The organism is Mycobacterium sp. IS-836 (assembly GCF_001954275.1).
Lineage (GTDB): Bacteria > Actinomycetota > Actinomycetes > Mycobacteriales > Mycobacteriaceae > Mycobacterium.
Genome location: NZ_MBEU01000010.1, coordinates 54,795 through 170,137 on the forward strand (window position 1 = coordinate 54,795; position 115,343 = coordinate 170,137).

A 115,343-nucleotide genomic window follows, 5' to 3' on the forward strand; every position below is an offset into this window, starting at 1 on the left:
CTCCGGTAAGACCGCGAGGTCATGCCTGAATGCGGGAAGGCTCGGCTCCAGCTTGGCCAGAAACGAATCCAGGTCGCTCAGTGCCTGGCCGAGCTGCGGGCCCCGCCCACTGAACGCTTGTGCCAGCGCACCCAGTGACTCGTTGAGCTTCGGCGGGTCGATGTGGGACAGCACCGACACCAATTGCTGGAAAACCGTGTTGATTTCGACCATGACGTGCTGGCCCTGCAGAGTCTGGCCACTGCGTAGCCGCTGTGCCGAGGGCTGCTCGGGTGGCACCAGCTCGACGGACTTCGCGCCGAACACCGTCGATGACGCGATGTCGACGAGCACGTTGCTGGGAATGAAGCGTAACTGCGACGGATCCATCGCCAAATGAATGGCCGCTTGGCCGTTCGGCAGCGAATCGATCGAGGCCACCTTGCCCACCTGCACGCCGCGCATCTTGACCTTGGCGTCCGGGTTCATGACCAGACCGGCGCGTTGCGAGATCACCGTCACCGGCACGGTTTCGCTGAAGCCGCCCTGAAACAGCGTTATCGCCACGGCGAAAATCGCGCAGATGATCGCGACGGTCAGCAGTCCGAGCAGCGGTGGCATGTAGCTGCGCGGCCCGACCCGACGGGTTGGCCCGAGATGGGCGGTGCGTGGGAGCCGGCCGCCGACTGAACCGCGACCCGCTGGCACGTTCTGCGTCACTGCCGTCCCACCTCCTCTGCTACCCGGATAAGTTGAAGTTGCCGTTGCTGCCGTAAATAGAAAGCGAGACCAGCAGCGTTACCGATACCACGACGATGAGCGAGGTGCGCACCGCGTTACCGGTCGCTTGGCCGACGCCGGCGGGCCCGCCGGCGGCGAAATAGCCGTAATAGGTATGTATTAGCAAGATCGTGATCGCCATCAGCGCGGCCTGTAGGAAAGACCACAACAGGTCGATCGGGTTCAAGAACGTCGAGAAGTAGTGCTGGTACAAGCCCTGCGACTGGCCGAACAAGTACGTTGTGGTGAATTGGCTGGCGACGAACGAGAGGATGACGGCGATACAGTACAGCGGCGTGATCGCCATCATGCCGGCGAGGATCCGAGTGCTCACCAAGTACGAAATCGGGCGAATGGCCATGCTTTCCAGCGCGTCGATTTCCTCGTTGATCCGCATCGCACCCAGCTGAGCGGTCACGCCCGCACCGAACGTAGCCGCCAGACCGATCCCGGCGACGACCGGGGCCGCGATGCGCACGTTGATGAACGCGGCGAGGAAGCCGGTCAGGGCCTCGATGCCGATGTTGCCCAGCGAGCTGTAACCCTGGACGGCCAACGTTCCACCCGCGGCCAGTGTCAGGAAACCGACGATCACCACGGTTCCGCCGATCATGGCCAAAGTGCCTGCGCCCATGCTGATCTCGGCGATCAGGCGGATCACTTCGCGCCGGTAGTGCACGGCGGCGAAGGGCATCCCGCCAAGCGCCTTGCCGTAGAAGAGGGTGTGGTCGCCAATCCGCCCCAACGAGGCGACCGGCCTCTCGAGTTGGCGGGTCAATCGTGGATATGCAGCCCTCAGCGCCACCGGTAGCCCCCCTACTTCGCCGTCATCTTGATGCCGATCGCCGTGACGACCACATTGACGACGAACAGGGACATGAACGCATACACGACGGTTTCATTGACCGCGTTGCCGACGGCCTTGGCGCCGCCGCCGGTGATGATCAGGCCGCGATAGCAGGCGACCAATCCGGCGATGAGGCCGAAAAGCGCTGCCTTGACACAGGAAATGATCACCTCGGGCACGCCGGTGAGCAAGGTGATGCCCGCGGCGAAAGCACCGGGATTTACGTCTTGCACGAACACCGAAAAGACGTAGCCGCCCACAATCCCGATGATGACGACCAGGCTGTTCAGCAGCAGGGCCACCAGCCCGGAGGCCAGCATGCGCGGAGTCACCAGGCGCTGAACCGGATTGATACCCAAGACCTCCATCGCGTCGATCTCTTCGCGGATGGTTCGCGATCCGAGGTCCGCGCACATGGCCGTGGAGCCGGCGCCGGCCACGATCAACACGGTCACCAGCGGGCCGACCTGGGTGACGGCACCGAAAGCGGCGCCCGCCCCGGACAGGTCCGCGGCGCCCAGTTCACGCAACAGAATGTTGAGCGTGAAGCTGACCAGGACGGTAAATGGAATAGCCACCAACAACGTCGGCATCAGCGCGACCCGCGCGACAAACCAAGACTGTTCCAAGAACTCGCGTGCCTGGAACGGCCGGCGGAACGCAAACTTGATCGCTTCCGCCGACATCGCGAAAAGACCACCGACCGCCTGCATCGGCCCAGAGAGGTTCCTCGTCAGCCTCAGCTGGGGGAGCCCCGGTGACCAGCGGTCGTCGCTCCTATCTGCCATCGGGCTCAGTTCCTTTCAGAATTTCGAGACCGATAGTCTTGTTCTTGCGCGCCTGCTCCGGTAAGTTCGGCTGAACCAGGGGATTCGAACGGGGGCCGCCGGATGCGAAATGGTCAGCGAGCAGCCACATTCCGGCATTTTGCTCCAGCGCGGCAGCCGCTACCATCCTCACGCCACTCCTCCGTTCTGTCGCGTGAGTTGGCGCTGCAAAACGAGTCGGCCGGGGCAAAGCCACTCGTCTTGTAGCGTCCGGCGATTATGCCTCATGCCGCGTCCAGGCGGAATGGAAAATGCATAACCGTTATCGGGCCGGCTTTAGGCACGGCACGCGCGTAACGTGGCTGCGTCTCAACAAAAACGACGTTCGGCTCAGGCATTCCAGGCAGCTCCGGGGTTAGGTGACGGCGCCGGCCGTCTTGAGTTCGATAATGCGGTCCCAGTCGAGTCCGATTTCCATCAAGATCTCGTCGGTCTGCTCGGCGAAGCCGGGCGCCGGTCCGGTATGCGGCGGAGCGACATCGAACTGAACCGGATTCGCGACCAGTTCCAGTTCGCCTGCGCGCACTACATACTCGTTCGCGCGGATCTGCGCGTCCTCGGCCGCCTGCAGGGTGTCCTGCACCGGCGCCCACGGTCCTGCCAGCGTGGCAAAGCGTTCGCTCCACTCGGCAAGAGTGCGGGTCGCGATGACCTTGGTCAAGATCTCGACCGCATCGGGCGTATTAGCCGCGATTTTCTCGACGGTGGCGAAGCGCGGATCGTCGGCCAATTCGGGTCTATCGATATGCCGGCAGACGTCGCCCCAGAACTTGGTGGGCTGCATCATCACGAAGGATATGTAGCGGCCGTCGGACGTCGTGTACAGCCCGACCAGCGGGTTATTGGGCGCACCGTGTACGCCCGGCGGCGGCGCTTCCAATCGCTGGCCGAGATGCTTTGTCAGCGCCACCGTGTGGCCCATCGACCACAGACCACTGCCCAGCAGCGAGACGTCGACCACGGATGGTTCCCCGGTGCGCTCGCGCTTGAGTAACGCCGCCGCAATGCCACCGGCGAGATTGGTGCCGGAGATGGTGTCGCCGTAGGCCGGGCCGGGGGGCGCGATCATGCCGGGCATCCCCGCGGGCGTGATGGTCGCAGCGGTGCCGGCACGACACCAAAAGGCGGTCATGTCGTAGCCGCCCTTGGTCGCCTCTTCGCCGCGCGGGCCGAGCGCGCTGCCACGGGCGTAGATGATCGCCGGGTTCACCGCGCGGATGTCGTCGACGTCGATGCCGAACTTCTGCCGCGCCCCGGGCAGGAAACTCGTCAGGAACACATCGGATCGGCGCACCAGCTCGTAGAGCACTTCCTTGCCCTCGGGCACCGACATATCCAACCCGATGCTGCGCTTGCCACGGTTGGCGTGCTCGATGTTGGGATTCGGGTCACCCTCCACGCGCAACATGCCGGTCTGCCGAAGCCCACGCTGCGGATCGCCGGTAACCGCGTGCTCGACCTTGACCACCTCGGCGCCCCACTCCACCAACACGGCGCCCGCCGATGGAACGAACCCGTACATGGCGACTTCCAGGACCCGGATGCCCTCCAGCGGCCTCATGCGGGTGCCCCCGAGGGAACGGCAAAAGTCTTGCGCTCCAAGAACTCTTCCAATCCCGCGACGCCCATCTCGCGGCCGACGCCGGACTGCTTGAAGCCCCCGAATGGGCTGTCCGCACCGAAGTAGTTGCCGCCGTTGACGGAAAACGATCCGGCTCGGATGCGGCGTGCCACCGCGAGCGCCCGGTCTTGGTCGCGACTGAAGACGGCGCCGGCCAGACCGTAGATCGAGTTGTTCGCGATGCGCACCGCGTCGTGGTCGTCGTCGAACCCGATGACCACCAGCACGGGGCCGAAGACCTCGTCCTGAGCGATCTCGCTATCGGGGTCGACGTTGGTGAGCAACGTGGGCGCATAAAAATAGCCGGGATCCAGCCGCTTGCCCCCGGTGACCAGGGTCGCCCCCGCGGCGACCGCGCGCTGGACCATGCCGTCGACTTTGTCGCGTTGGCGCTCGTTGATCAGCGGTCCCATCAACGTCTTCGGATGGGCCGGGTCACCATGGCGCACCTTGGCGAAGTTGGCCGCAATCAACTCGACGATCTCGTCATGGTGCGACTTGGGGACCAGCAGCCGTGACGTGAGCGCGCAGCCCTGGCCCGCGTGGGTGACCATGCTGAACGCCGCGAACATGCTTGCGTTGGCGAAGTCGGCGTCGTCGAGCATGATCACCGCCGACTTGCCACCCAACTCGAGGAAGACGCGTTTGACGGTGTCGCTGGCGGCGGCCATGATCTGGCGGCCAACCGCGGTCGACCCGGTGAAGGTCACCACGTCGACGTCGGGGCTGGTGGTCAGCGCGGGCCCGACGGCGGGATCCGACGAGCTGAGCACGTTCACCACGCCGGCCGGGATGTCGGTGTGGTTGGCGATCAGTTCACCCAGCGCCAGCGTCACCAGCGGGGTATCCGGCGCGCCCTTGAGTACCACCGTGCATCCGGCGGCAAGCGCCGGCGCCAGCTTGGCGAGCGCGAGCTGGTTTGGATAGTTGTAGGCGATGATGGCCGCCACCACTCCCGCGGCTTCCTTCTCCACCCAGCGGTGATGCAGCATGCCCCGCGATTCCTTCTCGCCGAGGTCTTCGGAGAACTGATAGTCGCGCAGCAGATCCGCATAGAAGCGAACGATGCCGATCGGCTCGTCGAGCTGAGCGCCGTGGGTGAGCGCACGGGTGGCGCCAACCTCGGCGATGGTGAGCTCGCGCAACTCGTCGGCGTGGTCGATCAACGTCTGATGCAGTTGGTCGAGGCAGCGGATCCGCAGCTCGACGTCGGTCGACCAGCTCGTGGTGTCGAACGCCCGGCGGGCCGCCGTGATCGCCGCTTCGGCCTCCCCGACGCCGGCGTCCGGTGCATACCCGAGGACCTCACCGGTGGCGGGATTGATCGAGGGGAATCTCTGGTCCGCAGCGACGAGCCTGCCGTCGATCAACAGTCGGCGGTCGACCTGTGACTCGAGCGCGGCGTCCGCGCTGGTCGACACCGTGTCCTGCGCTGCCATTCGACTCCCTGTGGTTACGGCCACGAAAATTTCATTCTCTTCCCGGGCGAATCTTACATTCGAGTCTCGAGAATTCAAGAAAGTCTCAGGATTCAGATCACCTGCTGACCAGCGGCGCAATTGCACAGGCGTCGAGCTTCGGCGCAGGCCGACGGGGGTTTCCGCGACATGTTGCACCCCGCTCTGGCGCGAGAGTAAGGTTCTCATAATCGTAAGGGAGATTCTTTGTGGATGAGACGGCGCAGGCCGCAGTGACGGCATCGGCATGAAGACCGCGGTGGTCACCGGTGGTGGATCCGGCATTGGCCTGGCCGTCGCGCATCGGCTCCGCGCCGACGGTCTCGACGTCGCGACCATCGACCTCAGGCCGTCCGACAGCGATCTCTCTTTCACCGCCGACGTGACGGACCGCGCTCAGGTGGACGCCGCGCTGTCGGCGATCCGCGCCCGGCTCGGGCCGGTGACGGTTCTGGTCAACGCCGCGGGACTGGACGGGTTCAAGCGGTTCAACAACATCACATTCGAAGACTGGCGCCGCGTGATCGACGTCAACCTCAACGGGGTTTTCCACACCATTCAGGCGGTGCTGCCGGACATGGTGGAGGCCGGGTGGGGGCGGATCGTCAACATCTCGTCGTCGAGCACGCATTCCGGCGCGCCCTACATGAGTCACTACGTGGCGGCCAAATCCGCGGTCAACGGGCTCACCAAGTCGCTGGCACTCGAGTACGGGCCCAGCGGCATCACGGTCAACGCCGTCCCGCCCGGTTTCATCGACACCCCGATGCTGCGCAGCGCCGAAAAGCACGGGTACCTGGGCAACATCGAGGAGACCATCGCCCGCACCCCGGTGCGCCGGATGGGCAAGCCGGAAGACATCGCGGCGGCATGCGCCTTCCTGATATCCGAGGAGGCCGGCTACATCACCGGCCAGATATTGGGCGTCAACGGCGGCCGAAACACCTGACCGCACCACCCGATCCGTGGAGGAGACACCGTGAAGGTCTGGGTTGATTCCGAACGATGCCAGGGCCACACCCTGTGCTCGATGATTGCCCCGGATTCGTTCGAGCTCAGCGACATCGACGGGAGTTCGTCGGCGATCGACGAAATCGTGCCGGCCGAACGTCAGGACCGGGTCCGCGAAGCCGCGCAATCGTGTCCCGAGCAGGCCATCATCGTCACGGATGAATAAGGGAGACAGCGCTTTGAGTGTCGACGACGTCGTCAACGACAGCGATCGCAAGAAGAACAGCTATCACTTCGATCGGCATTCCGCGGAGTACCGCTCACGGTTCAAGACGATCACCGAGGAGATGCACGCCAAGTGTCCGATGGCGTGGAGCGACACCTACGGCGGGCACTGGGTCGCGGCCGGCAGCCACGAGGTATTCGAGCTCGCCCGCTGCCCCGCGGTGTCCAACGACCACGACGTCAACGGCGAACGCCGTGGCTACAAAGGCATTTCGATCCCGACGGCTAGTCGCATCAACGGGGTGCGCGGCGGCATCCTGGAGATGGACGACCCCGAGCATCGCACCTACCGCACCGTGCTCAACCCCTACCTGTCACCGGCCGCGGTCAAGCGCTGGGCGCCCTTCGTCGACGATGTGACGCGGGCCTGCCTCGACGACAAGATCGAGCATGGCAGCATCGACTTCGTCGACGACCTCGCCAACATCGTGCCCGCCGTGCTGACGCTGGCGATGCTGGGCATTCCGCTGAAGAGATGGAAGATGTACAGCGAGCCCGTCCATGCCGCGGTGTATACGCCCGAACACTCCCCGGACATCGAGCGTGTCACCGAGATGCACCGGCAGATGGGTCTCGACCTGGTCAACAGCATGATCGAGATTCGCAACAATCCCCGGCCCGGTTTGGTCAATGCCCTGGTCGAGATGCGGATCGACGGCGAACCCGCTCCCGACCTGGAAATCCTCGGCAATCTCGGACTGGTCATCGGCGGCGGATTCGACACCACCACGGCCCTCACCGCGCACTCGCTGGAATGGCTGTCGGAGAACCCCGACGCGCGGGAACGGCTGCGGCACAACCGCGATACCCTGCTCGATCCCGCGACCGAGGAGTTCTTGCGCTACTTCACCCCGGCACCCGGTGACGGCCGGACATTCTCCGACGACGTCGAGCTCGACGGCAATCGCTTCAAAGAAGGTGAGCGGCTGTGGATTTCGTGGGCGATGGCTAACCGCGACCCCTCGGTGTTCCCCGAACCGGACAAGATTGTCCTCGACCGCAAAGGTAACCGGCACTTCAGCTTCGGCATCGGCGTGCACCGCTGCATCGGATCCAACGTGGCGCGGACCGTCTTCAAATCCATGCTCACCGCGGTCCTGGACCGCATGCCCGACTACCGTTGCGACCCCGACGGCGCCGTCCACTACGAGACCATCGGGGTCATCCAGGGCATGCGAAAGCTGCCTGCCACCTTCACACCCGGCCCCAGGATCGGCGCCGGACTCGACGAGACACTCGACAAGCTGCAACGCATCTGCGACGAACAAGAGCTCGCCAGGCCGGTTACCGAGCGGAAGGAAGCCGCGGTAATCGACTGAGCCGCTTTCCGTCAGCGTGGCCCCGCGTTATATTCAGCCCCAAGCGCGTGCGCAGAGATGGGAGACGCATCCGTGAAGAGTTTTGCAATTGGCGTTGCGCTTGCCACTGCCGCGCTGGCTCTTGCGCCGACAGCCCAGGCTGACATGCAGGTCGGCAACTACAGATTGGACACAAACCGGGATCCCGGCCACAGCTGGATTTGGGCGATTAGCCCGTGCATTTCTAAAGCGCCGGGATGCCTAACCATCCAAGGGATACCGCAACCCAACGGCCAAGCGGCCCCCTGGAAAGCAGACGCTCACCTGTCCAACGGCCAATACACCATGACCGTCGACGTGCCCGATGGCGTGCGCTGCGTGGTGCAGTTCTTCCCGTCGCACGACGTGTATACGTGGGATCAGCTCTCACTTGGCGGCCAGGTCGTCTCCACGTACGACACCGGCTGCGGCGGCGGGCCCGGGGGCACGAACACCTACCCCTTCTCGCTCGTGCGGTGGTAGCCGACCGCTGGCGTTAGCCGCGCGGCAGCCCTAGCACGCGCTGGGCGATGATGTTGCGCTGGATCTCCGATGTGCCCCCGGCGATCGTGCCGGAAAAGCTTCGGGCGTAACGCTCGAACCAGCTGGCGAAGTAGTGGTCGAGGTTCATCGGCGCGTACGGGCCGGTCTGGCCGGGGTGGATGAGCCCGTCGGATCCGGCGGCGGACAGGGCGTGTTCGGTTGCGCGCAGCTCCGCTTCGGAGCCGAGGAGCTTGAGCACGGATATCGCGGCGACGTCGTCTTCACCGCGGGCCGCGCGAGCCAAGGCCACGGATCCCAGCAGCCGCAGCGCCTGCTTGTCCATGATGGTGGTGGCGTACTGGTCGCGTTCGAGCTCGGTCCTGGGATAGAAATCGGCGATCACGTTGTCCAACCGGTCGGCGAAACCCAGCCACATCATGGTGCGTTCGTGCCCGAGCGATCCGTTCGCAACCCGCCATCCCTGATCGAGCTCGCCGACCAGGTTTTCGGCCGGCACCCGCACGTCGGTGAAGAACACCTCGTTGAAATCCAGGTCGTCGGCCGCGCAGATCGACGGGAATGGCCGCCGCACGACGCCCGGGGTGTCGGTCGGGATCAGCAATGCGCTGATGCCCTTGTGTTTTGGCGCGTCCGGGTTGGTGCGGACAAACGTCAACAACACGTCGGCGTCGTGGGCACCGGAGGTCCACACCTTCTGCCCGTTGACCACGAAATGATCGCCGTCGAGCACCGCGCGGGTTCGTAGCGACGCAAGATCGGAGCCGGCGCTGGGCTCGCTCATGCCGAGCGACGCGGTGATCTCGGCGCGCAGGATCGGTACTGCCCATCGCCGCTTCTGCTCGTCGCTGCCGAACGTTAACAGCGATGCCGCAATGATATTCACGCCCTGCGGGTTGAAGCTGTGGTAGATCCGCCGCCGGCACAGTTCCTCGAGGTGGACGAATTGCTGAATAACCGTCGCGTTGCGCCCGCCGAATTCGGGGGGCTGACCGGGTAGCAGCCAGCCGTTGTCGAACAGCAACCGCTGCCAGCGCCGTGCCCACTGCGGCATATGCGAAACGGAACGGGGACGCTCCATGGTTTCGATTGCGGGAGGCAGGTTCTCGTCGAGGAATGCCGCGAACTCCGCCCGAAACGCTTCGACGTCGGGATCAAAAGTCAGCTGCACGATATTCCTCCGCGATCCGCGCCCGATGTTCCGCCGCGCCGCCGAGCATGAGCTCGCCCGCTTTGGCCCGCTTGAGCGCGAACTGCAAGTCGTTCTCCCAGGTGAATCCCATTGCGCCGTGCAGTTGCAGGCCGTGCCGAAATACCAGCGACTGGCACTCCCCTGCCGACGCTTTCGCCATGGCGGCGGCCAGCCGGCGCCGGGGATCGTCGGCCGAGATCGTCAGTGCGGCGAAGTAGGCGAGCGCGCGGGCGCGTTCCACGGCGACATGCATGTCGGCGCACTTGTGCTGGACGGCCTGGAACGAACCGATCGGCACGCCGAATTGGTGCCGGCTGCGGACGTGCTCGAGAACCATATCCAGGATGCGCTGGCAGGCGCCGACGATGTGAATTGCCATGCCCACCAACGCAACATGGTGGGCACGCTCGGAGTCGACGGTCAACCGGTCGGCGTCGGACACGCGGATCCCCGCGAAGGACAGGTCGGCGACATGCAGCACCGGGTCGAAAACCGAAGAGCGCCGAACGGATACCTGATTTCCCGCCACCAGGAACACCCCGGCATCGGTGACCACCGCCAGCCGGTCGACGCGATCGCCGTCGAGGACGTGCCGTGCCGTGCCGTCCAACACCCAGCCGTCGGCGTCCCGGTGCGCCGACACCCCGCCGTGCACCGCGGTGCCCGACTCGTGCGGGTCAAACCGGTCCGCTGCCAGCGGCGCGAACTGACTCATCGTCGCCAGGAACGGGGTGGGATCGGTCGCGCGGCCCAACTCTTCGAGCACGATCGCCAGCTCCACCGTCCCGGCTGGGTCATTCAGCTCCGTCCAGCCCTGGTCGACATACGACTTCCACAACGGGCTCGGATCCACGCCGTTTTCGGCCACGCTGCGCACCAGCGACGGCGGGCACTGCTTGGCGACGACATCGCGCACCGTGCTTTGCCACAGCCGCTGATCAGCATCGAGTTCCAAGAGCATCCGGGCAGCCTCCTGTCGTCACCGCAATCGCGAGAATACCATTCTCTCTTCCGAAAGTAGTAATCTCGAAAATGGCGTATGACGTCACCAAATGCGCGGCAATGCCTTCGGGGGCTAGGTCACCGCGGCGACCAGGCCGGCCGCCGGCTCGTTCCAGTGATCGAGGTTCACGAACTCAGCAAGCGGGCGGCGGCGAAGCGGTCCGTGCTTGCCCTTCGGCCAGCCCACCACGATGTGGCCGGCAACCATCCAGTCGTCCGGTATGCCGACGGCTTTCCGCAGCAGTTGCTCGCCGCCGTACGACGCCCAGCTGGTAAGGCATGCCCCCAAACCTTGCGCGCGGGCTGCGAGCAGAAAGTTCTGCATGGCGGGAAAGATCGAACCGCCGAGCAGGAGTTCGGACGCCGTCGGATAGTGCTGTTGGGCGAACAGGACCGAGGTGAATTCGCCTGCTCGGTCGTGCAATTCGTAGGTCGCGCGGTAGGTGCGAGCCCGACGGCTGTTGTCGTCGGCGGCTGGCCGGGTCATCCCGTATACCGGCTCGATGACTTCCAACGCGTGGGCCGCGGCCTTTGCAACGGCGGCCCGCTGCTCGGGTGATCGCAGCACGACGAAGCGCCAGCCTTGCGCGTTGGCACCCGAGGGCGCCCACCTTGCCGCTTCGAGGCACCGGGCCAGCGTGGCGTCGTCGACCGGTTCGTCGGTGAAGCGTCGGATCGTCCTGGCGGTCGACATCACTTCCCAGATGTCGCTGCTTGCTCCCGTCATGGTTGACAACCTATGCGATGTCGTCGTCGCCCATCCAATGGACGAATCGCTGCAGTGGATACATGGCATCGTGCGGACTGCCCAGAACGTGCGCGTTCGCAGTTCCCAAGCGGCACAGGCGTTGAGCCCCCGCGCTGGCCATCCAATCCCGCAGCTGCGCCTTGCGCTCGTAGGGGTAAACGCCGATGGTTTGAGTGGCGACGTTGACGTAGCGGACCGCGTTATCGAGCGAATCGACCGTCACGACGTTCGACGTCTTGTTGGTCGGCTGGAACTCCACCGGGCGATCCGACAGGATTACCAGGCCGCGGCCATCGAAGCCGCCCCAGATCTTCAAGTCGCCCATCGCCTCCATCACCTGGAGTTCTTCGCGGCGTTCGGCCGATAGCGGCGGCCCGCCGGCCGATGCGAACTCACGGTCGACGCCTAGGCGCTCGGCAAGCCTGGCGCAGAACGATTCCACCTGGGGCCCTTGGGCTTCCACGAAGGCATAGCGGCTGGCCAGGCAGGCCTCCTGGTTGAACACCGTCGTGTCGGCGGCCAGGCGCTCGGCCACCTCAGCCATCCGGTCCTCGGAGTCGAATGCCTCATGACCGATCATCGAGATCGAGGATTTCGGGTCGAACGAGATCAACTGGATACCGGGCCCCAGGTATCCGATCACGTTGTTGATTGCCTCGCCGCCGCCCCAGGCGACGATCTTGTCGAAGTACTGCGGCCGGTACAGGACGCGTTCGATCGCGGTGTCCCCGCCCTGCCAGTAAACCGCCGACATCGACCGCACAACAGGGTGTTTCGGATCGATTTCCGCCATTGTGCGCAGCACGGCCACCGTCGTGAACGGGTCGCTCGAGGGCATCTTGAAGAGGTTGACCGCCTTGACCAGCGCACCCTGCGCGATCGATGACACGCATCCCGATGGGGCATTGCCCGCCAGCATGTGCACCATCCGTGGCGGGAAGGCACGGACCGCGCCCTTGTTGCCGTATATGTCGACGCGCTCGACCCAGCCGTCGAGCGCCTCCCGGTTGGCAAAGTTCGAATCGACGATGCTTTCCAGCAGCTGCCTGTTCAGGAAATTGGGGGCCTGGCGGTACAGGTTCTCCACGACGCGCCGCGGCAACGGATTGGTGGCCGCGATCAGTTCGAGGCACTCCTGAAGGTGCGGGTTGCGATCCAAGTGCAGGCGTTCGCCGGTCTCGACCAGGAAGTCGATGATCTCGGCCAGCTTCACATCGAGCAGTGGCGGCAGCTGCGACCGTGGCAACACGAGGGCGTCGAGATCGATTGCGGGCGTGACGAAGTCAGCGCCGAGATCGCGTGATCGGTGGCGAATGGCGTCACCTTCAACCAAGGCGCCCTGCACGAAATGCGGAGCCGACAGCGCGGTCATGCGATCCCTCGCACGTAGGCGTCGATGCTGCCCGCGCAGGTGATCTTGTCACCGCCCGGCAGGTCGGCGTAGCGGGTGATGTCGCGACCCACGGTCGGGCCCTGATGACCGCATGGGCACCGGGCGAGGCTGACACTGACCCGGTCTCCGCTGATCACCCCGCCCCAGCGGCCTTCAATCGACGCGTCGAAAAAGGCTGCTCGGGCGTCGATCTCACCGTTACCGGGATCGAGCAATTTCTCGCCGGTGGCGTCCAGCGGCAGCAATATCACCCAGGGCGATATGTGGTATCGATCGGCATGGCAGAGCGGGAACGTCGCATTGATCTCGCGCATGCTGTACGCGTGGTATAGCCGCTCCTCGGCGACGTTGAACGTCTCCAGCACGTATTCGCGGTAATTCTCTGGTAGCGCAGCACCTTTGAGGCCTCCGGCGACCATCATCGCGTTGTTGGGATTGAAATCGTCACCGCCGTGGCCGTTGGCGCGGATGCCTTCGGCGATCTGATACAGGGTGGCGAACATACCCGTCGCCAACAGGGGCAGGTCGCGGGCGTCGATCACCGCGTCGATCGCCTTTTTCGCGGAGGTATCCATATCGCTCGCCCGTTGTGCGGCGATGCGTTCGAATTCGACGATCTCATTGGGGCGCGCGGTGCCATCGGCCAGCTTGCGTCGCAACGTGATCATGTCCACCATCGACCCGACGGTGATCGGCTCGCCGTCGCCGAATTGGTAAGGCGGGTACCGCGACGAGAAGCAATCGACCATGGCCTGCCGGATCGCGTCCTCGCGCGGGGCGGCGAATTGTGGCCCCAGGCCCAGGAATTTGCGGTCCTCGCCGCGGGTGAGCCCGGTTGCCCACAAGAGCGCCTCGATGTTGATCCGCGCCGAGAGTTCGATGTCCCCCTCGGTGCAGGACAGCATGGCCGGCTTCCCGGTGGTGCCGCTGGAGCACGACAAGTAGTGGCCAACAGTCTCGAGCTGCTCGATCCAGTCGTCGAGTGTCTGCACGCCGTCGGTGTCGAGGCCCTCGACGGCACGGGTTGACACGGTAGCCAGCCACTGTCCCATCCGGTCCCACCGCCGCTCGTTGAGCCATCCCTCCGCGTAGGTCTTGTAGGTGGTGTGGGCGAAGAGCAGGGGCACCAGGTCGGCGGGCTGTTTGATGGTTCTTATCCCGCCCGATTCCGCGCGGTTGGCCAGGAGCGGAATGCTCGCGGCCTGACTCTGCAGCCGCTCGTTGGCCGCCGCCAGCTGCAGAGGCAACAGATCGACGGGAGGAATGTCAAAGCAGTCATTGGCCCCGACCAACTCCACCAGCCGCTGAATTGCAGATGTCATCCGTGACTCCTCTTCGACGCGGCATTAAGTACACATGATTGTATATTATTGCCCGAGGTGCCTCGCCCTCGGCTACCGGGTCATGGATGCGCGGTCGCAGCGGTGCGCTGAGCTTGCTGCCGGGCAATGCGTTGGTCGTGGATTCTGACCAGCTCACGGAAGCCGAGCCGCGGGTATTCCGGCACGGGTTGGATTCCCCACGTGTCCTTGGCGGTAGTGATGCCCGCCCCTTCGGGTGCGCCATTGATGGGTGGGCCGGGGAAGGGGTATGGGTACTGACATTCCAGCGACTCGTTGTTGTAGCGCACCTTCATCAGCTCGCTGCAGATATCGCGGAAGCTCAGGGTCGGATAGCCGTACCAGATCGCCAGGAATGGCAACGTGAACGCGCCCTCGATGACAAGCCCGACCAGGCACACCATGATGCCACGGCGCAACCACTTGTGCAGGCGCACATAGTCTTTCGCGGTTCCCGCCGGTAGATCGTCGGCCGCGCCTGCATCCTGCGACCTGGTCTCTGATGTGCTCATCGGATTCTCCTTAATCGGAAAAGATTTCACGATTGACGGTGTGCAGATACGGAATCGCGAGGAACGGGGTGATGTACATGATGTCGTAGATCCACCACCCCAAGACCGGGAAAACCACCCCGGCATAACGAACGTCGGCGTACACGGTCATGTTCATCACGTAGCCGACCCAGATCACTACGCCGAACCAACAGGTCACCAGCAGCCACTGGTGGCCCCAACGCTTCATCTGCAGGAAGGCTATGGCCGCGGCGATCCGCATCGGAAACACGGTCAGGATGCACGTAACTTCCCAACCCTTCTCGCCCGGTGCGGTTGCCCCACCGATCCAAAGCTGGTTGTAGTGCCAGAAGTATCCGGCGTCGAAAGCGTTGCCCCACCCCGTATATAGGACGCGGTAGATGAGCGTGTGGTTGGCGACCATGTCGAGGATCCAGCCCTGCAGGTTGAGACCCGCATCGAGTATCACCAGGTAGCCGATCAAGGTGACCATGATCGGGCGCACCGACAGGCCCGATCTCGACGCCCGTCGAAGCAACGCCAGGCCGTAGAGGAACACGGGTAGGCCGAAGATGCCGGGAACGTTGGCCCCCATCAGCAGCGTCCCGGCAATGAGCCATTTATCGGCGCGGCGTTGTGCCGAGCGACTCTGCTCGAGGTGGTCATCCAGTGACATCGACGGGACGGTTGCGGCGGCCCTGTCCTTTCCGCTACCGGAAAGGTGGTTGATCAGTGGCGAATTCACGTTTCTCCTACCAGTTCCGGGTCGCCCACATCGATAGTTGGATGCCGAACATGAGTAGCAGGTAGCCATAGATGAAGATCTGGAAGACGATAAGTGCCCGCTTTCGCTGGCGCTCTCGTTGGTTCACGGTCGGTCTCCTTTCATCAGAAGGTGCCGATGCCGCGCATCACGTAGTACCAAAAGCCAACCAGCGCAGCGGCTCCGCCCCATCCGAGGGCGAGCGACACCAGTTCCTGCCACACGGTTGAACCTCCAATCGTTCGATGAACCCCGGTCGGTCTACCGGGCCTCTAGACCCCGGCGTGCGCTCGCGACAAACTCGTCGAGCAATCGGCTGCGGGCGGCCTTGGAGTCGTGGTGGGTGACGAGCAGCGCGTAGAACCCCAGCAAGAAGAAGAGCGCACTGCTCTCGGGGTTGGCATCCGGATGGGCCGCACCCTCCTGCTGCGCCCGCCTGATCTGCTGAGCGACGAGTGCAACCAGAGGATGTTCGGTGGGCTTACCGAATCCGGGCGGGCGAGTCTGCGAAAAATGTAACGCCAGAACGTCCCTGAATAGCCTTGTGCCAAGTCGGGATTCCGCCGCCACCACGAGGCGTACCACCTCCGACATGGTCGACCACACGTCGTGCTCGGACGCGACGAGGCTGCCCAGGTCGCCGGCGAGCCGAGAGACCAACTTGCGCTCGACTTCCTCGAGCACGTGCTCCTTGGTGGGGAAGTGAAAGTAGAAGGTCCCGCGGGCGATGCCCGCTGCGGCGATGATGGCGCCGATATCGGCATCCGCCACGCCCGCCCGTTTGAACTCGACCAGCGCAGCGTCGTAGACGCGCTGGCGCGTCTCGAGTCGCTGCGCCTGGCGCCCGCGCGGCTTCGCATCGGTAGTCATTGCTTAATATCGTGAGCTCTTCACTGACAGATGTCAATGACATATTTCAGCGAAAATGAACCGATCGGAGGGCGCGGTGTCCTAGTGGTCTGCGCGCGCTCGGCAACGTCGCGCCAAGATGGCGGCCAGGCGCGCGGGGTCGGAGAACATCACGTCGTGGCAGCCGTCAAGGCAAATCATGGTGTCGACGCCGCCGAGTGATTTGATCGCGTACAGCTGCTGGCGCACCGACAGCGCTCGGTCATCCAGTGTCATGATCCATGTCCGCGGAACGTCAGCGGGCAGCTCGCTGCGATCGGCCGGCTCGAAGATCACACTCGGCGATTCCATGCACAGCCGCGACAGCGTTAACCTTCGCTGCTCACGCGTCATCCCATTGCAGAATGCGTAGCGCGCCAGGGCGGGAGGCATTGGGAAGGACCTTCTTTCGATCCAGCGCGCCGATCGCGCCAGCGGGGCAAGCGGTCCGCGCAGCGTGTCCACGATCGACTTTCGCTGCGGTGGGACGAACGCCGCCAGCAGGATCATCTCGCGCACGCGCGTCGCCCCGAGCTTGGCGACGATGCCCGGGACGGTGAGTCCCGCCATCGAATGCCCAACGACCACCACGTCGTCCAGCCCGGCCTCCTCGATATCGGCCACGGCGGAGTTCACCCAGTCGCTGACGGTGACGGTCGCCAAATTCGCCGGCCTGCCGGCGCGCCCGGGTAGATCAATCGCGAGGACCCGCAATTCAGGCGCCTGCCTGGCCAATTCGGCAACGGTCAGATCCCAGCAATCGGCGGCGTGTGCGCCGCCGTGCACCAGCACAAGACCGGGCAATGCCATTGCGGGGAGACCTCAGTCGCGGGGCTGGACGCCGCGCAGGAACAAATCGACGGCGTGTTGCAAGTGGCGCTCCTCCTCATCGGCGCTGCGGTAGATGCCGCAGTCGGCCAGTCGCGCGGGTAGATGCTCGATCATCGCAATGAAATGCCCCGCGGTTAACTCGAGGTCGTCCACCTCGATGCTTCCGCTCTCCTGGTGCCGTCGCAGCAGATCCATGACCTGCCGGTGGCGTGGCGACCACAACATCGAGTGCGCGCTGACCGCGAACTCGGGAAACCGCGCCGATTCGCTCATCGCAATCCGCGTCAAACGCACGATGTCCGGGTCGATGGCGCGCGCGAGTCCGGCCCGGCCGAGTGCAATCAGGGAGGCGCGCAGATCGCTCTCGTCGATGTCGTTGTCGGCGTCGCGCTCGGTCCTACGCGTCAGCGCCCAGGGAATGACGTCGACGAAGACCGCGCGCTTGTCGGGATAGCGAGCATAGAGGGTTCGCCGCGTGATGCCGGCCGCTCGGGCGATCGCGTCCATGGTGGCCCCGTCATAGCCATACTTGACGAAGGTCGCCACCGCGGCCTTGCGCAACTTCTGGTGCAGCTTCTTGGCTTCGGCCTGGGTCGGCCGTCCGCGTCGAGTCGTTGTCACCACGATGGGAAGTATATATACAGTGTCGTATAAATAATCGTTGGCGACACACAGTCAGGGGTCACCGTGACCATCACACAGTCGTTCATCGATGGCGAATCGGTTGCCTCGGCGGACCTGTACGACAACATCGATCCCGCTACCGGCCGGTCGCTGGGTCCGGTAGCGCGCGGCGGCACACACGAAGTCGATCGCGCGGTGACGGCGGCGCGCGTGGCCCAGCAACGCTGGCGGAGCGTTTCACCGGAAGAACGCGCGACGCTGCTGACGCGGATCGCCGATCTGATCGGCGAAGATCACGAGCGGTTGGCGCGGATCGAAAGCGAGGACACCGGAAAGCCGTTGAGCCAGGCGCGCGCGGACGCGACGGTCGCCGCTCGATACTTCCGTTTCTACGGCCACGCGATCGACAGCTACTATGGCCAAACCATCCCGCTGTCAACGGATCTGCACGCGTATACCCGACACGAACCTTTCGGCGTCACCGGCCACATCATCGCCTGGAACTACCCGATGCAATTGCTGGCCCGCGCCGTGGCTCCGGCGATTGCGGTGGGTAATTGCGCGGTGGTCAAACCGGCGGATGAAACACCGCGCACCGCAGTGGAATTGGCGCGGCTTGCGGTTCAGGCCGGTCTGCCGCATGGCGTGTTCAACGTGGTGACCGGAACCGGTTCCGAAGCCGGCGCCGCGCTGACGGCACACCCCGACGTCGACCATCTGGGCTTTGTCGGATCGACTGAGGTCGGCTCGGTGGTCGCCCACGCCGCGGCCGATCGGGTGGTGCCGACGACCCTGGAACTGGGCGGGAAATCGCCGCAAATCGTTTTTCCCGATGCGCATCTGGAACGCGCCGGCAAGTCGATCGTGAAGGCCATCCTGCAGAACGCCGGTCAAACCTGCTCGGCCGGCTCGCGGCTGCTAGTGCATGATTCGATTCACGACGCCTTGGTGGACACGGTCTGCCGGCTCATGAAGTCGGCAACGATTGGACCGGGCATCGAGGACCGCGACCTCGGACCGTTGATCTCGCGCAAGCAGCAACGGCGGGTGCAATCGATGCTCGGCGGGGACGTCAAGGGTGAAATCCTTTGTGGTGGAGGACCTCCAGAAAACGCGCAGCTCGCCGACGGTGCATATTTTGGTCCGACCGTGATCGCTGACGTCGATCCCACCTCGCCGATCGCGCAGGAGGAGATCTTTGGTCCCGTGCTCGCCGTCAACAGATTCTTCGGCGAGGATGAGGCAATCAGCCTGGCCAACGGCACGCAGTATGGGTTGATCGCCGCGGTGTGGACTACCGACCTTTCTCGCGCCCATCGGCTCGCCGCCGAGATCCAGGCGGGCCAGGTCTACGTCAACACCTACGGCGCCGGCGGCGGCGTGGAGCTGCCGTTCGGGGGCTTCAAGAAATCCGGGTACGGCCGCGAGAAGGGTTACCAAGCGCTCGACACGTTCACGACCACCAAGACAGTCGTTGTGCACCTGGAATGAGGTAAAGGAGAACACCATTGGACCGCGACACCTACCGGCGGGGGCTGGAGATTCGCTCCGCAGTACTGGGCGAGGAGTATGTCAATCAAGCATTGGCGGGCGCCGATGACTTCACCAAGCCCCTGCAGGATCTCCTCACCGAATACTGCTGGGGTGCGGTGTGGGGCCGCGAACAGCTGCCCCGCAAGACCCGCAGCATGCTCAACTTGGCGATGATCTCGGTGCTCAACCGACCCAACGAATTGCGCACCCACGTCAAGGCGGCGCTCACCAACGGGGTCAGTCGCGAAGAGATCCGCGAGATCTTTCTGCAGGTCGCCATCTACGCCGGCATGCCGGCCGCCGTCGACAGCTTTCGTATCGCCGGCGAAGCGTTCGCCGAACTCGACAACACCTCGAACCAATGATGCAGATCGGGTTCGTCGGGCTGGGCAACATGGGTTTTCCGATGGCCCGTCGGCTGCTCCAGGAGCATCACGACGTCGTCGCGTTCGACACTCGCGGCGACGCGCTCGAGCGCGTTCTCGCGCTCGGGGCCCACGCCGCGTCGTCGGTCAAAGAGGTCGCCGACCGGACCGAGACCGTGATGGCCAGCCTTCCCACGCCCGCCGCGTCACTCGAAGTCGCGACGGGCGCGCAAGGAGTGATTGAGGGTGCGCGGATCAGGCGCTACGTCGACCTGTCAACCGTCGGGAGCCAGACGGCCGTGCGAATCCATGACCGACTGGCCGAACGGAACATCGTTGCGATCGACAGCCCCGTCAGCGGCGGGGTCGGCGGAGCCGAAAAGGGAGCGCTTGCCGTCATGGTGTCCGGCCCGCGCAGCGAATTCGACGTCATACGAACGGCACTCGAGGCGATCGGGCGGCCGTTCTACATCGGCGACAAACCGGGCTCGGCACAGACGATGAAGCTCGCCAACAACATCCTGGCCGCCAACGTCTTGGCCGCGACGTCCGAAGTCGTCGTGATGGGCGTCAAGGCCGGTCTCGACCCCAGCGTAATGATCGAGGTGCTCAACGCGGGTTCGGGTGCGACCAGCGCAAGTCGCGACAAGTTCCCCCGCGCCATCCTGCCGCGAACGTTCGACTACGGGTTCGCCACCGGGCTGATGCTCAAGGATGTGCGGCTCTACCTCGACGAAGCCAAGGCGCTTGGCGTGCCGGCCGACGTTGCCGAAACGATCGGCCGGCTCTGGGAAACGACCGCGCGAGATCAGGGTCCTGAGTCCGATTTCACGACTGTGATCAAACCGCTGGAGAAGGCCGCCGGCGTCACCGTCGGCCCGGCCGACGCGACGCCGGACTAGGCCGCCCCCGGCAACTTCGACGCCGCGAGCGGCGTTCGTCGACGAGTGGGAGAATGGTATTATCCTCGTTGAAGAACGATACTTGCCCGCCTGGTCAAAAAACAGCCAACTACCAGCGGCGATGTTTAACCGAAACGCTTACCGGAAATGCATTGATCGACGGCCGATCAGAATGTTAGGTTATCTATCATATGACTGATCTCCACTCGCTTTGGCTACCGGAAGCCGAGGGGCGGCTTCCGTGATCGAGCACGCTGACGGAACCCGCATGCCGGTGATCGACGCCAGCGTGCACATCTTCTTTCCGTCCAACAAAGATCTGCGCTCGTTCCTGCGTGAGCCGTTCAAGAGCCGCGGTTTTCCCGACTACGAGATGGACTGGTACGGGTCACCCGGCGGCGAGTACGCGCCGAACACGGAGGGACCGGATCGGCAGTACCCGGGATCGGATCCGGAATTCGTTGCCCACGAACTGTTTTCGAAGCGCGGCGTCGACGTTGCGGTCCTGCATCCGATGGGGCGCGGCATCATGCCCGACCGGCATTTGGGCAGTGCACTGCATGCCGCGCACAACGAGATGATGGTCTCGCGCTGGCTGGAGCACACCGAGTTCGGTGACCGCTTCCGCGGCACTATCCGGGTCAATCCCGACGACATCGCCGGCGCTCTGCGTGAGATCGAGAAATGGCGCGGGAACCGGCGCGTGGTCCAGATCGGCGTTCCGCTGCAGTCCCGCGAGCTCTACGGCAAGCCGCAGTTCTGGCCGCTGTGGGAAGCGGCCGCCGACGCGAACCTGCCGGTGGCGGTGCATATCGAATCGGGCGAGGGCATCGGGTTTCCGCCTACGCCGTCCGGGCACACGCTGACCTATGAGCAGTACGTCAGCTTCATGGCGCTCAATTACGTGTATCACCTGATGAACATGATCGCCGAGGGCGTATTCGAGCGCTTTGCAGGCCTCAAGTTCGTCTGGGCGGACGGCGCCGCGGACTTCCTGACGCCGTTCATCTGGCGGATGGACACCTTCGGCCGACCGCACCTGGAACAGACGCCGTGGGCGCCACGGATTCCCAGCGACTACCTCCCTGGTCACGTGTATTTCGTCCAGGGCGCCCTCGACGGTCCGGGCGACAGCGAGTTCGCCGGTGAGTGGTTCGGCTTCACCGGCAAGGAAGACATGGTGATGTTCGGATCCAGCTATCCGCACTGGCAGTGCGGCGACGTCACGAAGCTGCCCAAAGCGCTGTCCGCCGAACAGCGCGAGAAGTTGTGCTGGCGCAACGCGGCCAACCTGTACGGGATCGACGTTTCTGTCGACCTGGCAGCGGGCTAGTCGCAGAATAGAAGCGAGGGAGACTGAGGAGTTCGAAATGACGTTGACCCATACGCAGGAACGTGTTCCCGCCGCCGAGCGCATAGCCGTCCGGTGCGTCGACTCGGACGTCCACCCGGTGCCCAAACGGGGCGAGATCACCCAGTACATACCCGAGCCCTGGCGCAGCAAGTTTTTCCTCGACCACCGGGTCGGCGAGCTGATCTACTACGACGCTCCCGACTACGCCCACAGCTTCGCGATGCGCACCGATACCTTCCCGCCCGATGGCGAATTCCCCGGCAGCGACCCGGACATGGCCTTCCGCCAGCTGATCATGGAAGCGGGTTCCGACATCGCGATCCTGGAGCCCGGCGGCCGCACGCCGCGGCTGGCCGAGGCGCATCAGGCTTATTCGACCGCTCTGAATCACTGGCAGGCGAATCACTGGCTGGACAGCCACAACAATTGGCACGAGCGCTGGCGCGGTTCGATCTGCGCGGCGGTCGAGGATCCCGAGGGCGCGGCCCGCGAGATCGAGACGTGGGCCGGGCACCCGTACATGGCGCAGATCCTGATCAAGGCCGAGCCGCGGCCGTCATGGGGTCACCCGAAGTACAACCCGATCTGGGAGGCGGCCACCAAGCACGACATCACCGTGAGTTGTCACCTGTCGCGCAGCAATTACGAGATGCTGCCGACCCCGCCGGTGGGTTTCCCCAGCTACAACCACGACTTCATGGTGACCTACTCGCTCTTGGCCGCCAACCAGGTGATGAGCCTGGTCTTCGACGGCGTCTTCGACCGGTTCCCGACGCTGCGGATCGTGTTCGTCGAGCACGCGTTTACCTGGATCCTGCCGCTGATGTGGCGTATGGACGCCATCTACGAAGCACGCAAGTCGCGGGTCGACATCAAGCGCAAGCCGTCGGACTACGTCAAAGAGCACATCAAATTCACCACCCAGCCACTGGACTACCCGGAAGACAAGACCGAGCTGACCCGCGCGATGGAGTGGATGGAGTGCGACAAGATCCTGCTGTACTCCTCGGACTACCCGCACTGGACATTCGATGACCCGCGCTGGCTGGTTAAGCACCTTCCCAAGGCGGCGCGGGATGCGGTGATGTACAAGAACGGCATCGCGACCTATCACCTGCCGGAGACGGTGCCGGTCCTCGAGGGCCAAGTCCGGGTGCTCTGAATTGGCGGAAGAGACCAAGCGGCCCGAGCCCCGCCTTGCCCAGGGCCGCGAGCATGTTGTCGCGACAGTAGACGAGATCCCGCCGGGCACCCACAAGCTGGTGCCGATCGGGCGCCACGGCGTGGGTGTCTACAACGTCAACGGAACGTTCTACGCGATTGCGAACTACTGCCCACATCAGGGCGGACCGCTGTGCTCGGGGCGCCCGCGCGGTCGGACCATCGTCGACGAGACCGCCCCCGGTGACGCGGTCATGGTGCGAGACCTGGAGTACATCTATTGCCCTTGGCACCAATGGGGTTTCGAGCTGGCGACCGGCACGACCGCGGTCAAGCCGGAGTGGAGCATCCGCACCTACCCGGTGCGTGTCGTCGGCAACGACGTTCTGGTGATGGCGTAACTACAGGAGAGTCGCGTGTCTTCTATCGAGGTGAACGGTGGGAACGTAGTCTACGAAATCCTCGGTGACTCAGGCGATCTCATCGTCCTGACGCCGGGCGGGCGGTTCAGCAAGGAGATCCCCGGTCTGCGTCCGCTCGCCGAAGCGCTGGTCGCGGGAGGCTACCGGGTACTGCTGTGGGACCGGCCCAACTGCGGCGCTTCCGACGTGCAGTTCTACGGACAAAGCGAGTCGCACATGCGCGCCGAGACCCTGCACGGCCTGCTGGGCGCGCTCGGTGTGAAGCGGTGCATCATCGCCGGCGGCTCGGGTGGCGCAAGGGATTCCATGCTCACGACGATGCTCTACCCGGAGATGGTCGAGAAGCTGGTGGTGTGGAACATCGTCGGCGGCATCTACGGCACCTTCGTGCTGGGGTCCTTCTACATCATTCCCAGCATTCTGGCCGCGCGCGGAACCGGCATGGACGGCGTGATCAAGGTTTCCGAGTGGCAAGACCGCATCGAAGAGAACCCGGCCAACAAGCAGCGATTCCTCGATTTTGACAAGGACGAGTTCCTCAAGGTGATGCTGCGCTGGCTCAACGCGTTCGTCTCCAAGCCGGGCCAGACCATCCCGGGCGTCGAGGACGAGATGTTCGAACGAATCCAGGTGCCCACCTTGATCATTCGCGGCGGCGAGAATGACTGGGATCATCCCAAACGGACGTCGCTGGAAGTCAGCTGCCTGATCAAGGGCTCCAAACTGATCGATCCGCCCTGGCCGGAGGATGCCTGGGAGCGTGCGTCCGAAGAACGCGCAGCCGGCAAGGTTTCGCACTTCAACATGTTCGACACCTGGGTGCAGGCAGCGCCCGCGATCCTCGAATTCCTGGGCAGCTGATGCGTTTACTCGGTGCGAATATGGACCTCACAGTTGAGCGACGCCTCGAGCGCCGTGTGGATCCGGCTCTCCGGGATGCGCTCGAGGTCGTCCTCGCGCAGCGTCACATAGACGATGTCGAAGCCGTCATCGCCTGGAACGCGGGCGATTTCGCCGGTGAGTCCGAACCCAGCCAGCACGCCGCGGGCGTCGTCGTCGGTTCCCCGGCTGACGAAGGTGACCACGCCGAGGGCAGGAGCGGTGCTGAACGCCTTGGCGCACAGGCCCATTGCGGCCTGCTGTGCGCCGTCGACGTCGTCGGCCGCAATGAGCAGCTCGACCTCACGGCGGTTGGCCGGCATGGCCGCGAGATTGTTTTCGACCACACGGGCACCGATCTCGTCACCGAGCCCGAGGAGTTCGTTCATGCCGTCTTCTAATTGCGCCGGTGTGAGCACACTTCCCGGGTCGACGTTCACGCGCACCACCGCAGTCCGCATGTGCGCAAGCCTAACTAAGACGACGGCAGGCCTGCAGTGAACACCGCCCAATCCACCAACATCACCACCGCCAGCGCACCCGGATGCCAACCCCGGCTACTGGGCGAACAACCCGGACGCGAAGACCTCACGTCGTATCAGCGCCTCGGCGGTTATCACCCGCTTGCCGACGCGGAGCAATTGCTGGCCGAGGTCGAGTCCAGTGGGCTGGTCGGCCGCGGCGGTGCCGCTTTCCCGCTGGCGGTGAAGTTGCGCACGGTGCGCGACAACGGGAGCCAGGCCGGCGGCACGGTCGTCGTCGCCAATGGCGAAGAGGGAGAACCGGCTTCGGTCAAGGACCGATGGCTGCTGCGCAGCCGCCCACACCTGGTTCTGGACGGATTGCGACTGGCCGCGGCGATCGTTGCCGCGGACCGCGCATATATGTACGTCTCCGACCCGGAGTCGGCGCAGAGTGTCCAAGCCGCGCTGGGCGATGTCGACCCGGGCGCGTTCGGCCGCGTCACCGTCGACTTGATCACGGTGCAGCCCGGCTACGTGGCCGGCGAGGAGACCGCGGCGGTTCGTGTGCTCAACGGCGGCCCGGCCAAGCCGACGGACAAGCCTCCGCGACCGTTCGAATCGGGTGTGGGCGGGCGGCCCACGCTGGTGAGCAATGTCGAGACCCTGGCGAATCTGCCTTATCTGCAGCGCCACGGTTCGGCCGCGTTCCGCTCGCAGGGCACCCCGCTGTCCACGGGCACCTTCCTGGCTACCATTACCGGTGCCGGCCGGGGCCCGGCCCTCTATGAGCTCCCCCACGGCATGCCCTTCACCGAACTACTTGCGCTGCACGGCGTTTCGCCCGACCAGGTGCGAGGGGCGCTGTTGGGCGGCTATTTTGCGGGTTTCCTCAACCGCGACGTGCTGGAGACGACGCTGGATCACGAGACGATGCGACGCTTCGGCAGCGGCCTGGGCTGCGGAGCGATCACGGTGATCACCGACGACTGCCCGGTTGCCGTGGCGGCGTCGGTCCTGGCCTACTTCGACCGCGAAAACGCCGACCAATGCGGGTCGTGTTTCAACGGGACGGCCGCGATGGCCGCCGCGGCCGGGGCGCTGCGCGACGGCGCCGCGACGACCGAAGACGTCGACCGATTGCGCCGCTGGTCGGTGGTGTTGCGCGGACGCGGGGCATGCGCCACGTTGGACGCTGCCACCAACGTTGCCGCCACGCTGCTCAAGCAATTCCCGGATGACGTTGCGCGCCATCTCGAAGGGGCGTGCCAGGACTGCCGGAGTCACCCGTTCCGCTTCGACCGGCCCTACGAGGCGGAGGCTGCGAGGCAGGCATGAAAATTCGTTTGGACCGCACCGTCTGCGACGGCTTCGGCATCTGCGCCAAGCACGCGCCGGGCTACTTCTCGTTGGACGACTGGGGCTACGCGTCGCTCATCGGCGATGGCACCGTGGCCGAGTCGGACCACGACGCCGTCAAGCGCGCACTCCTCGACTGCCCGGTCCACGCCATCACCGAGATCGGTGATCGCACACCCAGCGTCCCCCACCCGTTCCACGCCGAGTCGGACGAGGATCCCGCCCCGCATGTCAAAACCGAATCGAACGAAGCCCAATGGGGTTTCACGCGGTGACCTAGCGGAGGAAAGTCACGGACACGCCCTGGTTCTGCCAGCGTGCAAGGCATAGGCTGAAGCAACCCAACTTCGGGATGGTCCCTCTGGGAGGCCTGCCATGATCCGGTTTGCTCGCCGTATGGCCGCCGCTATCGCGGTTGTGTTCGTGTTGATTGCGACTGCGGTGCTCACGAGGCCGGGGATCGCCGCGGCGGAATGCGCCCCCAACATGTCGCGGAATCCCACGACCCTAGAGTGCAAGATGCCACCGCCCGTGCCCGACTGGTACAGAGCTCCGCCGCCCTACGCGCCCATGTATGCGCCGCCGGACGTGCCCCCGCCTCCGCCAACGCCGCCGTGGGCGAAGACGGACCCGGTGTGGAGTAACGGCTTCCAGCGGTGGGGCATTGTCATAGGCGGGGCCTGGGTGCCGCTCTGAGCCCTTCCCAACAGTTAGCTAGCTAGCCGCGCGCGGCGCCTTTACTCGATCTTGACCATGCATTGAATCGCCCCACCAACGATGGCTGATGTGAGTACGCTTTCAACGGTGGAGCTGGGGGTTTTGGGACCTCTCCAGGTCCGGCAACATGGAGCGCCCGTCGCTGTCCCGGGCGCCAAACCTCGTGCCATCCTCACGATGCTCGGGTTGCACAGCGCTTCCGTTGTCTCGGCCGACACCCTCGTCGAGCTGCTCTGGGGCGAGGATCCGCCTCGCACCGCCGCCAAGGCCCTCCAGACCCACATCTCCTCGCTCCGTCGCACCCTGGGGGACGGCTTCATCTTGACCCAGGGAGCAGGTTGGACGCTCGCCGAGAGCGAAGTCGACGTCTCGCGATACAAGGCCGCCGCCCGACTCGGGCGCGATGCCGCTGCCGCCGGCGACATCAGCCAAGCGGTGGCCCGCTTCGAGGAGGCGCTCGCCCTCTGGCGCGGAATCCCCGAATTGCCCGATGGCAGGCGCGGAACGTCCGAGAAGACGCGGTGGATCGAGGGCCACGCAGCGCTCGTGGAGGATCGAGCCGACGTGCTGCTCGCAACGGGCCGCGCCGCGGAGATCGTTGGCGAGCTCGAGGCCGCGGTGGCCGATGCGCCGCTGCGCGAGCGGCGTTGGGGCCAACTGATGCTCGCCCTGTACCGGGCCGGTAGGCAAGGCGAAGCCCTGGGCGCCTATCAGCGGGCCCGGGCGCTGCTCGCGGACGAACTGGGGGTCGATCCAGGGCCGGACTTGCGTCGACTCGAGGCCGCGATCGTTGCGCAGGACACTTCGCTGGAAATCCCTGCGGCACAACAACCTTCGGTGATGATGCGCGCCGTGACGTTCCTGCTGACCGACATCGAGGGGTCGACGGCGGCCTGGGAGGCAGAGGCCGACGCCATGGCCGTCGCGCTGGCAAGGCACGACGAACTCGTCGAACAGGTCGTCACGTCGCGCGGCGGGCGGCTGATCAAGACGCGCGGCGAGGGCGATGCCACCTTCTCGGTCTTCGAGCGACCCTCAGCGGCAGCATCTGCCGCTATCGAGCTGCAAGAGGCGATTGTCCAGGAGCCGTGGGCCTTGCGGGAGCCCATGCGGATCCGCGTGGCGTTACACACCGGGGAGGCCGAGCTTCGCGACGGCGACTACTTCGGCCGGGCGGTCAACCGCGCGGCGCGGCTGCGGTCACTGGCCGTGGGTGGCCAGATCCTGTGCTCCGGTGCGACCGCCGAACTCGTCATCGACTCGCTTGCCGATGACGTTGTGCTCGCCGACCTCGGGATGCGCGAGCTACGCAACCTCGCTCGTCCGGAACACGTCTTTGAGCTCCGGCTGGAAATCGCCGAAACTCAACATCCGCCGGTCCCAACCGATGTGCCCGTCAAGCGCCCAAGCCTCCCCGCGGTGCTCGCCGGCCCGGGCCCGTTCGTCGGACGCGGACGCGAGTTGGAGCGGCTTTTCACCGCGTGGCAGGCCGCACTGGCCGGTGGCACCAACGCGGTGCTGATCGCCGGTGAACCCGGCGTCGGCAAGACACGTCTGGCCGGCGAATGGTCGCGCCAGGCCTATGACCAAGGCGCCCTGGTGATTTACGGCCGGTGCGACGAGGACCTGGGTGCGCCGTACCAGCCGTTCGCCGAGGCGCTGCGCTCCCTGGTGCCATGCCTCGGCACCGGTGGGCTTCGAGGGTTGCGCGGGGTAGAGGCATTGCTCGCACTCGTCCCCGGGCTGTCCGATGTCTTGCCCGACCTGGCCACGCCCACCCGCGCCGATCCGGACACCGAGCGCTACGCACTTTTCGACGCCGTCGTGGCGCTACTGGGCATCGCGTCTGCCGGCGCACCCATCATCCTGATCCTCGATGACCTTCATTGGGCAGCCAAACCCACGCTGCTCCTACTGCGCCATCTCCTGCGTTTCGGCGAGCACGCCCGCGTGCAGATCGTCGCCACGTATCGCAGCACCGACCTCGACCGCTCCCATCCCCTGGCGGCGATGCTCGCCGACCTACACCGCGACGGCACCGCGAACCGCCTTCAGCTCGGCGGCCTCGACGAGGACGACGTGAGCGCGTACGTCGCCGAGGCCGGCTACGACGACGAAGAGCTGGCCCGGGCATTGGCCTCGGTCACCGGCGGCAACCCCTTCTTCCTCATCGAGGCATTGCGCCACGTCGACGAGAGTGGTGGCCGGTGGGACCAGAGCACCCTGCCGCAGGGGGTTCGCGAGGCCGTGAGTCGCCGCCTGTCGCGGCTTGCACCGGAGACGAACAAGGCCCTTGCCGCAGCCGCGGTCGTCGGCAGCCGGTTCGCGTTGGACTTGGTCGAAAGCGTTGTGGGCGAGGACCTCGTCGACGCGTTGGACGAGGCATGCAAGGCCGGAATTGTCATCGAAGAGCCTGGCGGGCGCTACCGGTTCAACCACGCCATTGTTCGGCAATCGCTGCTCGCCGAGTTGCCGTCGGTTCGGCGCATGCGGCTGCACCAGCGGATCGCCACCACGCTCGAGAGCGAGCCCGGCGCCGACGACGAGCTACTGGCCGAACTCGCTCACCACTACTTCGAATGTGCATGGGCGGGAAACGCTGCCAAGGCCGTCGAGTACTGCCGGCGGGCGGCGGATCAGGCGATGACTCGGCTCGCCTACGAAGGGGCCGCCGACCTTTACGATCGGGCCCTGCACGCGCTCGAGGAGATCGACGACGAGCTGCCCGACCGAGACGACCAGACCGCCGAGCTACTGATCGCGCGCTGCGAGGCTCTGCTGGCCGCCGGCGACGTGGCTTCGGCGGCTGGTGCGGTCTCTCAATTGCAGGGAGCGACAGTCGATTCGGCCCGGCTAGCGGCGTGGGCGACGTGCTTTGACGGCCAGCTGTCGATGCTTACCCATCCCGAGCGACTGGAAGAGGTCGAGGCTGCGGTGAGCGCGGCCGCCGACAAACTGGCCGAACTAGGCGACGCGGCAGGGGAAGCGAGCGCCCACACCGTCCGTGCCGGATGCCTCGCGCGTCTCGGAAGAATCGGCGACGCCGAAATCGCCCTGGATGACGCTCTCACGGCGGCGCGGCGCGCAAGTGAACACCGACGCGTCAATGCGGTCCTGGCGAATGCGCCACTGGCCGCGCTGTGGGGCCCTAACCCGGTCCCGCGCGCGGGCGGGCGGTGTCTGGACGTCGTGCGCCTACTGCGAATCACGACCGACTCGCCCGCGGTCGAGGCCACGTCGACGCGTTGCCAGGCCGTGTTGGAGGCCTTCCGCGGACGCGCCGCCGCCGCCCGGCGGATGATCGACTCGGCCCGGCGCACGGTCAGCGAACTGGGTCTGCGCCATGCCCTCCTCGAGGTCGAGCAGTTTGCTGGCATCGTCGAGCTGGTCGTGGACGATCCGGTCGCGGCCGAGCCGCATCTACGTAAGGCCTACAACGGCTTTCGTCGCATGGGCATCGACGTCTGCACCGCCGAGACCGCCGCGTTGTTGGGTCGCGCTTGTCTCGTGCTCGACCGAGACGCCGAAGCCGACGAATTGTGCACGGAGAGTGAACGTCTCGCGGGCAGTGCGCTCAAGGCGTCGATAGCCTGGCGTACGCTTCGGGCGCATCTGCTGGCGCGCCGGGGCAAGCACGATGAGGCCCGGCGCGCCGCCGAGGCTGCTGTCAGCCTGGCCGAGCGAACCGACGCATTGGTCGACCATGGCGACGCCTGCCTAACGCTCGCAACAGTTTTGGGCGCTGCCGGCGACGCTGCTGGTGCGCGTGCCGCAGCCGAGCGGGCAGCGGACCTTTACGAACGGAAAGGCGCTGCGGCACTTGCCCAGAGGGCACGCCCCGGTGTCGGTGCAGAGCCACCGTCCGTCCCTGCACTACCTGAAGCGCCGCGCGTCGAGTTGGACAACGCATGCGTGCGTGCAGTTCGCCAGCTAGACGCTGCCTACGATCGCGAAGCCTGGGAGGAGATCGCGCAGCTAGTTGCGGGCGTCGTCTCCTGTGATAGCCATCGGAAAATAGTCGGATTCAGCCTTGGCGATCTTCCATATAGCGAATGGGAATGCGAGGCCAGACGCTATCGCGAAATGTTGGCGGAGGTGCGGTACCGCCATGTCGTTCTTGCGGTCCGCGGCGAACGCCTCGCCCTCACCCGGTTAGAAGTAGGTCCTGCAGACATGAGCCCTGGGGCGCCGCGGGACGAATTGCTCCAGCTATACGGCATCGACGAGGAGGGTCGAATCGCGCTACAGGTGTGGTTCGACGTCGAAGACGTCGACGCAGCGATAGCTGAACTCGACGCCGCATACGCCCGATTCGAGGAGGAACACCCTCGAGCCCCGCTCGAGAACGCCGCGACGCGGGCATACGAGCGCCTGCACGCGTATTTCGCGGCCCGCGACTGGAATGCGATAACCGAGCTTCTTACCGATGACTACTACGGCGACGATCGTCGTTCGGTGGTAGGCAGCGGGATGCGACGGGGCCCGGATGCTGCGATTGAAGACTACCGGTCCGCCGCCGACATCGAGGTCACGGAGGCGACATCAGAGACCGTCGCAACCCGCGGAGAACGCCTCGCCCTCACGCGCGCCCGCTACTCGCGAAGCGGCCAGGAGTCAGAGGGGTTCCACGTCGATTTCCTGCAGCTAGTCGAAATCGACACCGACGAGCAGATCGCGGCCATGCCCGCGTTCGACCTCGACGACTTGGACGCCGCTATCGCCGAGCTCGACGCGCGCTATCTCGCCGGTGAAGCGTCGGCGCACGCACGCACTTGGTCGGTAATCACGGGGGCCTACGCCGCACTCAATCGGCATGAGATCGCCCCAGCCACAGCAAATTTCGCGAGCATCGACCATCGCCGTGGGACACGTTTTGCACCCGGTGACCTCATCGCATATGTCCGTGCCACCTGGGATCTCGCAAAAGACGGCAGTACCTACATCGAGGCTGTGCATCGGCTCGATGACCTAGGAGCGGTCGTCACCCATGTCACGCGCGGAAGCTCGCGTGACGGCTTCGATGCTGAGTGGCGAGAAGTCTTTCTTCTCACGGTTGAAGGCGACCGGCTTAGCCGCTGCGAGCTGTTCGATGAGGCAGACACCGACACCGCGATTGCGCGGTTCGAAGAGCTCGACCGGCCCGCATCAAAACTGGAAAACACCGCAAGCCGCGTATTCGAGCGCCTCTATTCGTACGTTGCGGTCGACGACTGGCACGCCGTGGCTCAAATAACGGCTGAAAACGTCTCCGTCGACGATCGCCGACGAGTGGTGAACGCCGGGATCCTCCATGGGCGAGATGCCAACATCAGAGATGCGCAGGCGACCGCCGACGTCGGCTTCACGATGGCCATGGTGGGCGTCCTGGCAACCCGCGGAGGACTTCTCGCACTCACACGGGTTCGCGTCTCTGGCCGCGACCCCGAGGCGATTGAAAGTGATGCCCTCTCCATCATCGAGGTTGATGCCGAAGAGCGAATCGCGGCAGTTGTCGTGTTCGATCTTGACGATTTCGACGACGCGATCGCCGAGCTCGACGCCCGATACCTTGCCGGCGAAGGAGCTACCCATACGCGCACCTGGTCGATCATCACGGACGCCTATGCCGCACTCAACCGACATGAGATCGCTGCAACGACAACTGACTTCGCGAGCATCGACCACCGCCGAGGGGCGAGATTCGCGCCCGGCGACTTGATTGCATATGTCCGCTCCGGGTGGGAGCTCGACCAACACATTTCTACCTACATCGAGCGCATCCATCAGCTGACCGACGTGGGAGCTGTCATCACACACGTGGTGCGCGGAGGCCCGCAAGAGGGCTTAGATGCCGAGTGGAGGGAAGCGATTCTGATCACTGTCGACGGTGACGTGATCAATCGCTCCGAGATGTTCGATGAGAGAGACGTAGACGCCGCGCTTGCGCGTTTTGAAGAGCTCAACCGGCCCGTACCGAGGCGGCTGGAAAATGCGGCCAGCCGGATGTACGAGCGTTTCAAGGTGTGCTTCGCGGCCCGAGACTGGCCCGGGGTAAAGGAGCTGTACGCCGACAACATATTGAGCGAGGACCGTCGCCACCCAATTAACTCGGGCGTTCGGCAAGGGCCAGATGCACTGGTTGCCGAGATGTCGGCGATTGCCGAGGTTGGGATTGACATTACGACATCGGCCGTGGCGACCCGAGGCGAACACCTCGTGCTCAGTCGTATTGACGGTCTTGGCCGAGACCAAGGGGCTGATGGGTTCCAAGTAGTCGCCCTCGACGTTCTCGAGCTCGACGCCGATGAACGGTTCGCGGCCCGCATCCTGTTCAATCTCGACGACTTCGACGCCGCCGTCGCAGAACTCGACGCACGGTACATCGCCGGCGAAGCGGCACCGTATGCGCAGACATGGTCGGTGATCGCAGCGAGCTACGCAGCAATCAATCGACACGAGCAGCCACCAACGACGCCAGACTGGGTCAACGTCGACCACCGACGGGAGGTTGCGATGGGTCCCGATGACCTAGTCGCATACATCAGCGCCGGGTTGGACTCTGACCAAGACATCACGACCTATGTCGAGACTGTGCATTGTCTAAACCGCGGCGGAGCAGTCCTCACCTACGCCGCGCAGGAAACATCGCGAGAGGGCTTCAATGCCGAGTGGCGCGGTGTCGTAGTCCTCTTAGTCAGCGGTGACAAGGTCAGCCGCAGTGAGCTATTCGACGAGACGGACCTCGATGCCGCGGTCGTCAGGTTCGAACAGCTAAGCCGAACGGCGCGACGCCTGGAGAACGCGGCGAGCCAAATAACCAAGCGATTCTTTGCGTACTTCGGCGCGCGTGACTGGAACGCGATGGCGACAATACTGGCTGAGAACGTAACTCACGACGATCGCCGGCACGTGGTGAATGCTGGAGTGCTACACGGTCGAGATGCCCAAATCACGAATTTGCGAGCCATCGCCGAGGTTGGGGTCGCAGACTTTTCGTCGACAGTCATTGCGGTCCGTGGCGCGCGCCTCGCCCTCGTTCACATCAGTTCCAAGGACCGAGACAAGCGGCCCGAGAATGTTCTCACCGAGGAACTCGGCGTTGTAGAGATCAACTCCGACAACCGGATGGCCGCCTACGTCGCGTTCGACCTCGACGACTTCGATGCCGCCATGGCTGAGCTCGATGCTCGGTACCTCGCCGGCGAAGCCGCACCCCACGCGCACACATGGTCGATCGTCGCAAGTGGGTGCGCCGCGCTCAACCGTCGCGAATCACTCCCGACGACCCCGGATTGGGTGAATAACGACCACAGGCGAGGGATCGCGTTTAATCCAGGTGATCTCACGGCGTACATCAGTACCGCATGGAACCTCCTGTCCAACGGCGGCATCTATATCGAGACAGCGCATCGCCTGAACGATCTCGGCGCGGTGTTCACGTGGCGGGGGTACGGGACTTCGCAGGAGGGCTCCGACGTCGAGTTTCGCGGAATCAACATGCTGAGCGTCGAAGGCGACCTGATCAGTCGAGTCGAGCTCTTCGACGAGGCGGACCTAGACGCGGCACTCGCGAAGTTCGATCAGCTGAGCCGACCGACACCGCGACTGGAAAACGCGGCAAGCCAAGCATACGAGCGGTTTCGGACGTACTTCGCCGCGCGCGACTGGGACGCCATGGCGGAGCTACTGGCCGCCGATACGTCTGTCGACGACCACCGACGAGTGGTGAATGCCGAGATCAGGCGCGGCCGTGATGTCGAAATCGCAAACATGCAGGCGTTCGCCGGGATTGGGGCCACGCGCAGTACGGCGACGGTTATCGCGACTCGAGGCGAACGCCTTGTCCTGTGCCGGACCTGCATCTCGGGCGAAGAGCAGCAACCGGGCGCATTCAACATCGAATTTCTCAACCTTGTAGAGATCACCGCCGATAAGCGGATCGCAGCGCGCAGCGCGTTCGACCTCGACGACATCGATGCTGCGTTCAAGGAATTGGACACGCGGTACCTCGCCGGAGAAGCCGCGTCCCACGCGCATACGTGGTCGGTCATCGCGGGGGCTTTTGCCGCGATCAATAGACACGAACTACCCGAGCTGGCGCCGGACTGGATCGACATCGACCACCGACGCGGAGCAGCATTCGCGAGCGGCGAGATGATCGCCTACATCCGCGACTTGTTCGACAACGAGCCGGATTTCAATTCCTACATCACGGTCGTGCATCGCCTGACTGAGCTCGGAGCAGTCGTCACCATGGCATCGCACGGCACCTCGCAACAGGGCTTCCAGGCCGAATGGCGAGAGATCGGGATTTTTACGTTCGATGGCGATCTCCTGAACCGTTGCGAGTTGTTCGACGAGGCAGACCTCGACGCCGCGCTCGCCCGATTCGAGGAACTGCGACCGCACGCTTCACGGCTGGAAACCGTGGCGAACCGAATGCTCGAGCGATACCAAGCGTGTTTCTCTGCCCCGGACTGGGCTGCAATGGCAGAGCTCCTGGCCGACGACATAGTCGTGGAGGATCGCCGTCGTGTGGTGAACGCAGGAGTTCGTCGTGGTCGAGATGTGCACATCGCGGACCTGCGATCCGCCGTGGAGGTCGGTGCAAAGACAATATCGTTGAGCGCGTCCGCGACCCGTGGAGAGCGCCTCGCCCTCGCCCACGCGCGTGCCTTCAACCGCGACATGCCCGGCGAAGTAGGCGCCGAGTGGCTCGGCGTCGTCGAGGTCGACGCCGACCAACGAATCGTCGCGATAGTCACGTTCGACGTCGATGACATCGACGCCGCCATCGACGAGCTCGACGCGCGCTACCTCGCCGGCGACGCGGCTCCGTACGCAAGGGTTTGGAAGCGCGCCTTGGACATCCTCGGCGAGGTCAACCGCCACGAGCCGGGACCGATGATTGAACGTCTGGCATTTACCGACCATCGACGAGTCTCATTCGCAGACGGAGACTTCCGACGGGCGATTGAGGAGTTGTGGCCTCTCGTACCTGACGCCCGCTATCGCGTGACGGCAGTACATGCCCTCGATGCTCATGGCGTTGTCGCCAGCCTCGTCATCGAAGGTACCGACGCGCAAGGAAACGAATTGCAATGGACGCGAACTCTATTACTCGATCCCGACGAGCCGCGGCTGGAGATCTACGAAGAGAGCGATCTCGACAGGGCGCTCGCGCGGTTCGAGGAGCTGCGACCGGAGGCACGCCGTCTGGAAAACGCAGCAAGTCGCGTAATCGAGCAATTTCTAACGCGTTTTGCGGACCGCGACTGGGACGCGATGGCAGAACTCCTCGCCGAGGATATGTCCTCAGACGATCGCCGCCGGGTCATCAACGCCGGGATACGACGCGGTCGAGATGCCGAGATTGCGAACTGGCAAGCCACCGCCGAGATCTGGAAGGCCAATGCGAGGTCGACGGTGATTGCCATTCGCGGGGAGCGCCTCGCACTCTTTCGCATCGCGTTCACAAGCCAAGACCAGCCGGTTGAGGCATTCCAAGCCGCGGCACTCGCAATCATCGAAATCAACGAGGATAACCGGGGCGCGGCAAACGTCGTGTTCGATATCGACGACATCGACGCCGCCTTCGCGGAGCTTGACGCGCGATACCTCGCGGGCGAAGCAGCCACCTGTGCACACGCGTTCTCGGTCGTAGCGCGGGCGTACGCCGCAGCAAACAGACACGAACTTGCAGGTGTGACACCGGATTCGGTCTTCGTCGACCATCGGCCAGTCGTAACGACCGAGGCGGAGGATCTAGCCGGATATCTTCGTGGCGTGTGGGACCTCATCCCTGACATCGGCGTCCACATCGAGGCGGTGCATCGACTCAGCGAATGCGGAGGCGTCATCACGCATGCTGCGCGTGGAATCTCGCACGGGGGCTTTGACGCCGAGTGGCGGACGATCAACGTTTTCACAGTCGAAGGTGACATGTTGAACCGTGTCGAGGTCTACGACGAGAGCGACCTCGGCGCCGCACTCGCCCGGTTTGCGGAGCTCAATCGGCCGGTGCCGCACCTTGACAACGCTGCGACCCGCGCCCGCATGCGCACCGCCGACGCGATCAATCGACGTGACGTGCAAGGTGTTCTGGCCCTGAATGTTGTCGACGCGCGATACGACGATCGCCGAAAGGGGCTCCGTGACGAGCGCGCCGTGGGAGCAGAAGTTGTGCGAGCGATTTTCGAGGCGCCTCGAGCATGGCAATTGGAGGTAGCGCCGATTGCCATCAGGGGATCCCGTCTCGCCCTAACCCGCGACAAGTATCGCGACACCGACGATGTCGATCGGCCGATCACTGCCGAGCATTTGATGGTTACGGAAGTCGGCGCCGATGGCCTCCTATGCAATTCGGTGCTTTTCGACCCTGGCGACATCAATGCCGCCTTCGTCGAACTCGATGCCCGATACCTCGCCGGGGCAGCGGCAGCATACGCGCGAACGTGGTCGGTCATTATGCAAGCGTGCGCCGCGCTGAATAGACGCGAAATCTTCGAGACGAGTGCAGACTTTGTCGACATCGACCATCGGCCTCTTGCCGCGATCGGATCTGGTGACCTGAAGACATACATGCATGCGGCGTTGAACGATGGCGCGTACAACGTCTACGTCGAGGCCGTGCATCGGCTGAGCGACCTCGGTGCAGTCGTCACCCTTGTGTCGAACGGGACCTCACAAGCGGGTTTCGAGGGTGAGTGGCGCATGGCGGACATCTTCACGGTGGAAGGTGACTTGATCAGCCGCTGCGAAATCTTCGACGAGGCAGACCTCGACGCCGCGCTCGCCCGGTTTGAGGAACTGCACTCACCAACACGGCGATTGGAGAACGCGGCAAGCCTGGCAGATGACCGCTTCTTTGCCCACACCCGAACCCGCAACTGGGCTGCGGCGCGCCAGATATTGGCCGACAGCAGTTTTGTCGACGACCGCCGTCGCGTGGTGAACATCGGCGTCTGGGACGGTCGCGACACCGTGATAGCGAATATTCGAGCTCTTGCTGATGCCTTAACAGACGTAACTTCGATGGTCATTGCGATCCGCGGGGAGCGCCTGGGCCTGACCCGTATCTCTGCGCCGAACCGCAAATTCGAGCATGGAGATTTCCGCGTCGAAATGCTCTGCGTCGTCGAGCTCGACACCGACGATCGGATCGCGGCGCACGTCATGTTCGACCCCGACGACATCGACCCTGCGTTCGAGGAACTTGAGGCTCGGTATCTCGCCGGTGAAGCAGCCCTACACTCGCACACATGGTCCGTTGTCACGCGTTCGTACGGCATGCTTAATCGGCGTGAGCTCCCGCCGAGACCGGACTTCATCGACCACCGGCGAGGGATATCGGTCGCACCCAATGAGCTGACCGCTTTCATCGGCGCCGCATGGGAGCTAGAGCGAGACATCTGCAACCGCATCGAAAACGTCCACCGGATAAGCAAGTTCGGAGCGGTCGTCACGCGGGTATCCAGCGGGACCTCCCAAGACGGACTCCGGGCCGAGTGGCGATCCATCGACGTGTTGACCGTTGACGGCGACCTGGTCAACCGCTTCGAAATCTTCGACGAAGCAGACCTCGACGCCGCGCTCGCCCGTTTCGATGAGCTGCACCCGCAGCCCTCGCGACTGGAAAACGCGGCTAGCCAAGTGAGTGAACGCTTTTGGACGCATTTTGCGGCTCGTGACTGGGAAGCCATGGCCGAGCTGACGGCCGACAACATTTGCAGTGACGATCGCCGTCGTGTTGTAAACGGCGGCGTGCGGCATGGTCGGGAAGCCCACATCGCAGACATGCGAGTCATCGCCGAGATTGTTGATCCGCGGAACCTGACTCCGACCGTCATTGCGACCCGCGGGGACCATCTCGCCCTTTCTCATATCCGGTCCTCAAACCGCGTCGTCGGGCCCGACGAAATCAGCGCGGAGGTTCTATCCATCGTCGAAATCAACGGCGACGACCGGATCGTGGCGAACGTCGGCTTCGACATCGACGACATCGACGCCGCCTTCGAGGAACTCGACGCCCGGTACCTCGCTGGCGAAGCGGCGGCTCACGCGCCCATATGGTCGGTCATCGCCGCGGCCTATGCCGCACTCAACCGACATGAGCTACCCGCGACGAAGTCGGATTGGGTGACCATCGACCACCGGGTACGCGAATCGTTCCAGGGGGGTGATCTGACCGCGTACATCCGTTCCGCGTGGGAGGTCGCGCCAGATCTCAAGATCTACATCGAGACTGTGCATCGGCTCAGTAACCACGGAGCAGTGGTCACCCACGCGGCATATGGGACCTCGCCAGGGGGCTTCGACGCCGAGTGGCGCATCATCGGACTTCTGGCGGTCGGACGCAACTGGGTTAACCGCTGCGAGCTATTCGACGAGGCAGATCTCGACGCTGCGCTCGCCCATTTCGAGGAACTGCAGCGACCGGCGCGGCGACTGGAGAACGCGGCAAGCCGGGCAGATGACCGCTTCTTTGCATACTTCTGGGCCCGCAACTGGGCGGCGCTGGGAGAGATCCTCGCCGACGAGACCTTTATCGACGATCGCCGTCCTGTGGTGAATGCCGGACTCTGGCATGGGCGCGATGTCGTGATCGCAAACCTTCGAGCTGTGGCCGACGCCGCGGCGATCATAACGTCCGTCATTGCGACCCGCGGAGAGCGCCTCGCCCTGTCTCGGATGAGTTCCTCGAACCGCGACCCTCGGCAGGGAGAGTTCCGCGTCGAGATGCTCAACATCGTCGAGATCGACACCGAAGGGCGGATTGTGGCGCACGTCGACTACGACGTGAACGACATCGACGCCGCCTTCGCCGAGCTCGATGCTCGATACCTTGCAGGGGAGGCGGCCGCCCACGCACGCACGTGGTCAGTGATTGCAGGGGGCCACGCCGGGTTCAATCGGCAAGAAAGTGCCGCGACGACGCCGGATGTGGTTTACGTCGACCGTCGACCGGTCGTATCGCTCGAAGGGGTTGAGCTGGGCGCGGCTCAGCGGGCCGTGTGGGACCTCACGCCGGACGCCACCGGCTACGTCGAGGCGGTGCATCGGCTGAGCGAGTTCGGAACCGTCATCACACAGGCGGTGACGGGTACCTCGCAAGAGGGCTTTGCCGCCGAGTGGCGGATGATTGCCGTCTGCATGGTCGAAGGTGACCTGCTTTGCCGCTACGAAGTCTTCGACGAGGCAGACCTCGACGCCGCACTCGCCCGCTTCGACGAACTGCACCCCGAGACGCGACGGCTCGAAAACGCGGCAAGCCAAGCGGCCGAAGGCTTGTGGGGCTGCTTCGCCGCCCGAGACTGGGCCGAAATGGCTGAGACGATGGCGGACGACATCGTCACGCATGATCACCGTCGGGTTGTTAACGCCGATGTACTACACGGACGCGATGCCCATGTCACAAACATGCAAGCAGTCGCCGAGGTCGGGTTCGAGGGCATTACGTCGACCGTCGTCGCGACCCGCGGGCAGCGCCTCGCCCTGATTCGCATCCAGTCCTCGATCCACGGATTCGAACCCGGGGAGATGAGCACCGAAATGCTAAGCGTTGTTGAGGTCGACGGCGACAACCGGCTCACCGCCAGCGCGATATTCGACGGCGATGACATCGACGCCGCCCTCGCGAGACTCGAGGCGCGATACCTTGAAGGCGAAGCGGCACCATACGTCCAAGTATGGTCGGCGATCACAGAAGGGTTTGCCGTGCTCAGTCGGGGTGAAATCCCAGCGATAACACCGGAATTCGAGGACATCGACCGTCGCAGTGGGCCAACGATGGCGCCCGGTGACCTGATCGAATTCCTCCGTGCCGCGTTTGCCGATTCGGTGGGCATCACAATGTACGTTGAGGCTGTTCATCGGCTGACCGGCCTCGGTGCGGTCGTAACCCACGTGGCGAAGGGGACATCACAAACCGGCTTCGACGCCGAGTGGCGCATGACTGACGTCTTTACGGTCGAAGGCGACCGAGTCAGCCGGTGCGAGTTCTTCGATGAGGCAGACCTCGACGCCGCGCTCGCGCGGTTCGACCAACTCGATCGGCCCGCACCCACGGCCTAGATCGTCCCTGCTCGGCAGTGATAACGTAATTCTCCAATTCGTATAACGGGCCTACCATACCCGCAGACCGACTTCCCGGAGGTGACGTGTCAGCAGCACCGGGACGCCCGCTGCCCCTGGTCACCGAGGAAAACGAGTTCTTCTGGACGTCGGGCGCCGACGGCACCCTGCGGCTACAGGAATGTAGGGCCTGCCAGTCGCTGATCCATCCGCCGGCGCCGGTATGCCGCTACTGCCGATCGCAGGACATCGGCATCCGGGCAGTCTCCGGCAAGGCGACACTGGCCGGGTTCACGATCAACCAACGGTTCAGCCTGCCCGGGCTGCCGGCGCCGTACGTCATCGCGCAGGTGGCGATCGCCGAAGACCCTCGCGTGCGGCTGACCACCAACATCGTGGAGTCCGATCCCGATCAGCTAGCACTCGGTCAACAGGTCGAGGTCGTCTTCGAGCACGTCGAGGACGTCTGGTTCCCGCTCTTCCGGCCCGCCGCTCAAGACGCCAAACCCGCTCCCCTGCCGATCGACGAGATAGCGCCCGAACGCTTCGGCGAACACGTCCGGCCCATGCTGACCGCGGAGAAATTCGAGGACAAGGTCGCACTGACGGGCATCGGCATGTCGCCGATCGGGCGTCGGCTCATGGTGCCGCCACTGTCGCTGACCGTCCAGGCCTGCGAGGCGGCGATCGCCGACGCCGGGTTGACGTTCGACGACATCGACGGACTGTCCACGTATCCCGGCGCGATAAACGTCGGCGGCTTCGGCGAGGGCGGGGTTACCGCGCTCGAGGCGGCGCTCGGAATTCGGCCGACGTGGCACAACGGCGCCATGGAGACATTCGGGCCGGGCGGTTCGGTGATCGCCGCAATGCTCGCTGTCGCAGGCGGTTTGGCCCGCCACGTGCTGTGCTTCCGGACGTTGTGGGAAGCCACTCACGGCGAGTTGATGAAGCAGGGCAAGATCACTCCGTCCATGGGGCGCATGGCGGGCTGGCAGATGCCGTTCGGCGCAACGTCTGCGGCCCACACCCTGGCCATGAACGCCCAGCGGCACTTTCACCGTTACGGCACAACGAAAGAGACGCTCGGCTGGATCGCGCTGAACCAGCGAGCCAACGCGGAGCTCAACCCGTCGGCGATCTATCGCACCCCGATGACGATGGACGACTACCTGAACGCGCGGCCCATCACGACGCCGTTCGGCCTGTACGACTGCGACGTGCCGTGCGACGGTTCGATCGCTGTGATCGTCTCCGCAATCGACGCCGCGCGCGACCTGCCCAAGCCACCCGTCCTGGTCGAGGCGGTGGGCACCCAGATCATCGAGCGAATCGACTGGGACCAAAGCACTTTGACGCACGAACCGCAAGTGCTGGGCCAGGCGGCACACGTGTGGACGCGCACGTCGCTGCGGCCTACCGATGTCGACGTTGCCGAACTGTACGACGGGTTCACAATGAACTGCCTGTCCTGGATCGAGGCGCTGGGGTTCTGCGGAATCGGCGAGGCGAGGGAATTCCTCGACGGCGGCAAGAACATCGCCCGCGACGGCCCGCTGCCGCTCAACACCCACGGCGGGCAGCTCTCGCACGGCCGCACCCACGGCATGGGCCTGATGCATGAGGCCATCACGCAATTGCGGGGCGAGGCCGGCGACCGCCAAGTGCCCGACGCCCGCGTGGGCGTGGTCAGCAGCGGCGGCCTGACTCCGAGCGGCGTGCTCCTGCTGCGGGCGGACACATGAGCGCGCCGCGTCCGCGCTTGGTCATCGTCGACGGCGTGCCGATGTCGGCGTTGGTCGCCGAACCCACCGCGGGGCCCAAGGCCGTTATCGTGGCGATTCACGGCGGCGGCACCACCGCCCTGTATTTCGACTGCCCGGGCCACCCGTCGCTTTCGTTGCTGCGGACCGGCGCGGCGGCCGGATTCACCGTGGTAGCTCTCGATCGGCCCGGATATGGCAGCTCCGCTCCCTATCCCGAGGCGGTGGCCCAGCCGGAACAGCGGGTCAACCTTGCCTACGGCGCGGTGGATCGCATCCTCGGCCAAAAACCGCGTGGCGCTGGCCTTTTCGTCATGGGACATTCGGGCGGCTGCGAACTCACCATGCGCATGGCCGCCGACGACCAACGCGGCGCCCATCTGCTCGGCATCGAATTGGCAGGCACCGGCCGGCACTGGCACCCCGCGGCCCGAGAGCTGCTCAAGACGGCGACCCGGCAAAGCCGCCCGGCCGGCATGCGCGAACTGCTGTGGAGCCCGGAGCGGCTATACCCGCCCGAGGTGCTGTCCGGGGCCACGGTTTATCCGGGGGCGCCACCCTATGAAGACATGATGGTGTCCAACTGGGCCCGCCAAGACTTCCCCGCGCTCGCTCCCGCCGTGCGCGTCCCGGTGCACTTCAGCATCGCGGAGTACGAAAGAGTCTGGCAGACCGATGATTCGGCGTTGGCCGAGATCGCCGCGATGTTCTCCGGTGCGCCACGGTTCGCCGTGCACCGTCAACCCGACGCGGGACACAACATGAGCCTCGGCTACACCGCGCCCGACTACCACGCGGCGGTCCTCTCGTTCGCGGAGGAATGTGTGGCGGCTGCTCCCTCGAGCGTGACGCCACAGTCACTCTCGGACTCGAACGTGACTGTGGCGTCACGCTCGGCGGAGGAAGAGGAGGCCGGATGAAAGTCGGATTCATCGGGCTGGGCAGTCAGGGCGGCCCCATGGCACGCCGAATCGTCGAGAGCGGCTACGAGACGACACTATGGGCGCGCAGGCCCGCGGCGCTCGAGCCGTTCGCCGACACCGCGGCGAAGGTCGCCGAATCGCCGGCCGAACTCGCCTCCGCCAGCGACCTGGTCTGCCTGTGCGTCGTCGGCGACTCCGACATCGAGGAACTCACCACCGGCCAACACGGCCTGCTCAACGCGATGAAACCCGGCGGCGTCATCGCGGTGCACAGCACCGTGCACCCCGACACCTGCCGGAAACTCGCCAAAGATGCCGCCGCCCAAGGTGTTTCGATCATCGATGCACCGGTAAGCGGCGGCGGCGGGGCGGCCGAACAGCGGCGCCTGCTGGTGATGGTCGGTGGCGACGCCGACATCGTCGAGCGCTGCCGTCCGGTCTTCGAAACCTACGCCGATCCCGTCGTCCACCTCGGCGAGCTGGGCTCCGGGCAAACCACCAAGCTGCTGAACAACCTGCTGTTCACCGCGAACCTCGCAACGGCGGCCGCCACCCTCTCGCTGGGCCAGGCACTCGGCATCTCCCCGGACCGGCTCACCGAGGTCGTCTCGCGCAGCAGCGGAAACAGCTTCGCGCTCAACACCCTTGGCGGGGTCGGCGGCCTGGAAAGGCTTGCCCCCTTGGCGGGCACGCTGCTGCAAAAGGACGTCCGCCTCGTCGTCGACCTCGCCGACCATGCGGCGGCCGACGGTGGTGCGGTGCTCGACGCGGCCGACGCCGCCCTGACCTTGATGGGGCACCCGCGGTGAAGGTCGGGTTCGTCGGCGCGGGGCGGATGGGCCGCCCGATGGTGGCCCGCCTCGTCGAGGCCGGCCACGATATCACCGCGCTCGGCTCGACCGCCGACAGCGCCGCGAGCTCGAGCGGCTCGGTGCCAACGCCGTAACCGACGTCGCCGGGGCCGCGACGCAGGCCGACGTCGTGGTGGTCTGCGTGTTCACCGACGAACAGGTGCGGCAGGTCTGCCTCGACAGCGCGCTGCTGCACACCATGCCGCCCGGCTCCGTGCTGGTGGTGCACACCACCACCAACCCGAGAACGATCGAGACCATCGCCGCTCGCGCCGGCGACGTCGAAGTGGTCGATGCACCGGTCAGCGGCGGCCCACACGACATCGCGGCCGGCAAGCTGACGCTGTTCGTGGGAGGCGCCGACGACGCCGTGGCACGAGTGCGGCCGGCGCTGACCTGCTACGGCGATCCAATCCTGCACGTCGGTCCGTGCGGCGCCGGCCAGAAGGTGAAGCTGGTCAACAATGCGCTGTTCGCGGGGCACATCGGGCTACTCGCCGAGGCGATCCGGCTGGGCGGGCGCCTCGGCGTCCCGGAAAAGACCCTGCTCGACGCGCTCCCGCACGGCAGTGCCACCAGCCGGGTCCTGAACCTCGTCGCGGCGGGCGGCTCGATCGAGGCATTCATCGAGGCCACCGGCGAATTCGTCGGCAAGGACGTCGACGTCGTGCGCGAAATCGTCGAGGAACGCGGCACCGACCTCGGCGCGCTGGATGAGGCCATCAGCGGCATCAGGGTCACCGGGAAGATCTGAAATGACTGCATGTTGGCCTTTTCGCCGCGCCACGAAAGCGCTACCGTTAACGTTACAGTCAGGCGTTCCACTGTAACGATTCCAGCCCCTACCCTCGCCGCTGAGGAGATGCAGTGACAAAACCGAAAGTCGTCTTCGACCCGTTCTCCGAAGAGTTCTTTAACAACCCCTACGAGATCTACCGGCGGATGCGCGAGGATGCGCCGCTCTATTACGACGAGAAGGAGGACTTCTACGCGCTCACCCGCCATGAGGACGTGGCGGCCGGATTCAAAGACTTCGAGACTTACTCCTCGGCGCGCGGCTGCGACCTCGCGATGGTGCGCAAGGGCATACCCGCCGAGCAGAAGTCGATCATCTTCATGGACCCACCGGAGCACCGCCACATGCGCAGCCTGCTCAACAAGGCCTTCACCCCGCGGGCCGTTCAGTCGCAGCGGGACACGGTCATCGAGGTGATCGAGAAGTACTTGAGCGCTGCCGATCCCGACAACTTCGACGTCGTCCAGGACTTCTCCGGGCCGTTCCCGGTCGAAGTCATCACCCGCATGGCTGGCGTGCCGGAGGAATACCGCCAGCAGGTGCGGCACTGGATCGACGCGAGCCTGCACCGCGAACCGGGACAGATCGAGCTCAGCGAAGAGGGGATGCAGGCCAACATCGATACCGCGATGTACTACTTCGGCCTGGTGCAGGAGCGGCGCGAAAACCCGCAAGACGACATGATCAGCAGGCTTATTGCCGCCGAGATTCCCGGCGATGACGGTCAGCTGCGCAAGCTCGACGATATCGAGATCACCGGCTTCGCCACCCTTTTGGGCGGAGCGGGCGCCGAGACCGTGACCAAGCTGCTCGGCAACGCGGCTGTGCTCTTCGCGCGTCACCCGGACCAGTGGCAGAAGCTCCTCGATGACCGCGACAAAATCCCGGGGGCGGTCGAGGAGTTGTTGCGCTACGAAGGCCCGGTCCAATACAACGTCCGCTACACCCTGAAAGAGGCACACGTCAGTGCAGGTGTGATTCCTGCGGGCAAACCGGTATTCCTTTGCGGCGCTGCGGCGAACCGCGATCCGGACGCATTCACCAACGCCGAAACCTTCGACATCGAGCGCGACCACACCGAGGCACAGCACGTCGGCCTCGGATACGGGATTCACAGCTGCCTCGGTGCGGCGTTGGCCCGCCTGGAAAGCAGAATCGCGCTGGAGCGGCTGCTCGACTTCATGCCCCGCTACGAAGTGAACTGGGACGGCCTGCAGCGCGTCCACATGCAGAACGTCGCGGGGTGGCAGAACGTACCCGTCAAGGTACTGCGGTAAGGAGGACCGCAATGACGAAGAAGATCGAAGTCGACTGGGGGCTGTGCGAAAGCAACGGCGTCTGCATGGGCATCAATCCCGAGGTCTTTCACCTCGGCGACGACGACATGCTGACCGTGTTGCAGGAGGAAGTCACCCCGGAGATCGAGTCGGACGTGCGCGAGGCCGTCCGTCAATGCCCCCGCCAGGCTATCTCCGTCGTCGAGGGCTAGCTGGGGCGTGTCCCGAGCAAGTGGGCTAGGGCATCGTCGAGTGTGAACCTGCTGCGAAATTTTTGCCGATTTTTCGCAATGGCTTCACGCTCGGTGAAAGCCGCCAGCGATTAGCCACCGAACCCGGCAAGGATGACCGCATTGCAGTCGGCGGCCGCCTGGCGCAGTTTCGCCGCGTTTTGGTAGGCCTCCGATTCGTACCAGGCGCGGGCCGCATCGACCGATTCGAACTCCAGAACGACGGTTTGGTCGCCATGCCAGGTGCCCTCGACGACTTCGGGTGCGGTGTCCACGGCGAGGATGTTGACACCGCCCATCGCCGCCCCCGCCGCTTTGCCGTAGGCCTTCATGCCTTCCGGGTCCTTGATGGCCTCGGTGAGGATGACATAACCCTTGGGCCCCTTGGCCATTGAATCTCCCTATCCCCGTGCGTGACTAAATCTTGCTGATCGCCTGTTCCGGGCAGCACTCGATGGCCTCTTCTGTGGCCCCCTCGAATTCCGTTGGGACCTCGGACGCTATCGCCTCCGCGTAGCCATCGTCGGTCAGGCTGAACACTTCCGGACACAGCGTCGTGCAGACGCCGTGACCGCGGCAGCGCTGGTCGTCCACTGTGACTTTCATGCCGGCGTGAACTCCAGATGCAGTTCCGTGAGGCCGCGCAGGATGTACGTCGGAACATATTGATAACGGCGGTCATTCGCAGGACCATGAAAGCGCTCGTCGATCCTGATGTCCGAAGTCCGGTCGAGCAATCGCTCGATCGCCACCCGTGTTTCGGCTCGCGCCAGCGGTGCACCCGGGCAGCTGTGGATCCCGCGTCCGAACGAGATGTGCTGGCGAGCATTCTTGCGGCCGGGATCGAATGTGGTCGGGTCTTCGAAGCGGCGCGGGTCCCGGTTGGCGGCCGCCTGCACCACCATCACCGTGGTGCCCGCGGGCAGGTCGACCCCGCCCACATTGACCGGTACCCGGTTCATCCGGAAGTCGCCCTTGACCGGGCTCTCGATGCGCAGCGCCTCTTCGATGAAGTTGGGAATCATGCTGCGGTCCTTGCGCAACTGCGCCTGGATGTCGGGACGCTCCCCGAGCGTCTGCAGCGCGGCGCCGAGCAGCCGCACGGTTGTCTCCTGGCCCGCCGAGAAAACATTGCTGGCGACGCGGGCCACGTCCTCGACCTCGGGTATCGAGCCGTCGGGGTAGGTGGCGGTCGCCAGGCCGGTCAGCACGTCGTCGCGGGGCGCGCGGCGGCGGTCCCGGACGTAGTCGGAGAAAAGGCCGTAGAGAAATTCCAGCGGGCTGTGTGACAGCGACTCCTTGCCCGTGCCGCCGATGCCGCCACCCGCGTGCTCGGCGATGCCCTTGACGAACTTGTCACGGTCTTCCAGGGGCACGCCCAGCAGGTCGGCAATGACGAGCAGCGTGAACGGGCCGGCGAAGCCCTTGATCCATTCGCCGTGGCCGGGTGCCAGGAAATCGTCGAGGGCCTGGTCGGCGAGCGCCCACATCGCGTCCTCGTTCTCTTTGAGGCGCTTCGGGGTGATCAGCCGCATCAGCAGGGAGCGGTGGTTGGTGTGGGTCGGCGGATCCAGCGTCGGCAGCTGGTCGCTGAACGGCAGCTCGTCGCGGTGCTGCTCGATCAACTCGGTCACGTCGTCGCCCTCGAGCGGCACCGGGAACCCGGGAAACGGACCGGTCACCGAGATGCACGAGGAGAAAGTCTCGGCGTCGTTCAGCACGGCACAGGCTTCTTCCCAGCCAGTCACCATCGTGACGCCGTGGTGGGATTCCCGAGTGACCGGGCATTGTTGCCGCAGAGCCTCGTAGTAGGGGTACGGGTCAGCGATGAGCTCCTTGCCGCGGAAGAAGTCCACCTTGGTGAAGTCGTTCACCGTGTTGCTCCGTTCGAATCTCAACAGTGAGAATGAGCCTCTCAGAGATGAGTATTACATTTCCACACGGCGTGGTCGTCGTCAAACGGCGACGGAGCTGCTGTCGGAATACGGATCCGGGCTAGCCGGCGGGCACGAGATCGGCGGCGACCGACGGGCAGGCCAGCAGACCGCTGCGGAAAGTTTCGACGTGATCGATCGAGTCGTGCGGCATCGCGGCGGCGGCGAGCGCGCGCGCCTTGAATATCTGCGCGGCCGTGCTCAACCGGTGTTGCACCAGGCCGACGCTGCCATCGACCTCGGCCGGCCACGTCTCGCCCCACAGGGTGACCTCGGTGACGCCGTGATCCAGGGCCTGCAACACGCCTTGGCGGACCCGCGAGTCGCATCCGAAGAGATCCGCGCCGGCCGCCAGGGCCTGGGGTCGGGGCCGGGTGTCCATCGAGGCCAGCGCGTCTTCGAGATCGAGTATCTGCACACCGAGGATCTGCAGCGGCCGGTCGTCGGGACGGTCGGCGATCAGCACGGTGACGTCCCATCCCGCCATCGCCCGGTCGAAGAGCCACCCGCCGGCGAATCGCACGACGTCGGCGACGTCGCCGGCGACGACGTCGAGCCGGTACCTCAAGTCTTGGTCGGCGGCGCGAAGTCCCGCGCCAGCGACTCCGCGTACTCCTTGAACACCTCGGTCAGCGGTATCGAAGGGTTGAGCAACCATATTGTTTCCATTCCGTGGACGAAGGCGAGAATTTCCACTGCCTTGACGGCGGGGTCTATGTCGGCGCGATACCGGCCGTCGGCCTGACCCAGCCGGATCAGCTCGGCCACAATGTCGATCGCTTCGCGCTGCCTGGCCAGCATGCGGTCGTGCAGCGGGGCGTCGGGAAGGATGTTTTCGACCAGCAGGACGGTGAAAGTGCCCAGCATTTCGGGCGCCCGGTTGAAGCGCTCGGCGACGCGGGCGATCTCGACGAGGAGATCGCCGGCGCGGTCGGCGTGGGTGTCGTCGTCCAGGTCACGCGCGTCGAGCACGGCATGCAGCAGCTGCTCCTTGGATTCGAAGTGATGCAGCAGCCCCGCCGGCGTGACCCCGGCCTCGCCGGCGATCTGGGCCAGCGTCGTGTTGCGCCAGCCATTGCGCGTGAGCAGGCGTTGCGCGACGTCGAGGATCCGCTGCTTGCGGTCCTCGCCTTTGGCGAGAAGCGTGTCGTACCGCCGTGTGACGGGCACCGGACTCCTTGTATCGATCGGTCACCAACCTACTGAACACACAGTAGGTTGGTTTGCCGGCTGTGACAAGGGTCTCAACCGAGACCGATTCTCGACGGGCTTTAGGAGATGAGCTCGACCAAGGTGGCGTTGGCCGTGCCGCCGCCTTCGCACATGGTCTGCAGCCCGAAACGAATGCCGTTATCGCGCATGTGGTGAGCCATGCGGGTCATCAGTACCGCGCCGGATGCGCCCAGCGGGTGGCCCAGCGCGATCGCGCCGCCCAGCGGATTCACCACGCGGGGGTCGGCGCCGGTCTCGGCGATCCACGCCAGCGGCACCGGCGCGAAGGCCTCGTTCACCTCGAACGCGCCAACTTCGGACAGCGCGACGCCGGCCTTTTTCAGCACCTTCTCGGTCGCCGGAATTGGGCCGGTGAGCATCAGCACCGGATCGGCTCCGGTGACCGCGCCGGCGCGGTAGCGGACGAGCGGCGTCAGCCCCAGCGAAACCGCCATCTCCGACGTCGTCACCAACAGTGCCGCCGCGCCGTCGGAGATCTGCGACGAATTGCCCGCGTGGATCACGCCATCGTCGACGAACGCGGGCTTGAGCGCGGCGAGTTTCTCCACGGTGGTCCCGCGCCGCACCCCCTCGTCGGCGACGACGACCGTGCCCTGCTCGCCCTCGGTAAAGACCGGGACGATCTGCTCGGTGAAGGCCCCACTGTCCTGGGCCGCGGCGGCGCGTTCGTGGGATTGCACGGAGTACTCATCGAGCTGGTTGCGGGAGAATCCCCACTTCTTGGCGATCATCTCCGCCGACAGACCCTGGTTGAAGGAGAAATCGTCATAGCGGGCAAGGACTTTCGGACCGTATGGCATCCCGGTTGCCCTGGCCGCGCCGAGCGGGACGCGGCTCATCACCTCGACGCCGCCGGCCACTACGACGTCCTGCTGGCCCGACATGACGGCCTGCACCGCGAAGTCGAGGGCCTGCTGGCTGGAGCCACACGCGCGGTTGACCGTCGTCCCGGGGATGCTCTCGGGCCAGCCGGCCGCCAGCACCGCGTAGCGCCCGATGTTGCTGGACTGATCGCCCACTTGCGAAACACAGCCCCAGATCACGTCATCCACGATGTCCGGGCCGACGCCGGCGCGGTCCAGCAGTTCGTTCAGGACGACCGCGGACAGGTCGGCGGCATGCATGCCGGACAACCCGCCGTTGCGCTTACCGACTGCCGTGCGTACCGCCTCAACGATGACTGTCTCACGCATGTTCACTCCGTATCACGTCAGATTTTGACAGCGCCCACCGACCAGTAAACGACGGCTCTCGCCGCTCCGCGAAAGCGGCATAGGCGGCCGCGGCATCCGTCGTCGCGAAATTGACAGCCTGCGCGCGAGCCTCGTTGGCTAGCGAGTCGCGCAGGTTGCTGTCCACGCCCTCGTTCAGCAGCGCCTTCGTCTGGGCGAGCGCGACCGGCGGGCCGCCGGCCAGTCGGTCGGCGAGATCCTCGACGAAGGCGTCGATCTCGGCGGCGGACACCACCCAGGTCACCAGGCCCAAAGCGTGGGCTTCGGTGGCGTCGATGGTTTCGGCGAGCAGCGCGAGTCGCTTAGCCTGTTGCAGGCCAACGAGTTTCGGCAGCAGCCAGGAGCCACCGAGGTCGATTGACAGGCCCCGCTTGGAAAAGATCTGGCAGAACTTCGATTCCGGCGTAGCGACCACGAGATCGCATCCCAGTGCCAGGTTCCATCCGGCGCCGACCGCTACCCCGTCGACCTTGGCGACCGTCGGGATCGGGAGCTCGTGCAACGCGAGCGCCACGTCGGTCAGGCGCCGCAATTTGTCCCTCGGATGGACGTCGTCGCGGACCGAAATGTCGGCGCCGGAGCAAAAACTGCCGCCGGCGCCGGTGATGACCAGGGCGCGCACGCTGCGGTCACGACCGGCGCCATCGAGGGCGTCTCGCAACGCCACCCACAGCTGCGGAGTGATCGCGTTTTTGCGGTGCGGGCGGTTGAGGGTCAGGGTGCGTACCCCGTCGCGATCATCGGACAGCAGCACGGGGTCGGTCATCGGCGGCGGACGGTCATCAGTAGCTGCGTGGCAGTTTCAGCGTGTGGGCTCCCAGGAAGTTCAGAATCATCTCCTGGCTGATCGGCGCGATCTTCATCAGCCGGGCCTCACGGAAGTAACGCGCCACGTGGTATTCCTCCGAATACCCCATGCCGCCGTGGGTTTGCAACGCCCGGTCCGCGGCGGTGAAGCCGGCATCGGCGCACAGGTACTTGGCGGTATTCGCTTCGCGCCCACAAGGTTTGCCGTTGTCGTACAGCCAGGTGGCCTTGCGCAGCATCAGCTCCGCGGCGTCCAGCCGGGCCAGGGAGTCGGCCAGCGGGAACTGGATGCCCTGGTTCATCCCGATCAGGCGGCCGAAGACCTCGCGCTCGTTGGCGTACTTCACCGCTTTTTCGAGCGCGACCCTGCCGATGCCGAGCGCCTCGGCGGCGATCAGCATGCGTTCGGGGTTCAGGCCGTCGAGGATGTACTGAAATCCCTTGCCCTCCTCGCCGACTCGATCCTCGACCGGCACTTCGAGGTTGTCTATGAACAGCTCGTTGGAGCTGACGGCGTTGCGGCCCATCTTTCGGATCGGGCGGACGTCGACCTTGCTGCGATCCAGGTCGGTGAGAAAGAGGGTCATCCCGTCGGTCTTCTTGGCTACCTCGTCGTAACTTTGGGTCCGCGTCAACAGCAGGATCTTGTCGGACTCCATGGCTTTCGAGATCCAGACCTTGCGGCCGTTGACGATGTAGCGATCCCCATCGCGTTTGGCGAACGTGGTGATGCGCGACGTGTCCAGTCCGGCACCGGGTTCGGTCACCCCGAAGCACACGTGTACTTCGCCGGTCGCGACGGGCGGCAATGTCCGCGCTTTGAGTTCCTCGGAACCATGCACGACCACGGGTTGCATTCCGAAGATCGACAGGTGGATCGAGCTGGCCGCGTTCATGCCGCCGCCGGATTTGGCGACTTCCTCGAGCAGCAGGGTGGCCTCGGTGATGCCGAGGCCATGACCGCCGTACTCGGTCGGAATCGTCATCCCCAGCCAGCCGCCCTGAGCGATGGCGTCGTAGAACTCGGTTGGAAACTCGTGCGCCTGGTCTTTTTCCATCCAGTACTGGTCGTCGAACTTCCGCGCCAACTCGGCGACCGACCGACGGATCAGCTCCTGGTCATCGGTCAGCTCGAAATTCATTCCATCGCCGGGCACTGCCAAATCTCCTCTGATCGAAATGCACCGGCGCACTCAGCATTCCGGCGGCGCATCAGTCCTTGTTGCCGGATAGGGCTTTCGCGTTTGCCGCGAAATCCGCGAAGGACGAGCCGCCGCGGCTGTCCTTTTCGTGCCCCTTCGCCTTTATCGACACGTCGTGCCCCTCGGCGGCCTTGCGCAGCGCCCCGACAGTCGCCTGCTCCGGCGTGATGTGGGTGAATGGGTCGAACGAGTACCACCGCATGGCATTCTCATGGGTCATCTTCTTGATCTCGTCGTCCGGGACGTTGTTGATGGACAGCACGTCCCACAGCTCTTCCGGCGCACCCGGCCACATCGAGTCGCTGTGCGGGTAGTCAGCCTCCCAGCAGATGTTGTCGATGCCGATCATGTTGCGCAGTGCCACGCCGACCTTGTCGCTGATGAAGCAGGTCAGGAAGTGGTCGCGGAACACGTCCGACGGCAGCTTGTCGCCGAAGTTCTGGTGCGTCCAGGCGGAGTGCATCTCGTACGTGCGGTCCGCCCGCTCCAGGAAGTAGGGAATCCAGCCGGTGCCGCCCTCGGACAGCGCGATCTTGAGGTCCGGGTACTCCTTGATCGGCCGCGACCACAGCAGGTCCGCGGCGGCCTGCACGATGTTCATCGGTTGCAGGGTGATCATCACGTCCATCGGGGCATCGGGCGCGGTGATCGCGAGCCGGCCCGAGGAACCGATGTGGATGTTCATCACGGTGTTGGTGTCGCACAACGCTTTCCACAGCGGGTTCCAGTACTCGTCGTGGAAGCTGGGGTAGCCCATCGCGGCCGGGTTCTCGGTGAACGTCAGCGCGTGGACACCCTTCTTTGCGACTCGGCGAACCTCGGCGGCACACGCCTCGGCATCCCAGATCACCGGGATCGCCATCGGGATGAACCGCGCCGGGTACGCTCCGCACCATTCGTCGATGTGCCAGTCGTTGTAGGCCTGCACCAGCGCGGTCGAGAATTCCGGGTCCTCGGTGACGAACAGACGCCCGGCAAAGCCCGGGAAGGACGGGAAGCAGATCGAGGCCAGGATGCCGCCGGCGTTCATGTCCTTGACGCGCTCGTCGACGTTGTAGCAACCCGGCCGGATCTCATCCAGACCCGTCGGCTCGATGCCGTACTCCTCCTTGGGCCGGCCGGCGACCGCGTTGAGTGCGACGTTCGGGATGACCGTGTCGCGGAACTTCCACATGTCCGAGCCGTCGGGGTTGTGCACCAGGCGCGGCGCGTCGTCGGCGTACTTCTTCGCCAGATGGTTCTTGAACATGTCCGGCGGCTCGACGGTGTGGTCGTCCACGCTGATCAGGATCATGTCTTCTTTGTTCATGTCCGCTCCTTCTCGATCGAATCCGTCGGACGCGCTGTGCCCACACAGTTACGGCGAACCGCCGCTTGGCGCCAAGATCACTATTTTGAAAACTATCTTCTCGTGAAGCGAGAATCAACATCCAGCACCGCGCGCAGCGACTCACGCAGCCCTGACCAGGCCCTAAGACGATTAGTCTCATTGCCCGCCTTCGAGCGTCACCGCCGCGAGGTAAATACCGGGGCCACCTAGAGAAAACCTGACGTTTCGCCGGAAAACGTGGACCCACAGCACGGGCCGAGCGGGCAACGCTTCCGCCGCGGTCGCCCGGGCGGCTGGCCAGTGCGGATCGCGACCCGCTGGCATTGACCAGCCGACCGAATCGTGCAAGTCTATTGGTTGGAAATGAGAATATGATTCTCTTTCACCGAGAGGAGCTTGCCTGATGCGTCTGCGGCCGCTGCCCGCCGACCAGTGGGACGAGGCTGTCGAGCAGTCACTGTCCGGCATGCTGCCCCACGAAAGGCGCAACCCCCAGGACGCCGGCACGCTGATGTCGACGCTGGTCCGCCACCCGAAACTGGCCCGCGCATTCCTGCGGTTCAGCGGGTACCTGCTGTTCGGCTCCACCCTCCCGGCGCGCATCCGCGAGCAAGCGATCCTGCGTGTCGCCCATCGACGCGGCTGCGAATACGAGTGGTCCCACCACGTGAGCCTCGCGAAGAAGGAGGGACTGTCCGAAGCCGAGATCGCCGCCGCGCAGACGGGCGAAACGAGCGACGAGTTCGATCGCGCCGTGTTCACGGCCGTCGACGAACTCGACGAGAAATCCAACCTCTCCGATCAGACGTGGACGGCCCTTTGCGAACGGCTTGACGAACGTCAGCGTATGGACTTGATCTTCACCATCGGTGGCTACATCGCACTCGCGATGGCGATCAACACTTTTGGCGTACAGCTCGAGAACGAGAAAGGTTAGAGCCTTGCCCCACTTCCCGAAACCGGCCGCAGGCAGCTGGACAGAAAACTATCCCGAACTGGGCACCGGGCCAGTCGATTACACCGACTCGATCGATCCAGCATTCTTCGAAGCCGAACGCGATGCGATCTTCAAACGGACGTGGCTCAACGTCGGCCGCGTCAATCGCCTGCCGCGCACCGGCAGCTACTTCACCAAGGAACTGCCCTCGGCCGGCAAGGGCATGTCGGTCATCATCGTCAAGACCAAGGACGGTTGGGTCAAGGCGTTTCACAACGTCTGCCGCCATCGCGGAAACAAGTTGGTGTGGAACGACTTTCCGCACGAGGAGACATCGGGCACCTGCCGACAGTTCACCTGCAAGTACCACGCCTGGCGCTACAGCCTCGACGGCGACCTGACCTTCGTCCAGCAGCCGGAAGAGTTCTTCAACGTCGACAAGGCCGACTACGGCTTGGTACCGGTGCGCTGCGAGGTGTGGGAAGGCTTCATCTTCATCAACTTCGACAACAACGCGGCGCCGCTCACCGACTACCTCGGACCGCTGGCCAAGAGCATCGAGGGCTACCCGTTCGGCGAGATGACGGAGACCTACTCCTACCGGGCCGAGGTCGGCAGCAACTGGAAGCTGTTCATCGACGCGTTCGTCGAGTTCTATCACGCGCCGATCCTGCACCAGGGGCAGTACACCAAGGAGGAAGCCGCCAAAATCCAGAAGTACGGGTACGAGGCGCTGCACTACGAGCTGGCCGGCCCGCACAACCTGCAGTCGACCTGGGGTGGGCAGGCGCCGCCGCCCGACATGTCCATGGTCAAGCCGATGGACCAGGTATTGCGCAGCGGGTTGTTCGGTCCGTGGGACAAGCCGGAGATCATCCAGAACCTGGAGCTGCCGCCGGGTGTCAACGTGAAGAGGGTGCCGCAGTGGGGCATCGACTCCTGGCTCTTCTACCCGAACTTCATGCTGCTGATCTGGGAGCCCGGCTGGTTCTTGACCTACCACTACTGGCCGACCGCCGTCGACAAGCACACCTTCGAGTGCTCGCTCTATTTCGTTCCGCCGCGCAACGCGCGGGAACGCCTCGCCCAGGAGCTGGCGGCGGTGACGTTCAAGGAGTACGCGCTGCAGGACGCCAACACGCTGGAGGCGACCCAGACCATGATCGGCACCCGGGCCGTCAAGGAGTTCCTGTTGTGCGATCAGGAGGTGCTCATCCGCCATCTGCACAAGACCACCGGCGACTACGTGAAGGAGTACCAGCGCAATGGCGTTACCGTCTGAATTCGCTGACCTGGAGCCTTATTTGGATTGGGACCTGGCCACCGAACCCGAGCGCTACGCCAAGCGCCTGGCCTCGACCATGCCCGAGATGCAGGCGTTCTACGACGCCGCGTTCCCGCGGCTCAACGACGCCATCGAGTACTGTGACAAGTTCCCGCTGGACGATCTGCCCGAGGACGCCCGTACGCTCATGCACATCATGCAGTCGCTGGTCATGGTGTCGTTTCCGATAGAGGCGTGGAAGCAGCCGCGCGTGCCCGACAGCGGCGCCGCGTGGGTGGAGCTGATCCGCGAGCCGGTGATCTGAGAGGTGTTGACGCTCAAGGCCGCCGGGCTGCTCGACGTTGATAGCGGCGAGGTCCTGCGGCCCGGTATCCTGCGCATCGATGGCGATCGGATCGCCGGTGTCGGCGGTGACACCGAAGGCGAGCTGATCGACCTCGGCGACCAAATCCTGCTGCCCGGATTGATGGACATGGAGGTCAACCTCCTGATGGGCGGCCGCGGGGAGAAGCCCGGCCTGTCGCAGGTCCAGGACGATCCCCCGACGCGGGTGCTGCGCGCGATTGGCAATTCCCGACGCACGCTGCGCGCGGGATTCACCACCGTGCGCAATCTCGGTCTCTTCGTCAAGACCGGCGGCTACTTGCTGGATGTCGCGCTGGGCAAGGCAATTGACGCGGGCTGGATCGACGGGCCGCGGGTGGTGCCGGCCGGTCACGCCATCACGCCGACCGGCGGACACCTGGATCCGACGATGTTCGCGGCGTTCGCACCACACGTGCTCGACTTGACGGTCGAGGAGGGCATCGCCAACGGAATCGACGAGATCCGCAAGGCGGTGCGTTACCAGATCAAACACGGCGCCGAGCTGATCAAGGTCTGTTGCTCGGGCGGGGTGATGTCGCTGACGGGACCCCCTGGGGCGCAGCACTATTCGGATGAGGAACTGCGGGCGATCGTCGACGAGGCCCACCGGCGCGGACTGCGGGTGGCCGCGCACACGCATGGCGCCGACGCGGTCAAACACGCGGTGGCAGCCGGCATCGACTGCATCGAGCACGGCTTCCTGGTCGACGACGAGGCCATCGCGATGATGGTCGAGCACGGCACGTTCCTGGTATCCACTCGGCGCCTGGCCGAGGGGATGGATGTCTCCCACGCCCCGCCCGAACTACAGGCGAAGGCCGCGGAGATGTTTCCGAAGTCGCGCACATCCATAGTGGCCGCGCACAAGGCCGGCGTGAAGATCGCCGTCGGCACCGATGCGCCGGCGATTCCACACGGCCGCAACGCCGACGAGCTTGTCACGCTCGTCGAATGGGGCCTTCCCCCGTTAGCGGTGCTGCGGGCGGCGACGGTGACCGCGGCCGAGCTCATCAACTCGACCGACCGTGGGCGGCTCGTACCGGGCCAGCTCGCCGATATCATCGCGGTACCGGGAAACCCGTTGGAAGACATAACCGTTACCCAGCACGTCAGCTTTGTCATGAAAGGCGGCAAGGTCTATGTCGACAAATCAGCCGACCAGAACTGAGGATCTGGTCGAGATCCAGCAACTACTCGCCCGCTACGCGGTCACCATCACACAGGAAGACATCGACGGCCTCATCGGCGTCTTCACGCCCGACGGAACCTACAGCGCGTTCGGCGACACGTACAGCTTAGACAAGTTCCCGGAATTGGTAGCCGCGGCGCCAAAAGGCTTGTTTCTCACTGGAACTGCGCTGGTCGACATCGACGGCGATGCGGCCAGCGGGACGCAACCGCTGTGCTTCATCGACCATGCCACCCATGACATGCGCATCGGCTACTACCGCGATACCTACTCACGCACCGCCGACGGATGGCGGCTGAAGACCCGGGCCATGACGTTCATCCGCCGCAGCGGAGTGCACGATTCCGGGCGCCCACACGCCGTCGGCCGCCCCACCCCGTGAATGTCGAGGAGTTCCGGGCGGGGCTGTGCGCGTGGCTCGACGACAATGACTTGACCCCGGGACCAGATCATTCGCTGCAGGGCCACATGCAGCAATTCGCCCGAGTCAGCCGGGCGCTCTATGACGCCGATTGGATGCGCTACGGCTGGCCGGTCGAAGTCGGCGGATTGGGTGGGCCCGCGGTGCTTCGCGCGATCGTCGGCGAAGAGGTGGTCGGCCGACGGCTCGCCGAGCCCGGGCCGTACTCGATGCTCGAGGTGCTCGCGCCGACGATGATCGATTACGCCCCTGCAGAACTCGCAGCGGAGATGGTGCCGCGCCTGCTCAGCGGCGCGGAGCATTGGTGTCAGGGCTTTTCGGAGCCCGGCTCCGGCAGCGACCTGGCCTCGCTGACCACTCGGGCGGTCCAGGACGGCGACAACTGGATCGTCAACGGGCAAAAGGTCTGGACGAGCTTCGCACAGTTCTCGACGCGGTGCGTCCTGCTCGCCCGCACCGCGCCGGGCCACGATGGAATCACCGCGTTCTTCGTCGACCTGGACACCCCGGGCATCACCATTCGGCCGCTGCGCACGATGCACGGCGTGGACGAGTTCTGCGAGGTGTACTACGACGACGTGGCGATCCCGTCGAGCCGGATGCTCGGCCAACCCGGAGACGGTTGGCGGCTGGCGATGGACCTGCTGCCTTACGAACGCTCCGCCTGCTTCTGGCAGCGGATCGCCTACCTCTACTCCCGCTTCGACGAGCTCATCGCGGAGACAGCCGCTAGCGAACCCGACGGCCACGACGAGTTCGAGCTTGGCGCAGCCTATCTCGCGCTGCACACGCTGCGCTGCCGATCCCGCGACACCCAGCACAGGTTACGCGACGGGGCACGGCTCGGGCCGGACACCTCCATCGACAAGGTGCTGCTGGCCAGCGCCGAACAACGGCTCTACGACACCGTCCGCGACCTGCTCCCCGGAACCCTGGAGCTCGACGACACGCCGTGGCGCTCGGAGTACCTGTATTCCCGCGCCGCGACGATCTATGGCGGAACCGCCGAGATCCAGCGCAACATCATCGCCCGCCGGCTGCTCGATCTCGGAAAGGAGTAGAGCCGTGGACCCCGAGGCACTGCGCATGCTGGCCGACTCGCTACGCACCGCAATGACCGCGGCGACGGGAGCCAAGCTCGACGCCGCGCTAAACGAACTCGGCTGGCTCGACATGCTCGACGAGATCCCGGATACCGCAGTCCCTTTGGTGTTCGAGTTGCTCGGCGAGGCCGGCGCGCACGCCTCTGTGCTCAACGACGTCGTTGCGCGGGCGACCGGAAGTGTGCCGGAGGGCGCCGCACCGCTGCCGTATGCCGGTGGCCGCTGGGTGATATGGGAACGCGGCGATGGCTCAAGCTCGGCGCTCGACGACGAGCTGCCGATACGTTCCGTACCGCGGGGAGAGTCGCTGCCGCCCGAGGCGTTAGCCGCCGGACGGCGCGCCCTGGGCTGGTGGCTGGTGGGCGCCAGCCGGGCCATGCTTGTGCTGGCGCGCCAGCATGCCGTGGACCGTGTTCAATTCGGTCGGCACATCAGCTCGTTCCAGGCGATCCGCCACCGGCTTGCCGAGACGCTCGTCGCGATAGAGGGGGCCGAGGCGACCCTGCGGGCCGTCAGCGCGGAGACGGATGACCAGGATGGCCTGGGCTCCCTGCTGGCCAAGGCCGCCGCCGGCCAGGCGGCGCTGTCCACCTCACGCCACTGCCAGCAGGTCCTCGGCGGCATCGGCTTCACCGCCGAACACCCCTTGCATCGCCATATCAAACGGGCCCTGGTCCTGGACGGCCTGCTGGGCAGCGCGAGAGAACTGACCCATGAGGCGGGAAAGTCGTTGCGGTCCAAAGGACATGCACCGCGGATGGTGCAGCTGTAGGGGCTCGATGTCCCACCTGTCACAAAGCCGGGGAGATACCCAATGTGCCCGCCTCACAGCTCTGTCGGCGCTGGAGGCCAGGGCACGAATTTGTCGTTATGTGCCAGGTCGGCCACGGCCCTAGACTTGGCACGCATGGGCCGCCCCGTCCCACCGCGCAACCAGGTCGGTGTCGCCTCCGTCATCTTGGGCGTGGTCGCGCTCGGCACCTGCTGGCTCCTGATCGGGGTACCCCTCGGCATCGCGGCGGTGCTGACCGGTGATGTCGCCCGCCGGCGCGTCCAGCGCCGCGAAGCCAACAACCTCCACGCCGCTGTAGCCGGCATCGTGCTGGGGGCGGCGGCGATCGTTGCCGGGCTCGTCGCCATCGCCTACTACGCCTGGGTGGATGCTCGAAAGCCTTGATACCGCACGCTAATTGCGCGGTAGGCCGAGGATGCGTTCGGCGATGATGTTCCGTTGGATCTCGGAGGTCCCGCCGGCGATGGTCGCGGCGAAGGTGCGCACGTAGCGATCGAACCAGCTGCCGTAGTGGCTGTCCAGGTTCAGCGGCGCGACGGGCGAGGTGACCGCGTGAAGCACGAGCCCGTCCGGCCCCTCCGCATTCAACGCGTCCTCGCAGGCTCGTTGCATCGCCTCCGACCCCAGAAGCTTCAGCACCGACTGGGCGGGCACGTCCTCTTCCCCGCGTGCGGCCTTGGCCAAAGTCGCCGACCCGATCAGCCGCAGCGCGTAGCAATCCATCACCAGGGTTGCGTAGTGATCGCGCTGCAGCGGTCCCGATGCGCCGAAATCGACGGTCAGCGCGTGCAACATCCCGGCGTAGTCCATCCACAGCATGGCGCGCTCGTGACCGAGTGAACCGGTTGCCACCCGCCAGCCCTGGTTGATCTCCCCAACCAAGTTCTCGGCCGGGACACGCACGTCGGTGAAGAACACCTCGTTGAAGTCGACGTCTGCGCTGTCCGCGACCGACGCGAAGGGGCGGCGGACCACGCCGGGGGTGTCGGTCGGGATGAGTAAAGCACTGATGCCCTTGTGTTTTGGCGCCTCGGGGTCCGTACGCAGAAAGGCCAAAAGCACGTCGGCGTCGTGGGCGCCCGATGTCCACACCTTCTGCCCGTTGACCACGAAGTGGTCACCGTCGAGCACCGCGCGGGTTTTCAGTGACGCCAGATCCGAGCCCGCACCGGGTTCGCTCATGCCCAGCGACGCGGTGATCTCGGCGCGCAGAATCGGCACGGCCCATCGCTGTTTTTGCTCCTGTGTGCCGAACGTCAACAGGGACGCCGCGATGATGCCGACGCCCTGCGGATTGAAACTTTGATAGATCCGGCGCCGTGACAACTCTTCGAGGTACACGTATTGCTGCAACAAGGTGGCGTTTCGTCCACCGAACTCCGGCGGGTTGCCCGGCAGCAGCCACCCGCTGTCGAACAGCAACCGTTGCCAGCGGCGCGCCCACTCCGGAATGTGCGAACTCGAGCGGGGCCGGTCGAATGCCTCGGCCTCCGAGGGCAGATGGGCGTCGAGGAAAGCGACGAACTCAGCGCGAAACGCCTCGACATCGGCGTCGAAACTCAGCTGCACGGCACTCCTAGCAGTGGGTAGATCAAGGTTTCCGCTGACGGCGCAGTTCGCTCTTGCGATTTCACTTCCATACACGCGTGTAAGAGAATAGTATTCTCGTCGTAAGAAAGTTACAATCTCAGACACGTCGTCCGTGAGGGGGTCGAGCGCACAGATGCCACGGCGTTCTCCGGTAGAGTCCAATCATGTTCTCCCCTCGCGGCAATCCCCTGAGCCGCTCGTGACCAGCCCAAGCGAGGAGCCCGCCTGGAAGCAGCGCGCCGTCGAGCGGTCGATCAAGACCGCAAAACTGCGGGCCGCCCAGCGCGTCCAGCGTTTCCTCGACGCGGCGCAGGCCATCATCATCGAAAAGGGCAGCACGGACTTCACCGTCCAGGAGGTTGTCGACCGCTCCCGCCAGTCGTTGCGAAGCTTCTACCTTCAGTTCGACGGCAAGCACGAGCTGTTGCTCGCACTGTTCGAAGACGCGTTGAGCCGCTCTGCCGATCAGATTCGCGCGGCCACGGAAAGTCATACGGATCCGCTCGAGCGTCTCAAGGTTGCCGTTGAGCTGTTGTACGAGTCCTCGCGCCCGGATCCCACGGCGAAACGGCCGTTGTTCACCGACTTTGCGCCGCGATTGCTGGTCACACACCCGGCTGAGGTCAAGGTCGCGCACGCGCCGCTGTTGGCATTGCTGACGGAACTGATGGAAGCGGCCAGCGACGCGGGCGAGTTGCGCCCCGAGATCAATCCCAAGCGGGTGGCCGCCATGACGATGCAGACGGTGATGTTCATCGCTCAGTCCAGTGGGGGCTCGGACGACGCGACGATCCATCCCATCACCGCCGACGAGGTGTGGGACTTCTGCTCACGCGGATTCGTCGGCTAGCGATCACGCGGTAGCCGGGCCGCAGGGCAACGCTCAAATGAGCAACTATCGCACGCCACTTGCCTCGCGAGAATCAGATTCTCTAATATCTAGAATTGCAAATAGCCAAAACGGATTCGTCGTTGACACTGGTTGGTGGCGGTGACAGGGTTCTCAGGCGACACGACGGCGATTCCCCGGGGGGCGGGGCGACGCGGTTCCGGCGAGAGGCGATTGATTTCCCGTGACAGTCAGCGCGGCCAGCGAGGTGTACTTCGATCCGTACGACGTGGAGCTGAACGCCGACCCGTACCCGATGTTTCGGCGGCTGCGCGAGGAACTTCCGCTGTACTACAACGAGCAGCATGGCTTCTATGCGCTGAGTCGCTTCGCCGACGTCAATGACGCGCTGGTCGATTTCCAGACCTTCAGTTCGGCCAAGGGCGCGATACTCGAGCTGATCAAGGCGAACATCGAGATCCCTTCGGGGGTAGTGCTGTTCGAGGATCCGCCGATCCACGACATCCACCGCAAGTTGCTATCCCGGATGTTCACGCCGCGCAAGATCAACGAGCTGGAATCCAAGATCCGCGAATTCTGTGCTCAGAGTTTGGATCCGCTGATCGGCACGGACCGGTTCGACTTCGTCGCCGACCTGGGCGCGCAGATGCCGATGCGGGTGATCGGGATGCTGCTCGGTGTGCCCGAGGAGTTCCAGGAAGCGGCACGCGATCGCGCCAACGCCAACTTGCGCACCGAAGCCGGCAAACCCATGGACACCACCGCCGAAAACATGATGAACGGCGAGTTTTTCGGCCAATTCATCGACTGGCGCGCCGAACATCCTTCCGACGACATCATGACCGAACTGCTTAACGTGGAGTTCGAAGACGAGAGCGGGACCGTCCGCCGACTCCGCCGCGACGAACTGCTCATCTATATCAGCGTGGTGTCCGGCGCCGGCAACGAAACCACCACCCGGCTCATCGGGTGGACCGGAAAGGTGTTGGCCGAACACCCCGAACAGCGCCGGGAACTGGTCGCCGACCCGTCGTTGATCCCAGGGGCCATCGAGGAGTTGCTGCGCTACGAACCGCCGGCGCCCCACGTGGCCAGGTACGTGACCCGTGATGTCGAGTACTACGGGCACCGCATCCCGGAGGGCAGCGTCATGATGATGCTGATCGGCGCGGCGAACCGCGATCACCGCCAATTCCCGCCGGACGGAGATGTTTTCGACATCCGACGCGAGCCGCGCCAGCACCTGACGTTCAGCGTCGGCACCCACTACTGCCTCGGCTCGGCACTGGCCCGCCTGGAGGGCCGGATCGCGCTCGAGGAAATCCTGAAGCGGTTTCCGGAGTGGGATGTCGACCTGGCCGAGTGCAAGCTCTCCCCGACCTCGACCGTGCGGGGTTGGGACACCATGCCGGCCGTAATCGGTTGAGCCATCAAGGAAATGGGGTAGCCATGACTGGACGTGTTGAGGGCAAGGTCGCTTTCGTCACCGGAGCGGCGCGGGGTCAGGGCCGCAGCCACGCGGTCCGGTTGGCGCAAGAGGGCGCCGACATCATCGCGGTCGACGTCTGTAAGCCGATCGTGCGCAACACCACCATCCCGGCCTCGACGCCAGAGGATCTGGCCGAGACCGCCGACTTGGTCAAGGGCCACAACCGCCGGATCTTCACGGCCGAAGTCGATGTGCGCGACTACGACGCGCTGAAAGCCGCGGTGGATAGCGGCGTGGAACAACTGGGTCGCCTCGACATCATCGTGGCCAACGCGGGGATCGGCAACGGCGGCGACACCCTGGACAAGACCTCCGAATACGACTGGCAGGAAATGATCGACGTGAACCTGTCGAGCGTTTGGAAGTCGGTGAAGGCCGGTGTGCCACACCTGATCGCGGGCGGCAAGGGCGGCTCGATCATTTTGACCAGCTCGGTCGGCGGGCTGAAGGCCTACCCCCATTGCGGTAGCTACGTCGCGGCCAAACACGGGGTGGTGGGCATCATGCGGTCCTTCGCAGTGGAGTTGGGACAGCACATGATTCGCGTCAACTCCGTGCATCCCACGCACGTGAGCACGCCGATGCTGCACAACGAGGGGACCTTCAAGATGTTCCGGCCGGATCTGGAGAATCCGGGGCCCGACGACATGGCCCCGATCTGCCAGATGTTCCACACGCTGCCGATCCCGTGGGTGGACCCTGTCGACATCAGCAATGCGGTGCTGTTCTTCGCCTCCGACGAATCTCGATATATCACCGGCGTGACCCTGCCCGTCGACGCGGGTAGCTGCCTGAAATAGGGTTCCGTCCCATGGACGGATTCGAGGGACGCGGCGCGGTCGTCACCGGCGGTGCGAGTGGTATCGGCTTTGCCACCGCCACCGAGTTCGCTTGCCGTGGAGCGCGCGTGGTGCTCGCCGACGTCGACAAGCCCGGGCTGGAACAGGCGGTGGCACGGCTGCACGACGCGGGGTTCGACGCGCACGGCGTGACGTGCGATGTCCGGCATCTCGAGGAGATGGTTCACCTCGCGGATGAGGCCTTCCGCCTGCTCGGCCAGGTCGACGTGGTCTTCAGCAATGCCGGCATCGTCGTTGCCGGTCCGATCGCGCAGATGACGCACGAGGACTGGCGCTGGGTGATCGACATCGATCTATGGGGCTCCATTCACGCCGTCGAGGCGTTCGTGCCGAGGCTGCTCGAGCAGGGTACGGGCGGCCACGTCGCCTTCACCGCGTCCTTCGCCGGCCTGGTACCCAACGCCGGCCTCGGGGCCTACTGCGTCGCCAAGTATGGCGTGGTCGCCCTCGCCGAGACGCTGGCCCGCGAGGTGAAGGAGAGCGGCATCGGAGTGTCGGTGCTGTGCCCGATGGTCGTCGAAACCAAGCTCGTCTCCAACTCCGAACGAATTCGCGGCGCGGATTACGGATTGGCGGCGACCCCCGACGTGACGGGGTCGGTCGGGCCGTTGCCGGCGCAGGACGACTCCCTGGGCGTCGACGAGGTCGCCCGCCTGACTGCCGACGCGATTGTGGCCAACCGGCTGTACATCCTCCCGCATGAGGCCGCCCGCGCTTCCGTGCACCGCAGGTTCGAGCGCATCGACCGCACCTTCGACGACCAGGCGGCCGAAGGCTGGCGCCACTAAGCCGGAGCCTGGCCGATGATTCCGTCGGCCTCCAGCTCGGCAATCTCTGCCGGCGTCAAACCCAGTTCGGCAAGCAACTCGTGGTTGTGCTGCCCCAGCAGCGGCGCGGCCTTCGTGTGGGATCGCGCCGGACCGCCGGCGAACCGCATCGGCATGGTGCTGAGCTTGGCCCGGCCATTCACCGGGTGGTCGACTTCCTCGAAGAAGCCACGAAAAGCCAGCTGCTGCAGCTCCGTTTGGCGATGGGGCTGCATGACCTTGGCCACCGGCACTCCGGCATCCCAGAGCTTTGCGACGATGTCGTCGCGGGTGCGCTGTTCACACCAGGCGGCCAGGTGCTCGTCGATCGAATCCTGGTGTGCGCGCCGCCCGGCTTCCGTCGACAGCGCGGGATCGGTCGCCCAGGGCGGTGATCCGAGCGCGCCGCACAGGCTTTCCCACTGTTCGTCGTTAGTCACGGCTATCGCGACCCAGCTGTCGAGCCGACCGAACTCGTCGATATCGGCGGCGCGGTAGAGGTTCTGCGGTGCCGCGGCCGGCCCGCGATTGCCCGCGCGTTCCAGCAGCGCACCGTACGCGGTGTACTCGATGATCTGTTCGGCCGAGATGCTGAGCGCGGCATCGACCATCGCGGCCTCGACGAGCACGCCCTCACCGGTGCGGCAGCGGTGTTCCAGCGCCAGCAGCAGGCCGTTGAGCGCATGCACACCCGCATTGGGGTCGCCGATCGAATACGGCTCGTAGGGAGGACGGTCGGGATATCCGGTCAGCCAGCTCAGGCCGGAAGCAGACTCGATGGCATAGGCGAACGCGGGATTGTCGCGCCACGGCCCGTCGAGCCCGAATCCGGGCATCCGCAGCATGACGGCATCGGGCCGAATGGCTTGCACGGCAGCAAAATCCAGCCCGATCTGGTCCAGCACCCGAGGCGTGAAGTTCTCCACGACGACGTCACAAGTCGCGATGAGCCGGAGCAACACCTCTCGCCCGCGTGGGCTCTGCAGGTCCAGCGCCAGGCCTTTCTTGTTGGTGTTTAGCGCCGCGTAGATAGGCGACTTCTCCCACCATTGGTGTTCGGTGATCGGCACGCCGGCGATCAGCCGGGTACCGTCAGGCCGGCGCGCGGATTCCATATGCACAACATCGGCGCCGAGCATGGCCAGGAAGTGGGTGCAGGAAGGTCCCGCCCAGAACGTCGTCATGTCCAATACCCGGATCCCATTGAACGGCAACCGGTTCAGGGTGGAAGAGCGCGTCGGAGCCGGCCGTGGCGCCGAATTGGCGGCCCGGTAGCGCGCAGTGTGTTCACCGAGTCGCGGCGCTGGGCCGGGCGGGCGAAGCCGGGCGGGCGACATCCGGTATGGAGGGCCCGGCTGCTGGAAACCGTCACGCGGGTTGCGCACGAACGAGCCGCGTTCGACAAAGTGTTCCAGCGAGGCGATGTTCGCGCCGTTGGCGACGGGAGCGTTGGGAATCCGGAACGCCGTCGCGAGTTCGCGGATCTCGTAGACCTGATTGGCCTCCACCCACGCGTAGATGTCCTCGGCGTGGATGTTGGCCTGTTCGGTGATCGTCAGCGGCGATCCTTCATCGATCCATTCGGGGTGGCCAACCATCGCGCACAGGTCGAACCACTGCTGCGCGGTGCCGCATCCCAGGTCCACCAGACCGTCCTTCGCCTGGGCCACCCCCGGCACCGTGAGTCGGCGCGCATCCCGCCATGGCCGGCCCAGCAGTTCGAAGTAGGTGACCGGATAGTAGGTCAGGCAAAGGATTTGGGACTCGAGCATCGACAGGTCGATGAGATCGCCTGGCTCTGCCGAGTCACCGCGGCCAAACCGCGACGCCAGGATCGCGACGCTGGCGTAGGCCCCGGCCATGTATTCGCCGACCTGCCCGCCGATGTAGACCGGGGCCCGTTCGGGCAGTCCGCGTCCCAGCCCGACGATTCCGCCCGACCACGCTTGCAGGGTGAACTCGGTTGCGGCCCGGTCGCGCCAGGGGCCGTCCAGACCGAAGGCGGTGATCGACGCGACAGTTGCGTGCGAATGCACTCGATGAATCGCCGCGGGGGTGAAGTCTTGGTGTTCAGCCACTTTGGAACCCGCGGAACAGACCACCGCGTCCGCCGCGGCGAGCAACCGGTGGACCATCTCGACGTCGTCTTCCACGTCTGGATCGGCGACAACGCTGTGTTTCGATCCGGCCAGGAAGCTGAACAGCGCGCCGTCGGCGCCGGGTGGGATGGCCGCGCCCGACGCCGACCAGCGCCGCAGCGGATCACCTTGCGGCGGCTCGACTTTGATGACGGTGGCGCCGCCGTCGGCAAGCAACTTGGTGCAGTACGCGCCCGCAATTCCGGTTGAGAGATCGACCACCGTGTAACCGGACAGCGGCGCCTGCGGTTCAGGTTCCCCACTCATGCCTGCCACGACGGACTACGGGTCAGCACTTCGGGACCGTCGGCGGAGATGAGGACCGCCTCGCGTCCGAAGACCGCCCCGACCCCGGCTTCCCAGACATAGCCTGTTACGGCGAGCACCATGCCCGGCTCCAGCCGTTCGCGGAAAGCGCTTTCGGGCAGGTGGTCGGAGACCACGGGCGGGTCGAAGCCCATGCCCAGGCCACGCGCCACCGGCATCGGCGGTGGCGGTTCACCCGCGGCCTGGTAGGCGCCCAGCAACTCGGCGGTCCCGCCTCCGGGCCGGCACGCGGCTAACAGCTTGGCCCACAGGCTGTCCCAGCGTCGGTAAAGCGCTGCGGCGCCGGTGGGTACGCCTACGGGCCAGGTGCGTCCCACCTCGCCGATGTAGCCGCCGGCCAGGACGCCGGCGGAAAACGCGACGACGTCGCCCTCTTTAATGCGGCCGTCGCCGTTGACCCGACGCCACGGATGCGCGCGCGAAGTCACCCACGCGACATCCTGGTTCGACGGCGTGCTTACTCCGCCGGCCGCCAGCGCCTCCAACAGGACCCCGGCCAGAATCTGTTCGCTGACCCCCGGCCGCAGTTCGGAGACCGCGGCGGCCAGGCCCGACTCCGCGACCGCGATCGCCTCCCGCAGAGAAACCAACTCTTCGGCCGTCTTGATGCGCCGGGCGGCGCGCATGGCCAGTTCCCCGTCGACCAACTCGGCGTTGGGAAACGCGCTGGGCAGTAGCTTGGCGAAAGCCGGTGAGAGCGCATCGGTTCCGACGCGGCGCGCGGTGGCAGCGCCGTCGATGCGCTGCAGCGCCGCGATGGTGTTCATCGGGTTCCACGAGATGCCGTACAGGTTTTCGTGGGGAATGTCGTCGGGGACACCCTCATCCCACGTGCTGAGCAGATGAACGGCGCCGGTGTCACGGACCAGCACGCAGGTGGGGCCGAACGGGCGGGTGCCTGCGACCCACAGCTGCGGTGCCCCGGACACGTAACGGACGTTGGCCTGCCGCCCGAGCACCAGGACGTCGAGACCGTGCGCGGCCATCTGCTCCAGTGCCCGGTGCCGCCGTCCCAGCCGCAGCGCCCTATCGTCGGGCAGAACTTCAGTTGCCATAGGGGTCATAGGGGTAGTCGGTCAATTTGATCCAGCCGTCGTCGGTAATCACCAAGACCTCTTCGCTGCGATAGCCGCCGGTGCCGTCCTCCCAGACCACCGGCTCCAAAACCAGCACCATGCCCTGCTGCAGGACGAAATTCTCGTCGAACTCGTCGCCGAGATCCGTTCCTATCATCGGCATTTCGGCGGCGTTGACGCCGATGCCGTGGCCGAGGTAGAAGTGCGGAAGCCAGGGCTTCCTGCCGCCGTTGGCCTTGGTTGCTGCCCTGCCCAGGTCGGCGGCGGTGGCTCCGGCGCGCGCGACATCCAGCACGGCGGTCAAGATCTCGAACCATTTGTCGAACTGCACCCGCTGGCGCGGCGACGGGTCTTTGCCGACGATCCAGGTGCGCCCGAAGTCCGAGCAGTACCCGTGGTAGGTGATGCTGACGTCCGTCCAGAGCACGTCGCCTTCGGCCAGCTCGCGCTCGGTGGAGAGCAGGGGCAACGCGAGGTCTCCGTGCGTGGTCCACACGCCCTCCGCCTTGCTCGGCGGCATCACCTGCCAGATGGGCTCGAGCATGCTTGCCTCGGCACCCAATTCGAAAGCGCGTCGCAAAAAGCTTGCGGATAGCTCGATCTGGCGGATGCCTGGCGCCAGTGCCTTGTGGACCTCCACCATCGCCTGGTCGGTGATCCGCACCGCGGTGCGCATGCAGGACAATTCGTCGGGCGTCTTGACTGCCTTAGCGGCGCTGACGACGGCGGCGGCATCGGCGGGAGCGCCGTTGGGAAACAACAACTTCGCCGCGCGCGACATGGCGCCGGTGCACTCGTCGATGGCGATCACGGCGCCGGCAGGAATGAGGTCGGCCAGCTGGTGGGCGAAATTCCGGACGCCCTCGTCGAATTCGAGATAGACCGGCCCGTGTAGGTGGTCGGCGGGCAGGTCCGCCTCGTGCGCGGCGCCCTCGCGGAACGGCAGGAACAGGTGCGGCCACGGATCGTCGGCGACTATGACGGCGACGGGCCGCTCGACGTACGACAGCCCGGCGTCACCCAGGGGCCAGCTGGTCCCGGTGGCGTACACGACGGCGTTATTGCCCAGCAGGATCATCGCGTCGACTCCGCGTTCGGTCATCGCCGAGCGCAGCCGAGCCCCGGTCTCGCGACGCATGCGGGCGAGATCAGGTGTTTCGGGAATCGCGAACGTTGTCACAATCCGAGGAATTCGGTGATGTTGCCGCTGACGATGCGCGCCGCGTCGGCCGGGCCGACGGCGTCGACAACCGCCGCCAGTGACTTCTCCGAATAGCCGTATGTGCTTTCGTTGTGCGGATAGTCGCTGGACCACATCACCTTGTCCACGCCGATCTTGTCGATCAGTTGCAGACCCAGCGGGTCGACCATGAACGAGGCGCTCATGTGGGTGTCCCAGTAGTAGCGCACGTTGTGTTCCAGCGGCCGGTTGAACATGTGCTGATACGAGGCAACCAGGTGCTCGGCGTCTTGCAGCGCCCACGGCACCCACGAAATGCCGCCCTCGAACCAACCGATCCGCAGGCTTGGGTGCTGGTCGAGGATGCCGCCAAAGATGTACTTGGAGAACGTCTCCCGGAATCCATCGATGTTGATCATCATCCCGACGACGACGCTGTTGAACTCGCACGGGCTCTTCGGCGGAGTTTCCCCGATGTGGTGGGTTACCGGCAGGCCGGCGGCCTCGATCTCGTCCCACACGGCGCTCATCGACGTGCTCGAGTAGTCGATCGGGTTGCCGTCGTCGTCCTTGCCCGGGTTCAGCGGCATCAGGAACGTCTTGAGCCCCAACGATTTCAGCTCTTCCAACGTTTGCCGTGTGCCTTGCGGGTCCCACCAGTTGATCAGCCCGGCACCGTAGAAATGGCCGTCCGAGCGTTCCTGGAGCTCCGCGATGTATTCGTTGTAGATGCGGAAGGCGAGTTCGCGAAGCTTCTTGTCGGGATAGTGAAACAGCGCCAGCACCGCGTTGGGGAAGGCAAGTTCCTTATCGACTCCGTCCTCGCGCAGCTCCTGAATCCGGGCCTCGATGTTGGTGCTCGCGGCGCCGGGCAGGTCGTCGTATTGCATCAACACCGCGCTGAAGTCGCCCGGCAGGAACGACTGCCCCTTGCGCCCGACCTGGTACGCGCCGTCCTCATACCAGATGCGCGGCGCCTTCTCCTTGAGATCGTCGGGGAACCGTTCGTAGAAGATGTCGGCGGCCAGGGAAATGTGATTATCCGCGGAAAAGACCACTGTCCCGTCGGGCAGACCCACATCGGCGCCGCCGGCGTGCCCGCGGCGATCCTTCGGTGCGCCAAAGCCTTCGGGCGGGTAGAGCGAAATGGTGCTTGATTGAGTCGTCATCATTGACCCTCCATTCGGATCGGCATTTGGCTACCAGGTCACCGGCAATTCGTAGACGCCGTAGGCGAGACGATCGTCCTTGAAAGGGATGTCCTCGATCGGGACCGCCAGCGTCAGCGTCGGGATGCGGCGGAACAGCGTGCGGTAGACGATTTGCAACTCCGCGCGGGCGAGCTGCTGGCCCACGCACTGGTGCCGGCCGTAACCGAATGCGACGTTGCGATCGGCCCCCGCCCGGTGCAGATACAGTCGGTCCGGTTCGGGGAAGGCGTTGGCATCCCAGTTCGCCGGAGCCAAATCGATGATGATGCCTTCGCCGGCCTTGATGACCTCTCCGCCGATGTGGATGTCTTCGACCGCGACTCGGCGCTGACCATTCTGGATGATGCTGAGGTAGCGAAGCAGTTCCTCGACGGCGCTCGCGATGATCTTCGGGTCTTCGGCGTCGCGGATGACGGCGAGCTGCTCGGGATTCTGCAGCAGCGCAAGCACACCGATACCGATCATGTTCGAGGTGGTTTCGTGTCCGGCGATGAGCAGTCCGGTGCCGAGCTGCGCGGCTTCCTTGACGCTGAGCTCGCCGGCCTTGACGCGCTCGGCAAGGTCGGAGACCGCGTCCTCGGCGGGATTTTCCATTTTGGCCTCGACCAGCTGGGCCAGATATTTGTGCAGGCTGATCGCGCCCTTCGCGGTGTCCTCACCAGTCGCGTAGCGCGCCAGCCCCACGTTGGCGTGGTGCTGGAACATCTCGGCGTCCTCGTACGGCACCCCGAGCAGCTGGCTGATCACCAGCGACGGGACCGGCAGCGCCAGCGCGGTGACAATATCGGCGGGCTGTGGGCCGGCCAGCATCGCGTCGATGTGGTCGTCGGTGATCTGCTGGATGTTCGGCCGCAGACCTTCCACCCGCCTGAACGTGAAGGGCTTCGACAACATCCGCCGGAACCGGGTGTGCTCTTCGCCGTCGGAGGTGAAGACCGATCGCGGACGCTTGTGCACCGTGGACAACATGCCCGCGTTCCAGTGCGGAAAGCCGGGCACCCGATCGTCGACGCTGACGCGGGAATCGGAGAACAGTTCGCGCACTTCCTCGTAACCCGTGATGAGCCATGGTGTGCTGCCGTCCCAGATCCGCACCCTGGACAGCGGCTTGCTCGCCGCCAGCGCCATGACGTCCGGGGGTGGGGCGAAGGGGCAGCGCGCATTCCTGGCCATTGGGTAATCCGGGATTTCGGCGGTTGCCTGGGTTTCAGTGCCCGTCAGTGTGTCTGACATTTCATTCCTCGATGTAGATGGCCTGGGCGGGGCACGCGGCCGCCGCACGGCGTGCGCCCTCGGTCTGTTCCGCCGACGGATGCTCGTTGAGTAGGACGACGACACCGTCGTCGTCGCGCTGATCGAACACCTCCGGCGCATTCATGACGCAGTTCCCCGAGGAGGCGCAAATGTTCTGGTCGACAGTCACTTTCATGTTCAACACTTTTATTCGCACCGCGTGACCGGTGCCAACCACAGGCCCACGATCGCATCGATGAGTCCGGATGCTGCGGCGCGCCAAGAGGTTTGGTGCATGGTTGATCCTGCCGCCAGCGCACGCTCACGGTCGGCGCAGGTGTGCATCAGCAGGTTGCGCGCCATGATGTTGCGTTCGAAACGCACCTCGGCCGGCAGGTTGGGCAGGCAGCTGTTGATGCCGTCGACGACCTGGACCAGCGACGGCGAGCTGAGCGCCCCCTTGACGATGATGTTGTAGTAGGCCGGATCGGTCATCGCCTGCGCCGCGAAGCGCGCGTACCAAGTCGGATTGCCCAGATCCGCCAGATGCTCAGTGAGCGGGCGCACCAGGCAGCCCACCCAGTCACGCATCTCCGCCGGGCCGCCGGAGGCCGACAGCTCTGCCACCATTTGTTCGCGGAGTTCCTCGACGGGTCCGCGGTGTTTCTGCTCGATGGCGCGCACCAGATCGGCCTTCGTGCCGAAGTGGTAGCCCACCGCGGCGTTGTTGCCCTGCCCGGCGGCCTCGCTGACCTGCCGGTTCGACACGGCGAACATGCCGTGCTCGGCATACAACCGCTCCGCCGCCACCAGGATCGCCTCCTGGGTGGAGCTGGCCCGCTCGGTGCGAACCGTCCTGCCTGCCGTGGTCATTGCACTAGTCAACCCGCAGCGCGGGATTAAGTCAAGCGCTTGATTTAAACTTAGGCGGTCCCTTGCACGCCGAGCGTGACGCTGCAGTCACGTTCGGCCTCCAGGGTGACTGCAGCGTCACGCTCGAGGCGCCTCCGACGAGATCAGTCGCCACGGGTTGACTTCAACAACACTTGAAGTCCTAGCCTGCCGTCATGACCTTCAAATCGCATGAAATTGATTTCCTGCGCCAGGCCGACCTGGGCCGGTTGGCCACCATCCAGCGCGACGGCGCGCCACAGAACAGCCCGGTGGGATTCACCTACAACGAGGCACTGGGCACCATCGATATCGCCGGCTACCGGATGTCGAAGAGCCAGAAGTACCGCAACATCGCCCACGACAACAGGGTGGCCTTCGTCGTTGACGACATCACCTCGCGCGACCCGTGGCGGGTGCGTTGCCTCGAGATACGCGGAACCGCCGAGCAAGCCGAGGCACCGTCGGCACAGGGCGCCGCCGGTGACGAGCTCGACACGGCGATCATCCGTATCACGCCGCGGCGCATCATCAGCTTCGGCATCGACGATCAGGTCAGCGAGCCGCATCAGCTGCAGGTGGACCGGCGCGACGTTTCCTGAAGTCATCCCTTGGACTTGGACCGAATGGCCTTGCCGGCGACCGTCCCCCCATCCACCGGTAGCACGGTTCCGGTGACGTAGCGCGACCGGTCGCTGGCGAAGTACAGCGCAGCTTCGGCGATATCCGCGGGTGTGCCCTCGCGCTTCAACGGCCGGTCGGCTCGCATCGTCTCGCGGATTGCCGCCTCATACCGCTCGAGTTCCTCCGGATCCTTGTTGACCGTGGTAGCGAGGAGGGGGGTGGGGATGTTGCCCGGCGCAATGGCGTTGACTCGAATCTCGTAGTACGCCAACTCGATTGCCGCGGACTTGGTGAATTGGATGACTGCCGCTTTGGACGCGCGGTAAGTCATCACGCCACCGCCGGCCTGGATTCCGCCGATCGAGGTCATGTTGACGATGGATCCACCGCCGTGAGTCGCCATGTGCCGGGCGGCATCTCGGGTACCGGCCATCACACCCAGCACGTTGACCGCCATGACGCGGTGAAAATCGGCCAGGTCGTCGTCGAGAAAACGGCTGTGCATGGTGCTCGAAACCCCGGCGTTGTTGACCATGATGTGCAGGCCCCCGAATTTCTCGACGGCGGTCGCTACCAGCGCGCCAACCTGTTCGGGATCGGAAACGTCGGTCCGCCGAAACAGGGCGTCGGCGCCCAGCCCCGCCGCGAGGGCTTCACCCCTGTCCTCGTCGATGTCGGCAATGACGACCCGCGCGCCCTCGGCGACAAACCGCTCCACGGTGGCCCGGCCGATGCCGGAAGCACCGCCGGTGACGACGGCGACCTTGCCGGCCAGTTCATCAACCACACGACGAGTTAATCGGCGCGGGCCCCGTTAAGTCAAGCAGTTGATTTAAGGGGTTCGGCGAACTGGACGCATATCAATTCGTTTGCAGAAGTGGAAGGCTGACTTCACCGGCTCATTGACTACCTCGGGAGGGCTCACCATGAAGATTTTGGTCATCGGCGGCAGCGGGCTGATCGGCTCCCAGGTCATCGCCAATCTGACCGAGCTTGGACATGAGGCGATCTCGGCGTCGCCAAGCTCCGGTGTCAACAGTGTCACCGGTGAGGGTCTCGCCGAAGCGGTGGCGGGCGTGCACACCGTGGTGGACGTGTCCAACTCCCCGTCCTTCGACGACGAACCCGTGCTGCAGTTCTTCACCACGTCGACCAAAAACCTTCTCGCCACGGAACGCGAGGCCGGTGTGCAGCACCACGTCGCACTCTCGATCGTGGGTGCCGACCGCGCCCCGGACAGTGGCTACATGCGGGCCAAGGTTGCCCAAGAGAAATTGATCGAGGAATCGGGATGCCCGTATTCGATCGTGCGGGCGACCCAGTTCTTCGAATTCGTCGACGCCATCGCGGATTCGGCGACCGACGGCAACACCGTCCTGCTGCCGGAAGGGGCGTTCCAGCCCATCGCCGCGAAGGACGTCGCCACCGCCGTCACCCGCGCAGCAACCGCCGATCCGACCAACGGCATCACCAATATCGCCGGACCCGAAAAGCGTGGCATGGACGAATTCATCCGAACCGCGCTTGCCGGTTCCGGCGATCCACGCCAAGTCGTGGGCGACCCCAAGGCCCGCTATTTCGGTACCCAGCTCGACGAGCGCACCATCGTCCCCACCGACGGCGAAAACCCGACGATCTATCCCACCCGCTTCAGCGACTGGAAGGCCTCCCGGACTCCCAGCGGTTCGCAGTAGGCGCCAGGAGGCGAAGAGGGCTATACCTGATGCCACGGGTCGCACTGATCACCGGCGCCAGCAGGGGCATCGGCGCGGCGACGGCACGACTTCTTGCCGAACGCGGATTTCGGGCCGTGGTCAACCACCGCGCCAGCGCCCAGGAGGCGGAGGCGGTGGTCGCCGATATTACGTCGGGGGGTGGCGAGGCGATCGCAATACGGGCCGATGTCACCAATGCGGGTGCCATCTCCGCCATGGCCGACGAAATCGCACAGCGCTGGGGCGGGGTGGACGTGCTGGTGCACAACGCGTTGATACCGTTCACCGTCACATCGTTCGCCGACCTCACCTGGGAGCAGCTCGGCGGCAAGGTGAACGCCGAGCTGCACGCCGCATACATGTTGACGAAGACCGTTGTGCCCGGGATGATTTCCCGCAGTTATGGCCGACTGATCTATCTCACCACCGGACTGTCGCGGCGTCCCCGCGACGGGATGATCGCGCTGGGCACTGCGAAGGCCGCCCTGGACCAGTTCGTTCGATACGTTGCGCTCGAGCTGGCGCCGCACGGGATCACCGCCAACCTCGTCGCACCGGCCACGGTGAGCGGAACGACGGTGACCCAGCAGCTCAGCTCGGAGCGGATGCGTCAGCTCGGGGAGGCCGCGCCGATGGGACGACTCGTCACTCCGGAGGAGGTGGCCCACACGATCGCGTTCTTGGCAAGTGAGGACTCAGGTTTCACCACCGGACATTATCTGCCGGTCAACGGCGGCCTCTCAATGGACTGAACGCCGTGCACACGATCGACCTCGCCTACGTCGGGCGTGGTATCCACGAAGAACTGGTCGCCTACGTCGCCGATCAGGAAGGCTACTTCGAAGACGAAGGTGTCCATGTCGCCGTCAGGGACGGAATCCGCTGGGACACAGAACGTCTGCGTTCAGGTGCGACGATCGGACTCGGTCGGGCTCTGCTATCGCGCTTGACCGACGGCATCGAATGGACAGTGCTGAGCGTAAATACGCACCGTCCGTTGTTCTGGTTCCTCGGCGGCGCCGGCGTGACTTCCATGGAAGAACTTCGTGGACGACGGCTTGCGGTACACGCGGCGCACACCGCTCCTGGATGCTTTGCACGGATCGTGCTTCGCCGGCACGGCCTGGACCCCGACCGCGACCTACAGTGTGTGGTCCGGGCCCCGGGCGACTACCAAATGGATCTGCGGCAATTGCGCGACAACTCGATCGACGCGGCCTACGTCGGCAGCACCCTGGCACCCGAACAGGTGGCCGACGAGGAAGGGTTTCACGTGCTGTCCTGGGTCGGCGACCATTTTCAGATTCCGACTGTCGGAGTCGCGGTGGATCCGGCAAGCATCGAGATCGACAGCCCGGCGGTGCAAGGGTTGGTGCGGGCCAACCAGCGCGCCCTGCGGACAATTGCCGAAAGGCCGCAACTGGCCATCGAGTACCTGGCATCGTTTCTGAACCGGCTGACCCGCGATGAGGCCCGACGCCACTACGAGCGCTACATCGGTCCCTACTTCACATCCGATGGGCGGGTGGACCTCGACATCGCCGGACAGGCGGTCGACGCGGTCGCCGCCGAGCTCGGCGTCGCCTCGACATCTGCCGACCGGATCTACCAGCCAGCCCGATAACACGCATCCGGCCACCGACTCAACGACAAGGAGTGATCAATGCCCGAGCTGCCAACGAGCGGGGCCCCCTTCGACAAGACGCGGTTCACCAGGCGCGGTTTCATGGTCGCCGGCATCGCCGGTGGATTGACGCTGGCCGCGTGCAGCCAATCGAAATCTCAGGTGACCGGCAGCGCCGCACAAATGGCAGCAGCCATAGCCGAGGTCGAGGCCGCTCGGCCACATAGCGGGCGGACCGTGACCGCCGCCCTAACACCACAGCCGGCCCAGATCGATCTCGGTGGGCCGATCGTCCATACGTTCGCCTACGGCAATTCCATTCCCGGACCGCTGATCCGGGCCAGCATCGGCGACGAGCTGGCCGTCACCGTTTCAAACCGGCTCGACCGTCCCACGTCGGTGCATTGGCACGGTATCGCGATGCGCAACGACATGGACGGTGCCGCGCCGGCCACCCCAAACATCGCAGCGGGCCAAGACTTTACCTACAGGTTCTCCGTCCCGAATCCGGGCACATATTGGGCCCATCCGCACACCGGCCTGGACGCCGACAAGGGACTCTATCTGCCGGTCATCGTCGACGATCCGACCGAGGGCAACTACGACGCCGAATGGATTGTCGTCCTTGATGATTGGACCGATGGGATCGGCAGGTCCCCACAACAGTTGTACAACGAACTCACCAGCCCGAATAAGCCCCCAATGTCGAACATGCCCACGACGACCGAGCCGACGTCGACCACGACCACGACGAGCCCGACAACCTCGACAACGTCGACGGAGACGACGACCTCGACCACCTCGACAACGTCGACGGGGACGACGACCACGACGACCGCCACGCCGCCGAGCTCGATGGCCGAGACACCACGGGGCAGTGCCGGCAAAAGCGACCTGCTCGGCGGCGACGCCGGCGACATCGCCTACCCGTACTACCTCATCAATGGCCGAATTCCTGCGGCCCCCACCACTTTCAACGCGAAGCCAGGTCAGCGAATCCGGATCCGCTTCATCAACACCGGCTCCGACACCGCATTTCGCGTCGCGCTGGCTGGCCATTCGATGACGGTCACCCACACCGATGGTTACCCCGTCGTGCCCAGACAGGTTGATGCTCTGCTCATCGGCATGGCCGAACGCTACGACGTCATCGTGACCGCTGCCGACGGGGTCTTCCCACTGGTGGCACTGGCGGAAGGAAAGGGTGCCCTGGCGCGGGCCCTGCTCGCCACCGGATCCGGCAGCCAACCCGACCCGGGTTTTCAACCGGCCGAACTGACCAAACGCGTGGGCACCATCGACATGTTCACCGCCACCACACCGGTCAACCTCGGTCGCCCCGAAGCCGGCCTCAACCTCCCGGTCGTACTGGGCGGCAATATGATGCAGTACAACTGGACGATCAACGGGCAGCCCTACCGCAGCACCAATCCGCTGCACGTCCGGCAGGGTCAACGGCCCACCATCACGTTCGACAACCCCACGATGATGTATCACCCAATTCACCTGCACGGCCACACATTCCAGCTGATCAAGGCTGACGGCAGCCCCGGCGCGCGCAAGGACACAGTGATCGTCTTGCCCAAGCAGAAGATCCTCGCGGTCCTCGTCGCCGACAACCCCGGCTTGTGGGTGCTGCACTGCCACAACACATACCACCAAGAGGCCGGGATGCAGACCCGTCTGGACTATGTCTTCTGACTTTTCGCCAGAAAGTCCAGTAGCAGCTCGTTGACCGCCTCCGGCTGCTCAATTTGCGGGCAGTGACCGGCCTTGTCGACCACTACCGGGCGGGCACCGTCGATCTGTTTGGCGATCTGGGCCGCCCAGCCCGATGGCAACAGTTTGTCGTCTCCGCCCTCGACGACAAGCGTCGGCACGTCGATGCGCTCGTAGGCCCGCGCCGTCGACGGGGTCGGCGGCGGTGCGGCATCCGGGCGACGAAACCTGGCCGCGGCCACGGCCTCCCATGCGCCAGGCGCGATACTCGACTCGTAGCGGCGCCGCACGTAGTCGTCGTCGGCGGGATAGCCAGCGTCGTAGAACAACGCTTCGACGATGCGGCGCATCGCGGGCAGCGTGGCGTCGTATTGCTGCAGCGCCTCGAAGTGCCGGTTCTGTTGGATTTCTCCCCCACCGCAGATGATCACCAGGCTGCGGATCGGTAGCAGCGGTGCATCCGAGGTCGCGTCGGTGAGCAGGTTGATGGCTCCCATCGAGTTGCCGACGAAATGCGCCGAGTCGATGCCAAGCGTTTCGCAGAAGCGGGCCACATGCCGAATCCGCATGCCACGGCCATTGACGAAATCGATGACCTTCGCGGACTGACCGAATCCCAGCTGGTCGGGCGCCAGCACGCGATGTCGAGCGGCGAGGGCGGCGATGTTGCGTTCCCAGCCGAGCTCGGCGCTGGCACCGAATTCGCCGCCGTGCAGCAGGACCACCGGATCGCCCTCGCCGGCCTCCAGGTAGCTGGTGACCAGCCCATCGACCAGCGTGGACTTACGCTGAACTTTCATCACTTGATCGCGATCGGATTCACCGGGGAGCCCACGGCGCCAACAACTCTCAACGGCGGCGCGATCAGCTGGAATTCGTATACTCCGTCGGCGGAACAGTCGTCCGCTAGGGCGCCGAGGTCCCAGTACTCGCCGAACATCAGCCCCATGTCGCGCAGGCACAGCAGATGCAGGGGCAGGAAAACTCCGTCCACCCCGGACACCAGGTCTTCGACTTGCAGGTTGTCGGCGGCGACCGCCGCGACCTCATGATCATGCAGCCACGATGCGCAGCGCCAGTCCAGCCCGGAGTAGCCTTCCATCTTGTTGCCGGTCTCCAGAAACCTTGTCCACCAACCGGTTCGGATCAGTACGATGTCGCCCCGGCCGACTGTCACGCCCTGGGTGCGGACCACGTCGTCGAGTTCTTCGGGAGTGATCGGGTTTCCGGGTTCGAGGTAGACGTCCGCGCCGCGGTGGCGAACCAGGTCCAGCAGCACACCGCGCGAGGTGATGCCCTTGCCGTCGACCTTGTCGATGCCGCAGTGATAGGCACCCATGCTGGTCACCGAACCCGCCGGGAAGCCGTTGTAGAGCTTGTCGTCGTAGTAGACGTGAGACAACGCATCCCACTGGCTGGCGGCTTGGAGCGGCATGATGATCATGTCGTCGTTGAAGCGGAACGGATTGGCCGCCATGTATTGGCTCAGCTGCTGCGCCAACGGGTTACGCGCCCACTCGGGCCCGTACTGGGCCAGCGTGTTCACGTCGCCGCCGTCGATAGTCATGACATGCACCGGGTTGTGGCGGAACTCGAAGGCGCCCTGCGGTCCTGACGCGCCGAAGTCCACACCGAGCGGAAAGACCTTGCCGTGCCGGACCAGGCTTGCCGCTTGAGCAACTTTGTCCTCGGTGATGAAGTTCAGGGTGCCCAGCTCGTCGTCGCTGCCCCATCGCCCCCAGTTGGAGACGTCGCGAGCGACCCGCCGAAAATCAGTCACGCTGGCCACGGAGCCCGTCCTTCCTCGATTTCACGGGCGATCGCCGCGCCGACGTTGCCGCCGTCGACCCATACGACCTGGCCCGAGATATAGCTGGCTGCACGACTATTCAGAAACAGTAGAACCGAGGCCTGCTCGTCCGGACCGGCGACGCGCCCCAGCGGCTTGGGGATGTCGTCGAGATAGCCCTGCCCGTAGGCGGTCCGTAGCTGGTCAAGGATAGGCGTTTCGGTCACCCCGGGGCCGGTGCAGTTGATGCGGATGCCCCGCGCCCCCAGCGGCGTAGCGCTCCGCATGGTGTAGAGGATGATCGCTTCCTTCGACAATTGGTAGCCGCCGCCGGTCAGCTCTTCGGGATGGGTATGGCACCAGTCGATGCCCTCTTGCATCGTCGCGGTATTCAGCAGCGGCGCCACGTCGTGCAGGTGTTCCCGGTATCCGGCTGCGGCCAGCGACGACACGCTGACGATGGATGACCCGTCGACCATCTTCGGGATCAGTGCCTCGGTGGCATGCCGCAAGCCGAGGAAGTTGATCGTGGCAACCAGTGGCGGGTCACCGATTCCGGAGGAGACACCGGCGACGTTGAATAGCGCATCGACCTGCCCGCCGATGGCGGCCACCGCATCGTCGATTGATCCCGGGTCGGCGAGGTCGACTTCGTGAAAATCGTTGAGCCCGACGGTCGGTGGGCGCTTGTCCAGGCCCACGACGTCGGCTCCGAGCTCAGTGAGTTGTCGCACCACGTGTTCGCCGATGCCCGACGCACACCCGGTCACCACCGCGCGGCGGCCGTCGTAGCGCCAAAGCTCGTCGATGCCCGTCACGTGCCCTGCTGCTCCTCCTTAGCGCGCTGCGCCGCCTGGACGCGACCCTCGTTGATCTCCGCCATGGCTTCGGGGATCTCGCTGGCGGTGAACTTACCGCCGCGCCCGGTCGGCAGGCCACCGAAGGAGTACTTTTCGTCGAACTTCGGTGCAGTCGATTCCGGCCGTCGCGCCTCGACCTTCTCGATCACGGGTGCGAGCCGGACGGCTTTGTCGGCTACCGCCTTTTTGTCGCGCTCGATGAACTCGGGCAGCACCTCCTTGCCCATCAGCTCGATCGACTCCATGGTCCCCTCATGGCTGCGCGGGTTGAGCAGCAGGATGATCTCGTCGACACCGCTTTCCTCGTAGCCGCGCAGGAACTCGCGCACGGTGGCCGGGGAACCGATCGCGCCGCGTCCGGGGCCGTAGGCCAGTGTCGGGTCCTTCTCGACCTCTTCCAGGTACCGCTTCCACACCCCGGTCCGCCCGGGCGTGTGCACGCCGGTCATATAGAAGTGCATGATGCCGAACGAGAAGAATCCGCCGCCCTGGCCGAGGCGTTTGAGCGCCTCGTCGTCGGACTTGGCGACCATCATCGACAGGTCGCCGCCGATGGCGAGAATGTTCGGGTTGATCCGCGGTGTGACCGGCACACCGTTCTCCTCGAATTCCTTGTAGTAGCCGTTGACCCGCTCGGTCAGCGGACCCGGGCCGGTGTAGGCGAAACTCAATGCGCCGATGGCCTTTTGGGCGGCCATCTGTACGCTCGCCGGCCGCGTGCAGGCTACCCAGACCGGCGGATGGGGCTTTTGCAGCGGCTTGGGGATCACGTTGCGGGCCGGCATCTGGATGTGCTCGCCATCGAATCCCGCGAAGGGCTCCTCGATCATGCAGCGAATGGATACCTCGAGGGCCTCTTCCCATTGCGCGCGTTTGTCGGCGGGATCGATGTTGAATCCGCCGAGCTCACCAACCGAGGACGATTCCCCGGTGCCGAACTCGACGCGCCCGTTGGACAGCAGGTCGAGGGTGGCGATGCGTTCGGCGACCCGCGCGGGATGATTCACCGCGGGCGGAAGGTGCATGATGCCGAACCCCAGCCGGATGTTCTTGGTCCGCTGGCTGGCCGCGGCCAAGAATATTTCCGGCGCGGTGGAATGACAGTATTCCTCGAGGAAGTGGTGCTCGGTCAGCCAGACCGTGGAGAACCCCGCTTTGTCGGCCGCCTCGACCTCGTCCAGGCAGTCCTGCAACAAGACGTGTTCGTCGTCGGGTGCCCACGGACGGGGAAGGGCGAACTCGTAGAACAGCGAGATTTTCATTGTTACCTCCTATGAGAACTAAGGGTCTGGCTCGCAAGGTGTTTGGCCGCGACAAAGCCAAAGGTCATCGCCGGGCCGATGGTCGCCCCGGCTCCGGCGTAGCTGCGGCCCATCACCGGCGCGGCGGTATTGCCCACCGCGTACAGTCCCCGTACGACGGTGTCGTCGGGCCGTAGTACTCGCGCGTATTCGTCGGTACGCAGGCCACCCGACGTCCCGAGGTCGCCGAGCACGATTCGAAACGCGTAGTACGGGGGATCGCCCAGCGGATACAGATTCGGGTTTGGCAGTGTCGGATCGCCGTAGTAGTTGTCGTAGACGCTGTCCCCGCGGTTGAAATCGTCGTCGTGTCCCCGGTGAGCGAGTTCGTTGAAACGTGTTGCGGTTTCGCTAAGCTGGCGCGCCGGCACCCCGATCTTGGTCGCCATGTCTTCCCAACTCGTGGCAGCTTTGACGACGCCGGACTCCAGCCACGCGGACGGCATCTTGCGGCCCGTGGGCACCGGGGCCCCAGGGATTTTGGGTATCGGCAGATGGCCGCCGATCACATAGCGATTCCAAGACCGGTGGTCGGTGATGAGCCAGCACGGGATGTGCGTGATGCCGGATTTCTGGCCGTCGATCATGGCGTGGCCGAAATCCATGTAGGGCGCTGCCTCGTTGATAAAGCGCTTACCGTCGCCGTTGACGATGAACTGCGCCGGCATCATCCGTTCGTTCAGCATGAATTGCATTCGGCCGTCCGGCCATTGGATTGCCGGGAACCACCAGGCCTCGTCGAGCAGGTCGGTTCCGGCACCCACCTTCTGGCCCGCCCGAATGCCGTCGCCCATGGCGGCGGGATTGCCGAAGCTCCAGTCCCGGGACCCCACACTCTCCAAGACGGGCAGCTGCTCCTTGCGCCAGGCGAGATCGTGATCGAAACCCCCGGAAGCCAGGATGACGCCGCGGCGTGCGCCGATTCGCTGCTTGCCGCCGTCGCGCTCCAGCACCGCCCCGGTCACCGATCCGTCGCCGTCGGTGAGCAACTCGACCATCGGCGAGTCCAGCCACAACGGGATGCCACGCTCGCGCATCGCCAGAAACAGCCGTGCCATCAGTGACTGCCCGATCGCCGCCATCCGCTCGTTGAACGCTCTGGCTTTGACCATGCGCCAGATCAGCTTCAGCAGCACGCCCTTGCCTGCCCATGACTGCCTGATCCGGTAGAAGGTTCGAAGCTCCTTGGGACCCAACCAGATTCCCTTGGGAGCGAGCGTCAGCGGCTGGAGCAGTTTCCCCTCGTCGGGGCCCAATGTGCGCAGGTCGATGGGCGGCACGTTGATAGTGCTGCCGAGTTCGGAGCCGCCGGGCAATTCCGGATAATAGTCGGCGTAGCCGGGCTTCCAGACGAACTCCAACCATCCCGACAGCCGTTCGAGGAATTCGAGCATCTGCGGCGCAGACTCCACGTACTGGCGTATGCGCGCCTCGCTGACCAAGCCGTCGGTGATCTTGCGTAGGTATTCGACGACACCTTCGGGGTCCGGGACATAGCCCTCCCTGCGTTGTGCGGGTGCCCCCGGCACCCAGATGCCGCCACCGGAGAGGGCGGTGGAACCGCCGAAATGAGAGGACTTTTCCACCACCAACGTGTCCAGCCCGGAAGCGTCCGCGGCGAGGGCGGCCGCCATGCCGCCACCGCCGGATCCGACGATGAGCACGTCGACCACGTGATCGAAACCCTCGGCGGTCATGCCGGTGTCGCCGTTCTGATGGCGAATCCGGCGATCAGTTCCGGCGCCGGCTGGTAGTAGCGCATCACCGTCCGGTACGGCCCGGCCGATTCCAGTGCGGCGAAAGCCGCTACCCAGGTTCTGATTTCGTGTGCCGAGCTGCCGCCTTCGTGGACCACGAACGAGTTCGACCACTGATCGAGATCGTCCAGCCGTCCCGCGTCGACGATTTCGAGGAAGCGATGATCCCACGCAGGGTTGAGCGGTTGCAGGTCATTTTCGCCGGCGGCAAAGCTCTTGGCCGCGTCTGCCGTCGCCGCTTGCCGAGCCCGCCGCTGCTCGGGCGTCATCGGCCGACCGTCCACGATGCGTTCGCGCACTGCGGCAGTCGCGGTCGCCAGCGTCGGAACCGGCGGGCTGTGCGAGAGTCCACCGGATCCGATCACCAGCACCCGCTTGTCCAGAGTGGCGAGGAAGCCGCCCACGGCGGCACCGAGTGCACGGCAGCGCTGCAACGGCCCCAGCGGAACCGCGATCGCGTTGACGAAAACCGGTATCACCGGGCGTGCGGTGGCGTCCCCGAAGAGTTTCTCCAGCGGCTGAACGGTGCCGTGGTCCACGTCCATATTGGCCGACACCGCGACGTCGACTCCCGCGGCGAGTACGACCTCCGCGCATTCGGTGGCCAGCTCTTCGGGCACATCGAGCGGGCCGGCCTGGGTGCCGTAGTCGCCAATCCCGGTAGCACTCATGCCGATACAGAACGGCGGCATTACCTTGTAGAAGAACCCGTTGTAGTGATCCGGCGAGAAGATGACCACGAGTTCCGGGTTGTAATCTTCGACGAATGCGCGCGCCTCAGCGATCGCGCCTTCGATGTCGTCAAGCAGGTCCCGCGACGGCCCCGGAAGATTCAGGAGCGGGCTGTGGGACATACAGCACAGAGCCAGAGGCACTTCGGTGATCACCCCCTCCCGGGGTGAGCGTGAGGGCATCGAGGAGCGCGACGCTCAGCTCCGGCGCGCGCTGTGCGATGCAGGTACCCGCGATACACCGATCTGGGCGCAGGAACACGACCGATTCAGGGTGCGTGTCGAACCAGGATTTGACGCCGCCGCCCCGGTCGCCGACGACCACAACATCGGGATCGTCGTGCCCCGTCCAGTGCAGCTGCGTGGCGGGGCGCAGCGCGATGAACCGCGCGCCCAAGGCTTTCCACGCCTCGAAGGCCTCATCGCCGAGGATCTTGCGGGGGTTGTTGTTCCAGCACAGCACCGCGAACCAGTCGCCGAGGACGTCGTCCAACAGGATGTCTTGCTGGACGCGGGTGTCGACCCGGGGCTGGATGAACAGCGTGCCGACCGGCGAGTCCGCGCGAGCTGGCCCGTTGTGACCCACCGAATGCACCACGGCGCCCTGCTCGTAGCGCGGCATCGGCTTGAACCGCATCTCCAGCACATAGCGCTTGAGCGAGGGCACAATTGACGCGGATCGCACGAGGAGGTCCCGCACGGTCGCCACCCGACGGTTTGTCGGTGAGATGACGCGGCCGACCATGGTGGACAGGTCGATCATCGCGCGCGCGTGCTTGCGGCGCTCCACGTCGTAGGTGTCCAGCAGCTTGTCGGTGGCCTGACCGTTCACCACCGCGGCGAGCTTCCAGCCCAGATTGGCAGCGTCGCGGATCCCGCTGTTGTAGCCCTGGCCCTGCCACACCGGCATCAGGTGGGCGGCGTCGCCGGCCAACAACAACCGGCCACTGCGGAACGCACCGGCGATCCGCGAATGGTGGGTGTAGACCCGGCGCCGAATCACGTCGACGCGGTCGGGGTGGGGCACCATGCGCGCCAGCATCCGAGTCAGAAACGCCGGGTCCTCCGCTTGCTCGTCGGTCTCGTCGGCGTGAATCATGAACTCGAAGCGGCGAATTCCGTGTGCGATAGAGATCGAGGCATAGGGGCGTTCGGGGTCGGCGCCGACCTCGCTGTTGGGGTGGCCCAGCGGGTCGTTGGCGACATCGACCACCAGCCACCGCGTCGACGATGTGGTCCCGTCGAAGGAAACGTCCATCATCCGTCGCGTCTGGCTGCGCCCGCCGTCGCACCCGACGACGTAACGTGCGCGCACACCGGCCGCGTCGCCGTTGCCGCCGAGTTCGACGGTCACCCCGTTGTCATCTTGGGCGCACGACGTCATCGGGCGGCCCCACCACACCGCGACGTGTTCGAATCTGTCTAACCCGGCGAGCAATTCGGCGTCGACGAGCGGTTGCACGAAGCCGTTGCGCTTAGGCCAGCCGAAACGCGCGTCGGGCGGGGCCATTTCGGCCAGTACACGGCGCTTGGCATCGACGAAACGCAGGATCTGGTTGGGCACGGTGTGTGGCAGGACGTGCTCGACCAGGCCGATCGATTGAAAGGTGCGCAGGGCCTCGTCGTCCAGCCCCACCCCGCGCGGGTAGTCGATGAGCGTGTCTCGTTCCTCGACCACCAGCGTGCTGACGCCTTGTAGGCCAAGGATATTGGCCAGCGTCAGGCCGACGGGGCCGGCGCCGACGACCACGACGTCGACAGCGGCTTGTTCCTGGTGCCCGTCGGTACCCATCAGCGGCCTAGCAAGAAGTCGAGATGGAGGCGATTGAACGTCTTGGCGTCCTCGTACTGGGGCCAGTGGCCACACCCCGGCATCACCTCGAACCGTGCGTTCGGGATCATCGATGCGATGCGGCGCCCTTCGGTGACGTCGGCGGTGGGGTCGTCACTGGTCCACAGCACCAGCGTCGGCGCGGTGATCGACCCGTACTCGGCCGGGCCCAGGATGTTGCGAGCCCGAATCTCGGGGTCTTGCAACGCCATAATGTCGCGCATCGCGGCGACGAATCCAGGTTGTCGATAGACCCGCTGGCGGCTGGCCACCAGGTCGTCGTAGTCCTTGGACTTGTCGGCCATCAACCATTTGATGCGCGCCTGGACCGTCTCCCACGTCGGGTCCTCGGCGGCGGCCATGGACAACGTGATGATCCGTTGCATCACAGCCGGATCGGCCTGGGAGCCGCCCGCGGTGTTGAGGACCAGCCGGTCAACCACGTCGGGATGGTCGACGGCGGCGCGGGCGGCCACCCAACCGCCCAGCGATTCGCCGCTGAGGCTGGCGCGGTCGACGCCGATGGTGCGCAGCACGGCTATCAGGTGCTCGACGTAGTGATGGACTTCCAGCGGGTGGCCCGGCTTGTCCGTATACCCATGCCCCAGCATGTCGATCGACCAGGTCCAGAAGTGTTCGGCGTGCGCTGCCAGATTGCGGACGTAGGCCTCGGCGTGACCGCCGGATCCGTGCAGCAGGACCACGAGCGGCTTGCCCGGGTCGCCGGCGCGCAGATAGCGGGTGCGGACTCCGCCGGCGTCGAGGTAACCCTGCGAAAAGGCGACGCCCTGGAGATCGCTCCATATGCTCTCGAACTCCGCCACGGTTCCTCTCTGGCTGCAGCTGGGGGAAATCTCGTTCTCGATTTGGACTTATCTCGTGTGCTAATATCGCACAACAATGTGCGTTATATATAGAGCTTCGCTCTCGCATGGAGGTCTGTCAAGGCTGTGACGGGTTCTGGGAGCGGTTCGCAGACACTGGCCAGGGGCCTGACCGCGCTGCAGATGGTGGCGGCCTCGCCGGCCGGGCTCACCGTGCAGCAGCTGGCCGACCAAGTCGGAGTGCACCGGACCATCGCGTATCGCTTGCTGTCGACGTTGGCTCAGTTCCGGTTGGTTGCCAAGGGAGAGGACGGGCGCTACCGACCCGCCGCCGGCCTTGCCGTGCTGGGCGCGTCGTTCGATCGCAACGTGCGCCAACTAAGTCTGCCCACGCTGCGCGCACTGGCCGACGAACTCGGGACCACGGTGTCGTTGCTCGTCGCCGAGGGCGACCAGCAGGTGGCGGTCGCGGTGATCGTGCCGAGCCACGTCGCCTACCAACTGGCCTTCCATGAAGGCAGCCGATATCCGTTGGAGCGCGGTGCCGCTGGGATCGCATTGCTCGCGAGCATGCCCGCGCGTCCGGGCGAACGGGATCTGGTCGCACGCGCTCGCGAACGCGGCTGGGTGACGACGTATGCGGAGATCGAGCCGAACACGTACGGCCTGGCCGTTCCGGTCCGCCGCCAAGCCCCCTCTCCCCCAACGTGTATCAACCTCATCTCCCATCGAGAAGATGTCGTGATGCGCGGCAAGGATGCGGTCATCCGTGCCGCAACGCAGTTGTCCGAGCTACTGAGCTGAAGGGATATCAGTCCATGCCTTGGGACTCCGAAGTCGATGTCGTCGTGCTTGGCAGCGGCGGCGCCGGGCTCACCGCCGCGCTGTCGGCCGCCGCGGCCGGGGCGTCCGTTGCGGTCTTCGAGAAGGCACCGACCGTCGGCGGGACCACCGCCGTGTCGGGTGGCATCGTGTGGATCCCGGCCCATAACCGTTCTCCCGATGGCGAATTGACGGTCGCGGATGCGTTGCGGTACTTGCGCGCGCAGTCCCATGGCTCGATGGACGACGCCCTGGTCGAGACGTTCGTGCGAACCGGCCCGGCGATGCTCGACTTCGTCGAAGCGCACAGCGGTCTACGCTTCGAGATCGCCACCGGCTTCCCCGATTACCAACCGGAGTTGCCGGGCGGACAACCGACGGGAGGCCGGTCGTTCAGCGCCGCCCCCTTCGATCTCGCCCAATTGGACGAGTGGGCCACGCGGATCACGTCGTTTCCCGCCGATTGGTCCAACGTCGGTTTCGATGCAGAGACCCGAGCCCGGTTGCACGCCGCCATAGACGAACGGACGAGCCACCTGTGCGTCGCCGGGACCGCCCTGATCGCCGGGCTTCTGAAAGGGTTGCTCGACGTCGGGGTGACGCCGCGGGTGAATGCGCGGGCCGAACAACTTCTCGCCGAGGGTGGGGAGGTCACCGGTGTGCGGGTGGCCGTGCCCGGAGGAAGCCTGAGAGTGCGGGCTCGACGCGGTGTCATCCTGGGCACCGGCGGTTTCGAATGGGATCCCGTTCTGGCGCAGGCCTTTTTGCGTGGACCGATGCACGGCGCGGTCTCCCCGCCGAATAACACCGGCGACGGGCTGCGCATGGCGATGGCGCAGGGCGCCGATCTGGGCAACATGGGCGAGGCGTGGTGGGTGCCGATCGTGCGGATCCCGGGCGACACCATCGACGGCGAGCCGCGCAGCCGCAGCGTACGTCTGGAGCGCACCCGGCCGAGGAGCATCATCGTCAATGCGGCCGGCCGCCGGTTCGTCAACGAGGCATGCGACTACAACTCGATGGCCGGCGCTTTCCACTATCTCGATCCGCGCGGGGGTTATGTGAATGATCGCGGTTGGATCGTGTTCGATTCGGTGCACCTGCAGCGCTACGGATTTCTGGGTATTGCTCCCGGACAACCGGTTCCGGACTGGTTTTGCGAGTCGGCGGATCTTGCGGAGTTGGCTGCGAAGACCGGTATCGACGCGGAAGGTCTCAACCGGACGGTTCAGGAATGGAACCGTCAGGTCGCCGCGGGCGCGGATCCCGATTTCGGCCGCGGCTCGAGCGCATACGACGGCTACTGGGGCGACGACAGCGCCACCACTCTGGCCGGAAAGACGCTCGGCCCGATCGACACCGCCCCCTATTACGCGGTGCCGGTGTGCATCGGTTCGATGGGCACCAAGGGCGGGCCGCGTACCGATCCTGACGGCCGTGTGCTCCACGTTAGTGGTGAGCCGATAACCGGGCTCTTTGCCGCCGGCAATGCAATGGCCGGCGTAACCGGCCGGGCCTATGGCGGCGCCGGCGGAACCATTGGTCCGGCAATGGTTTTCGGCTATCGCGCCGGCCATGCAGCCGCTACCGGCAAGTCCGTCGACCTTTAGCCTTGCGCCGAACGTGTACTGAGTGCGAAAAACCCGGGCAAATCTCGCACCGAGTACACGTTCGGCGCTGCAGGTGGCATACGTTAGCGTGTTGCGGCTGCAGACAGAAGTCTCGTCACGAGCGGGTGCGGGCTCTCGATAGTCGAGCGGTTCTGCGGCACAAACAATGTGGCGACGTAAAACGGATGCTCGGGTAGTTCAAACACCCGAGCTTCATCGTCGTCGTCCTGTCCGGTGACACGCAGTCCGCCTTCTTCAAGTACCTGACGGAAGTCCGGATTGAGTCCAAAGTTGCAGTAGTACTCTTCGTTGACCCTCCGCATGCCATAGCACTGGGCGGCAATGGATTCCGGTTCGAGGTTGACGGGCATGGTCCGGCCTGCCAATGAGCAAGTCAACGCCGAGATGAATAGCCGGGAAGCGTACGGATCGTACTCGGCATGCTGAGCATCTTCGAAGCCCAGCACGTTACGGGCGTACTCCAAAATGATGTGCTGGCACCCGCCGCACGTACCTAGAGTGGGCACGGCGTTTTCCCGCCCGAAACGCAGCGCGGCCAGCGCCCCCAGCAAACTGCGATATGGGCTGCCGGGTGCACACCAGAGCGCATCCGCAGTCGTCAGCGAACTCAGGTCGGTCTCGAGTGATTCAGTGGCCACCCAGGCCACGGAGACATCCAATCCGAGCGGACTCGCGGAATGGCGAATCGCTTCGTTGGTGGCTACGTGAGGCGCATACGAGCTATCGAAATCGCCGATGATCGCAACGTTCAACAGATCCGTCATCACCGCTTTCCTTCGCCTCGGCTGTCTTGGATGCCTTTACGGTGCAACGAGATACGTTCCGTGCCCTTCGATCACCAGACCATCGCCGAACCGTAAAACTTCGCAAACCCGCGTATTGTCTTGGTTCCGGTACACGATGGCGATGGTCTCGATTCCCTGGTAGACGTCCTCGACGACGAACCGAAGGTTGGGAATTCGCTGCAATGCCTTGGTCCAGTAATGGCGCAGGGACGCCTTGCCAAGCACGATCCCCGCTGTGTCCGGCAGAAGCTTGGCTGCCACTGGCGAGGTAAACACCACGTCCTGGTGAAAGTGCTCGAGAACCGACTCCACGTCGTGGGCATTCCATGCCCGTTCCCACTGCTTGCTAAAGGTGACGGCGTCAAGGTTCACGGTGGAGACGGTAGTCGCCGGTGCGGCCGATGGTCCAAGCATTTTCACGGGGAACCTGGCGCAGCGGATTCAGCTTGCGTCATGCTGAATCGATGGTTGCCTATGACCAGATCGGCGGTAGCTATCTCGCGACGCGGCGACCCGATCGGGCAAGAGCATTTCGACGCCGGCTACCGCTTACTAATAAGCGACCCCAGTGCGGGTGGAAACTGGACAACATGACTTCGTCGGATTCGGATGCCGCCGATCAGATTCGCCGACAGGCCCTAACCCTCCTTGCTGTGGCGCAAAACGGGCTCACCTTCGCCGGCGACCCGTATGACAGGCAACGGTATGAGCAGGTACGCCGGTGCGGCGAAGCGCTGATGGGCCTCATTTGCGAGAGCGAGCTTGAGCAGCTGCGTGCGATCGTTGCCCTCGACTCCGGCTACATGACGCCCAAGGTCGATGCGCGAGCCGGCGTCTTTGATTCGAAGGCCAAAGTGCTTCTAGTCCAGGAACGCTCGGACGGTCGCTGGACCTTGCCGGGCGGCTGGTGCGACGTTTTGGAGAGCCCCGCGGAGGCCATCGTCAGGGAGGTACAGGAAGAAGCTGGCGTGAACGTCAGTGTGGACAAGCTTGTCGCGGTGCTGGACCGCGACAAACAGGGCCACCGGCCGCATCTCCCATTTCACGTCTACAAGCTATTTTTCCTTTGCACCGAACAGTCCCGAGTCCCACCCGATCCCACCGAAACCGCGGCGATCGACTGGTTCGCTCTTGACGAGCTGCCCCCGCTGTCCACATCACGAGTACTCGAATCCCAACTACGTCTCATGCACACCCACTGGCTGAACCCGGCTCTGCCCACCGCGTTCGACTGACGCTGCCGGTGGCCTAACTCGCGTACGAGGGGCCTTCCGGCAACAGGTGCTTGCGCACGAGTTTGCGCCAGCGCCGGTGCCGATAGCGATAAATCCCCTTCGCGAGCGCGGCGACGAACGCGGTCGCAACTCCCGCGTCGACGTCGACGGTGTCGCTGTATCGGCTCGAGCGTGCATCGATCGGTTCGACATGCAGCGTGTGGTTCCACGCCTTGAGGAGTCCGCCGTTCTCGTGGGTGCGCACCGTTCTGCGCGCCGGATCCACCTCGACGATTTCAATCGTGTGCCGGTAGGCCGGTATCACATGGAATGCGAGCAACCATCCGGTTCCGCGCTCGCCCACGCGCAGTACGTCCGAGCGTCCCGCCAGCGCCGGAAACCCCAGAAGGCCCTTACAGACGTACAGGAACGTGACCGGGGACAGCATCGCCGACCACACCCTGTCGGCGTCGGTCGGCAGGATTGTTTCGAGGTGGACGGTTCGCACCGGTACTCCTTCGGCGGTAGTTAGGGTACCCTAATTCTGCTGGTGAAAGCGCCGGTTGACTACTCGCATTTCCCAGGAGATCCGCGATCGCGCCAACGAACCGATTTAGGGAGCGTAAGCAGCCCAAACAGGAGCGGGCCGCCCAGACCAGGCAACGGATTCTGGATGCTGCGGCTCGCGTTTTCGCCGACCACGGCTACACCGCCGGCACCACCAATCGAATCGCCGAATGCGCCGGGATCTCGATCGGCTCGCTGTATCAATACTTTCCGAACAAGGACGCCGTGCTGCGAGCCTTGATGGACTCGCACGTCGATGCCGGCGCCAGGTTGCTCGGTGAGCGGTTGGCGAATGGTATGCCGCAACGGCTCGACGATGCGCTGCGGCTATTTGTGCGCGCGACCATCGACAACCACCGCGACAATCCGCGCCTGCATCGCGTGCTGTTCGAAGAGGCCCCTCGTGCGCCGGAGTTCCTGGCGCGGCTGCACGACTTGGAGCAGCTGACGGTGGATGCGACCACCCGATTACTCGAGCAGCACCCGGACGTGCGTGCCAGCAGACTGAACGCCCAAATCGTGGTGGCGACGATCGAATCGCTCGTTCACCGGCTCGTCACCTCGCCGAGCCCCGTTGACTTCCAACAGCTCGAAGATGAAATCGTCCTTCTGCTCACCGGATATCTGCAGCCACACAACGATTCCCACGCCGATTAGGCCGCCGGAAGGATGATGCACGTGGTGGTGGCGTGGGCGACAAGCTTGCCGTCTTGGTCCACGACCCGGCCCTCAGCCGTCGCAGTGCGGCGTCCGGAATGAACGACGGTGCCTGTGGCCGTGAGGGTTTGGCCATCGGTGCTGGCGGCACGGATGTAGTTGACCTTGATTTCCAAGGTGGTATAGCTGACGCCGGCGGGCAGGGTGGTATGGACCGCGCAGCCCATGACCGAGTCGAGGAGGGTAGCGGCGATACCGCCGTGGACGGTGCCAAGGGGGTTGGCGAATTCGGGACGGGTGTCAAGGGACATCACGACACGTCCGTGGTCGAGCTCGTCGAAGCGCAGGCCGAGCAGGCGGCCGATCCACGGTATATCGGTGGGGCGTTCGCTTTGCACCCAGCGCATCAGTTCCAGGCCGGTCATGGCAGCGATTTCTGTGGTCACGATCGTTCTCCTTGGTGGTGTCGACGCCGGGGTCAGCCCAACGGGGTGACGGTGTCGCGCAAGGTGACAAGGACCGGGGCATACATGCGGGCCTTGATGGCGCCCAGAGTGTCGCCGGCCTTGTTCGCCTGCGCGGCGGCGAGTTCGATGGCCTTGGCGCGCACCACATCCTCTGCCACCGCGTCGTCAACGATGCCGGCCGCGACGGCGTCCGTCCCGCCGTAGCGGTGTCCGCTGAGCATGGCCTGATGCGCGGTTTGCGGCGCCAACCGGGCCTGAATGAGCGCGGCCATGCCAGGGGTGAACGGGATGTTGATGTCCACCTCGGGCAGACACCAGAAGCCGCGGTCGGCGCGCATGACGCGAAAGTCGTGCGCCAGGGTGAACATCGCGCCCGCGGCGAAGGCGTGTCCCTGCACGGAGGCCACAGTGATCACCGGCAGGGACAGCACTCGCGCGAAGAGTTGGTGAACGGAAACGACGTAGTCGATGTGTTGGTCGGCGTGGGCGGATAGCCAGTCAAGGTCCAAACCGTTGGAGTAGAACTTCCCGGTGGCGGCGGTAACGAGGGCCCGGGGTCCGTGGGCCTTCTCCACCTCTTCCAGCCCGGCGTCGACGGAAGAGATCCAGTCGGGGTGAAAGCGGTTCTCACCGTCGCCGAGGTCGAGAACGAAGACGTTGTCGTGGCGATCGAGCGTGGGCATGCGAAACCCTACCTTTCATTCGTCAATTGACCATCCGGAGCGACGAAAAGCGCTGGCGCCGCAGGGCTTTCGCGGCTCCGAGGGGTACTGCTATCGATCGGTCCCTCTCGTCCCGATACACCGCCACATGGTGGCCGTTCATGTTACTATCTGCAGAATAGCGAGCTATCTATAGGATAGGAAGCGGGTGAGACATGGACCACAGCCGCGAACCCACGGCGTGGCTGCCGTATTGCCCGTATTACGCCGCGGCCGGCGACATCTTGACCCGCCGCTGGGCACCGATGGTGCTGCGCGCACTGGTCACCGGCCCGAAGCGGTTCGGCGAGATAGCCGCGTCTATCCCCGATATGACGGACAAGCTGCTGTCCCAGCGACTCAAGGACCTTGAAGACGAGGGCTTGGTCGAGCGCTTTCTCGGCGACGGCCGTCCGGCGCGCGTCGAGTATCGGTTGACAGAGAAGGGCGTCGAGCTCGGTGACATCCTGCTCGACATCAATCTGTGGGCGCTGAAATGGATTGACCTGTCCGCCCGTCAACCAGCGACGAAAACGCGAGTAACCCGCCGCGCACGATCCACTACCGCCAAAATGAAAGGGACAAAATGAAACTCGATGACGGCATGCGCAAATTTCTCGGCGACGGCGCAGACGCCACCCTGGTTACGATCAACCCCGACGGTAGCCCCCATGTGTCGGTCGTATGGGTTGCGCTCCAATCCACGCCAGAAGGCGACGAGCTAGTGAGCGCGCATCTGAGCGAGTACCGAAAGACCCGCAACATTCGCCGGGACCCCCGCGTGGCTCTGACAATCCTTTCCAAGGAGCCCCATCCCGGGCAGCCCACACCGTATCTGTCCGTCACTGGGTCCGCCCGCATCGTCGAGGGCGGCGCACCCGAATTGTTGACCGAGCTGGCCGACGTCATGCTGGGATCCAGCGAGCATTTTCCGCCGCCGGGTTCCCCATCGGGGCTACTCACCAGAATCCGCATCGAAAAGGTCGGCGGCGCCGGCGCTTAGGGCCGACTCGATTACTGCTTCAGCGGCAGTTCGACGCATATGTGAGTGCCCACCGGAACATCGAGAAAGACGAACGTTCCGCCCGCCGCTTCGACCCGCGCCCGGTGCGAGGCTAGCCCGATGTGTCCCTCGCCCAGGCGGCGCGCCATCGCGTCGTCGGTGAATCCCATGCCGTCGTCGACCACGTCCAAAACGCAGCTGCCTTCGTTGATCCCAAGGCGAACTGAAGCATTGCCGGCCTGAGAATGTTGCACCAGGTTGGACAGCAGCTCCCGCGCCACCCCGAAGACGATGGGGTCGATCTCGTTGCGAAGCGGGTAATCGATGTCCGTCGAGACGTCGATACCAGAACGCTGGGCGGTGTGTGCGGCTAGCTGCTGCAGCGCCGCACCCAATCCGACCTGCTCGAGGACGGCCGGATGCAGCTCAAACGTCGCCTGCCGCAATCGGTCCGAGGCAGCCTGCAGCCCGGCCATCGCGCGACCGACTCGCTCGTCACCAGGAAACGCCGTATCCAACTCGACGAGCTCTTGGCGCACGGCCAGGATGTCTTGCAGCGGTCCGTCGTGGATGGATTCCGAAATCCGGCGCTGCTCCACATCCGACGCAGTCATTGTCTGAGCCAGCAGTTCCTCGCGTAGTGTGCTGAGCCCGGCCACCGACCGGGTATGCCGTTCTTCGACGCGTACAGCGACAAACGCTGTGACACACAGGAACCCGTAGAGCAGGAACCGGAACGTGGCCTCGGTGATGCCGATCGAGCCGACCATTTCCGGGTCCTCGAGCACCGCGATCGCGAACCCCACCATCGAGAAGATCAACACCACCGCCGCTCGCCGGGAGGAGACGTCGAGCCCGATGAGGATCGGCAACGCCGTCATGATGAGCAGCGGGTGCAGTCCGTTGGTGGACAGCACCTGAAAGACGGTCAGCACGATCACGTCGATGACGGTGAACGCAAACGGCTCCACGCGGCCGACGCCGGCCAACCGGCCGCGTGCGAGCCATCGTCGGCTGCCGGAGAAGGCCAGCGTCAGCGCGCACAGCGCCATCAAGCCGTACCCGATGATCAGCACGGTTTGCTGGGGCCATTCGGACCGGCGCGTGTCGCTGAGCATCGCAGCGATCATCAAGCCCACCACGCCGATCCGAAGGACCGACGCGATTCGATACGAGCGCAGCTGGTGGATCCTGCGCACCCGGTTCAGTTCTGCGTCGCTGGCCACCGCCACCCGATCACCGTACTCATCCGCGCCGGCGCGCCCGTGGCAAATCGCGCGAAAACGCAGCAGAGCACCCGAAATCGCGAACGAATGCTTTCGATAAACCGCTACACTCATCGCCATGGCCGACGCGGCTACGCCCGCCGAAGTGCGTGTGGTCGTTGGTGACGACCACCCGCTCTTTCGCGAGGGTGTAGTGCGCGCACTTGCCTCGAGCGGTTCGGTGAACGTGGTCGGCGAGGCCGATGACGGATCGGCGGCACTGGAATTGATCAAGACGCACCTCCCGGATGTCGCATTGCTCGACTACCGAATGCCCGGCATGGATGGCTCCGAGGTCGCGGCGGCGGTGCGAAGTCAGCAGTTGCCGACCCGCGTGTTGCTTCTCTCGGCACACGACGAGCCGGCGATCGTGTTTCAGGCACTGCAGCAGGGCGCCGCCGGCTTCTTGCTGAAGGACTCGACCCGCGCCGAAATCGTCAAGGCGGTCCTCGATTGCGCGGAGGGTCGCGACGTCGTCGCACCCGGACTCGTCGGGGGCCTCGCCGCGGAAATCCGCCAGCGTGCAGCACCCACGGCACCCGTGCTCAGCGCGCGAGAGCGCGAGGTGCTCAATCGGATTGCCCGCGGCCAAAGCATCCCCGCGATCGCAGCCGAGCTCTACGTCGCGCCGTCGACGGTCAAGACCCATGTGCAACGCCTCTACGAAAAGCTCGGGGTCGGCGATCGCGCGGCCGCCGTGGCGGAAGCCATGCGGCAAGGTCTGCTCAGCTAGCGGGCGACGGCGGGTGCCGCTCACTCACGAAGCCGGATCCTCCGCGCCCAACAGTGCGTTCGCGGATGACATGGCCTCCGCCATCATTTGGCGAGCCCGTCGTTCGACCTCGTAAAGGTGGTCGTCGCTGACGCCGGCACCGGTCAGCTGCCGCCGGGCGAAGACCAAAGGATCGACGCTAGAGGGGTGATTAGTGCGGTAGGTGACCGCCTTGACCACGGTGGGGCCGCCGCCGACGCTCGCTCGTTCTACCGCGTGGGCGACCGATTTATGCACCGCCGCAACGTCTCTACCGTCGGCCAGGAGCACGGGCATTCCGTGGCTCTCGCGTGCACCGCGGCGCACCCCCGATCCGGTGCGAATGTCCTCGACGACGAACACCACGGGAAGCCGCCACGAAACGGCTATGCGCGCGGCCGTTTCGAACTCGACGGAGTTCGAGTCCTCATCGCCGATAACACACAGTGTGACTTTGCCTGCGCCGGCGACTTGCTGCGCGTAGGCATCGCCAAGCGCGAACATGACCGATTGCTTCAACGGGCTTGAGCTGGCGAATATCAGCTTCCATTCGGCGGCGAACGGGTCTTCGTTGGACGCGCCGCCCACCTCCCGGCTCGGGGCGAATATTTCGGCGATGGCCGGACCCAGCGGGAGCGACAGACCGATCTGCTGTGCGTGTTGGAAATGGGGGATGGCGGTGCTGATGATGTCGCCCGGTCGAAGCGCTGCGGTAGCGCCCACGGCCACGGCTTCCTGACCGAATGCGGCCACCATGGGTCCGTTGAGCAGACCGTCGATGCGCGACTCCTCCAATGCCATGTCGAGCAGACGCAGTGCCCACATCCGGCGGTACAGCTCCAGCTGCTCACCGACAGGCGCGGCCGAGGGTTTCGCCGACAGTTTCGAGGTGCGAGCCATGTCCCGGTCTCCTAACCGATCGTTTGGGCGTTTGACCGCCTTCTTAGACACAAGCTCAACGTAGATCGGTATGGGTGGGCGCACCTCCGCCGATCGGTTCGCAAAAGTGATGAACGCACATTCCCCCGATTGGGGGACACGGCGACGTTCAGTCCGGGCGTTGAGTGCCGGGGGCCAGCAGCTTTTCGGCCGCCGTGTACGGATCATCGTGGCCGTCGACCACTGACTCGGCGAGCCGGTCGAGGTCCGGGCGGCCGCGCAGCCGTGTTTGGGCCAGCGAGAGGATCTGCGCCCGCGCCCGGGCCAGTCGACGGTCGCGGCTGTCGGTGCGGCGGTGGTCGTCGATAGCCGCGACCAGGTCAGCGACGCCTTCACCCTGGGCGGCAACGAGGCTGACGATCGGGGCCTTGGTTTCGGCGCGCAGATCCCGCACGGTCTGTTCGGCACCGTCGCGGTCGGCCTTGTTGACGACCACGATGTCGGCGACCTCGAGCACACCCGCCTTGGCGGCCTGCACCGCGTCGCCCGCCCCGGGATTCAGGATGACGACGGTTGGGTCGGCGACGGCGGCGATCTCGATCTCGGACTGCCCCACACCCACCGTCTCGAGCATGACCACGTCGTAACCAATCGCGCCCAGCAGGCGAATGGCGGCCGGAACGGCGGCGGCCAGCCCCCCGAGATGGCCGCGCGTTGCCACCGACCGAATCAGCACATCGGAGTCGTTGATATGCGCGGCCATTCGAATGCGATCGCCCAGCAGCGCGCCTCCACTGAACGGCGACGTCGGGTCCACGGCCAATACGGCCACCCGGCACCCGCGCTCGCGATAGGCGCCGACCAGCGCCGCGATCGTCGTCGACTTGCCCGCGCCCGGCGGTCCGGTGATGCCGATGATCGCGCCCGCGCATGCCGACGAGGGCTCGATGCTCGCCAACACCTCGTCGCGCCGGTCACCCTCGACCAGACTCAGCAGCCGACCCGCCGCCCGCGGAGACCCGTTGCGCGCACCGGCAATTAGGTCGGCGATGGTCATTTGCGCATTATGGCGCAGCGACCTCGATGACCGTCGCCGAGCCCATCCCGCCGCCTGCGCACATGGCCGCGACGCCGATTCCCCCGCCGCGGCGGCGCAATTCGTGCACCAGCGTGACGAGCATCCGGGCCCCGGTTGCCGCGACGGGGTGTCCCAGCGAGCAGCCGCTGCCGCTGACGTTGACCTTGTCCGGGTCGAGATCGAGAATCTTGACGGTAGCCACGCACATGGCCGCGAATGCCTCGTTGATTTCGAACAGATCCACGGCGGAGATCGAAAGCCCCGCGCGGCCAAGCGCTTTCGGGATCGCTTCCACCGGAGCCAAGCCGGTGATCGCCGGGTCGACGCCGACGGACGCCCAGGACCGCACGGTGGCCAGCGCGGGCAGCCCGAGCCGCTCGCTCGCGATGGTCAACACTGCGGCACCGTCGTTGGCTCCGCAGGCATTCCCGGCGGTGATCGAGAAGCCCTCGATCTCGGGATGCAGCGGCTTGAGTGCGGCCAGCTTCTCCATGCTGGTGTCACGGCGGGGATGCTCGTCGACCGAAAACAGCCCGTGCGGCGTCTCGATGGGCACGATCTCTTCTTTGAAGCGGCCCTCGTCGATTGCGGCGATGGCATTGCGGTGGGAGCGCAGCGCCCAGGCATCCATCTCTTCGCGACTCACGCCCGCCTTGACCGCAGCGTTCCACCCCACCGTGATCGACATGTCGAGGTTGGGCGCATCGGGACGGTCGGGGTGGGTCGGCGGAAACCAGTCGACCCACTCGCCGTCCACTTGCATGCGTGACCGCGGCGACGTGGACGCGGAGTTCACACCCCCGGCGATGACGAGCTGGTCCATCCCGGCCCGCACGCTGGCCGCCGCGCTCTGCACCGCCGCCTGACCCGCCGCGCAGTGCCGGTTGTTGGCCAGACCGGGCACCTGGGTCAGGCCGCTCGTGATGGCCGCGTGCCGAGCCAGCACGCCGCCACCGTAAAGGCCCTCGCCCAGGATCACGTCGTCGACTTGCGCGGGATCGAGGTCCGCGGCGGCCTCGGAGACGACATGGTGCGCGAGGTCGAATGCGCTGGTGTCGCGCAGCGTTCCCTTGCGCGCGGTGCCGATCGGGGTGCGCAGGGCGGAAACGATGACGGCTTCGGGCACGGGTCTTCTCCAGTTCAGCGGCGCAGCTTGCGAGAACCCTATTCTCTCATTTTGAGAGTCTGAGTTGCAAGGAGCGACCCTGTCGCCGACTAGTTGGTGCGGTTGGACCATCCCGAGGGCAGGTTTTCGGGACCGGTGTCGATAACGGTCTCGTCGTCCGTTCCGACGTATTCGAACCACGTGATGTAGGCGAATTCGGGGACTTCGTAGATGGGGTAGGTCGGGCCGTCGTCGCGGTAGGCCCGCATCTCATCCAGGTGTTCGTTCTGGAAGCAGACCGTGCGCTCGCCATGCGTGCGGACCCACTGCGGGAAGAAGATGACGCCGTGGATGCGGCGTTTGGCGGGGAGGATGTTAACCGCCACGCAAGTGCCCGTGGGTTCGCTCCAGGACACTTTGAAACTGTCGTCGTCGAGTTGGACGAGGTTGACTTTCTGGTCTTTGACCCAACGGCCTCCGACATGCCCGGAGTGGATGCGGTAGTCGATGGTAGAGGCGTTCTTGACATACATCTCGTACTGCCACCCGTTTGCATAGGTGTAGATGAAGCGGTGGCCGACGATCCCCGAAAGATCCTGCGGCGGAACCGGGTTAGCGACGCTGGTCATTGCCCTATCCTGCCAGGACTGCGGCGGCACTTGTGGGCAGGCTGCGGGAAACGCGCGGATTTGCGATGGTGGACGGATGACTCAGGGAATGATCGCGGTCCCGGGCGGGAACGTCTGGTTCACTCGGGTTGGCGGCGGGGCGGGTTATCCGCTGCTCGCGGTTCATGGAGGTCCGGGTATGCCGCACACCTACATGAGCTCGCTGGAACGCCTGGCCGACGAGCGCGAAGTCATCTTCTGGGATCAGCTCGGGTGTGGCAAGTCCGAACGCCCGTCCGACCGCAGGCTTTGGACGATGGAACGCTCGGTGGCCGAAATGGATGCCGTGGTACAGGCGCTGGGGCTGAACCGCTTTCACATCTTCGGCAATTCGTGGGGCGGAATGTTGGCCCAACAGTACGTGCTTGACGTCGCGTCCGGGGCTGCAAGTCTGACGATCTCCAACAGCTTCGCGTCGATACCCGAATTCTCGAAGATGGTGGCGCGCTTGAAATCCGAGCTTGATCCGGCCACACAATCCAGCATCGACCGGCACGAAGCCGGCGGCACGACATACGCGTCCGAATATCACGCCGCGATCCGCACCTGGAACGAAACGCATCTGTGCCGCGTTCGTCCATGGCCGGCGGAGCTCGAAGAGTCGTTCCGGACTATGAACAACGAGGTCTACGGAACCATGTTCGGGCTGAGCAACTTTCGCATCGTCGGAACCATTCGGGATTGGGACGTGTTCGACCGATTGGCCGAAATCTCGCCACCGACGCTCATCCTCGCCGGCAGGTACGACGAATGCGTGCCCGAACACATGCGGGACATGCACGCGCGCATCCCGGGTTCGCGGTTTGAGTTATTCGAGTCGAGCTCTCACATGCCGTTCATCGAGGAGCCGGACCGGTTCGATGAGGTGATGCGTGAGTTCCTGCGGCATAACGACTGAATCGCGGTCTCAGCGAGTCAGTTCTTGCCCGCCGCCAGCTTGGTGACGATCGACCGGAAGTCCTCGGTTACGAAGGACTGGCTTTCGGCCGACAGCGCATAGTCGAGACTGGCCAGTACGGCCCGCTCCAGATGGATGTTGAGCACCCGCTTGGTGCTCTCGACCGCCTGCTGAGGCAACTCCAAAATCTTTTTGGCGCAACCGATTGCCTCCGCGACCGGATCGGCCGCCACGTGGTTGGCCAGACCGAGTTCGACGGCGCGCTGCGCGCTGATGCGGGTGCCGGTCAGCGCGTACTCCTTGGCCAGCAGCAGGCTGATGTGCAGCGGCCAGGTCAGCGGTCCCCCATCGGCCGCGACCAGCCCGACCTGCACATGCGGGTCGGCGAGGTAGGCATCTTCGGCGATGTAGACGATGTCGCTGAGCGCGACCAGGCTGCAGCCGAGTCCGACAGCTGGGCCATTTACGGCCGCCACCACCGGGATTCGGCACCGCGCCATGCCCAGCACGATCTCGCGGCCATCGCGGATGGTCTTGGCGCGCAGCTCGGCATCTCCCGACAGCTCCTTGAGATACGAGAAATCTCCGCCCGCCGAAAACGCCCTGCCCGCCCCGGTGATCACCGCCGCGCGGGCCGAGGGGTCGTCGGTCAATCGTTGCCACAGCCGCGCGAGCCCGACGTGCAGGTTGTCGTTGACCGAGTTGAGGGACTCCGGCCGGTTCAGGGTGATGATCCGCAATGGGCCTTCGGCACGGACATCGATTTCGGCAGGCATATCGTACATTCAGACTCCCAATCCCAAGATTCGCGAAGCGATGATGTTCTTCTGTATCTGTGATGTCCCACCCATGACGCTCTGCGCACGGCTGTACAAATAGGCGCCGAGCAGATCGGGATCGCGGGTTCCGGTGACGGCCAGTGCAGCGTGGCCGACCGATTGCTCGACCCAGGTCATCAGCAGCTTGTCGAGCGAACCCTCGGGCCCGTGCGACACCCCGTCCAGCTGTTCGGACAGCCGCCGCCGGACGTGGTGGGTCAGCATTTCCGACTGGACGGCCGCCCACGCCAACTCTTCGGATATCGGACCGTCATTGCGCGCCAACAGCTCTCGGACAAGCTTGCCGTATCTGGCCGCATAACCCAGCGTGGACGGTTCGCGCTCGTGTCCCACGACGGTCATGGCGACCGCCCAGCCGTCGCCCGGAGCGCCGACTATCCGGTCCGCCGGCACGATCGCGCCGTCGAAGAACACCTGACCGAATTCGTTGGTGACCCCGTTCATCATGCGCAGCGGGCGCTGTTGCACGCCAGGCTGTTTCATGGCGATGACGAACGCCGAAAGGCCGCGGTGGCGCTTGGCGTCGGGGTCGGTGCGGGCCAGCAGCAGGCACCAGTCCGCGACGTCGGAGTAGCTCGTCCAAATCTTGTGTCCATGCACAACGTAGTTGTCACCCTCGCGGGTGGCGGTGGTGGTCAGCGACGCCAGGTCCGAACCGGCGCCGGGCTCGCTGAAACCCTGACACCAACGCTCGGTGCCACTGATGATGCCGGGCAGGAAGCGCTTGCGCAGTTCGTCGCTGGCGTGCCTGCCGATGCCGTGGACCAGGTAGCCGACGCTGGGGCGCGGCGGAGCGCCGGCGCGCACCAGTTCTTCGTCGACAATCACGTCGTACACGGCGGGCAGGTCTTGCCCGCCGTAGTCGTGCGGCCAGGACAGGCCGAAAAAGCCGTTGTCGTACAACGCCCGATGCCAGTCGGCCATGCGCTCCCAATACTCGTCACCCGAGCCGGAGAACTCCTTGGCGTGCACCGAAAGCCACGATCGCAGCCGCTCGCGGAATTCGGCCTCCTGAGCTGAATCACGAAAGTCCAAGGTCGATCTCCTTCAGCATTACTGGCCACAACTCGGTCGATGTCAGCGCGCGCCGCAGGTAGACATGCACCACGCACTCCCACGTATTGCCGATGCCGCCATGCACCTGCACCGCGTTCTCGCAGACCGTTCGGGCGGCGCGGGCGCAGTAGATCTTCGCAACCTGGGCGGCTCGGACGGCCTCGGCGGGCGTCAGTTCGTCAACCGCCCACGCAGCATGGCGCAACACGCTCACCGAACCTTCGATCAGCGCAAGGCTTTCGGCCAACATGTGGGCGATCGCCTGGTAGGAGCCGATCGCTTTGCCGTACTGTTCGCGGATTTTCGCGTAGTCGACCGCGACGGCCTGAGCGCCGCGGGCGGTTCCCACCAGGTCCGCCGTCGTGGTCACCAACGCGAGTGCCCGCCACCGCGTGGCCACGTCCGCGGACACCTCGCCGAGAACCGTCGGCGATCCGACCGCGGCCGCTTCGGCCCGGGTCAAATCGGCGACGGTCCGGGCGTCGCCCACCTCCGTCGCCAAAACCGTGGTACCGGAAAGGAACAGGGCTCGTCGAGCGCCGCGCGCGTCGATCACCCGGCCATCGACAGCGATGGTCGCGCCCGACGCGTCTGCATCGATATGGCAGGCGAGATCATCGGCCAGCACCGGACCCAGAAACGGTGCGTCGACCAGTCGGCGCCCGAATTCCTCGGCGACGATGGCCACCTCGACGCCGGTGGCCCCATCGGAACGCAGCGATCGCCAACCCGTCGTCGTAACCTGCTTGTCCAGCCGGGCAATTCGCTCCTCGTCGGCCAGGTCGTTTACCGCCCCGGGGCCCAGATCGTCGGCCAGCTTGGCGGCGGCGTCACGCAGTTGCTGCTGTTCAGCTGTCAGACGTACATCCATAGCGCTCCTTTAGGACTCGGCGCAGCACCTTGCCCGAGGGCAGGCGAGGGATATCGGGTACGAACACGATCCGGTTCAGGCGTTTGTAGGACGCCAGCTTCTCATCCACTCGGGCGATCAGGTCCGCGGCGTCAACCCGGCCATGCACCGCGACGGCGGCCACGATTGCCTCGCCGTTGATCCCGTCGGGAACGCCGAACACCGCACAATCCTTGACGGCCGGATGGCCGTGCAGCACCGTCTCGATTTCGGCCGGCGCGACCTGAAAGCCGCGCACTTTGATCATTTCTTTGAGGCGGTCGGTGATCCGCAGCCAACCGTCGGCGTCGAGCCAGCCCACATCCCCGGTCCGGTACCAGCCGTCGCACATCGCGTCCTCGGTCGCCTCGGCCGGTAAGTAGCCGGCCATCAGCGACGTCGACCGCGCCTGGATCTCACCGACCTCGCCCGGGTTGACCGGTTGGCCGGTCTCGAGCGAGACCACCCGCAGGTCCACACCCGGCACGGGGCGACCGACCGCGTCCAGTCGGGCCCCGTCGAGTGGATTGCACGCGATGACGGGCAGTTCCGTGGTGCCGTACGCGGGCACCCAACCGACGCCGGTACGTCGGGTCACCGTCTCGGCGATGTCGGCGCTGACCGGCGTCGCGCCCCACATGATGAAGCGCAGCGACGATAGGTCGTAGGACTCGAGGTCTGGGTGCGAGGCGATGGCTAGCGCGATGGGGGCCACCGCCATCTCGACTGTGATGCGGTCGTTTTCGATATGACGCAGGATCTGGTCGATGTCGAAGCGGCGATGCAGCCGCGTCCACGCTCGGATCTGCAGCGCCGTCAGGATATTGAGCAGGCCGAGGATATGTGAAGGGGGCGTGGCGATTTGAATGCGGTCACGCTGTGTCAGCTGCAGCGCGTCGCGCCAGTGCTGCACGGCCACACTCAATGAAGCGTGAGTGTGCCGGACCGCCTTCGGCAGGCCGGTGGTACCCGAACTGAAGGCAAGCACCGCGTCGCCCTCCGGCGGCAGCGAACATGAGGACGTCAGTTCCGCGGGGGTGATCGGTTCGTCCAGATGCAACATCGGCATCAACTCGGCCAGCACGGGATGGTCCCCGACGGCGTGGCCCGGATTGGTCAGCGCCAGCGCGTGGTCGACCTCCTGGCGCTTCCACGCCGGGCTGAGCAGCACCGCGGCGGCACCAAGACGCCAGATCGCGAGCAGGGCGGCGACGAATTCCGGCCGATTGGAGGCCATGAGCGCGACCCGCTGACCCGCGGCGACATTGCTTGTGGCCAGGGCCCGGACCAGCCCGTTGGCCAGCGCATCGAGCTGGGGCAGGGTGAATCGCCGTTCCTCGAACACGAGCGCGGCCGGCTCGGTCACGTCTCGTTCCTTCCAGCTGTCCAGCCCGACTTGAGAAGATCCTATCGCTTAGGGAGAATAGTATTCTCTATACTGAAGAATGCAAATATGGGAGGGCGGCCATGGTGACGGCCCGCATCATCGAGGAGACTGTGTCAGATCCCGATTCAAACGGCGCCGAGGCCGGCACGGTGACGATCTATCTCGATCGCAAGAAGGTGTCGGTACCGCTGGTCCCGGGCGAGACGCTGCTGGAAACCGCGCGGCGGGCCGGCCTGGAGCCGCCGTTCAGCTGTGAGGCCGGCAACTGCGGAACCTGCATGGCCAAGCTCGAGGCGGGCCGCGCGACCATGGGGGTCAACGACGCTCTCGAAGAGGACGAAGTGGCCGAGGGCTACATTCTGACGTGCCAGGGCGTGCCCGACACGGACTCGATTACGGTGCGCTACGAGTAGTCACAGGAGAGGCGGCGACGATGGCCAAGGGAATCATGCTCGTGGAGAGTGTGCCCAGTGCGCCCGATCGCGAGGACGAGTACAACACCTGGTACGACGAAGTTCACATACCGGAACTGCTGGCGCTCGACGGTATCGTCGCGGCGCGCCGGCTGCGTCCGGTCGACGGGCAGGGTCCGTATGTCGCCATCTACGAACTCGAGGGTGACGACCTGCAGGCCATCCTGGACAACATGGTCGCCAACGCCGGTCAGCTACACATGTCCGACGCGCTGCAGCTCGACCCGGCGCCGATCCCGCGACTGCTCGAGTACGTTTCCTAGCCGAGCCCGAACGTGACGCTGCAGTCACGCTGGAGGCCGAATGTGACTGCACCGTCACGTTCGGCCGAAGTTATCCGTCGCCTAGTTTCGGCGGCGGGCGGTACTCGGGTTGGTAACCCGTGACGTTGATCGGGCTTCCGACGAGGCGGAAATCGCCCGCCGACACGACGACCTCCGGAGTCGCTTCGAGTGCTTCGGGAAGCGTCCTGACGGCCGCCACGGGAACTCCGAGGGGGCGCAGCCGCCGTTCCCAACCGGCCGCAGAGTCGGTCGCCAGCATCGCCGTGACGACGGCCAGCACCTCGTCGCGGCGGGCCACCCGTTCGGCCATGGTTTCGAAACCGCCGATGCCCGCCTCGGCGGCGAAGGATTTCCAGAAGCCATCGTGGGTGATGAACAGCGCCAGATACCCATCTGACGTCGGAAACAGCTGCGCCGGAACGTAATACGAGTGAGCGCCGTGCGGCCGTCGCTGCGGTTCGATGCCGTCGTTGAGGTAAGCGGAGGCGTGATAGTTGAGCTGCGACAGCATCACGTCGCGCAGCGACACGTCCACTTGCCCCCCGGTGCCGGAGATGATCTTGGCCAGCAGCCCGAGCGCCGCACACATACCGGTCGAGTTGTCGGCCGACGAGTACCCCGGCAGCGTCGGCGGGCCGTCGGGATCGCCGGTCAGCGCTGCAGTGCCGACGCCCGCCTGAACCACATAGTCGAAGGCCGGGTCGTCACCGCCGTGCAGGCCGAAGCCGGTGATCGCCACGCAGACGATGCGCTCGTTGTGCCGGCGCAGATGTTCGTAGGTGAGGCCCAGGCGGCGGATGGCCGACGGTTTCAGGTTCACCAGCAGCGCGTGCGACTGCGACACGAGTTCGCCCAAATGCTGCTGTCCCGCTTCGGAATTCAGGTCTAAACAGAGGCTGGACTTGTTGCGGTTCAGGCTGGCGAAGTAGGTGGGTCCGACGCCGCGGGAGATCTCGCCGCCGCTCGGTTCGATCTTGGTGACTTCGGCGCCCAGGTCGGCGAGCAGCATGGTGGCATAGGGACCGGCGAGCATGGTGCCAACTTCGAGGATCCGAATCCCCGCCAGCGGCCCGCCGGCCGTCACCGCAACTCCGTTGCGAGCGCGGCGATCATCTCGCGGGTGCGGCGCTTGGAGGCGACGAGCTCGTCCCGGTTCTCGCCGATCGGCAACAGGCGCACCGACAGGTCCGTCACTCCCGCGTCGGCGAATCGCCGCATCCGCGCCAGGATGGCATTCTCGTCGCCGGCCGCGCACAGATCGCCGACGTCGCCGGCATCGCCGCGTTCGAGCAGGCGCTGGTAGTTCGGCGACACCTCGGCCTCGCCCAGGATGCGGTTGGCGCGCTCCTTGGCCTGGTCGACTTGTGCAGGCGCACACAGGCATACGGGAATACCCGCGACGATCCGCGGGGCGTTCCGCCCGGCATCCGCGGCGGCCTTGGTGATCTTGGGCGCGATGTGATCACCGATCGCGCGCTCGTCGGCCATCCACAACACGGTGCCGTCGGCGAGTTCACCGGCAAGCTGCAGCATCACCGGGCCGAGAGCGGCGACCAGGACCGGCATCGGGGTGTCGGCCCCGATCGCCATCGGATTGTGCACCGCGAACGAATCATTCTCGACGTCAACATGACCCGGCCCGGCAATCGCGGCGTTGAGCACCTGCAGGTAGTCGCGGGTGTAGGCGGCCGGCTTCTCATAGGACAAGCCGAGCATGTCTCGGATGATCCAGTGGTGTGACGGCCCGACGCCCAGCGCCAGCCGCCCCCCGGTCACCGCGTGCGTCGAAAGCGCTTGGCGGGCAAGGGCAATCGGATGCTGGGCCTGCAGCGGCACCACCGCGGTACCCAGCTCGATGCGCGAGCTGTGCGCGGCCATCAGCGACACCATGGTCAGGCAGTCGAAATCGTCGGGCACCTGCGGCATCCAGGCGGTGTCCAGGCCGGCGGATTCGGCCCATTCGATATCGGAGGTCAGCTTGCCCACCTTGCGGGCCATATCGCCGCGCTCGGCGCCGATCATTACTCCGATGCGCACGGTTGTTCCTCCACGGCGGGCTGCGGGGTCCCAGTCAGCGCGCGGATCTCGCGCACCAGCGTGTCGAGCGGTGTCCCAGTGGGGAATACGGCCGCGGCGCCGGCCGATAGCAGTTTGGGTACGTCGGCGTGTGGAATCGTTCCACCGATGACCACGGCGATGTCGGCGGCGTCGGCGGCGCGCAACGCCTCGACAGTGCGTGTGGTCAGCGCCAGGTGCGCACCGGACAGGATGCTCAGACCAACGACGGCGACGTCCTCCTGGACCGCGATCGACGCGATGTCTTCGATGCGCTGCCGGATGCCGGTGTAGATGACCTCGAAGCCGGCATCACGCAGAGTGCGGGCAACGATCTTGGCCCCTCGGTCGTGTCCGTCGAGGCCGGGCTTGGCAACGAGAATCCGAGTGGCCATCTAGAACACCACCGGTTGCTGGAACTCGCCCCACACCGCTTTGAGCGCGGAGACCATCTCGCCGACGGTGCAATAGGCGTTGGCGCAGTCGACTAGCTTGTGCATCAGGTTGTCATTTCCTTCGGCCGCATGCGACAGGGCCGCCAGGCTCGATTTCACTGCGGCCGAATCCCTTTCGGCCTTGACCTTAGCGAGCCGCTTGAGCTGCAGATCACGGCCCTCGGCGTCAAGCTCGTAGGTAACGACATCGTGTTCCGGCTCCTCGGTCACGAAGCGGTTCACCCCCACGACCGGGCGGGTGCCGGCCTCGACTTCCTGATGCATCTTGAACGCCTCGTCGGCGATCAGACCCTGCAGATAGCCGTCCTCGATGGCATGAACCATACCGCCGTGCCGCTCGAGGTCATCCATGATCTCGATGATGCGGGCTTCGGTGGAATCGGTGAGCGCCTCGACGAAGTACGAGCCGCCGAGCGGGTCGGCGACGCTGGCGACGCCGGTTTCGTGCGCCAGGATCTGCTGAGTGCGCAGCGCCAGCGTGGTGGTTTCCTCCGTCGGCAGGGCAAACGGTTCGTCCCAGGCCGCGGTGAACATCGACTGGACGCCGCCCAGCACCGCCGCCATCGCCTCGTAGGCCACCCGGACGATGTTGTTGTGGGCCTGCGGCGCGTACAGCGACGCGCCACCGCAGACGCAGCCGAAGCGGAACATCGACGCCTTCTCCGTCGTCGCCCCGTAGCGTTCCCGCACGATGGTCGCCCAACGGCGCCGTCCCGCACGGTATTTGGCGATCTCTTCGAAGAAGTCGCCATGGGTGTAGAAGAAGAACGAGATCTGCGGCGCGAACTGGTCGATGGTCATCCGGCCCCGCTCCACCACCGTGTCGCAGTAGGTCACCCCGTCGGCCAGGGTGAATGCCATCTCCTGCACCGCGTTGGCCCCGGCATCACGGAAGTGCGCCCCGGCCACCGAGATCGCGTTGAATCTTGGAACCTCCGCGGCGCAGAACTCGATGGTGTCGGCGATCAGCCGCAATGACGGCTCCGGCGGCCAGATCCACGTTCCGCGCGACGCGTACTCCTTGAGGATGTCGTTCTGGATGGTCCCGGTGAGCTTGGCCCGCGGTATCCCCTTTTTCTCGGCGGCGGCGACGTAGAAGGCCAGCAGGATCGCCGCGGTGCCGTTGATCGTCATGCTGGTGCTGAGCTTGTCCAGCGGGATGCCGTCGAACAGGATCTCGAAGTCGGCCAGCGTGTCCACCGCGACGCCGACCCGGCCGACCTCTTCACCGAACTCGGGATCGTCGGAGTCGTATCCACACTGGGTCGGCAGATCGAGCGCCACCGACAGTCCCGTCCCGCCCTGATCCAGCAGGTAGCGGTATCGCCGATTGGATTCCTCGGCCGTGCCGAAGCCGGAGTATTGCCGAAACGTCCACAACTTGCCGCGGTACCCGGACGCGAAGTTGCCCCGCGTGAACGGAAACTCCCCGGGCGGCGGAGGTTCCGCGCTTCTATCCGCTGGTCCGTAGACGGGTTGCAGCGGGATGCCCGATGGGGTCTGGGACTCGTTATCCATCGATGAATAACGTACTTGCAAAAAAAGAGAATGCCAATACCACAGTGTTGACCTGGGCAAACACTAAGCTGCTGGGCGCGAGGGGAAACGACGACGGAGGTCGACATGACGGTTTCCAGGCCATCGGCGGCCGATATCGAGGCCGCGGCGAACCATTTCGGCTTCCACCTCGACGGGGACGACAAGCGGGCCTATCGGGCGATCGCGGAGTACACGCTGAAGTCTTACGACATCGTCGACAAGCTGTACGACGAGTTCGCGCGCCCGCGGCCCCCCGAACGCGGCTACAAGTTCCCAACCCCTGACGCCAACCCACTGGGCGCCTGGTATGTCCGGGCTGAAATCGCGTCCGGCGCCCAGGGACCGCTATCGGGCCGGACGGTAGTCATCAAGGACAACATCGCCGTCGCCGGCATTCCAATGATGAACGGCTCACGCGCGGTGGAGGGCTTCATCCCCGGCCGCGATGCGACCGTTGTCGAGCGGTTGCTTGCCGCCGGGGCAACGATCGCGGGCAAAAGCGTGTGCGAGGACCTTTGCGCTTCGGGGTCCAGTTTCACATCGGCCTCCGGCCCGGTGCGCAACCCGTGGGACACCACTCGCGAAGCGGGCGGATCATCCAGTGGCAGTGCCGCACTCGTCGCCGCCGGTGCGGTCGATCTGGCCCTCGGCGGCGACCAAGGCGGATCGATTCGGATCCCGGCATCGCTGTGCGGCGTTGTCGGGCACAAGCCGACGTATGGACTAATTCCTTACACGGGTGCGTTCCCGATCGAGCGGACGCTCGATCACCTCGGTCCTATGACGCGGACGGTCGCCGACGCCGCGCTTCTGCTCACACTGCTCGCCGGACCCGACGGCCGGGACCCGCGCCAGCCCGAGGAGATAGCGGCGGTCGACTACAGCGCCGCGCTGACGGGCGACGTGGCCGGTCTGCGGGTAGGCATTGTCGTCGAGGGCTTCGGGCAACCCGGCGCACGGCCGGAGGTCGACGACCTGGTCCGGTCGGCGGCGCGACAGTTCACCGAAATCGGCTGCACCGTAGGCGAAATCAGCGTGCCGTGGCACCGCACCGCCATTCATGTGTTTGCCGTTCTTTTCACCGACGGTGCCACGTATCAGATGTTGGGCGGCAACGGATACGGACTCGGCGTGGAAGGACGCTACGACCCAGAGCTCATGGCGCACTTCGCAAGACAGCGGGCAGTCAAGGCCGACCAACTCGCCAGCATCATCAAGGCGACGGCGCTGTGCGGACACTACGGGCTGAGCACGCTTGGTGGCGCGTCTTATGCCAAGGCACGCAATCTGGTGCCGCACGTGCGCGCCGCCTACGACGCGGCGCTCGCGCAATACGACGTGCTTGTGATGCCGACCGTGCCCGGCACGGCCGACACGCTGCCGACGGGCAGCCCTCAGGATGTCGCGCTGTACGGACGAGCGGTCGGCAAGGCTTTCAACGTCGCACCCATTGACATCACCGGCCACCCCGCGATCTCGGTGCCCGCCGGCCTGATCGATGGCCTGCCCGCGGGAATGATGGTCGTGGGCAAGCGATTCGACGACGCTACCGTGCTCAAAGTCGCCGACGCGTTCGAATCCCTCTGCGGCGGTTTTCCCGCCGCCCCCAGGGCTTGAAAGTTATGCCCGGCACAGGATTTCGCCGTGCGGGATCGCCAGCCAGCCGTCCGGGGCCGCGGCCCAGGCCAGCCACGCCGCGGAGATCTCCGCAAGCTGTCCCGAAGTGGCCAGGCCTAGGCGCAACAGGTCACGCGCCACACCGGAGTGAAGTATCCGGTCCGCCCACATCCCGCCCCACCATTCGCGGGTCTCGGCCGTGGCGTAGCACCACAGGCTGCCCGTCGGCGTGACGTCGTCGAATCCCGCCTCAAGCGCCCACGAGAGCAGGCGCCTGCCCGCATCGGGTTCGCCGCCGTTGGCGCGGGCCGCGCGTTGGTAGAGGTCGCGCCAAAGATCGAGTTCCGGGAGCCGCGGGAACCAGATGAACCCCGCGTAGTCCGCATCTCGGGCCGCCACGATTCCACCCGGGCGGCACACGCGGCGCATCTCGCGCAGCGCCCGCACCGGATTGGCCACATGCTGCAGCACCTGGTGGGCGTGGACGACCTCGAATGTGTCGTCGGCGATGTCGAGGTTGTGCACGTCGGCGGTGGCGAACGAGACGTTGGACAGGTTGCGTCGCTCGACCTCAGCGCGCGCCACGTCGAGAACGTCGGCGGATTGGTCGACGGCCCTCACTCCTCCTGGCGCGACCCGGGCGGCGAGATCGGCGGTGATCGTCCCTGGCCCGCATCCGATGTCGAGCACCGACGCCCCGGGCGCCAGGTGCGGCAGCAGGTAGGCCGCCGAGTCTTCCGCGGTGCGCCGCTGGTGGCTGCGCAGCACCGATTCGTGATGGCCATGCGTGTAGGTGGCCGAACGTTCGCCCATGGGGTGGAAGCTTACGGCTGTCACTCACATCATGAAATAATCGTCTCAATATATGAGAGCTCAGTCCACCGGCACATTGAGGATCGGCCGGTCAACATCGGCGCCCGGACCGTCGAAATGCCACCACTCCCCGGAGTACGGCGTCAGCCCGCCGTATTTCATGGCGTCCCGCAGTCGGGCCCGGTTCGCCTGGGCGTCGGCGCTAACTCCCTGGGTGGCGAATGCCGTTGCGCGCGGCGAGAAGTCGTCGAAGTCGGTGCCCAT

Annotated in this window: 109 protein-coding genes and 1 pseudogene (2 of these 110 cut by a window edge); 48 read left to right on the plus strand and 62 right to left on the minus strand. The window is 65.1% G+C overall.

Translation table 11 applies throughout. From position 1 onward, the window contains the following. From A5747_RS04695 to A5747_RS04715, 5 genes are all read right to left on the minus strand, one after another. Positions 1–699, minus strand: the 5' portion of a protein-coding gene (locus tag A5747_RS04695) for an MCE family protein (RefSeq protein WP_076122500.1). Its footprint begins 573 nt before the window's first position; the window shows 699 of its 1,272 coding nt (coding positions 1–699); it begins with the start codon at positions 697–699; the stop codon falls past the left edge of the window. 19 nt (positions 700–718) lie between these two features. Next, on the minus strand, positions 719–1,564 hold the full coding sequence (locus tag A5747_RS04700) for an ABC transporter permease (protein ID WP_076122501.1): 846 nt from the start codon (positions 1,562–1,564) through the stop codon (positions 719–721). A gap of 11 nt (positions 1,565–1,575) precedes the next feature. Then, entirely contained in the window at positions 1,576–2,394 is an 819-nt protein-coding gene (locus tag A5747_RS04705) for an ABC transporter permease (protein ID WP_076122502.1), read from the minus strand. Between the two features lie 394 nt (positions 2,395–2,788). Then, on the minus strand, positions 2,789–3,994 hold the full coding sequence (locus A5747_RS04710; protein ID WP_076122503.1) for a CaiB/BaiF CoA-transferase family protein: 1,206 nt from the start codon (positions 3,992–3,994) through the stop codon (positions 2,789–2,791). Continuing rightward, complete coding sequence (locus A5747_RS04715) at positions 3,991–5,493, minus strand: aldehyde dehydrogenase family protein (protein WP_076122504.1); 1,503 nt, start codon at positions 5,491–5,493, stop codon at positions 3,991–3,993. The genes A5747_RS04710 and A5747_RS04715 overlap by 4 nt, the downstream gene beginning before the upstream one ends. Before the next feature lie 265 nt (positions 5,494–5,758). On the opposite strand from A5747_RS04715, the gene A5747_RS04720 reads away from it, so the two are divergent. Genes A5747_RS04720 through A5747_RS04735 form a run of 4 tightly spaced genes read left to right on the plus strand, consistent with a single transcriptional unit; the run spans position 5,759 to position 8,567 of the window. Further along, entirely contained in the window at positions 5,759–6,460 is a 702-nt protein-coding gene (locus A5747_RS04720; RefSeq protein ID WP_076122505.1) for an SDR family NAD(P)-dependent oxidoreductase, read from the plus strand. Positions 6,461–6,490: 30 nt separating this feature from the next. Continuing rightward, complete coding sequence (locus A5747_RS04725) at positions 6,491–6,688, plus strand: ferredoxin (RefSeq protein WP_076122506.1); 198 nt, start codon at positions 6,491–6,493, stop codon at positions 6,686–6,688. A gap of 13 nt (positions 6,689–6,701) precedes the next feature. Continuing rightward, entirely contained in the window at positions 6,702–8,066 is a 1,365-nt protein-coding gene (locus A5747_RS04730; RefSeq protein WP_076122507.1) for a cytochrome P450, read from the plus strand. Positions 8,067–8,123: 57 nt separating this feature from the next. Continuing rightward, the gene (locus A5747_RS04735; RefSeq protein ID WP_076122508.1) at positions 8,124–8,567 is read left to right on the plus strand and encodes a hypothetical protein; all 444 of its coding nucleotides are present in this window, start codon (positions 8,124–8,126) and stop codon (positions 8,565–8,567) included. Between the two features lie 13 nt (positions 8,568–8,580). On the opposite strand, the gene A5747_RS04740 is transcribed toward A5747_RS04735, so the two are convergent. The 10 genes from A5747_RS04740 to A5747_RS04785 form a co-directional block, all read right to left on the minus strand. Continuing rightward, a complete protein-coding gene (locus A5747_RS04740) occupies positions 8,581–9,756 on the minus strand; it encodes an acyl-CoA dehydrogenase family protein (RefSeq protein WP_076122509.1) in 1,176 nt (391 codons plus the stop codon). Next, positions 9,740–10,738 (minus strand): acyl-CoA dehydrogenase family protein, encoded by a 999-nt coding sequence (locus tag A5747_RS04745; RefSeq protein ID WP_076122510.1) that lies wholly within the window; start codon positions 10,736–10,738, stop codon positions 9,740–9,742. The genes A5747_RS04740 and A5747_RS04745 overlap by 17 nt, the downstream gene beginning before the upstream one ends. 114 nt (positions 10,739–10,852) lie before the next feature. Continuing rightward, positions 10,853–11,506, minus strand: a complete 654-nt coding sequence (locus A5747_RS04750; protein WP_076122511.1) for a nitroreductase family protein — start codon at positions 11,504–11,506, stop codon at positions 10,853–10,855. Between the two features lie 10 nt (positions 11,507–11,516). After that, positions 11,517–12,899, minus strand: a complete 1,383-nt coding sequence (locus tag A5747_RS04755) for an acyl-CoA reductase (RefSeq protein WP_076122512.1) — start codon at positions 12,897–12,899, stop codon at positions 11,517–11,519. Then, positions 12,896–14,242: a hypothetical protein gene (locus A5747_RS04760; RefSeq protein ID WP_076122513.1), complete on the minus strand. Its 1,347-nt coding sequence runs from the start codon at positions 14,240–14,242 to the stop codon at positions 12,896–12,898. The genes A5747_RS04755 and A5747_RS04760 overlap by 4 nt, the downstream gene beginning before the upstream one ends. 80 nt (positions 14,243–14,322) lie before the next feature. Then, complete coding sequence (locus A5747_RS04765; RefSeq protein WP_076122514.1) at positions 14,323–14,772, minus strand: hypothetical protein; 450 nt, start codon at positions 14,770–14,772, stop codon at positions 14,323–14,325. Positions 14,773–14,782: 10 nt separating this feature from the next. Beyond that, positions 14,783–15,448 (minus strand): hypothetical protein, encoded by a 666-nt coding sequence (locus A5747_RS04770; protein WP_175611225.1) that lies wholly within the window; start codon positions 15,446–15,448, stop codon positions 14,783–14,785. Positions 15,449–15,796: 348 nt separating this feature from the next. Next, the gene (locus tag A5747_RS04775) at positions 15,797–16,405 is read right to left on the minus strand and encodes a TetR family transcriptional regulator (protein ID WP_076122516.1); all 609 of its coding nucleotides are present in this window, start codon (positions 16,403–16,405) and stop codon (positions 15,797–15,799) included. Positions 16,406–16,486: 81 nt separating this feature from the next. After that, complete coding sequence (locus tag A5747_RS04780; RefSeq protein ID WP_076122517.1) at positions 16,487–17,233, minus strand: alpha/beta fold hydrolase; 747 nt, start codon at positions 17,231–17,233, stop codon at positions 16,487–16,489. A 12-nt stretch (positions 17,234–17,245) separates the two neighbouring features. Then, positions 17,246–17,878 carry a TetR/AcrR family transcriptional regulator gene (locus A5747_RS04785; protein ID WP_233147954.1) on the minus strand — a complete coding sequence of 211 codons (633 nt, stop codon included), beginning with the start codon at positions 17,876–17,878 and terminating at the stop codon, positions 17,246–17,248. Positions 17,879–17,941: 63 nt separating this feature from the next. On the opposite strand from A5747_RS04785, the gene A5747_RS04790 reads away from it, so the two are divergent. The 7 genes from A5747_RS04790 to A5747_RS04820 all read left to right on the plus strand — a co-directional run bounded on the left by A5747_RS04790 (position 17,942) and on the right by A5747_RS04820 (position 24,476). Further along, on the plus strand, positions 17,942–19,369 hold the full coding sequence (locus A5747_RS04790) for an aldehyde dehydrogenase family protein (protein WP_076122519.1): 1,428 nt from the start codon (positions 17,942–17,944) through the stop codon (positions 19,367–19,369). A gap of 17 nt (positions 19,370–19,386) precedes the next feature. Then, positions 19,387–19,776, plus strand: coding sequence for a carboxymuconolactone decarboxylase family protein (locus tag A5747_RS04795; protein WP_076122520.1), 390 nt, complete (start codon positions 19,387–19,389; stop codon positions 19,774–19,776). Next, on the plus strand, positions 19,776–20,678 hold the full coding sequence (locus A5747_RS04800; RefSeq protein WP_076122751.1) for an NAD(P)-dependent oxidoreductase: 903 nt from the start codon (positions 19,776–19,778) through the stop codon (positions 20,676–20,678). The genes A5747_RS04795 and A5747_RS04800 overlap by 1 nt, the downstream gene beginning before the upstream one ends. Before the next feature lie 241 nt (positions 20,679–20,919). Further along, positions 20,920–22,011, plus strand: a complete 1,092-nt coding sequence (locus tag A5747_RS04805) for an amidohydrolase family protein (protein ID WP_076122521.1) — start codon at positions 20,920–20,922, stop codon at positions 22,009–22,011. Between the two features lie 37 nt (positions 22,012–22,048). Next, positions 22,049–23,194 (plus strand): amidohydrolase family protein, encoded by a 1,146-nt coding sequence (locus A5747_RS04810; RefSeq protein WP_076122522.1) that lies wholly within the window; start codon positions 22,049–22,051, stop codon positions 23,192–23,194. 1 nt (position 23,195) lies between these two features. Then, positions 23,196–23,594, plus strand: a complete 399-nt coding sequence (locus A5747_RS04815; RefSeq protein ID WP_076059019.1) for a Rieske 2Fe-2S domain-containing protein — start codon at positions 23,196–23,198, stop codon at positions 23,592–23,594. Positions 23,595–23,609: 15 nt separating this feature from the next. Continuing rightward, entirely contained in the window at positions 23,610–24,476 is an 867-nt protein-coding gene (locus tag A5747_RS04820) for an alpha/beta fold hydrolase (protein WP_076122523.1), read from the plus strand. A 5-nt stretch (positions 24,477–24,481) separates the two neighbouring features. Here A5747_RS04820 and A5747_RS04825 read toward each other — a convergent pair whose 3' ends face one another. Beyond that, the gene (locus A5747_RS04825) at positions 24,482–24,955 is read right to left on the minus strand and encodes a hypothetical protein (RefSeq protein WP_076122524.1); all 474 of its coding nucleotides are present in this window, start codon (positions 24,953–24,955) and stop codon (positions 24,482–24,484) included. A 36-nt stretch (positions 24,956–24,991) separates the two neighbouring features. Between A5747_RS04825 and A5747_RS04830 the strand changes: the two genes are divergently transcribed. The 9 genes and pseudogenes from A5747_RS04830 (at position 24,992) to A5747_RS04875 (ending at position 46,905) form a co-directional block, all read left to right on the plus strand. Beyond that, positions 24,992–26,293 carry an NADH-ubiquinone oxidoreductase-F iron-sulfur binding region domain-containing protein gene (locus tag A5747_RS04830; RefSeq protein ID WP_076122525.1) on the plus strand — a complete coding sequence of 434 codons (1,302 nt, stop codon included), beginning with the start codon at positions 24,992–24,994 and terminating at the stop codon, positions 26,291–26,293. Continuing rightward, positions 26,290–26,589 (plus strand): ferredoxin, encoded by a 300-nt coding sequence (locus tag A5747_RS04835; protein WP_076122526.1) that lies wholly within the window; start codon positions 26,290–26,292, stop codon positions 26,587–26,589. Before A5747_RS04830 ends, A5747_RS04835 begins: the two co-directional genes overlap by 4 nt. A 619-nt stretch (positions 26,590–27,208) precedes the next feature. Beyond that, the gene (locus A5747_RS04845; RefSeq protein WP_076122528.1) at positions 27,209–41,083 is read left to right on the plus strand and encodes a BTAD domain-containing putative transcriptional regulator; all 13,875 of its coding nucleotides are present in this window, start codon (positions 27,209–27,211) and stop codon (positions 41,081–41,083) included. An 86-nt stretch (positions 41,084–41,169) separates the two neighbouring features. Further along, positions 41,170–42,828 carry an OB-fold domain-containing protein gene (locus A5747_RS04850; RefSeq protein WP_076122529.1) on the plus strand — a complete coding sequence of 553 codons (1,659 nt, stop codon included), beginning with the start codon at positions 41,170–41,172 and terminating at the stop codon, positions 42,826–42,828. Next, a complete protein-coding gene (locus A5747_RS04855; protein ID WP_076122530.1) occupies positions 42,825–43,766 on the plus strand; it encodes an alpha/beta hydrolase in 942 nt (313 codons plus the stop codon). The genes A5747_RS04850 and A5747_RS04855 overlap by 4 nt, the downstream gene beginning before the upstream one ends. Continuing rightward, positions 43,763–44,578 carry an NAD(P)-dependent oxidoreductase gene (locus A5747_RS04860; protein WP_076122531.1) on the plus strand — a complete coding sequence of 272 codons (816 nt, stop codon included), beginning with the start codon at positions 43,763–43,765 and terminating at the stop codon, positions 44,576–44,578. The genes A5747_RS04855 and A5747_RS04860 overlap by 4 nt, the downstream gene beginning before the upstream one ends. Positions 44,579–44,616: 38 nt before the next feature. Further along, positions 44,617–45,374, plus strand: a pseudogene (locus A5747_RS04865) (NAD(P)-dependent oxidoreductase). Positions 45,375–45,487: 113 nt separating this feature from the next. Continuing rightward, the gene (locus A5747_RS04870) at positions 45,488–46,693 is read left to right on the plus strand and encodes a cytochrome P450 (RefSeq protein WP_076122532.1); all 1,206 of its coding nucleotides are present in this window, start codon (positions 45,488–45,490) and stop codon (positions 46,691–46,693) included. An 11-nt stretch (positions 46,694–46,704) separates the two neighbouring features. Continuing rightward, positions 46,705–46,905 carry a ferredoxin gene (locus A5747_RS04875; RefSeq protein WP_076122533.1) on the plus strand — a complete coding sequence of 67 codons (201 nt, stop codon included), beginning with the start codon at positions 46,705–46,707 and terminating at the stop codon, positions 46,903–46,905. A gap of 110 nt (positions 46,906–47,015) precedes the next feature. Here A5747_RS04875 and A5747_RS04880 read toward each other — a convergent pair whose 3' ends face one another. The 9 genes from A5747_RS04880 to A5747_RS04920 all read right to left on the minus strand — a co-directional run bounded on the left by A5747_RS04880 (position 47,016) and on the right by A5747_RS04920 (position 54,640). Then, complete coding sequence (locus tag A5747_RS04880; RefSeq protein ID WP_076122534.1) at positions 47,016–47,315, minus strand: DUF1330 domain-containing protein; 300 nt, start codon at positions 47,313–47,315, stop codon at positions 47,016–47,018. A gap of 25 nt (positions 47,316–47,340) precedes the next feature. Continuing rightward, positions 47,341–47,529: a ferredoxin gene (locus tag A5747_RS04885; RefSeq protein WP_076122535.1), complete on the minus strand. Its 189-nt coding sequence runs from the start codon at positions 47,527–47,529 to the stop codon at positions 47,341–47,343. Then, positions 47,526–48,797, minus strand: a complete 1,272-nt coding sequence (locus A5747_RS04890) for a cytochrome P450 (protein WP_076122536.1) — start codon at positions 48,795–48,797, stop codon at positions 47,526–47,528. The genes A5747_RS04885 and A5747_RS04890 overlap by 4 nt, the downstream gene beginning before the upstream one ends. A 121-nt stretch (positions 48,798–48,918) precedes the next feature. Next, complete coding sequence (locus A5747_RS04895) at positions 48,919–49,425, minus strand: hypothetical protein (protein ID WP_076122537.1); 507 nt, start codon at positions 49,423–49,425, stop codon at positions 48,919–48,921. After that, positions 49,422–50,027 carry a TetR/AcrR family transcriptional regulator gene (locus A5747_RS04900; RefSeq protein WP_076122538.1) on the minus strand — a complete coding sequence of 202 codons (606 nt, stop codon included), beginning with the start codon at positions 50,025–50,027 and terminating at the stop codon, positions 49,422–49,424. Before A5747_RS04900 ends, A5747_RS04895 begins: the two co-directional genes overlap by 4 nt. Positions 50,028–50,128: 101 nt before the next feature. Beyond that, the gene (locus A5747_RS04905; RefSeq protein ID WP_076122539.1) at positions 50,129–51,283 is read right to left on the minus strand and encodes a thiolase family protein; all 1,155 of its coding nucleotides are present in this window, start codon (positions 51,281–51,283) and stop codon (positions 50,129–50,131) included. Beyond that, positions 51,276–52,088: an enoyl-CoA hydratase/isomerase family protein gene (locus A5747_RS04910; protein WP_076122540.1), complete on the minus strand. Its 813-nt coding sequence runs from the start codon at positions 52,086–52,088 to the stop codon at positions 51,276–51,278. Before A5747_RS04910 ends, A5747_RS04905 begins: the two co-directional genes overlap by 8 nt. 16 nt (positions 52,089–52,104) lie before the next feature. Continuing rightward, positions 52,105–53,271 carry an acyl-CoA dehydrogenase family protein gene (locus A5747_RS04915; protein WP_076122541.1) on the minus strand — a complete coding sequence of 389 codons (1,167 nt, stop codon included), beginning with the start codon at positions 53,269–53,271 and terminating at the stop codon, positions 52,105–52,107. A gap of 70 nt (positions 53,272–53,341) precedes the next feature. Then, positions 53,342–54,640, minus strand: coding sequence for an amidohydrolase family protein (locus A5747_RS04920; protein ID WP_076122542.1), 1,299 nt, complete (start codon positions 54,638–54,640; stop codon positions 53,342–53,344). Between the two features lie 424 nt (positions 54,641–55,064). On the opposite strand from A5747_RS04920, the gene A5747_RS04925 reads away from it, so the two are divergent. The 8 genes from A5747_RS04925 to A5747_RS04960 all read left to right on the plus strand — a co-directional run bounded on the left by A5747_RS04925 (position 55,065) and on the right by A5747_RS04960 (position 61,139). Beyond that, positions 55,065–55,598 (plus strand): carboxymuconolactone decarboxylase family protein, encoded by a 534-nt coding sequence (locus tag A5747_RS04925; protein WP_076122543.1) that lies wholly within the window; start codon positions 55,065–55,067, stop codon positions 55,596–55,598. A 4-nt stretch (positions 55,599–55,602) separates the two neighbouring features. Next, positions 55,603–56,880, plus strand: coding sequence for an aromatic ring-hydroxylating dioxygenase subunit alpha (locus A5747_RS04930; RefSeq protein ID WP_076122544.1), 1,278 nt, complete (start codon positions 55,603–55,605; stop codon positions 56,878–56,880). After that, positions 56,864–57,187 (plus strand): hypothetical protein, encoded by a 324-nt coding sequence (locus tag A5747_RS04935; protein ID WP_076122545.1) that lies wholly within the window; start codon positions 56,864–56,866, stop codon positions 57,185–57,187. The genes A5747_RS04930 and A5747_RS04935 overlap by 17 nt, the downstream gene beginning before the upstream one ends. A 3-nt stretch (positions 57,188–57,190) precedes the next feature. Next, a complete protein-coding gene (locus A5747_RS04940; protein ID WP_076122546.1) occupies positions 57,191–58,417 on the plus strand; it encodes an amidohydrolase family protein in 1,227 nt (408 codons plus the stop codon). Next, positions 58,389–58,820 (plus strand): nuclear transport factor 2 family protein, encoded by a 432-nt coding sequence (locus A5747_RS04945; protein ID WP_076122547.1) that lies wholly within the window; start codon positions 58,389–58,391, stop codon positions 58,818–58,820. The genes A5747_RS04940 and A5747_RS04945 overlap by 29 nt, the downstream gene beginning before the upstream one ends. Next, on the plus strand, positions 58,817–59,920 hold the full coding sequence (locus A5747_RS04950) for an acyl-CoA dehydrogenase family protein (RefSeq protein ID WP_076122548.1): 1,104 nt from the start codon (positions 58,817–58,819) through the stop codon (positions 59,918–59,920). The genes A5747_RS04945 and A5747_RS04950 overlap by 4 nt, the downstream gene beginning before the upstream one ends. 25 nt (positions 59,921–59,945) lie before the next feature. Next, complete coding sequence (locus A5747_RS04955; protein ID WP_076122752.1) at positions 59,946–60,734, plus strand: acyl-CoA dehydrogenase family protein; 789 nt, start codon at positions 59,946–59,948, stop codon at positions 60,732–60,734. Positions 60,735–60,869: 135 nt separating this feature from the next. After that, a complete protein-coding gene (locus A5747_RS04960) occupies positions 60,870–61,139 on the plus strand; it encodes a DUF4190 domain-containing protein (protein ID WP_076122549.1) in 270 nt (89 codons plus the stop codon). Positions 61,140–61,148: 9 nt separating this feature from the next. On the opposite strand, the gene A5747_RS04965 is transcribed toward A5747_RS04960, so the two are convergent. Next, positions 61,149–62,324, minus strand: coding sequence for an acyl-CoA dehydrogenase family protein (locus tag A5747_RS04965; protein WP_076122550.1), 1,176 nt, complete (start codon positions 62,322–62,324; stop codon positions 61,149–61,151). 220 nt (positions 62,325–62,544) lie between these two features. On the opposite strand from A5747_RS04965, the gene A5747_RS04970 reads away from it, so the two are divergent. The 4 genes from A5747_RS04970 to A5747_RS04985 all read left to right on the plus strand — a co-directional run bounded on the left by A5747_RS04970 (position 62,545) and on the right by A5747_RS04985 (position 66,332). After that, entirely contained in the window at positions 62,545–63,195 is a 651-nt protein-coding gene (locus A5747_RS04970) for a TetR/AcrR family transcriptional regulator (protein WP_076122551.1), read from the plus strand. A 223-nt stretch (positions 63,196–63,418) separates the two neighbouring features. Further along, a complete protein-coding gene (locus A5747_RS04975) occupies positions 63,419–64,621 on the plus strand; it encodes a cytochrome P450 (protein ID WP_076122552.1) in 1,203 nt (400 codons plus the stop codon). Between the two features lie 23 nt (positions 64,622–64,644). Beyond that, positions 64,645–65,484, plus strand: coding sequence for a mycofactocin-coupled SDR family oxidoreductase (locus A5747_RS04980; RefSeq protein ID WP_076122553.1), 840 nt, complete (start codon positions 64,645–64,647; stop codon positions 65,482–65,484). Between the two features lie 11 nt (positions 65,485–65,495). Continuing rightward, positions 65,496–66,332, plus strand: coding sequence for an SDR family NAD(P)-dependent oxidoreductase (locus A5747_RS04985; protein WP_076122554.1), 837 nt, complete (start codon positions 65,496–65,498; stop codon positions 66,330–66,332). On the opposite strand, the gene A5747_RS04990 is transcribed toward A5747_RS04985, so the two are convergent. The 7 genes from A5747_RS04990 to A5747_RS05020 all read right to left on the minus strand — a co-directional run bounded on the left by A5747_RS04990 (position 66,329) and on the right by A5747_RS05020 (position 74,388). Further along, complete coding sequence (locus A5747_RS04990; protein ID WP_076122555.1) at positions 66,329–68,755, minus strand: CaiB/BaiF CoA-transferase family protein; 2,427 nt, start codon at positions 68,753–68,755, stop codon at positions 66,329–66,331. The genes A5747_RS04985 and A5747_RS04990 overlap by 4 nt on opposite strands. Beyond that, entirely contained in the window at positions 68,752–69,870 is a 1,119-nt protein-coding gene (locus A5747_RS04995; protein ID WP_076122556.1) for a Xaa-Pro peptidase family protein, read from the minus strand. The genes A5747_RS04990 and A5747_RS04995 overlap by 4 nt, the downstream gene beginning before the upstream one ends. After that, a complete protein-coding gene (locus A5747_RS05000) occupies positions 69,860–71,029 on the minus strand; it encodes a Xaa-Pro peptidase family protein (RefSeq protein WP_083667527.1) in 1,170 nt (389 codons plus the stop codon). Before A5747_RS05000 ends, A5747_RS04995 begins: the two co-directional genes overlap by 11 nt. 38 nt (positions 71,030–71,067) lie before the next feature. Further along, entirely contained in the window at positions 71,068–72,129 is a 1,062-nt protein-coding gene (locus A5747_RS05005) for an amidohydrolase family protein (protein WP_198938129.1), read from the minus strand. 141 nt (positions 72,130–72,270) lie between these two features. Further along, positions 72,271–73,515 carry a cytochrome P450 gene (locus tag A5747_RS05010; RefSeq protein WP_076122557.1) on the minus strand — a complete coding sequence of 415 codons (1,245 nt, stop codon included), beginning with the start codon at positions 73,513–73,515 and terminating at the stop codon, positions 72,271–72,273. A gap of 1 nt (position 73,516) precedes the next feature. Further along, complete coding sequence (locus A5747_RS05015) at positions 73,517–73,711, minus strand: ferredoxin (RefSeq protein WP_076122755.1); 195 nt, start codon at positions 73,709–73,711, stop codon at positions 73,517–73,519. An 11-nt stretch (positions 73,712–73,722) separates the two neighbouring features. Then, a complete protein-coding gene (locus A5747_RS05020) occupies positions 73,723–74,388 on the minus strand; it encodes a TetR/AcrR family transcriptional regulator (protein WP_076122558.1) in 666 nt (221 codons plus the stop codon). Positions 74,389–74,582: 194 nt separating this feature from the next. Here A5747_RS05020 and A5747_RS05025 point away from each other — a divergent pair, with 194 nt between their 5' ends. Further along, a complete protein-coding gene (locus A5747_RS05025) occupies positions 74,583–75,008 on the plus strand; it encodes a PPOX class F420-dependent oxidoreductase (RefSeq protein WP_076122559.1) in 426 nt (141 codons plus the stop codon). Between the two features lie 2 nt (positions 75,009–75,010). Here A5747_RS05025 and A5747_RS05030 read toward each other — a convergent pair whose 3' ends face one another. Further along, positions 75,011–75,817, minus strand: coding sequence for an SDR family NAD(P)-dependent oxidoreductase (locus A5747_RS05030; RefSeq protein ID WP_076122560.1), 807 nt, complete (start codon positions 75,815–75,817; stop codon positions 75,011–75,013). A gap of 139 nt (positions 75,818–75,956) precedes the next feature. Here A5747_RS05030 and A5747_RS05035 point away from each other — a divergent pair, with 139 nt between their 5' ends. From A5747_RS05035 to A5747_RS05050, 4 genes are read left to right on the plus strand one after another with little or no spacing between them, the layout of a single operon-like run. Then, positions 75,957–76,724 carry an SDR family oxidoreductase gene (locus A5747_RS05035; protein ID WP_076122561.1) on the plus strand — a complete coding sequence of 256 codons (768 nt, stop codon included), beginning with the start codon at positions 75,957–75,959 and terminating at the stop codon, positions 76,722–76,724. 29 nt (positions 76,725–76,753) lie between these two features. After that, on the plus strand, positions 76,754–77,497 hold the full coding sequence (locus A5747_RS05040) for an SDR family NAD(P)-dependent oxidoreductase (protein WP_076122562.1): 744 nt from the start codon (positions 76,754–76,756) through the stop codon (positions 77,495–77,497). Positions 77,498–77,502: 5 nt separating this feature from the next. Next, on the plus strand, positions 77,503–78,369 hold the full coding sequence (locus tag A5747_RS05045; RefSeq protein ID WP_076122563.1) for an ABC transporter substrate-binding protein: 867 nt from the start codon (positions 77,503–77,505) through the stop codon (positions 78,367–78,369). A gap of 39 nt (positions 78,370–78,408) precedes the next feature. Then, the gene (locus A5747_RS05050; RefSeq protein WP_076122564.1) at positions 78,409–80,070 is read left to right on the plus strand and encodes a multicopper oxidase family protein; all 1,662 of its coding nucleotides are present in this window, start codon (positions 78,409–78,411) and stop codon (positions 80,068–80,070) included. Here the strand turns inward: A5747_RS05050 and A5747_RS05055 are convergent. From A5747_RS05055 to A5747_RS05090, 8 genes are read right to left on the minus strand one after another with little or no spacing between them, the layout of a single operon-like run. Further along, on the minus strand, positions 80,058–80,888 hold the full coding sequence (locus A5747_RS05055) for an alpha/beta fold hydrolase (protein WP_076122565.1): 831 nt from the start codon (positions 80,886–80,888) through the stop codon (positions 80,058–80,060). The two genes, A5747_RS05050 and A5747_RS05055, sit on opposite strands and share 13 nt — an antisense overlap. Next, a complete protein-coding gene (locus A5747_RS05060) occupies positions 80,888–81,877 on the minus strand; it encodes a cyclase family protein (protein ID WP_076122566.1) in 990 nt (329 codons plus the stop codon). The genes A5747_RS05055 and A5747_RS05060 overlap by 1 nt, the downstream gene beginning before the upstream one ends. Continuing rightward, positions 81,865–82,695: a coniferyl-alcohol dehydrogenase gene (locus A5747_RS05065; RefSeq protein ID WP_076122567.1), complete on the minus strand. Its 831-nt coding sequence runs from the start codon at positions 82,693–82,695 to the stop codon at positions 81,865–81,867. Before A5747_RS05065 ends, A5747_RS05060 begins: the two co-directional genes overlap by 13 nt. Next, entirely contained in the window at positions 82,692–83,999 is a 1,308-nt protein-coding gene (locus A5747_RS05070) for an LLM class flavin-dependent oxidoreductase (RefSeq protein WP_076122568.1), read from the minus strand. Before A5747_RS05070 ends, A5747_RS05065 begins: the two co-directional genes overlap by 4 nt. Positions 84,000–84,001: 2 nt before the next feature. Further along, on the minus strand, positions 84,002–85,735 hold the full coding sequence (locus A5747_RS05075; protein WP_076122569.1) for an FAD-binding protein: 1,734 nt from the start codon (positions 85,733–85,735) through the stop codon (positions 84,002–84,004). Further along, a complete protein-coding gene (locus A5747_RS05080) occupies positions 85,732–86,649 on the minus strand; it encodes a 3-carboxyethylcatechol 2,3-dioxygenase (RefSeq protein ID WP_233147955.1) in 918 nt (305 codons plus the stop codon). Before A5747_RS05080 ends, A5747_RS05075 begins: the two co-directional genes overlap by 4 nt. Continuing rightward, positions 86,597–88,318, minus strand: a complete 1,722-nt coding sequence (locus tag A5747_RS05085) for a bifunctional 3-(3-hydroxy-phenyl)propionate/3-hydroxycinnamic acid hydroxylase (RefSeq protein ID WP_076122571.1) — start codon at positions 88,316–88,318, stop codon at positions 86,597–86,599. Before A5747_RS05085 ends, A5747_RS05080 begins: the two co-directional genes overlap by 53 nt. Then, on the minus strand, positions 88,318–89,181 hold the full coding sequence (locus tag A5747_RS05090; RefSeq protein WP_076122572.1) for an alpha/beta fold hydrolase: 864 nt from the start codon (positions 89,179–89,181) through the stop codon (positions 88,318–88,320). Before A5747_RS05090 ends, A5747_RS05085 begins: the two co-directional genes overlap by 1 nt. A 126-nt stretch (positions 89,182–89,307) precedes the next feature. Between A5747_RS05090 and A5747_RS05095 the strand changes: the two genes are divergently transcribed. Then, a complete protein-coding gene (locus A5747_RS05095) occupies positions 89,308–89,985 on the plus strand; it encodes an IclR family transcriptional regulator (RefSeq protein ID WP_076122573.1) in 678 nt (225 codons plus the stop codon). Positions 89,986–89,999: 14 nt separating this feature from the next. Further along, the gene (locus A5747_RS05100) at positions 90,000–91,613 is read left to right on the plus strand and encodes an FAD-dependent oxidoreductase (RefSeq protein WP_076122574.1); all 1,614 of its coding nucleotides are present in this window, start codon (positions 90,000–90,002) and stop codon (positions 91,611–91,613) included. An 83-nt stretch (positions 91,614–91,696) separates the two neighbouring features. Here the strand turns inward: A5747_RS05100 and A5747_RS05105 are convergent, their stop codons facing one another. Beyond that, positions 91,697–92,398 (minus strand): CTP synthase, encoded by a 702-nt coding sequence (locus A5747_RS05105; RefSeq protein ID WP_076122575.1) that lies wholly within the window; start codon positions 92,396–92,398, stop codon positions 91,697–91,699. Between the two features lie 36 nt (positions 92,399–92,434). After that, positions 92,435–92,791, minus strand: coding sequence for a nuclear transport factor 2 family protein (locus A5747_RS05110; protein WP_076122576.1), 357 nt, complete (start codon positions 92,789–92,791; stop codon positions 92,435–92,437). A gap of 29 nt (positions 92,792–92,820) precedes the next feature. On the opposite strand from A5747_RS05110, the gene A5747_RS05115 reads away from it, so the two are divergent. Continuing rightward, a complete protein-coding gene (locus tag A5747_RS05115; protein WP_233147956.1) occupies positions 92,821–93,654 on the plus strand; it encodes an NUDIX hydrolase N-terminal domain-containing protein in 834 nt (277 codons plus the stop codon). A gap of 13 nt (positions 93,655–93,667) precedes the next feature. Here A5747_RS05115 and A5747_RS05120 read toward each other — a convergent pair whose 3' ends face one another. Beyond that, entirely contained in the window at positions 93,668–94,141 is a 474-nt protein-coding gene (locus A5747_RS05120; protein ID WP_076122578.1) for a hypothetical protein, read from the minus strand. Between the two features lie 86 nt (positions 94,142–94,227). Between A5747_RS05120 and A5747_RS25735 the strand changes: the two genes are divergently transcribed. Next, positions 94,228–94,857 (plus strand): TetR/AcrR family transcriptional regulator, encoded by a 630-nt coding sequence (locus A5747_RS25735; protein WP_076122579.1) that lies wholly within the window; start codon positions 94,228–94,230, stop codon positions 94,855–94,857. Here A5747_RS25735 and A5747_RS05130 read toward each other — a convergent pair. Together A5747_RS05130 and A5747_RS05135 are read right to left on the minus strand one after the other, a co-directional pair. Continuing rightward, positions 94,854–95,282, minus strand: a complete 429-nt coding sequence (locus A5747_RS05130; RefSeq protein WP_198938130.1) for a PaaI family thioesterase — start codon at positions 95,280–95,282, stop codon at positions 94,854–94,856. The two genes, A5747_RS25735 and A5747_RS05130, sit on opposite strands and share 4 nt — an antisense overlap. Positions 95,283–95,335: 53 nt before the next feature. Next, positions 95,336–96,007, minus strand: coding sequence for an enoyl-CoA hydratase-related protein (locus A5747_RS05135; protein WP_076122581.1), 672 nt, complete (start codon positions 96,005–96,007; stop codon positions 95,336–95,338). 194 nt (positions 96,008–96,201) lie between these two features. On the opposite strand from A5747_RS05135, the gene A5747_RS05140 reads away from it, so the two are divergent. Beyond that, a complete protein-coding gene (locus tag A5747_RS05140) occupies positions 96,202–96,615 on the plus strand; it encodes a helix-turn-helix domain-containing protein (protein WP_076122582.1) in 414 nt (137 codons plus the stop codon). Then, positions 96,612–97,028, plus strand: coding sequence for a PPOX class F420-dependent oxidoreductase (locus tag A5747_RS05145; RefSeq protein WP_076122583.1), 417 nt, complete (start codon positions 96,612–96,614; stop codon positions 97,026–97,028). Before A5747_RS05140 ends, A5747_RS05145 begins: the two co-directional genes overlap by 4 nt. An 11-nt stretch (positions 97,029–97,039) precedes the next feature. On the opposite strand, the gene A5747_RS05150 is transcribed toward A5747_RS05145, so the two are convergent. Next, positions 97,040–98,260 (minus strand): sensor histidine kinase, encoded by a 1,221-nt coding sequence (locus A5747_RS05150; RefSeq protein WP_076122756.1) that lies wholly within the window; start codon positions 98,258–98,260, stop codon positions 97,040–97,042. Between the two features lie 112 nt (positions 98,261–98,372). On the opposite strand from A5747_RS05150, the gene A5747_RS05155 reads away from it, so the two are divergent. After that, positions 98,373–99,026, plus strand: a complete 654-nt coding sequence (locus tag A5747_RS05155; protein ID WP_076122584.1) for a response regulator transcription factor — start codon at positions 98,373–98,375, stop codon at positions 99,024–99,026. A 24-nt stretch (positions 99,027–99,050) separates the two neighbouring features. Here A5747_RS05155 and A5747_RS05160 read toward each other — a convergent pair whose 3' ends face one another. The 4 genes from A5747_RS05160 to A5747_RS05175 form a co-directional block, all read right to left on the minus strand. Beyond that, entirely contained in the window at positions 99,051–99,944 is an 894-nt protein-coding gene (locus tag A5747_RS05160) for a thiamine pyrophosphate-dependent enzyme (RefSeq protein WP_076122585.1), read from the minus strand. Between the two features lie 148 nt (positions 99,945–100,092). Then, positions 100,093–100,980, minus strand: a complete 888-nt coding sequence (gene meaB / locus A5747_RS05165; RefSeq protein WP_076122586.1) for a methylmalonyl Co-A mutase-associated GTPase MeaB — start codon at positions 100,978–100,980, stop codon at positions 100,093–100,095. 7 nt (positions 100,981–100,987) lie between these two features. Then, positions 100,988–102,127, minus strand: a complete 1,140-nt coding sequence (locus A5747_RS05170; protein WP_076122587.1) for a thiolase family protein — start codon at positions 102,125–102,127, stop codon at positions 100,988–100,990. Between the two features lie 89 nt (positions 102,128–102,216). Next, positions 102,217–102,735, minus strand: a complete 519-nt coding sequence (locus A5747_RS05175; RefSeq protein ID WP_076122588.1) for a phenolic acid decarboxylase — start codon at positions 102,733–102,735, stop codon at positions 102,217–102,219. 88 nt (positions 102,736–102,823) lie between these two features. On the opposite strand from A5747_RS05175, the gene A5747_RS05180 reads away from it, so the two are divergent. Continuing rightward, complete coding sequence (locus A5747_RS05180; protein WP_198938131.1) at positions 102,824–103,672, plus strand: proline iminopeptidase-family hydrolase; 849 nt, start codon at positions 102,824–102,826, stop codon at positions 103,670–103,672. Between the two features lie 17 nt (positions 103,673–103,689). On the opposite strand, the gene A5747_RS05185 is transcribed toward A5747_RS05180, so the two are convergent. From A5747_RS05185 to A5747_RS05200, 4 genes are read right to left on the minus strand one after another with little or no spacing between them, the layout of a single operon-like run. Beyond that, entirely contained in the window at positions 103,690–104,457 is a 768-nt protein-coding gene (locus A5747_RS05185; RefSeq protein WP_076122590.1) for an enoyl-CoA hydratase/isomerase family protein, read from the minus strand. Next, positions 104,458–105,546, minus strand: coding sequence for an acyl-CoA dehydrogenase family protein (locus A5747_RS05190; RefSeq protein ID WP_076122591.1), 1,089 nt, complete (start codon positions 105,544–105,546; stop codon positions 104,458–104,460). It lies immediately after the preceding gene. After that, entirely contained in the window at positions 105,533–106,438 is a 906-nt protein-coding gene (locus A5747_RS05195) for an acyl-CoA dehydrogenase family protein (protein ID WP_076122592.1), read from the minus strand. The genes A5747_RS05190 and A5747_RS05195 overlap by 14 nt, the downstream gene beginning before the upstream one ends. Then, positions 106,416–107,822, minus strand: coding sequence for a class I adenylate-forming enzyme family protein (locus tag A5747_RS05200; RefSeq protein WP_076122593.1), 1,407 nt, complete (start codon positions 107,820–107,822; stop codon positions 106,416–106,418). The genes A5747_RS05195 and A5747_RS05200 overlap by 23 nt, the downstream gene beginning before the upstream one ends. A gap of 101 nt (positions 107,823–107,923) precedes the next feature. Between A5747_RS05200 and A5747_RS05205 the strand changes: the two genes are divergently transcribed. Together A5747_RS05205 and A5747_RS05210 are read left to right on the plus strand one after the other, a co-directional pair. Then, positions 107,924–108,256: a 2Fe-2S iron-sulfur cluster-binding protein gene (locus tag A5747_RS05205; RefSeq protein WP_076122594.1), complete on the plus strand. Its 333-nt coding sequence runs from the start codon at positions 107,924–107,926 to the stop codon at positions 108,254–108,256. 20 nt (positions 108,257–108,276) lie between these two features. Next, a complete protein-coding gene (locus A5747_RS05210; RefSeq protein ID WP_076122595.1) occupies positions 108,277–108,579 on the plus strand; it encodes a DUF4286 family protein in 303 nt (100 codons plus the stop codon). A 70-nt stretch (positions 108,580–108,649) separates the two neighbouring features. Here the strand turns inward: A5747_RS05210 and A5747_RS05215 are convergent, their stop codons facing one another. The 4 genes from A5747_RS05215 to A5747_RS05230 are packed head-to-tail and all read right to left on the minus strand — an operon-like array spanning position 108,650 to position 112,628. Then, complete coding sequence (locus A5747_RS05215) at positions 108,650–109,684, minus strand: CaiB/BaiF CoA-transferase family protein (RefSeq protein ID WP_076122596.1); 1,035 nt, start codon at positions 109,682–109,684, stop codon at positions 108,650–108,652. After that, positions 109,681–110,637 (minus strand): LLM class F420-dependent oxidoreductase, encoded by a 957-nt coding sequence (locus A5747_RS05220; RefSeq protein WP_076122597.1) that lies wholly within the window; start codon positions 110,635–110,637, stop codon positions 109,681–109,683. The genes A5747_RS05215 and A5747_RS05220 overlap by 4 nt, the downstream gene beginning before the upstream one ends. Then, positions 110,622–111,050: a cobalamin-dependent protein gene (locus A5747_RS05225; protein WP_076122598.1), complete on the minus strand. Its 429-nt coding sequence runs from the start codon at positions 111,048–111,050 to the stop codon at positions 110,622–110,624. Before A5747_RS05225 ends, A5747_RS05220 begins: the two co-directional genes overlap by 16 nt. Then, positions 111,051–112,628 carry a methylmalonyl-CoA mutase family protein gene (locus tag A5747_RS05230; RefSeq protein WP_076122599.1) on the minus strand — a complete coding sequence of 526 codons (1,578 nt, stop codon included), beginning with the start codon at positions 112,626–112,628 and terminating at the stop codon, positions 111,051–111,053. A gap of 105 nt (positions 112,629–112,733) precedes the next feature. Between A5747_RS05230 and A5747_RS05235 the strand changes: the two genes are divergently transcribed. Beyond that, positions 112,734–114,266: an amidase gene (locus A5747_RS05235; protein WP_076122600.1), complete on the plus strand. Its 1,533-nt coding sequence runs from the start codon at positions 112,734–112,736 to the stop codon at positions 114,264–114,266. A 3-nt stretch (positions 114,267–114,269) separates the two neighbouring features. Here A5747_RS05235 and A5747_RS05240 read toward each other — a convergent pair whose 3' ends face one another. Continuing rightward, complete coding sequence (locus tag A5747_RS05240; RefSeq protein WP_076122601.1) at positions 114,270–115,079, minus strand: methyltransferase domain-containing protein; 810 nt, start codon at positions 115,077–115,079, stop codon at positions 114,270–114,272. 60 nt (positions 115,080–115,139) lie between these two features. Beyond that, a protein-coding gene (locus A5747_RS05245; RefSeq protein WP_369805000.1) for a M15 family metallopeptidase crosses the window boundary here: on the minus strand, positions 115,140–115,343 show its 3' end. 498 nt of this gene lie beyond the right edge of the window; only the last 204 of its 702 coding nucleotides appear in the window; its start codon lies beyond the right edge, outside the window — the gene reads right to left on this strand; its stop codon occupies positions 115,140–115,142.

Excerpts from the sequence above, each read along its gene's own strand:
- A5747_RS04705 (WP_076122502.1), bottom strand. The coding sequence starts at position 2,394 with ATGGCAGATAGGAGCGACGACCGCTGGTCACCGGGGCTCCCCCAGCTG.
- A5747_RS04710 (WP_076122503.1), bottom strand. The coding sequence starts at position 3,994 with ATGAGGCCGCTGGAGGGCATCCGGGTCCTGGAAGTCGCCATGTACGGG.
- A5747_RS04715 (WP_076122504.1), bottom strand. The coding sequence starts at position 5,493 with ATGGCAGCGCAGGACACGGTGTCGACCAGCGCGGACGCCGCGCTCGAG.
- A5747_RS04720 (WP_076122505.1), top strand. The coding sequence starts at position 5,759 with ATGAAGACCGCGGTGGTCACCGGTGGTGGATCCGGCATTGGCCTGGCC.
- A5747_RS04735 (WP_076122508.1), top strand. The coding sequence starts at position 8,124 with ATGGGAGACGCATCCGTGAAGAGTTTTGCAATTGGCGTTGCGCTTGCC.
- A5747_RS04745 (WP_076122510.1), bottom strand. The coding sequence starts at position 10,738 with ATGCTCTTGGAACTCGATGCTGATCAGCGGCTGTGGCAAAGCACGGTG.
- A5747_RS04750 (WP_076122511.1), bottom strand. The coding sequence starts at position 11,506 with ATGACGGGAGCAAGCAGCGACATCTGGGAAGTGATGTCGACCGCCAGG.
- A5747_RS04755 (WP_076122512.1), bottom strand. The coding sequence starts at position 12,899 with ATGACCGCGCTGTCGGCTCCGCATTTCGTGCAGGGCGCCTTGGTTGAA.
- A5747_RS04760 (WP_076122513.1), bottom strand. The coding sequence starts at position 14,242 with ATGACATCTGCAATTCAGCGGCTGGTGGAGTTGGTCGGGGCCAATGAC.
- A5747_RS04765 (WP_076122514.1), bottom strand. The coding sequence starts at position 14,772 with ATGAGCACATCAGAGACCAGGTCGCAGGATGCAGGCGCGGCCGACGAT.
- A5747_RS04770 (WP_175611225.1), bottom strand. The coding sequence starts at position 15,448 with ATGTCACTGGATGACCACCTCGAGCAGAGTCGCTCGGCACAACGCCGC.
- A5747_RS04775 (WP_076122516.1), bottom strand. The coding sequence starts at position 16,405 with ATGACTACCGATGCGAAGCCGCGCGGGCGCCAGGCGCAGCGACTCGAG.
- A5747_RS04780 (WP_076122517.1), bottom strand. The coding sequence starts at position 17,233 with ATGGCATTGCCCGGTCTTGTGCTGGTGCACGGCGGCGCACACGCCGCC.
- A5747_RS04800 (WP_076122751.1), top strand. The coding sequence starts at position 19,776 with ATGCAGATCGGGTTCGTCGGGCTGGGCAACATGGGTTTTCCGATGGCC.
- A5747_RS04810 (WP_076122522.1), top strand. The coding sequence starts at position 22,049 with ATGACGTTGACCCATACGCAGGAACGTGTTCCCGCCGCCGAGCGCATA.
- A5747_RS04825 (WP_076122524.1), bottom strand. The coding sequence starts at position 24,955 with ATGCGGACTGCGGTGGTGCGCGTGAACGTCGACCCGGGAAGTGTGCTC.
- A5747_RS04835 (WP_076122526.1), top strand. The coding sequence starts at position 26,290 with ATGAAAATTCGTTTGGACCGCACCGTCTGCGACGGCTTCGGCATCTGC.
- A5747_RS04845 (WP_076122528.1), top strand. The coding sequence starts at position 27,209 with ATGCTCGGGTTGCACAGCGCTTCCGTTGTCTCGGCCGACACCCTCGTC.
- A5747_RS04855 (WP_076122530.1), top strand. The coding sequence starts at position 42,825 with ATGAGCGCGCCGCGTCCGCGCTTGGTCATCGTCGACGGCGTGCCGATG.
- A5747_RS04860 (WP_076122531.1), top strand. The coding sequence starts at position 43,763 with ATGAAAGTCGGATTCATCGGGCTGGGCAGTCAGGGCGGCCCCATGGCA.
- A5747_RS04875 (WP_076122533.1), top strand. The coding sequence starts at position 46,705 with ATGACGAAGAAGATCGAAGTCGACTGGGGGCTGTGCGAAAGCAACGGC.
- A5747_RS04880 (WP_076122534.1), bottom strand. The coding sequence starts at position 47,315 with ATGGCCAAGGGGCCCAAGGGTTATGTCATCCTCACCGAGGCCATCAAG.
- A5747_RS04885 (WP_076122535.1), bottom strand. The coding sequence starts at position 47,529 with ATGAAAGTCACAGTGGACGACCAGCGCTGCCGCGGTCACGGCGTCTGC.
- A5747_RS04905 (WP_076122539.1), bottom strand. The coding sequence starts at position 51,283 with ATGCGTGAGACAGTCATCGTTGAGGCGGTACGCACGGCAGTCGGTAAG.
- A5747_RS04910 (WP_076122540.1), bottom strand. The coding sequence starts at position 52,088 with ATGACCGACCCCGTGCTGCTGTCCGATGATCGCGACGGGGTACGCACC.
- A5747_RS04915 (WP_076122541.1), bottom strand. The coding sequence starts at position 53,271 with ATGAATTTCGAGCTGACCGATGACCAGGAGCTGATCCGTCGGTCGGTC.
- A5747_RS04920 (WP_076122542.1), bottom strand. The coding sequence starts at position 54,640 with ATGAACAAAGAAGACATGATCCTGATCAGCGTGGACGACCACACCGTC.
- A5747_RS04925 (WP_076122543.1), top strand. The coding sequence starts at position 55,065 with ATGCGTCTGCGGCCGCTGCCCGCCGACCAGTGGGACGAGGCTGTCGAG.
- A5747_RS04935 (WP_076122545.1), top strand. The coding sequence starts at position 56,864 with ATGGCGTTACCGTCTGAATTCGCTGACCTGGAGCCTTATTTGGATTGG.
- A5747_RS04945 (WP_076122547.1), top strand. The coding sequence starts at position 58,389 with ATGTCGACAAATCAGCCGACCAGAACTGAGGATCTGGTCGAGATCCAG.
- A5747_RS04955 (WP_076122752.1), top strand. The coding sequence starts at position 59,946 with ATGCTGGCCGACTCGCTACGCACCGCAATGACCGCGGCGACGGGAGCC.
- A5747_RS04960 (WP_076122549.1), top strand. The coding sequence starts at position 60,870 with ATGGGCCGCCCCGTCCCACCGCGCAACCAGGTCGGTGTCGCCTCCGTC.
- A5747_RS04980 (WP_076122553.1), top strand. The coding sequence starts at position 64,645 with ATGACTGGACGTGTTGAGGGCAAGGTCGCTTTCGTCACCGGAGCGGCG.
- A5747_RS04985 (WP_076122554.1), top strand. The coding sequence starts at position 65,496 with ATGGACGGATTCGAGGGACGCGGCGCGGTCGTCACCGGCGGTGCGAGT.
- A5747_RS04990 (WP_076122555.1), bottom strand. The coding sequence starts at position 68,755 with ATGAGTGGGGAACCTGAACCGCAGGCGCCGCTGTCCGGTTACACGGTG.
- A5747_RS04995 (WP_076122556.1), bottom strand. The coding sequence starts at position 69,870 with ATGGCAACTGAAGTTCTGCCCGACGATAGGGCGCTGCGGCTGGGACGG.
- A5747_RS05000 (WP_083667527.1), bottom strand. The coding sequence starts at position 71,029 with ATGCGTCGCGAGACCGGGGCTCGGCTGCGCTCGGCGATGACCGAACGC.
- A5747_RS05010 (WP_076122557.1), bottom strand. The coding sequence starts at position 73,515 with ATGTCAGACACACTGACGGGCACTGAAACCCAGGCAACCGCCGAAATC.
- A5747_RS05015 (WP_076122755.1), bottom strand. The coding sequence starts at position 73,711 with ATGAAAGTGACTGTCGACCAGAACATTTGCGCCTCCTCGGGGAACTGC.
- A5747_RS05020 (WP_076122558.1), bottom strand. The coding sequence starts at position 74,388 with ATGACCACGGCAGGCAGGACGGTTCGCACCGAGCGGGCCAGCTCCACC.
- A5747_RS05025 (WP_076122559.1), top strand. The coding sequence starts at position 74,583 with ATGACCTTCAAATCGCATGAAATTGATTTCCTGCGCCAGGCCGACCTG.
- A5747_RS05035 (WP_076122561.1), top strand. The coding sequence starts at position 75,957 with ATGAAGATTTTGGTCATCGGCGGCAGCGGGCTGATCGGCTCCCAGGTC.
- A5747_RS05040 (WP_076122562.1), top strand. The coding sequence starts at position 76,754 with ATGCCACGGGTCGCACTGATCACCGGCGCCAGCAGGGGCATCGGCGCG.
- A5747_RS05050 (WP_076122564.1), top strand. The coding sequence starts at position 78,409 with ATGCCCGAGCTGCCAACGAGCGGGGCCCCCTTCGACAAGACGCGGTTC.
- A5747_RS05055 (WP_076122565.1), bottom strand. The coding sequence starts at position 80,888 with ATGAAAGTTCAGCGTAAGTCCACGCTGGTCGATGGGCTGGTCACCAGC.
- A5747_RS05070 (WP_076122568.1), bottom strand. The coding sequence starts at position 83,999 with ATGAAAATCTCGCTGTTCTACGAGTTCGCCCTTCCCCGTCCGTGGGCA.
- A5747_RS05075 (WP_076122569.1), bottom strand. The coding sequence starts at position 85,735 with ATGACCGCCGAGGGTTTCGATCACGTGGTCGACGTGCTCATCGTCGGA.
- A5747_RS05080 (WP_233147955.1), bottom strand. The coding sequence starts at position 86,649 with ATGTCCCACAGCCCGCTCCTGAATCTTCCGGGGCCGTCGCGGGACCTG.
- A5747_RS05085 (WP_076122571.1), bottom strand. The coding sequence starts at position 88,318 with ATGGGTACCGACGGGCACCAGGAACAAGCCGCTGTCGACGTCGTGGTC.
- A5747_RS05100 (WP_076122574.1), top strand. The coding sequence starts at position 90,000 with ATGCCTTGGGACTCCGAAGTCGATGTCGTCGTGCTTGGCAGCGGCGGC.
- A5747_RS05105 (WP_076122575.1), bottom strand. The coding sequence starts at position 92,398 with ATGACGGATCTGTTGAACGTTGCGATCATCGGCGATTTCGATAGCTCG.
- A5747_RS05115 (WP_233147956.1), top strand. The coding sequence starts at position 92,821 with ATGGTCCAAGCATTTTCACGGGGAACCTGGCGCAGCGGATTCAGCTTG.
- A5747_RS05130 (WP_198938130.1), bottom strand. The coding sequence starts at position 95,282 with ATGACCGGCCTGGAACTGATGCGCTGGGTGCAAAGCGAACGCCCCACC.
- A5747_RS05135 (WP_076122581.1), bottom strand. The coding sequence starts at position 96,007 with ATGCCCACGCTCGATCGCCACGACAACGTCTTCGTTCTCGACCTCGGC.
- A5747_RS05140 (WP_076122582.1), top strand. The coding sequence starts at position 96,202 with ATGGACCACAGCCGCGAACCCACGGCGTGGCTGCCGTATTGCCCGTAT.
- A5747_RS05145 (WP_076122583.1), top strand. The coding sequence starts at position 96,612 with ATGAAACTCGATGACGGCATGCGCAAATTTCTCGGCGACGGCGCAGAC.
- A5747_RS05155 (WP_076122584.1), top strand. The coding sequence starts at position 98,373 with ATGGCCGACGCGGCTACGCCCGCCGAAGTGCGTGTGGTCGTTGGTGAC.
- A5747_RS05160 (WP_076122585.1), bottom strand. The coding sequence starts at position 99,944 with ATGGCTCGCACCTCGAAACTGTCGGCGAAACCCTCGGCCGCGCCTGTC.
- meaB (WP_076122586.1), bottom strand. The coding sequence starts at position 100,980 with ATGACCATCGCCGACCTAATTGCCGGTGCGCGCAACGGGTCTCCGCGG.
- A5747_RS05175 (WP_076122588.1), bottom strand. The coding sequence starts at position 102,735 with ATGACCAGCGTCGCTAACCCGGTTCCGCCGCAGGATCTTTCGGGGATC.
- A5747_RS05180 (WP_198938131.1), top strand. The coding sequence starts at position 102,824 with ATGATCGCGGTCCCGGGCGGGAACGTCTGGTTCACTCGGGTTGGCGGC.
- A5747_RS05185 (WP_076122590.1), bottom strand. The coding sequence starts at position 104,457 with ATGTACGATATGCCTGCCGAAATCGATGTCCGTGCCGAAGGCCCATTG.
- A5747_RS05195 (WP_076122592.1), bottom strand. The coding sequence starts at position 106,438 with ATGGATGTACGTCTGACAGCTGAACAGCAGCAACTGCGTGACGCCGCC.
- A5747_RS05205 (WP_076122594.1), top strand. The coding sequence starts at position 107,924 with ATGGTGACGGCCCGCATCATCGAGGAGACTGTGTCAGATCCCGATTCA.
- A5747_RS05210 (WP_076122595.1), top strand. The coding sequence starts at position 108,277 with ATGGCCAAGGGAATCATGCTCGTGGAGAGTGTGCCCAGTGCGCCCGAT.
- A5747_RS05225 (WP_076122598.1), bottom strand. The coding sequence starts at position 111,050 with ATGGCCACTCGGATTCTCGTTGCCAAGCCCGGCCTCGACGGACACGAC.
- A5747_RS05230 (WP_076122599.1), bottom strand. The coding sequence starts at position 112,628 with ATGGATAACGAGTCCCAGACCCCATCGGGCATCCCGCTGCAACCCGTC.
- A5747_RS05235 (WP_076122600.1), top strand. The coding sequence starts at position 112,734 with ATGACGGTTTCCAGGCCATCGGCGGCCGATATCGAGGCCGCGGCGAAC.
- A5747_RS05240 (WP_076122601.1), bottom strand. The coding sequence starts at position 115,079 with ATGGGCGAACGTTCGGCCACCTACACGCATGGCCATCACGAATCGGTG.